Origin of the sequence: Bacillus sp. FSL K6-1005, from assembly GCF_038000225.1 — a bacterium.
Classification (GTDB): Bacteria; Bacillota; Bacilli; order Bacillales; family Bacillaceae; genus Bacillus; species Bacillus mojavensis.
The window spans coordinates 2,940,557-3,055,017 of sequence record NZ_JBBOBP010000001.1; the positions used below are offsets into that span (position 1 = coordinate 2,940,557).

The following is a 114,461-nucleotide window of genomic DNA, read 5'->3' on the forward strand; positions in this document are numbered from 1 at the left end:
CTTACGATGTTTTTCGTATGTTTGCAGCAACATTGTCAGGTCATGTTTTAACTCTTCTTCGTTCAAGATGCTGGCTGTGCCGTATACATGTACGGCTTGATAGTTCCACGTTGGGACATTTTCCTTTTCATACCAAGAGGAAGAGATATAGGCGTGCGGTCCCTGAAACATAACAAGCACATCTTCACAGGCTTCAAATGTTCTCCATTGAGGATTCCCATAAGCAATATGCCCCGTGATATAATAAGTATCTCCCTCTTTCATTAACTGCAATGGCAAATGAGTTGCAATTGGTTTCCCTTGTGCTGTTGTGACAATTGTGCCAAATGAGTTGTTTTGAACAAAGTCCCAAATGTCATCTACATTTGTCACCTTATAGTATTTTGGAATATACATATAAACCCGCCTTTCATAAAGAGTTATACGAGTGTTTTGATCATGATAAAGTCTATTTGTTCTTCATCACCCATATAAAAAGAGTGGACTCCAGTTTGAACAAACCCCATCTTTTCATAAAAAGCAATAGCATTTTCATTTTTTTCCCATACGCCTAGCCAGATTTTCTTTTTATTAGATTCCAGCGCAATTTCCACAGCTTTATTGAACAGATGTTTGCCAAGACCATGTTTTTGAAATTTGTTCTTGATATAAATCCTCTCGATTTCTAGTGATTCATCACCCATTTCTTCAGACTGAGCCTCATTGGTATTGATCTTTAAGTATCCAGCGACTTCATGATTCAAATAAACAAAAAAGAATTGTGAAGAGGTATTGGATAATTCCTTTTCCAACTGTTTAGAATGAAATGCACGTTCCAAATAAGCTTTCATATTTTCTGGCGAATTCTGGTTCCTGAATGTATCATTGAACGTTTCAATACTTATTTCTTGGAGTATTTTTAAATCTTCATGGCTGCACTTTTTTAGTTTTATACTCATGCTCATATATGCTCCTTTTAAAATTAATAATCTCTCTTGTTCCCCTTTTTTACATATTCCCAATCAACTTCTACATTCTTTCTAATTCGTTGAAGAAGGTAAAAAATGGTTTCTGCTTCTTTTTCAGAAAACCCCGCTAATGCGACACTATTCGAATGATCATTTTCTCTTTTTATAACGGGAAACACATCTTTCCCTTTTTCTGTTGGAAAGAGTTTTTTTATCTTTTTGTTATGATCATCATCCATCTTTTTAATAAAACCATTCATTTCAAGCTTTTTTATGGCACGAGCCGCTGTTGTTCGGTCTACTTTAATCATTTCAGCTAATTTTTCTTGAATGATTCCTGGGTTTTCACATATTCGGACAAGGTACAAATACTGCCCTTTTGTGAGGTTATATTCTTTAAATTCTATATTGCTTATCGAATCTAATGCCCTGGCAATCATTCCGATTTCGCGAAGAATTTCCTTCATCATGACCTCCTTAGTACATATCTTTGTTGCAAATACAACAAAGATGCCATATATTAAATATAAATTAACTTTATTGTATTTGCAATAAAATGAACAAAAAAGAGGTCGAGTACAGTGAAATATATTGTTTATGTATTAGGAATTTTCATTTTAACCCTTGGTATTTCTTTCACGATCCAATCAAACCTTGGAACTTCACCCTTTGATGCAGTTGTGGTAGGACTGTCCAAGAATGTGGGGCTTACAGTGGGAAGTTGGGAAATCATAATAGCGTTTATATTGATATGTTGTAATTCATTTTTGAAAAGACAAAGACCAGAAGTTTTGGGGATGTTAACAGCATTTATAACGGGAATTGGCATTGATATGTGGCTTTTTTTATTGCACAATTTGTTAACACCTGACCTATGGTACAGCAAAGTGATTTGTTTTGGAATCGGCTTAGTTGTTATAGGATTAGGAACTGCAACCTATTTGCACACAAATTTTGCACCGATTCCAGTTGACCGATTGACATTCATCATAAAAGAATTAACCAGAACAAATATCTTTTTTTCGAGAACATTCATTTACCTCTTATTCTTGATAGCTGCAATCATTTTAAATGGGCCAGTTGGCGTCGGGACTTTATTAACCGTTTGTTTAGGAGGTATAATCCTTAATTCCTTTATGCCATTTACAGAACAGATATTAGACCGCATATTCACACACTCTAGTACATCACCAAATGATGAAATAAATAAAAAGCATTCAATATAGTTGATAAAAGATAGGGAATTCCTCAATTAATGCCACCCGTATATCGTGTGGTCATCATTTCAAAAAGCTGTCTAGATTTACTCGATTGATCTAGCATTCGTTACCTCTCCTATAATTTTTTCGAACTTCATTTCTATTCCATGGTAATATTAGGTATAACCAACTGAAAAATCAACTGAATAAATTAAGAAAAGCATGTAAGGCTGTTGATGAGGGGGAGGAATGAAATAATGAAGAAACTGAGAAATATTTTTTATTGTAATGCTGTCCTGATGCTGCTCGTCTTATTGCTCGTTGGATGTATGGGCGGTAAGGAAGAAAAATCAAATAATGATTCTTCATTACACTCTGAAGAAAATAATAATGAGACTGACGATAGCAACCAAATAAGCAAGGGTGAATCAGAGACAACAACAGGATCAGAAAAATCCGTAACAAATGAAAATGCTTCAAAAGAATCCTCAACAGATGAATCACAAGAAACCTCTTCAGAAGAAGTAAGAAATGAGGAGAAAAGCCAAAAAGACAATGTATTAGCGGAATATCCCTCTGAGAAAATCGAATATGCCAGAGTTTGGTTGCAGCTTGGAGCAAATCAAGAGCTAGATGAATTGAATGTTCGGCATATTTCGGCTGGCGAACCAATCAATCCAAATGATGACACCAGTGCTAGCTATCCGGAAGATGTTATCCAGTTAGCAGGCTCTCGTTTAGTGGATGGCTCTGTAACCTATAGCGGTAATGGCGACGGCACGATTAAAGTATATAATGTTCCTTTACGCTGGGATTCCTCTGATGATGTAAGTAATGGCGTAATGCGGGAAGTGACTGAGAATATAATAAAAAATACAAAAACCGTGTACGTTGATACAGGAGACAGTGAAAAAATCAAGCGCCTCATTGACATAATGGCTATTCATTAATCAGTTATCGGTTTATTTAAACGAAAATGCCAAACAAAATAAGGGGCAGTTCTTTCATACTTTGAACCGCCCCTCTGTATTTTTTTGTGACACAAGGAATACCAAGGAACTCAAAAATCTTGGTATTCCTTCATCCTTCAATGCTTCTTTCATGACAGATTCATAGAAATCTCACTTAGCAAAATGCCTTTCTGACGAATCCTTTAATCCCTTCCCATCGAGAATTTTCTTCATATATTTTTCAATCCTTGACTCTCGAGTTTTGGGTTGTTTGGCTTGAGAAAAATAAAGAATGTATGCTCTTTGCCGTCCCGGGGTCAATGCTTCAAAAGCCGTTTTCAAAGCAGGAAATTCATCGAATTTATGTTGAAGTTCTTCTGGAATGATGTATTCCGTATTCTTTTTAACATTCACTTCCAAACCGGCTTTTTCAACTTCAATGGCTTCCTTAATATAGGCTTTCAAGATGGGTTCCATTTCAGCTATTTCTTGAACATTGGTGAACCGAATCTGGCGCGCCGCCTGTACATTCTCCGTTTGTTGGATGAGAATCCCGTGAGGATCCTGTAACAAGGCGCCTTTGTGGAACAGAAGCGCACAATATCCTTTAAATCCATGTATTAAAACGACGTTTTTCTTATTAAACGTATAGCAAGGATGCATCCACTTAAATTCTTCAGTCAGCTCACAATCAAGAACGATATCTCTCAACCGCTCATATTCTTCCTTCCACTTTTCAGCTTTACTTAAAAATTCATCAACCTTAGGATTCGTTCTACGATTTGTCATCAGGACCCTCCTCATTTAATCAAGCAAAAGATTATAAAGAATTGAAAAATCAAATGATAAATCTAAGAAAAGCATTGGAGGCTGTTGCTGATTTGCATGACAATGAGTGCCAAGGAGCAAAAGCATTTTATCACGATCATGTTAGTGTCACTGATCAATGAAAGGCCTCTTTCCTCGATAAGAGCGATAAGCTTTTCAATATTAAGATTTAACTTCTTTATTCCTATCAATTAATAAGGTTACTACAACACTAATTATGCTGACTAAAGTTCCTAAAACAGAAACAAGAATTGTCAAAAAGCCATTGGGAATAAGAAATCCAATTGGAATCATCCCTAGAAAAGTGAAAACGATAAAACATTGGTATACTCCTGATATTATTCTTACAACCATGTTTCCAAAAAAGGACAAGGCTAATGGAGGGATGAATAAGAATACAACAATCCCAATGGATATCATTAAGATCATAGGCTCATCAAATGAAATGACATTATCTCCAGGGGAATCTTTAGCAGCCACTAGTATAACAACTATAGACATAATCAGTGTAAGTAAAACCAGAAGAAATCTTTTTAACATTGTTATGGCTCCTTTTTTTATACATGTACCTATAAACGGGCACTGCCTTTTTCCATTTTATATTCAGAGAAAGATTATGCAGCCAAATCACGGGCTATAAGTAATATTTTTCACCCCTTACTATTAAGACATAAATTTACAGATTAGTAAATAAACCCATTAAGTGCATAGAAGTTGAGTTTCACCATTAGAAAAAAATTTCGCTGAGTATTTTTATCATGACTTTTATCGGTAATTAAATCCCCTTCCCTAAAGTATTTCAAATCAACATAATTTTGTCATTTAGCTTCAACATAAGTTAAAGTAAATAAAGTCTTTGTTAGGAAGCTTCGTTTTAATACGCTCTTAAGTTTTGAGTGTGCGATTTCCCTAATTCATGTAGGAATACGTTTGTTTCATGACACTCGGAACAGGACTTCTGACAAATGTGTGGGTTGTTTGCTTGCAGCCAGTACCATGCGTCATACATATCAAAGGAGGCAAAAACAGTATGAAAATCATTGTTACCAGTATATTCGTCCAAGACCAAGACAAGGCACTGGAGTTTTATACAGAAAAACTGGGGTTTGTAAAAAAGGAGGACGTTCCCATGGGTACATTCAGGTGGATAACGCTTGTTTCTCAAGAGGATCAAGACGGAACCGAGCTTTTACTCGAACCAAATGAACATCCTGCCGCTAAGGAGTATCAAAAGAAGATATTCGCCGAGGGCTTCCCAGCAACAATGTTTGGCGTTACAGATATTCAAAAAGAGTACAAACGATTAAAGGAAAAAGGCGTGAAGTTCACTATGGAGCCGACAAAAATGGGAGAAGTCACAATAGCTGTATTTGACGATACATGCGGCAATCTTATTCAGATCATACAGAAGTAACTTCATGACGAGGAGTAAACACATGGTCTACTCCTTGACTAAATTTGTGCCCATATTAGACCAGCAAACATGTCATTGATGCCAAGTCTTGAATTCCTAAAGGAGATTTCATAACACATTTTCAATGAAAAACTGATCTATGTTAAATCGGTGAGGTTTCAGGATATACATGGACCAAATGACATTTCCTTTATTGGGGAATACGACACGTAGCCTATTGTTTTGATGTTGTTTTTGCTCGATTTATTTTTTAAAAAGTTATTGACAATAAAAATATTATCATGTTATTATTAAATATTTGATATTACACCTCCATATATGGTAAGCTTAAAAAGGTTACCATATATGGAGGTGGATGATATGTTTCAAATTGGCGATAACATTGTTTATCCAATGCACGGAGCAGGAATAATTGAAGCCATTGAAGAAAAAGAATTTTTAGAGGAAAAACAACAGTATTATGTCATAAAAATGTCAATCAGTAATATGACAGTTATGATTCCAACGCGTAAAATATTGAGCTCAAATATACGTCCAGTTACTGATATTCTTGCTTTAAAACGTATTATACACATTTTTCAGCATGGAGAATCAGATAGGTTACTGCCGTGGAAACAAAGGTATCAAGTAAACACGAACAAAATAAAAACGGGTGAAATACAAGAAGGTGCTGAAGTTGTACGTGATTTAATGCGTATGAAGAAAGAAAAAGCACTTAATTCAAGCGAAAAAAAAATGTTGGATAATGCATATGAATTTTTGATTAGTGAACTGGAAGTAATTAAAGGAATCACTGAAAATCAAATAAAAAGTTTCTGTTAAAGTTAATTATAGAAAACGTATGGCATTCCAATAAACATCCTGGATTTTTCAGAATGTTATGATTAAATGGAATCATTTCAGACGTTCTACTTCTTCAACGTACTTTTAGAACATTAACCTCTTTTGTTATTCCTACAGCTAATTCATTTTTATTGTTTAAATTTCTTCTACAAACATTTGAAGTTTTATCAAAAACTCGATAAAATAGTCACTTGATTTTTGTAATCCTGATTCACACTGGCACGGACAAGGAGCCGTAAGGATGGAAGAGAGGTAGGGCTTTCATCGTGTTAGGAATAGCTAAGTGATTATTTCTAGAAAAAAATCAATCAATCTCCCCTCTATCTTTAGGAATTTCCTATATCCACTGCGACAGAAAATTGTAATTGTTTATCTTCTTTTCATAAAATATGGTCAACGATAAAAATAAGACGGAGTCTTATGAAAAAATTGAAGTAAGTGGAAATCTTGCAGATGGATCACCTGTTATGTTCATTTCAAGAATACTTAAAAAAAGGATGATTCTTTACAAAAGGGATGGTCCTTTTTGTTCACCGTTGGTAATAAGAGAATACTACATAAACTTCATCTGAGGTGATGGATTAAAAGGAAGGAGAGTGTCGGAATTATCTTGGATGACTCCCGTTTAGCGTGGCGCTTTTGGCGGTTGGTACACGACACATAGAGTTGGCTATGATTTTTAAAATTTTGCGTAAACGTTTACTTCCTAATAAGATGTAGGTGTGTTTGAAAAGAAATCAATAACTTATATACATTACCGCATATTGTCAATCCATTATGTTATACTTGTAAAGAAACCTTTGAAGCGTTACATCTTTTTTCTATTACCTTGTACCATCTCCCTACTCGAACGTTGAGTAGGGTTTTTTATTGAATTATACAGAGAACGCAAAAAAACAGGCTCTTATATTAAGAGCCTGTTTCTATAAACGTTTTAAGATTAAGAAGCTTTTTGAACGTTAGCAGCTTGAGCTCCACGAGCACCTTGCTCAACGTCAAACGTTACTTTTTGACCTTCGTCTAACGATTTGAATCCGTCACCTTGGATTGCAGAGAAGTGTACGAATACGTCGTCTCCGTTTTCACGTTCGATAAATCCAAAACCTTTTTCTGCATTAAACCATTTAACTGTACCTTGTTCCATTTTTATTGCCTCCTAGTGTGTTACCACACATTTAATTACTATCCCTGCCCAAAGTATCATCAAGACGAAAAGTCAATATTCATACTATCCTTTACACGAACAAAAATAATCTTTCTTTATCATAGCACGATTCGGAAATAATTGCAATTAAATATTATCATTTTAGTCATGGCATATTTGTTAAAGGTGTGGATACTGTGCATAAGCGGTAGGCTAAATAGAAAATGTCAATAAGCCCGCATCGAATGTATAACATGGTTTAAGAAGACTTATTAATATCTACGGTTTGAAACCCCAAATTTTTTTAAAAAAGTTCAGCTGTTTCTGCAGATGTCTCCAAACTGTCACTCATTGTTTAGCCCTATTTGCCAAGAATATTGGGCCACAAATTATCTTCCTTTTCTTCATTACCACTTTCCAAAGCCTTTCAATAATTTTGACACTCAACATTCAATTCGTATTAATGGACTCAATCAATGTTCACGGTCTAAATCAACCGATCTCCACAGGTTAGTAAAAAAAGAAAGAATAGTATGTACTTGTATTCGAAAAGAAAAATAAATAATTTATATACATTCCGCATATTGTCAATCCAGTGTGTTATACTATAAACAAACCTTTGAAGCGTTAAATCTTTTGCTATTACCTTGTAACATCTCCCTACTCGCACGTTGAGTAGGGTTTTTTATTGAGTTTTAGTATTATAGAGAACGTAAAAAAACAGGCCCCTATATAAAGAGCCTGTTTCTATAAACGTTTTAAGATTAAGCAGCTTTTTGAACGTTAGCAGCTTGAGCTCCACGAGCACCTTGCTCAACGTCAAACGTTACTTTTTGACCTTCGTCTAAAGATTTGAATCCGTCACCTTGGATTGCAGAGAAGTGTACGAATACGTCGTCTCCATTTTCACGTTCGATAAATCCAAAACCTTTTTCTGCATTAAACCATTTAACTGTACCTTGTTCCATTTTTGTTGCCTCCTAGTGTGTTACCACACATTTAATTACTATCCCTGCCCAAAGTATCATCAAGACGAAAAGTCAATATTCATCCTTTACACGAACAAAAATAATTCTTCTTTAGAATAACACGAAACGGAAATAAATGCAAATTAATATTATTGTTTTATTCGTGGCATTATTTGTTAAACATGCAGAAAAAGAGGCCTTCAATAACTATGGTTTGAAAACACCGTGAAAATGAATCGCGAGTGTCTTCAACCCTTTTTCTTTGCTTAATCGTACTTCATTATTGATTGTTAAGGATTTCTTTACAAAGCTCGGCTCAAGTGCTAAAACCAGGGCTGTTCACTGGTAAAGCTTTATTTCTGCAGATGTGCAAACGTCACCATGGTATATCCCCATTTTGCCAAAATCCTCATAAAAATTAAAACTTGATCTCAAATCATCTTCCTTTTCTTCATTACCATGTTTGTTTCTCAATCAAGGTTCACGGTCTAAATAAACCGATTCCCATAAGAGTGCAGGGAGAGAGTTTGGCTCGATAAAGAGATGGGTATAATCTTTATACAACTTTTGTTTCCAGGCTGTCCCTGCTAATAAAGATTTAATTAAGCTGGAAATCAGTTTCGCATTTCCAACTATTTTACAGATGGATTGAAAAATCGCTCCATTTGACAGCTTTTGAAAAGGATCCTTAGCTGGCTGGCAAGTTATAACAAAACCATGATACTTATCATATATGGAGTATGACAGCTGGGACTTCAAAGGGAATAAAACGTTTTCTATACTGAGATTAAGAACATTAGGGAAGGGGAAACTTTAATAAATGAGTAAAGAAAACCTAAGGACTTTGAGAAAACTGGTTACCCCTTACGAAAAGTCCGATTTACAAAAAAGTATTTATCAAATCATTAACACATTGGTACCATTTTTCCTGTTATGGTTTTTGGCATATAAGAGCTTGTCAATTTCTTATTTCCTTACACTAGCAATTTCTGTCGTTGCGGCCGGATTTTTGGTGAGAACCTTCATCATTTTTCATGATTGCTGCCACTATTCCTTTTTTAAGAACAGAAGGGCGAATCGAATCCTTGGAACAATAACAGGAATTCTGACTCTGCATCCTTTTGATCATTGGGCACACGACCATTCTGTCCATCATGCGACAAGCAGCAACCTGGACAAACGCGGTACAGGCGATATTTGGGTACTGACCGTTGAGGAGTATAAGGAAGCCTCAACGAAGACAAAAATCATGTACCGTTTGTACAGAAATCCGTTTGTCATGTTTATTATTGGGCCGATTTACGTCTTCGGGATTACCAATCGTTTTAATCGTAAAGGGGCAAAACGCAAAGAACGGATGAATACGTATGTAACGAACCTGGGTATCGTCGCTTTGGCAGCACTTTTATGTTGGGCTATCGGCTGGCAAAACTTCCTGCTGGTTCAAGCGCCAATTTTTATGATATCGGGAACCCTCGGAATTTGGATGTTTTATATTCAGCATACGTTTGAGGATTCTTATTTTGAAGAAGATGAGCATTGGGAATATGTAAAAGCAGCAGTGGAAGGAAGCTCTTTTTATAAGCTTCCAAAAATCATGCAATGGCTAACAGGCAATATCGGTTTCCATCATGTTCATCATTTAAGCCCGAGAGTCCCAAACTATAAGCTCGAAGAAGTACATAACAACACTGAACCATTGCAAAACGTTCCGACCATTACACTGGCAACAAGTCTTAAGTCGTTAAAATTCCGACTATGGGATGAAGAAGGCAAAAAATTTGTTGGTTTTAACCATTTAAAAAAAGCTTCTAAAAGCCAAGTATCAGTGCGGCTAAAAACGGATTAAATACACTCCCTTAATCGAGATAAGGGACAGTGTATCTTGAAGAATAAAAGTGCAGACTCGCGCAACAAGTTTTGTGCAGGGGTCAGCACTTTTTTAATGCCACATACACTTGCAACAAAAAAATAATACCAAAGGTGATGAAACCCCTGGTATTAATGGGATCGCCGAGAGGACTTGAACCTCCACGGGTTATTCACCCACTAGGCCCTTAACATAGTAATTCTTTAACATTGGTTATGAAAGCTTATTTTCATTACACTTTCTAACTCCTTTTTACATCATGTCATAAGCTTGTATGAATTATGTTAATAATTGGTGAGTAATTAACACCCTTACTTCCCCACACCTTCAAATCGTTACCTCTCTTAAAACAATTAAAACTACAGAGCCACTATATTTATTGGTAATTGAATTTACATTTTTCCATTTAGTTCTTTAGTTTGAAAAATCTTTTTTATATCGAACGGCTAGATAGATTCCTGAAGCTAATAGCGCAAGAGAATATTTAAATAAGAAGAAAACTTGCCACATATATTCTTTCGGGAAAATCAAGTCGCACAAAATGACTCCATATAACATAAAGAGGGCACTTTTTAATGATATTTGATTTGTTCTCTCGTCAGCCTTACCCATTTTTTTAAGAAATATGATTGTCAGAATCAACCCGACTACAAGCAATACAAACCCGCTACCAATAAGAATACTCCAATTTCCTTGAGAATGTTCAGCCCAAGACCTTAAAGGGGAAAACATTGCGTTAGTGATAGTATCTGTGATCGAATTCACTTTCATTTTTGATCATTTCCTTTCTCATAAGTAAAAATCTCGTTTACATCCACATTAAAAAATTCGGCAATTCGAAAAGCTAACAGCAGAGTCGGAACATAATTTCCTTTTTCCATTACGAAGATGGTTTGTTTGGAAACCCCGACTTTCTTTGCTAATTCTTGCTGAGACAATCTGGCAAGTACACGATATTCATAAACCTTATTTGAGATCGAATCACCAAAATCTTTCTTCATGACCATCACCTCTTGAGCCAAATTATAAACTGACCTTATACAAAAGTAAAGTAAACTTATACAAAAATATAAAATACCTTTATGTTTACCTAAATTACTTTGATTTAACATGAACCTGATCGCATAAAGAACCTGATAAAATTCATGATTTTGTTAGGTTCGATCTGGTGTAATTTATGTTTTATAAGTTCACGGTTTTGGTGTCGCATACGGAACAATGATTATTGGTTATGACTCTGAAGGCGCTGAAGTTGTAGAGCAAACCAAAGAATACAGAGCGTTCTACAATCTTATACCAGGTCTTGTTGTTATTGAGTATATAGATAAATTTTCTTATTGTCTTGATACAAACAGAATGGTAGATGGAGAGTGTCTAGTTATTCTTTGGGATAAACATAAGGATATGGATATACAGCTGCAAGTAATTTTCTAGAATTTCTTCTTCAGCGACTAGAAAAGGGTAAAGAGGATTTAAATGAAGATGAGGATTGGGAAGATTAATCTTTACACTCCCTCAAAATAAAGATTTTCCTCGAATTGAATGATTACAACATAAAAAAACCGTACCAAGATGTTTTGGTATGGTTTCTAAGATAGACCCTCAACCTAGTAAAAACGTATAATAGGTTACAAAAGCTTTTAATCAAAGCATTTGTTTATTTTATTTACACCTCATCATTTTTTATGAATTCTGGGCACAAATTGGGCACCTATTAGAGACCAACGGAACTCTACATTTCATCAAGTGTTATGTCACTCATTGCCCTGTCGTAAAAAAATAATTCTAACTTTAATATTGCTCCCATTCTTGCTGTGTATGCAGGTATCTCTCCGCATCAACTTCCTTCAATATCTGAACAATTATCTAGCTTGGTTTCAAGTGTTAGAATCCATCAACATTAGATTATGAAACTTATTCTTTAATTTTCCGTATATCAATATAAAATGGTATCTAATGCAGGGAGGAATATTAGTTGGCTGAAAAGCAAAAAAGTGTTCCATTTTTGAAAAAATATTGGGTTTCTCAAATTGGTGTATTTTTATTGTCACAGATCATTTTTATTACATTTGAAACAACAGTATGGTTACCTAATTATAGAGAGATTGATGGAACACTATTTGGGAGAATTACGGAATCGTCAATTTTTATAAATTGGTTTACTTTTTATGAAACACCACAATTAAATTTACTTACTGTCTTTTTTGGCGTCTTCTTTCTTGTGCCTGGAATAATAAGTGCATTAAAAAACGTATTTTCGCCTAGACACTATAGTAATAGCTCTAAATAACCGTGATTAAAAATAAATATGGTTTATTAAAATGAATAAAGTTTGAGAAGAGTTGTACTTAAAGTAACGGGTGCGTTAGTTGAACAATTCAATGTTATAAGAATGGAACTTCCATATATTTGGGGTTCTATTTTTTATAAGTAAACCAACATTAAACCACAACCATTTAAAAAAAGCTTAATCAAAAAGAGTAAGCTTTTTCTAATTATTTTAGTAACCTATGCCCCTACCCTATCTGCAGCCACTTTGACTTCTGTACTATGATCACTTTGCAAATAGTTTTCTTGAATTTCTTCTTCAGCAACTTAAAAAAGGTAAAGAGGATTTTGACGAAGATAAGGGTTGGGAAGATTAATCTTCCCATTCCAAATAAAGTTGTTTTGGGGATTGAATAATTATAATATAAAAAAACCATACCGAGATGTTTTGGTATGATTTTCTAAGCTAGACCCTCAACATAGTAAATCCATAACATTGGTTATGAAAGCTTGTTTTCATTAGACTCTTTATATTTATTTGCCATCTTTTCTATACGTTTACATCAATTATGGTTTAAAAAATGGTGAGCCAAAACAATGAATGACCTTGCATTTTTTCATCTATATTGATTAAGAATTCCAATTTCTTCCTTACGAATAAAAGTTTCACCTTCTTCCTCAATTCTAATCAAATCAAACTCATTAAGAAGATACTTTATCACCAACTTTAAATAATAATGGAATAAGTGCTAATAAAATAATTCCTACAACCAACGTAGATATTATTAACTCCTTCCATACAATCAAATTCTTTAAAAACATTTGATAAATAACTAATGAGTTTACTGGAATGTTAAGCAATAAGCCCGTAAGAAGTCCAGGTGCATACTTTTTCATTAAAACAGTTGCAATAAGATGTGGAAAAATAGCGTTGATAACCATAGAACCTAGAAAGCCAATGAAAATCCATTTTGCAATATCTGATTCTGGCATATATAAAAAACCAAATGCAGATAAATAAGCCAACATAGTTATAACAATGACAGCAAAATGAAATTCATTTGAGGTTACTGGCTTTTGAAACTTTGAAGGTTGTTGTGACCACTCAGGTAACCAAATAGCTTCCTCAATATTATGCAGTGTAATAGCAAAACAAAAAAATACTACGAAATAAACCATCTATCATTTCCTCCTCGGTGCCACGTCTCTTAAAGGAATCACCCAATATGTTTTAACAACATTATATTACATATGAGGGTGAACTATATGGTGTTAAAAGACAGCAGAAACCTGCCTAAGCAGTTGCTTCTTTTTTATATGTGCAATAACGTGTTGTTGGTGGCATGTCATGAACTCCTAAAGGAGATTTAATAACTCCAACAACAAAAAAAGATACCAATATGTTTTGGTATCTTCATCTAAATCGAGTCCCTCAACCTAGTAAAAACATATCATGAGTTACAAAAGCTTTTATTCAAAGCATCTGTTTATTTTATTTATACTTATTTTCATCATTTTTCATGAATTCTGGGCACAAATTGGGCACCTATTAGAGACCAAGGAACTCTACATATCATCAAGAAATATGTACTCATTGCCCCTGTCATTAATTTCAAGCCCTCGCTCTATGCCCCTGCATTCAGTATTAGATGTAACTTTGAAATAAAGTTTGATTAAAATCTATCACAAACCCTTATTTTCACAACACATAATTTGTTTCAGCTTCCCTCGCGAATACCGGATTAATGCTCAGCTTTAAGATAGTCAACCAATTTCTCCGCACTGTTCTTAACATCTTCTTTTGAAAGGTGAAGTGTCCCATATTGTGTAAACGCAGGAAGAAAACGCATTCCTATATACTTAGCAGTGACTTGAAACGGTCTGATAAGCTCGCTGATCGTGATATTATATTCTCCGCCTGCTTGATAATCAGATTCCTGTGCGCCTAAGGAGATAGCTAAGAGTAGTTCTTTTCCATGCAATTTCGTTCCTCCAGTTCCAAAAGCCCAGCCATGTGTTAACACATCATCTTCCCATTGTTTGAGTAACGCGGGACTGCTGTACCAATACATTGGGAACTGAAAAACGATACGCTCATGATCTAACAGGAGCTGCTGCTCTTTTTCTACATCAATGATAAAATTAGGGTATTCACCGTACAGGTCATGAACCGTAATGTCATTCTCTTGCTTTAAACGATTCATCCAGGTTTTGTTGACAACAGACGTTTCCAAATTAGGGTGTATAACGATAACTAATGTTTTCATTTGACTGATCATCCTTTCTTCGCCGATTAGTTATTATTGCTTTTACGATAATGAATTGATTCTAATTTTAAAATAGCCACTTTATTTACACTTATTTTATCATTTTTCATGAATTCAGGGCACTAATTGGGCACCGATTACATTTATAGTCCAAAAAAGCTTAATCTTTTAAAAAAGATTAAGCCTTTTTAGTACCCTCATGCGCCTACCCGATCTGCAGCCACTTTGACTTCTGTACTATGATCACTTTGCAAATAAGTTATTGAAAATACACTACTTAAAATCACTGCTACCAATAGAATCCGGCTGATTTTCATTAATAATCTCCCCTTGTTTAATTTTTCGTCTTGCTTCAATACTCATACGATAATATTCATTAGAGAGCATTAAATTTCCTTGTTCATGAAGATAATCAGTGACTTCAATCGAGTTTTCTGGGTCAGTTATGGAGTTAGGAGGTAAGCCAATACTTTCGGAACTTTGCATAATATCTGAAGAATGCCCACCACTTTCTTGCATGGTGAGCGCCATAATAATATTCACTTGGTCAAAAACACCTTTCTGACGGGCGTATTTTTCGTACACAGCTCTAAATTCTTTCCACTTCCCGGTGCAATGCCAACCGTTTCATATTCGCCATCTCCGCCGCCTCCTGCTTTAGTGAAATGGTTATAAGCACTATTGCATGCGGTGAATAATAAATTATTTCAGTATAAACAAATAAACCATCATCATTGTAGAGACACCAGTAGATCATTTAAAAATAAACAAAAAAATACCAAAGGTCTAAAACCCTTGGTATTATTGGGATGCGGCCGAGAGGACTTGAACCTCCACGGGTTATTCACCCACTAGGCCCTCAACATAGTAAATCCATATCACTGGTTATGAAAGCTTGTTTTCATTACACTCCTTATATTGATTTGCCATCATTTCTATACGTTTATATGAATTATGGTTAAAAAATGGTGACCAAAAAAACAATAAACGTCCTTCCTATTTTTCTTTGATCTTATTGATTAAGAATTTAGAATTTGTCAATTCAAAAAAATCATGCTGCAACTCTGTCCGATGCAATCTTTATTTCATGATTGTCTTCCATTTTAGTTTGCAAATGGTTCAAAGTTAAAACACTACTCAATACCAGCACTGCCAACAGAGCCCGAGTGATTTTCATTGATAACCTCTCCTTTTTTTATTTTCTTTCTGGCTTCAATGCTTAAACGATAATATTGGTTTGAAAGCACCAAATCGCCCGTTTGGTGAAAGTAATCCCCAACTTCTATGGCGTAATTCTCAACATCAGCATACAATTTTTTTGATTTTAAATAAGTAAAAGCATCTTCAATATGATGATATTCACCATTTGAAAAGTAAAGTCCTTCTAATATTTTGAATTTCGCCGCGTATTCATTATCATTATTTTTATTACTATACATTTTCCCTTTCTTAAAATATTCAAAAGCCAAATTAAAGTCCTTCTGTTTCGCTTTGACATGTGTCAAAATAAATAACGCTTTCGACACAAATGAGTTATTGCATTTTTCTAAATACTCTAAAGACAATTCCAAGTGACGAGATGCCTTTGTATATTCCTCCAATTCATCAAAACATATACCGATATTTATATGAGACATTCCAATTAAATGATCAATATTTATTTGTTTTGCTATCTCTAATGAATCAAAAAAAACTTGTAATGCCTTCCTATATTCCAATGAATCAATATAATTGCCGGCAACAATGAATTGACAGCGTAACGTTTGAACAGCATATTCCTCATACTCTCTAAATATTTTTAACGCACGATTTGCATAATTCATGGAGAAATACGTTTGTTTCATATAATAATACACATAGGACACTTTGAAAAAAAACTCTGCTTTTTCTATTTTGTCCTCAACTTCCGACAACTTTGATTCTGCTATTCGATAGGCGCTTATCGCCGTAGTCAATTCTTTACGCCTAAATTCATACATACCTTTAAAAAAATAATAATAGTATTCCAGCATTCCGGTTAATTGCCCTTGCTCTTCAATCTCTTTTATAGTCTCATAAGCACTGTTCAGATCATCTATTTCCTTTGATTCCATATAACTCAACATTATCTCGTGCCTAAATTCCAATAGCTGATAATATAACAATGCATCTTGGTTTTCTTCCATGGTTAGTAATTCTTTCTCTACTTCTGTTTTTATAATCTCTGCTTTTTCAACTTGATCATTTTTTATTAATGTATACCATTCATTTAATTTTTTCGTGACTAAGTCGTACGGAATTTTATCTTTATCTAAGAAAACACCCCGCAAGAAAATTCCCCCATCCTTACATAAATTGTGCGAATATTTACATTAATTGTATTATGTCAGAACAACCTTTATTTTACAAAGACGAATTGCAAAAAGGTACATTATATCTACTCCTTTGCGGTTTTTTTGCGGTCATAGCAATTCTTTCGAGACTTGACTTTATTGTTGTACAAAAAAAGAGAGCACTGATTGGCCCTCTTTAATTCTTTTATTCTTATTAAAATATGTTTTGATAATTAACTTCAAAGCCTTCTTCTAAGTGCTTACAGACTTCATCTTTAATTATCTTATAATCAGACTTAAAATCATTTCTTTTATAGCATTGCGGATTACCATTAATCCCCTTTAAAAGTTTTTCAAATTGTTCTTTGTTAAAGTTCTTATAGTATGGCGTAACACAATAATTAAACGTATAATCAGCATTATTAAAGAACTGACTATGTATGTGTTGACTGATCATAAGATCATAAAATTCTTCTAAGCAATCATGTTTAATCGCTAAATTTTTTAAAAACTCTATCTCGTCTTGTTTAAACAAAATATATTGAGCGTATGGTGTTACAGAGTTTATATATTCATATTCATATGACTCGGAATCAAGTTTTTCAAAATGCTCTTTTACAGATGGTAAGAGAAAATGTGCTAAATATTTGTACTTATTATTTTCCTTCACTCTATTTCGAATTATCTGTTGAGAATGTGTTTTCAATTCTTTGAAGATATTTGGAAATAAAGCTAATAAATTAATTAACTTCGATACTATTATTGTTTCGTCAGTAAAATCACTAAATAATTCAGTTTCCTTTTTAACTAGGTCCTCTAACAGATCTCGATTTTGTTCTAATAAGATTATAAGAACATCGTAGTTCACCTTTCTATTTTTGTCCTCATTTTCCCCCTTCTTTTTGAAGACAAATTTCCAAAGGTTTTTAAATACATACTCTGTTAGCTCATCATTAAAGTAATTAATATATTTTGAATTAAGATAGGTCTTTAACTTTTCATCTGATGAAAATTCATTCTTAACCCTTGCAATCTCCATGAGAAATGGAACAAAAACTTGCTTTGAAAATATCGGTTTCTTTTTAAGCAAACCGTCCAACATATTTCTAATATGCGATTTAACTAATTCCTCTGTAGGTTCGTATAAAATCTCGATAGAACTAACAACTGGATGGGCAGATAAATTTCTGTCATTTTTCAATGCCAATATATGTGAATATACATCATTTTCTAGGATCTTTACTTCTCGAAATGCTTTTTCTATTAAATCATTTTCCCATTGTGGCGAAACTGGATTTTCATCCTTATCAGTATTTAAATCATTAAGTACTTTTTCTGCTTTTTGGTCGTTATGGATATCTCTAAGATCAGAGAGTTTATAAATCAAATCACAAATGACTACAGAATATAACATCACTATTGCAGATCTAAAATTTTTATTTTCATAAGAACTTATAACTTCCTCGAAATAACTCTTAGTCTTGTGATGGTCTATTTTTTCCATCTCTTCTCTAATATTATACGACATCTTAACACCCTTCTTAATAGGATTTTCTTGTATTCACGTTTTTTATATTATACATCACTACTTCAAATAGAACACAGCAATCCTTTTTTAGTTTCTTCACCTTTTGCGTCTTAATAATAGGTTTTTCTGAAACTTAATATAGATTGAACCGTAATAAGAGTAGAGATGAAAGGAGGTAGGTATGTGGCACGATGTACAAGTTGTAATTATAAGTGGAAAGCCAAAGAGGTTTGGTCACTCGGATTTTCAAAGAAGGGAACAGACTGTCCCAACTGTGGGATTAAGCAATATATTTCCTCTGAAACCCAACGGACATTTACTTTAGGGTATTTAAGTCTAATATTTATTGTAATTTTTCCTTTCATTATCAAGTTGAGTGATAAAGACGAAAGTTTTTTTCCATAAGTTTGATCTAGTTTTTGTGAGCAATATTATACACCAACTCTATCAGCAGAAATTTGAAGAGGAGCAAACACATAGTTTACTCCTCTAACTTAGTTTCTTCACCTTTTGCTTCTTCATAATCTGGTATCTTCTTTGACAGCCCCAGTCTGTCATTTTCTCCATTACCCGGCATATGATCAAGTTCCTTATAAGAATCACCGACCTTTTCATAATATGAGTAAGGGGCTATCTCTCTATTTGGATTATCTGTATAAAAACCGAGCTGAATATATTTCCCACCATCAAAAACCCGAACTATTGCATTTTCTCTTTCCATTCCGTCTGTATCAAAACCATATTCTTTATCTTTCTTTTTCTCCAAACCTATAACTTTATCAATCGCATCATCATATTTGTTTCCGCCACATGCAGTTAAAATTATCATCATTATTAAACTAAGGAAAATAAAAAGGTTTTTCAAAATAAACATTACCTCCTTTTTCAATATTTAGTATAAACAAACAATTCGATCTTTTCCACCTTTTATCCATTTCCCTTGACCTGCACATTATCAACTAACCAACCATCTTTCTCTTTTTTCATAGTCGTTTGAACAATCAACACTTGATTCGTAGTAACTGAATTTGCGGTTGTGGCGATTTCAACAATGTTTAAAAACAATTCATGAGACTCATCTAACGGCTTTGAATAACTCTCAAGTGAAAGTAATTCACTTTGCACACTGACTGTGTGCTTTTGATCTGAGCGAGAAGGGAATGCATAGTCAAACCCTTTTTTGGTTGTATGCTTCTTAACTGTTTCATATCGCTTATCTATGTCTGAGTAATTAAAAAACGCTTCAAAAAATGCTTTATTTTCCGAAGCGCTACTTGTTGACTCTATATGGTTCAATTGCTTAATTTTTTCTGTCAAAACTTCATTTTTATCCTTTAATTTTTCAATCTTATACGTTTGCTGTCCATTCGTAAAAAATCCCGTCAGCAATATCAATAATAAACAAGCTGCAGCCCATGCAATGTGTATTTTCATGTTTTCACTCCTAGTTATTTGATTCGTCCAAAAGATACAAGGTGCTCTCTCCAGTAACCTGATTTCAGATCAGAATATTGGATTCCACTGTCATTCGAATTAAACATTCTGCCATTGCCTACATAGATGCCAACGTGAGTAATGGCTTTTCCTTCATATGTGCCACCAAAGAACACCAAGTCACCCGCAGTCGCTTCTTTTTCACTTATTTTCTTTGTTGCCCCATGTTGTTCTTGTGCTGTTCTAGGAAGAGTGATACCAGCTTTCGCAAAAGACCACTGAACAAGGCCCGAACAATCAAATCCAGTTTTCGGGTTTGAACCACCCCAGGCATACGGTTGCCCTTCATATATCAAAGCTTCTTTCATGACCGTTTCATAGAAATCCATAGAACCATTCACAGGCTTCACATTTTTATCAGAGCCTTTTACATACCTCATGACATGATCAACATAACTAGGGTCACCATAGCTTTTCCAGCCCATTTTAAAAGCTTGCAATCGGCTAAAATCGAGTGCCAGTTTCTTTGTGTATTTCCCGCCATTCTTTTTCACATAGTCTATAAATCCAGAACCAAAGTTGTATGCCTGTAAGGTTAACCGAACATCACCGCCAGCCTGTTTAAAAACCTTCTTAAAATGTTTAATGCCGACTTCAATCGAACGTTCTGGGTCAGTTATGGAGTTGGGAGGTAAGCCGATACTTTCGGAACTTTGCATGATATCTAAAGAACGCCCACCACTTTCTTGCATGGTGAGCGCCATAATAATATTCACTTGGTCAAAAATGCTTTCCTGACGGGCGTACTTTTCAAATACAGCCCTAAATTCTTTCCACTTCCCGATGCAATGCCAACCGTTTCATATTCGCCATCTCCGCTGCCTCCTGCTTTAGTGAAATGGTTATAACCACTATTGCATGCGGTGAATAATAAATTATTTCAGTATAAACAAATAAACCATCATCATTGTAGAGACACCAGTAGATCATTTAAAAATAAACAAAAAAATACCAAAGGTCTAAAACCCTTGGTATTATTGGGATGCGGCCGAGAGGACTTGAACCTCCACGGGTTATTCACCCACTAGGCCCTCAACCTAGCGCGTCTGCCATTCCGCCACGACCGCGTGACTATTAAAATGTTGTGCTGGTTTTCAGGCTCTTAACCTAGTAAAACCAATTTGCGTGCACTTTGTAAAATAAAGTGCGGGTGAAGGGACTCGAACCCCCACGTCGTAAGACACTAGATCCTAAGTCTAGCGCGTCTGCCAATTCCGCCACACCCGCAAAAAGACAAATGGTGAGCCATGAAGGACTCGAACCTTCGACCCTCTGATTAAAAGTCAGATGCTCTACCAACTGAGCTAATGGCTCTTACTATTTAATTTCAAAAAATAAAAATGGCTGGGCTAGCTGGATTCGAACCAACGCATGACGGAGTCAAAGTCCGTTGCCTTACCGCTTGGCTATAGCCCAACGAAAATGGAATGACCCGTACGGGATTCGAACCCGTGTTACCGCCGTGAAAGGGCGGTGTCTTAACCGCTTGACCAACGGGCCGATGGTTGAGAACTTATATCGCAATCTTATGGCGGAGAAGGAGGGATTTGAACCCTCGCGCCGCTTACGCGACCTACACCCTTAGCAGGGGCGCCTCTTCAGCCACTTGAGTACTTCTCCAAATATGGCTCCACAGGCAGGATTCGAACCTGCGACCGATCGGTTAACAGCCGATAGCTCTACCACTGAGCTACTGTGGAATAATGAGACAAGATTCATTATATCAGGCTTGTCATTCAGAGTCAAGAGGAAATGTTTTTTATTTATCTCTCGTGACGACTTTTATAATGTAACATAGGCTTGCCAGTTTCGTCAACCTTTTTTACGAAAAAATTCTTTTTATTTTCCCGCGGCATTTTCCGCATCTGTATCTGTCAGGATTCATGGCGCGTCTCTTTATATACTGTTGGCCGCAAGCCGTACATATATACCTATATGTTTTTTTGCTTTCTGTTTTTTTCTTTAGAGGCGTACAGAAGCGGGGCGCATTGACTTGCTGGAGAAGCGTTCTGAAATCTCTGTCCCTGTGCTTGTATCCTTTTCCTTCAAGGTGAAGGTGATAATGGCACAGCTCATGCTTGATAATGCCGATCAGTTCCTCTCTGCCGTGCTCAATCAAATATTTTCTGTTCAATTCGATGTTATGAGAGGTTAACAGGTATCTTCCGCCGGTCGTTTTAAGTCTGTCGTTGAAAACAGCCTGATGTCGAAACGGCTTTTTGAAAAATGTGTTGGAAATATCCTCTGTAAGCTTTTGCAGCTCTTTATTATCCATGGTGCACCTCACTAAAAAAACATTGAACGGGACAATTCACTGTTCGCATACAATAGGGTAATCACCGCCCCTCTTATATCAAAGCTGAGGAGGAATGAGCCTATGCCAAATTGGCTGAAAAAGCAGATGCAAAAAGCGTTCCTTGAAAAAGATAATTATCAAATTAAACTGCTGAATCAATGCTGGTATTTCTATAGGAAAAAACACTGCTCGTAAGCAGTGCTTTTATTTTACCATAGACAGTGATACTCTGCCTTTTTGCACATCGACACCGTCAACCCAAACCGTCACGATGTCACCGACGGATACAACATCAAGCGGATGCTTGACGAATTGATTGCTGAGTTTTGAAATGTGCACAAGCCCGTCCTGTTTGACTCCGATATCAACAAACGCTCCGAAGTCCACTACATTGCGCACGGTGCCCTGCAGCTCCATTCCTTCTTTCAGATCCTCCAGCTGAAGGACGTCTGTTTTCAGCAGAGGCTTAGGCACCTCATCACGCGGATCACGTTCAGGTCTTGTCAGCTGTTCACAAATGTCCTTCAGCGTAATTTCACCGATTCCCAGTTCTTTTGCTGTTTCAGAAAGCTCCAGTTTGTTGATTTTGTCCTTCAATTCCGCCGTGCCGATTTGCTCTGTTGAAACACCGAGCTTTTTCAAAAGCGTTTTTGTTTCTTTATAGCTTTCCGGGTGGATTCCTGTTCTGTCCAAAGGCTCTGTCCCTTCCTGCACTCTTAAAAAGCCGATACATTGTTCATAGGTTTTCGCGCCGAGCCTTGGAATGTCTTTCAGTTCTTTTCGATTCGAAAATTTTCCGAGCTCTTCCCGCTTTTTGACAATGTTGCCCGCTACGGACTTTGATAATCCCGCTACATACTGAAGCAGCGCCGCGGAAGCTGTGTTGACATTTACTCCTACCTGGTTTACGACTGTCTCAACGACAAAGCGCAGGGATTCATTTAAGCGTTTTTGGCTGACGTCATGCTGATACTGTCCGACACCTACAGATTTCGGGTCAATTTTGACGAGTTCCGCAAGCGGGTCTTGAAGTCTCCGTGCGATGGATACTGCACTGCGTTCCTCGACCTGAAGCTCAGGGAATTCTTCTCTGGCAAGCTCAGAAGCCGAATATACGCTTGCCCCCGCTTCATTGACAATCACATAATAAATATCACGCGGCGTGTCCTTCAGCACATTCACAATGAATTGCTCTGTCTCCCTGGAGGCTGTGCCGTTTCCAATCGCCACCATTTCCACTTGATACTTTTCTAGAATCGCTTTCACTTTCTCATGAGCTTCCTTTGTTTTTTTGACAGGTGCATGCGGGTAAATCACATCAATTTTTAAGACTTTCCCGGTTTCATCTGACACTGCCAGCTTACAGCCTGTTCGGAAGGCCGGATCTACACCGAGCACCGTCTTGCCTTTCATCGGCGGCTGAAGGAGAAGCTTTCTGAGGTTCTCAGAAAAAATATGAATCGCCTGTTCATCCGCTTTTTCCGACAGCTCTTTTCTGATTTCACGTTCAATAGCAGGCTGAATCAGTCTTTTGTAGCTGTCTTCAATCGTTTCCTGCAAGATTTCTTTTACAGACGTTGAACGGTTTTTGATGATTTGTTTTTCTAAGTAAGCCTTAATGTGATCTGCTGGCGGTTCGATAGACACCTTTAAAATGTCTTCTTTTTCGCCGCGATTCATGGCAAGCACTCTGTGCGGAACGACCTTTGCGATTGGCTCTTCATACTCGTAGTACATTTCGTACACGTTTTTTTCATCTGTGTCTGCTGATTTTCCGGCAGCTGACTTGATCGTTCCTTTTTTAAAGGTTTCCTGGCGAATCCATTTTCTGAAATTCGGTTCGTCCGAGATTTGTTCCGCAATAATATGCTTGGCGCCTTCAATGGCTTCTTCTCTGGTGAACACTTCTTTTTCTTCGCTGATATATTGGTCTGCTGTTTCTGCAAGGCGGTCATCTTGCGGAAGAGTCATGATATAGTCGGCAAGCGGCTCAAGACCTTTGCTTTTGGCGACTGTCGCTTTCGTTTTGCGCTTTTGTTTATACGGACGGTAGAGGTCTTCTACTTCCTGAAGTTTTACGGATTGGTCAATTTTGCGTTTTAATTCATCTGTTAGTTTATCCTGCTCAGCGATTAGCCTGATCACTTCTTCTTTTCGCTGATTCAGGTTTTGTATGTATTGCCATCGTTCAGAAATGGTCTGAATCTGAACCTCGTCCATTGAACCCGTCTGCTCTTTTCGATATCTGGCGATGAACGGAACTGTGTTGCCATCCTCAAGCAGACGGATGACGCTTTCAACATGTTTTTGTGATAAACCTATTTCTTTCGCAATTTGCTGTTTCAAAAGGGCTGACGTTTCCATGTAACCATAGCCTCCAATTTTGTCGTTCTTTCTCTAGTGTATCAAAAACAGAAAAAAACACATAAAAAAAGACAGCTGATGTATTCATTTCTAAAAGTTTCTGTAAACCGCCGCTCATAAAGTTCCGTAAGTGGCTTATTAATAGCCAGCTACAAAAAAAGAAGCCGGCTTTCCCAGCTTCTTTTTTCTACATTCCTAGGACAGCAGTCCAAGAATATATGTCAGATCGTCTCTTCTAGATGTCGTATACATTTTCAGCGAATTTGATATTTCTTCTACCGATTGGCCTTTTTTTAAGTGGGAGCGGATATCGGGTACGTTGAGTCCATCTGTATGTATAATGAACTTAGAACCCTTTTCATAGGTAGCGGTGTGCGTTTTGTATTTTTGCGGCTTGCCTGATAAATAGCCTGAAATCGGGAGAGGATAAAAGCTTTCACCAGACGGGGAATGCAGAATAAACTGTACATTTCCGACGGAGCAGTACGTAAACTGCCTTTGTTCAAAGTTAATTTTCAAAACAGAAGCTGTAGCCCCTCTTTTGTTTTTCATCGCCTGATTACAGCGTTCGATGATGCTTTGTACGTCTTCGTTCGCATAGTTTTCCACTAAGTCTTTGATTGCTGAAGAAGATTCGTTGGCAAGCGATCCGCTTCCAAGTCCGTCAGCTACCGCACAAATTAATTCTTGATCATCAGCTTTCATAAAAAAACTGTCACCGCAAATCGATTTTCCTTCTTTACTCAGTTGGTATACAAGGGTTTGAATATGCTCGTTTTCTTCAACCTGGATCATTACATTAACTCCATGGAGGGATCTTCAATCAAGGCCTCTCTGAGCTTCTTCACAGCTTTGCGCTGCAGACGCGAGACGTGCATTTGAGATATACCGAGAATGTCCCCAGTTTCTTTTTGACTTTTGTTTTGAATGTACGTTAGGTCTATAATTTGTTTTTCACGGTCTGACAGGACATGAAGCACGCTCTGCAGCATCATTTTCTGGTTCACCCGCTCATATCCATCCTCCTGTGAACCGACGATATCGAGAATGGTAACTGTGCTTCCGTCCGCATCTGCTTCAATACTGTGATCAACAGATAAGGCTTGATAGCTTTTGCCCATCTCCATGGTTTCAAGAACCTCTTCCTCTGATACATCGAGGAATTCAGCAATCTCTTCCACTTTCGGCGACCTTTGTGTTTCTGTCGTCAGCTGATCGACCGCCATTTTGATTCTCGGCCCCAGTTCTTTGATTCGTCTCGGAACATGAACGCTCCATGTCTTATCTCTGAGGAAACGTTTAATCTCCCCGATTATGGTCGGGATCGCAAAAGCTTCAAACGATTTGCCCACCACAGGATCATAGCGCTTTATCGCGCCGAGAAGCCCGATCATGCCGACTTGGCGGAGATCTTCGTGGAAGCTTTTGCCCTTTGAGTATTTCTTCGCAAGCATATCAACCAGATTCGTATACACCCGCACAAGCGTTTCCTGCGCCTGTTCATCTTGTTTTGTTTGGTAATCGCTTATGAGCCGATCGACTTCATCTTTAGTTAGTTTCGTAGTTTTTGATGGTTGTGTCATGATCAACTCGCTCCCCATTTAAATACTTTGTCATCGCTACGGTGACGCCGGAGTTGTTTTGCACTCTGACTTCATCCATGAGCGTTTCCATTAAATATAGACCGAGCCCTCCTTCTGATAATTGATCGACTGTGTGTGAAGGTGTGTACGGCCCAAGATCCTGCTGCTTTTCATCAAAATCAAAGCTGTCGCCTTCATCTGCCACAATGACCTCTAAACGATCCTCGAACACGCCGAATCGTATTGACACTTCCCCGTTTTTGTCTTCTTTATAAGCGTGCTGAACCGCATTTGTACAAGCTTCGCTCACTGCGATTTTCAGATCTTCAATTTCATCGTACGTATAGCCCATTCTGCTTGCAACGCCAGACAGAGTCAGCCGTATAATCCCTACGTATTCAGGCTGGGCCGGCACTTTCATTTCGATGTAATCAGCTTTGTTATTCATTGCACTCCACCTTCTGACTTTGCTGAAATATCAATGATGTCCTTAAGACCAGTAATTTCGAACAGACGGATCAGCCGGTCAGACAGATTTTCAAGCTTAAGGGAACCGCCTTGTTTTTTCACTGTTTTAAAAACGCCTACGAAGACGCCAAGTCCGGTACTGTCCATGTAGCTGACATTCTTCAGACAAATCCTTAAGTCTGCGCCTTCTTCCGCCAGAGGAACGAGCTTTTCTCTGAGAACCGGCGCTGAATACACATCAATTTCTCCAGCAATGTTTACTTGTATATCATCGACATTCTGTTTCACATCAATATTTATATTCATTCGTTTCACCTCAAATTATCCTTTAAATAACTAGTAGTTATATACCCACGGCCGGCGAACGCTAAACCTTTCTTCTTAAAACAATTAACGTAAAATCATCATGAAGCTGAAAATCCTGCAATTTGAGGAGGCTGTCATAAATGTTTTTCACCATTTCCTGGGCATCGCAACACATATGTTCCTCAATGAGCTTTTGTATATCGTGACGCTCTAAGAAACCGTTTTCCGTCCTGCATTCTGTAACACCGTCAGAAAATAAAACAATCATATCTCCCTTTTCAAGTTGCTTGTCAAATTGCCTGTAGTCATAATCTTGCGAAATTCCGAGAACAAGCCCTTTAGCATCTAAATCATAAAATGTATTATCTTTTTGAGAATAGTAAAATCCTGGTTCATGTCCCGCTGAAGCGTATGTAAATCGATGATTGTCCGTATTGTAATTGGCATAAAACATCGTAATAAACATACTGGCATCAACGTTTTGTTCAACAACACGATTCAAGTTTTTCAGCACCTGTGATGGGTGAATGCCTGTTTCCGGCAAAGAATCCATTGCGTATTTAATCATAGACATACATAAAGCTGCCGGAATCCCTTTACCGATGACGTCAGCAATGGCAATATTAATGGACTCTTTGTCTTTAACAAAATGATAATAATCACCGCTCATCTGTTTGGCGGGCACACTGATCGCGCCAATGTCCAGCGCTTCTTCCTCCGGAATTTTTGTTCCTAGAAGCGTCTGCTGTACATTAGCTGCAATTTCAATTTCTGATTTGATTTCCTGCTGTATCCCCCTAAGGGTTTGATGCTCCTGATAAGCCATTCCATATCCAATCATGACTTCAATTAAAAAATCCAGCGAATGAAAAACATCTTCCGGGAGACTTGGATACAGCTCCTTCAGCACTTTTCGGTGAATGCTGATGATTTCTTCCGGAGGAATTTGATGCTCGATTGTTTTTCGGCTGAATTTTTGGGCCTGATATAAAGATGTTTCCGTTAATTCGGCTATATATCGATTAAGCAGCTGATGATACCGCTGCTCAATAACCTCCCTAAAATCCACTTTCTTACCTCCTACCGAAGCCATTTAATGGCTTGTATCTCTGTACCTTCCCCCGTTACGGAATTTAAACTGAATTCATCCATCAGCCTTTTCACACCGGGAAGTCCCGCTCCGAGTCCGCCTGACGTAGAAAACCCGTCTTCCATGACTTTACGGATATCCGGAATCCCCGGCCCTTTGTCTTCCGCTATAATTTTCAGGCCCTTTTTTCCTCTATCTGTGACCTGTTCAATCCCAATCTGGCCCTTGCCGGCATATAAATAAATGTTTCTGGCTAATTCTGATATAGCCGTTGTGATCCTTGCCTGGTCTACCGTGCCGAAACCCAGCTCTTTTGCAACGTTTCGTCCCAGTTGTCTGGCGGCCACAATATCCCATTCTGTCATGATTTTTACACAGGATTGGTCGTTCATTCGCTATTCCCCCAATTCCCGCTTCAATGTCTCAAGCCCCTGCTCTAAGTCGAGCGCAGTTTCGATTTCCTCGAGTGCAATTCCAAGTTCAATCAGCGTAACTGCAACGGCAGGCTGAATGCCGGTTAAGACAACTTTTGCCCCCATTAACTTAGACATTGTAATGACGTCGCCCAGCACTTTAGCGATAAATGAATCTATTATATCTACAGATGTCAGGTCAATCACGACTCCGTTAGCACCTGTTTCATAAATTTTATTTAATAAGTCTTCTTGAAAGGTTAATGCGGTTTGATCATCTAATTCCCATTGAATAGATACTAATAAGCAATTATACAGTTTCAAGATCGGGATTTTCGGATGTCTCACAATGTTATTCCCCCAATGAAACGATTTTTCGATCCGTCATTTCCAATGCTGTTTGAATTCCTTTTTGCAGGGTATTCTTAGTTATAACTTGAGATAAATCAATGCCCAGGTTGACGATTGTCTGAGCAATTTCCGGCCGGATTCCGGCGAGCAGGCATTTCGCTCCGACAAGCCTTACAGCCTCAGACGCCTGAATAATATGGTGGGCAACCATCGTGTCAACGACAGGAACACCTGTAATGTCTATCAACACGACTTGTGACCGGTGTTTAACAACGCCGTTAAGAAGGTTTTCCATAATTCTTTTTGCGCGTTCGGTATCAATTGTTCCGACCAGCGGCATTACGGTGATATTTTCAAACACTGGGATGAGCGGCGCAGATAGCTCCTGCAGCGCAATTTTTTGCAGAGATACTGTTTTTTCCCATGAAATTGAGTATTGGTTAAAAATCTCAGTATTAATCGGGCTGAAAAAGCGGTCGATCTGCCAGATTAATTCCGTACTCTCTTGATCTGGCAATCTCTTATCGTTCATCTTCGTGTAGAGGCGTTTCCAGAATTCAGCTAGCACCGTAGCCAGAAACTTTAAAGAGAGTCCGATTTGAACAGCTCTTAACGCCAGTTCGCTGATTTGGCTTTCAGCAGCACTGTCATCCTTAACAGATGAGAGCAGGATGTCGATATATTCTTTAGATATATTTTCATACACTTGGTGAGTCAGCTGATAGGATTCTTGCTCGCTTAATTCTTTTAGTGTGTCAGTCCACAGTTGGAGCAGTTCATTTTGATTCTCGGCAATGAACTGGTATACAGTCTGGTTCGACATCAAATTCGCTTACCTCCCGATAAAAAACAACATATTTTTTTCGTTATTCCACTATTATATCGTTAATTTTTTTTGAAAACAAAAAAAGTTGCTCTATTTGAGCAACTAGGCAAATATTACTAAAAATCAATGAGTGCCAAACTGATCTGTAAGGCTTCATCAACCTTATCCATCATTTCATCATCCAGATGAGTAATCTTATCCGTTAACCTTTGCTTGTCAATCGTCCGAATTTGCTCCAGCAAAATAACGGAATCTCTTTCAAAACCGTAGCGTTTTGCATCAATTTCGACGTGGGTTGGTAATTTCGCTTTCTGTATTTGGGCTGTTATGGCTGCAACAATAGCAGTTGGGCTGAAGCGATTTCCGATGTCATTTTGGATCACTAAAACCGGGCGCACCCCGCCTTGCTCTGAGCCAACAACAGGAGATAAATCAGCAAAATAAACATCGCCGCGTTTCACAATCAAATGATTATCCTCCGCTGACTAAGCGCTCAACTGTCGTTTCAGCCTCGCACTCCGCAAAGTGAGCCTCGGAAGAAATATTCAGGTTGATCTTCGCCATTTCCATATAGCCGCGTCTCATCAAATCACGGTTGTGACGAGTTGTTCGTTCGCTGACATAGGCTCTCACTGCTTGTGATATCAGTTCGTTTCTGCTTCGTTTCTCCCGCATCGCTACACCATCCAATTCAGCTACTAGGTTTTCGGGCAAGCTGATTTTCATTTCGGTTCTTGCGCTGGATTCAGACAAAAAACATACACCTCCACCAAACTTACGGATACGACTCTTTTATCCATCCAGTGATAATGATACCATTATTCACTCATCAAGCAAAGCTGTTTTAAAAATTCTCTATCGTGACATGAGCTATTTGCTTGCATTCCCCTGCAATAAAGGATTTCTCACTTCCATTATACTCCCATTTTCCAAAAACATACGGGGGACGCGCGAACTTATTGTACAAGCCACCTCGTAGTTAATGGTTTCGAGCCTGCCTGCGATTTCATCCATGGAAATATATTCATCCCCCTGGCGGCCGATTAATGTGACTTTTGTGCCAGGCGGATATTCATGATCCAGCTCCACCATAAATTGGTCCATGCAGATTCGGCCGGCAATTTTCAGCCGTTTTCCTTTCACGAGTATCTCTGTTCCCTTTAATTTGCGGAGCCAGCCGTCCGCATAGCCAACGGGCACCGTTCCGATCCACGTGTCTTTTTCCGCTGTGTATTCCGCCCCGTAGCTGACACTTTCCCCTTTGTGTACCTTTTTGACATGCGACAGGGTCGAATGCAGGGTAAATGCGGGTCGCAGTTTAAACGGGATTTCATCGGTAATTTCCGCTGACGGACGAAGGCCGTACATGCCGATGCCAAATCTGACCGCGTTAAAAAAGCCTTTTTTCAGACGCAGTCCGGCGGCGCTGTTGGCGCAGTGAACCATCAGTTTCTTTAAAGGCAGAGGAGCAATCAATTCTTTAAAGCGTTCAAACTGCATCAAAAAGTAGCCTCTTTGTTTTTCATCAGCAGTCGCAAAATGAGTGAAGACCCCTTTGCATTTCAAGCCCGGATTTCGCTCCAGGATTGTCATCACGTGATGAATCTCTTCTTCTGTTTTCACGCCGAGCCTGTTCATTCCCGTATCGACTTTCAGATGAAAATGAAGGGAAGCTTTCTTGAGGTGGCGAGCAGCTTCTTGAAGCCATTCAACAGAATACCCCGTTAAAGTCACGTCGTATTCCGCTGCGATTTTCACATACTCTGGAGGAACCGCACCGAGCACCAATATCGGCGCTGTCAGGCCCCGCTGGCGAAGAGAAATCGCTTCATCCAAGATCGCCACGGCTAAGCATGAAGCACCTGCCTCAAGAGCAGCCTTCGCTACTTCTGCATCCCCATGTCCATAGGCATTTGCTTTCACAACCGCCATCAGGTGGACCTGTTCACCAATGTGTTTTTTCATATTACTGACATTTTCTTTAATCGCGGACAGATCAATTTCCGCCCACGTGTCTCTGTAAAAAGGTTTTGTGCTCATTTATGACACTTCCTAGCGTTTATTCAATATCATTTACATATCATACTAAAATTATAGGGCAAAGTGAAATTCTGCCTGACGAAAAAAAGGCCAAATTGTATTCGGCCTTTAGGAGATTATTTGGATGATTGTCCCTGCATGCTTTTGGCGACTGTCACCATCTCCTCTTGTGACAGATCTTTAGATGACAGAAGATAATCTACGCCTTCGTAAGTCCATGTTAGCGAGGCATCTGATAAGGCGCCGATTGTGTAGCCAAGATTAACCGGTTCCGCGTTCAGCGTAACTGAGGAGGAAGCTTTCGCAACCTGGGCTTTTTCCTGAATCAAGGTAAACGATTTTTCTCCGCCGTAAGTCATGATGACGCGCTTGCCATCTTCCGTTGAAATATCTTTTTCTTCAAGCAGTTTTACGCCTAGCGGCAGTTCGAGCGGCGTTTTAACGGCAAAAGAGTCGGAAGGTTTCGCGCTAGTGGCAACATCCATTTGAGAAAGGGTCATATTTTTCTTTTCGTCAAAGGACTCTTTATCAAATTGCTTATTGAATTGGAAGCTGCTGAACTCTACTTTCACCATCACTTTTCGGTCGGTATCCATGACTTTGACAGATAACGGGCTCATGTCCTTCTTATTAAATGTGATTTCTTGTGTCGGAAGCATTTTGTTATGCTGATAGTTCGTTTTTGTTTCAAATACGTATTTTGATTCTTTTGAAGTGAAGACTGCATCCGAATCGTTTTGAATATCCTTCACTAGCGATTCAAACAAATAGACTTGGCTGCTGTTGTTTGGCCAGTCGCTTTGAAACCTGAAGCTCTTATTTAAAGACGGTGTGAGAACAAATACTCCGTTTTCGTTTCGTAAAATGACTTGGTTTTGGTCCTTTTTCGGATTTTCCAGATAGACCCGATACAGAGACGGTTTTTTGTGCCAAATTTCCACATTGTATACTTGCGGGTCACTCCCTGTCTCAATGGTCATTTTTGCTTTTGCTTTGTACGAGGTATATTCTTTCGCCTTCTCGTCCAGCCCGGTAACGACATCTTCCTGTGATTTTTGTCCGCAGGCAGAAAGAATAAGGACAGCCAGCAGTCCCGTTAAAAGCAAAACAAAGCTTTTTCTCACCTTTTTCAACCCCTTTTTCTCAATTGATGTAAAAGGAAGAAATCGCTTGTTTGACTTTAACGGTACGCTCGGTAAACGTTTAAACAGAACAGAGGCGTACCATAAAAGCCTCAAACAACTCGTCTCCCTTAATGCATTATCAAATATATGAGAGGGGTGTCCCTAATATGCAGACTAGCTTGACAACCTTTCAATGACAACCTGTGCAGCCGCATATTCCTTCGTATGAGTGATCGATACATGAGCGGCGGCTTGGCTCAGCTTTGCGCAAACAATAAAAGGCTTGCCATTCGAATCTTTTGTGATTTCAATGTCATGAAAGCTTAGGTTCTTGCCTATTCCTGTACCGTATGCTTTCGAAAAAGCTTCTTTTGCCGCAAATCTCCCTGCGAGAAATTCGATTTTTCTTTTCTCAGAAAGCTCCTGATACTGAGCAAACTCGCTGCCTGTTAAAATGCGCTCGGCAAATCGTTTCTGGCGATCAGCCATTGAAGCGATCCGCTTAAGTTCAATGATGTCCAATCCTATACCGTAAATCATATTTTACAACCTCCTTTGCGCTCGTACTATTTGAATGGTTTGTCTCATAAACGTGTTACTATAGAAATACCAAAATGAAGAAATGGGGCTAGGCATGTTTATACGGACTGAAAACTTTCAAACCTTTGTCAGGCTTTATCCCGTTGTCACCTTTATATTGGCTGCTCAGGCCGTTCTCTGGCTGTTCTTTTCACTTCCTGTTCCTTCAGTTGCGTTGTGGAGAGACGCTCTCACAGGCTATAACCTTGGCGTCGCTAACGGAGAATGGTGGCGGCTGGTCACGCCGATTTTCCTTCACGCAGGGTTTACCCATCTGCTGTTTAATTCAATGTCCATCTTTTTATTTGCACCGGCTCTGGAACGAATGCTTGGAAAAGCGCGTTTCCTTCTTGTGTATGCAGGCTCCGGAATGATCGGAAACATCGGCACGTATTTTACAGAACCGCTGGATTATCTGCATGTCGGGGCTTCTGGCGCGATTTTCGGGCTGTTCGGCGTTTATCTGTTTATGGTTCTTTTTCGTAAAGAGCTGATCGGACAGGACAATTCCAAAATGATTCTCACATTGCTTGCCTTTGCCGTTCTCATGTCGTTTATCAACTCCAATATTAACATGATGGCCCACCTGTTTGGACTTTGCGGCGGGTTTCTCCTGTCTTTTTTATGTGTACAAAAAAAAGAGCGGCGGTATTAACCGTCCGCTTTTTCATATGAGTACCAATTTAAAATGAAATCTGCATCCTCTTCTCCCACATCTCTCACCGTTAATTCTTCCATATGGCTCGACGATTTTACCGAGGTGGAAAGGGTATACAGCTTCCCCTTCTTTTGAAAATAAGATTGGCTCGCCTTGCATACCTGCATTCGCTTTCTCAACACAATTGCAGTCGTTCTGCCGATAAACCTCGATGTCAGCTGGAGACGGTCTCCGCTGATTACCCAGGCCGCATCCTTATAGGCAAGATACCCGAAAAACAACTCAATCGGCAGCAGGACAATCGAGAAATAGCCCCATGGCTGGAAGAAAATACAGAGCGGAATGATTAAAAAAATGGAGAAAATGGTTGAGCGGAATAAGTACCGCTTCAATGCGCGCCGCGGCAGATGGCGGCGATTTTCTTCCAGCGTGTATTCCGGCGTAAAAGTACGCAGCATGCCGGGAAGCTTTTTTTTGTGAATCATCGGAAACAGAATGGTCGAAGCGCCCTCTGCTTTTTCCGAGTCTCCTCCGCCGCCCGCGCTGACGATTGACACCGTCGCAAAACCGAAAAGCTGGCGGATGATGTTTTCTTTTATTTTGATGGCTTGTATTTTGCGAAGCGGTATGGTGACTTGGTGTTTTTCAATAATACCCCTTGAGATCACCAATTCCTGCTCTTTTTTAATGATTTGAAAGTTAGCATATTTGAACATCATGCCGGCTATGCTGAGAATCCAGGTGATAAATAAACCGATAAAGATAAGCACGGCGTATATGCCTATGTTCGCGTGCTGCAGAAAGGAGAATTTCCCGAAGAGCCAATCCATCGGCAGCACCTCGTCCAGCTGAGAAATAAGCGCAAATACAGCAGAGATAATTACGCCGATCCCTCCAGATGTTGAAGCGGCCATGAGTAATTCTTTTGCATTCATGCTGTAGCTCACCTGCGGCTCCGCATCCGGGACCGCCTCTTTAGCTTCTGACAGGCCTTCCTCAGTATCGATTGAATGTCTTTCTGCTTTTTTCTTAAATACGGCTTCTTTAATTCTTTCAGCTTCTTCAACTGAAATAGCCGATAATACCGCTTCCGCCTCTTTGCCGCCTCCAGCCGTTTCAATTTGCAGTTTGACAAGCTTGAAAATTTGCTGGACCACTCCCGCACTCGTATTCATTGTCTGAATCCGGTCAATCGATATGTACCTCTTTTTCGTTACAAACAAGCCTTCTTCGATTCTAAATTCATCATCTTCGATTCGATAGGAAAACTTTCTCCATTTGATAATGCTTGCTGCCACCAGCCAGATGAACAAAACGCCGAGCGCGATGGCTCCGTAAAAACGGACAGTGTGATTAGAGTTGACGATATACACAAAAAAGAATGGCAGAATGATATTTTTTATCGTTTGAATAATGGTATGGGATAAATTCAAAATGACTGCCGCCGGGTGAAGGCGCTTCGGTTCAGACATCATCGTCAGTCACCCTTGCCAGGCGCGAAATGGAGTCTCTCAGCTGATCCGCTTCCTTCATTTCTAAAGCAGGAATCGAATGCACAGTTGCAGCCGTAAAAATCTTCACTGTTGCCAGATTGTATTTTCTTAATAACGGCCCTTGTGAGGTGTCTACGTGCTGGACCCTGACCATCGGTACAATCACGCGTGTCACAACAAAGATACCCGATTGAATGTCTATTTCATTTTCATGAACCTCGTAACGCCACACTTTGTGCCGGACCTTTGGAATCAGATAAACCGTCACGACCGAACCCAGCAGCCAAACTGCGCCGAGCACGCCGCTGATCCAGTACGGCCAATGAAAAAAATAACTTAACACTGCAACTGCTATGACAATAAGCAAGCAGACAGCGGATATCATTATCTCCTGAAGTCGCCAAACCTTTAATCCGTCTGGACTGATTTGGTTTTTTGGCTGCTCTCTCAAAATACCTACCTCCCGTTTTTATCATCGTTACTTATACGCACTTATGCAGAAAAAGTTTCATCTTTAAGCATACATAGAATAAACGGTTCCGTCAGCTGAAAGTTTGCTTAATGGTCATGCATTTGAACATAAAAAAAGCCCAAAACAACTCATGTTTTAGGCTCTTATATTCTTTACAGAATTAGTATGATTTTTTCTGGCGTCTGTCACCTGAAGAACGGCGATCGCTTGAACGCTTTTTATCATAGGAAGAACGGTTGTTGCTTTTCCCTTTACCGCCACGGTAGCCGCCGCCTTGTCCGTCTCTGCGTTTAGAAGTGCGTTGGTTTTTGTAGCGTTTGCCGATCATCGGCGCTTCGTCTGTTAAGCGAACAGGCGTGCTATCCGGCTCTTTTGTAGCCATTTTGATAGCTGCTGCAACCACTGTCACTGCATCATGATCTTCAAGCAGCTCAGCTGCCGCTGTCATGTAGAAGTTCAAGTTGTTTTCGCTGATTGTCGTACGAAGACGATCAACTGTAACCTGCTGCTGGCCTTCTAACGCTTCATCTAGTGTCGGCTCTTTCATGCGGTCCATTTTGCGTTTCGTTGTTTGTTCAATTGCGCGAAGCATGCTTATCTCACGCGGTGTGATAAACGTCATCGCCATACCTGTTTTTCCTGCGCGGCCTGTTCTTCCGATACGGTGAACATAGCTTTCAGGATCTTGAGGCACGTCGAAGTTGTACACGTGTGTAACACCTGAGATATCGAGTCCGCGAGCTGCAACATCAGTTGCAACAAGTACTTCGATTGCACCTTCTTTAAATTTGCGAAGGGCAACCATACGTTTCGCCTGCGTTAAATCACCGTGAATTCCTTCAGCTGCATATCCGCGAAGGTTCAGGGCTTCTGCCAGTTCATCAACACGGCGTTTGGTACGTCCGAATACAATCGCAAGCTCAGGAGACTGAATGTCAAGAAGACGAGTCAGTGTGTCGAACTTTTTACGTTCCTGCACTTCCAAATAGAACTGCTGAATGTTAGAAACAGTCATTTCTTTTGCTTTTACTTTTACGTGTTCAGGCTCAGTCATGAAACGCTCTGCAATGCGTTTGATCGGCGCTGGCATTGTAGCTGAGAACAGAAGCGTCTGATGCTCGCTCGGCACATTTGAAAGAATAGATTCAATGTCGTCGATGAACCCCATATTCAGCATTTCATCCGCTTCATCCATTACAACTGTATTTACATTGTTTAAACGAATTGTGCGGCGGTTAATGTGGTCAAGAAGACGTCCCGGTGTTCCGACAATGACATGCGGATTTTTCTTTAACGCCCGGATTTGTCGTCCAATATCCTGTCCACCGTAAATAGGAAGAACTTTCGCACGTTTATCTTGTCCGATTTTATATAATTCTTCAGATACTTGAATGGCTAGTTCACGGGTTGGTGCGATTACGATTGCTTGAATATTAGGAGACTCGGGGTTAATTTTCTCAACAAGGGGTATACCAAACGCAGCTGTTTTACCTGTACCTGTTTGCGCTTGTCCAATGACATCTTTATTTGAAAGTCCGAGCGGAATCGTTTGTGCCTGAATCGGCGTTGCTTCTTCAAATCCCATACGGTTAATTGCCTTCATGAGATCAGAACTTAATTGAAAATCTTGAAACGTTATAGTCAAATTATTCAAACTCCTTCTAATTGCTGTTTCAGTAATGTCGTGATTTACCACTTAAAAACTGCCCTCCATGGAAAAAGGACAGGATCCTTACGTATACAAAGCCCGAATTACTTTAAGTTTTATCTTACCATTACACTACATGTTTTTCAATAACGCGGTAAGCAGATCAGCATTTTGAATGCGCTCTCTGACCTGCTAACCAAATATGCCGGACATGCCCAATCCCGCTCCTTGTGTCCGCGGAAAACCTAAGGTCAGCGGATGGCGGTCCGTACACATATTTTCGTATCGCGAAATAAACCTGTCATTATTGTACCATAGCCTGAGCCAGTCATACATAAATTATTTCGGGCCGGCATACATTAGTGTCTGCACATCATTTTTATTTTATGATTGCAATCTGCTTTTTTCCGCAGGATTTTTTAAGAAAACGGGCTCTCCATTAAATCTTTAACGATTTCTTCAAGCTTCATACCTCTTGACGCTTTGAATAAAATCAAATCTCCCTTTGCCGCTTTATTCTTCAGGGCCTGAGTAAGCTCTTTTTTCTCGCTGAAGTGGCTGACGCGCTCTTTATCAAAATGTTCCATCGCACCTTCCGCGATAAATGCCCCAAGTTTGCCATACGTAAAGACGTGGTCAATTTTGTCCGGGCTGATCACAGCGCCGCATTCTTTATGGAACGTTTCTTCAAGATCGCCGAGTTCAAGCATGTCTCCGAGCACGACCATTTTTTTTCCGTATCCTTCAAGGCTTTCTGTCAATTGGATCGCAGCCTTCATCGATGTCGGGCTCGCGTTATAAGCGTCATTAATAATAGAAATGCCGCTGTCTGTTTTCATCAATTCAAGTCTCATGCCGGTGACCTTCAGGCTGCTTAATCCTTTTGCCGCATCCTCAGGCGTGATGCCGAAATAAACCCCTGCGGCGATTGCCGCCATGGCGTTCATTACATTATGCTTGCCTAGTATAGGGATAAAAAACGGTTTTTCTATGCCTTTGATCGTAAAATGGGTCCCCGCTTCACTCTGGCTGACATCCTGCAGCTGATAATCGTTTTGCGCTCCAGTACCATATGTTTTCGTTTGGCAGCTGTAAGCCTTTTGCAAAAGCGGTTCGTCTCCGATATAAATCAGCACACCGTCTTCTTTCAGGCCGTTGATAATTTCCAGTTTTGCTTCCGCGATGCCTTCTCTTGAACCAAGATCCTGCATGTGGGATTCGCCGATATTTGTTATCACTGCCGCATCCGGATTTGCCAAGCGCGTCAGAAGGTCAATTTCTCCTTTTGCGCTCATTCCCATTTCCAATACGGCAATTTCTGTATCTTCAGGCATCGCTAACACTGTAAGCGGCAGCCCGATATGATTGTTGAAATTTCCTCCTGTTTTATGGACGCGGTACCGCGTTTGCAGGACAGCGTGAATCATGTCTTTGGTCGTCGTTTTGCCGTTGCTTCCTGTTACCCCGATGACACGTGTGCCGAGCTCCTGTAAATAGGCTTTTGCCAGCTGCTGGAGTGCTGACAAAGTATCATCCACTAAAATCACGGCTTGATTCTCGGGCGGATTGGGTTCAGAGCGGTTCCACAGAACGGCAGACACACCAGCTTCAAAAGCTTGCGGCACAAAAGTGTGGCCGTTAAAATGTTCCCCTTTCAGCGGGATGAAAAGCTGATTGCTTTCCAGCTTTCTTGTATCTGTAGCTACTCCATGAATGACTGTATTTTCATATTGCGGGTTTGTTAGTGTGCCTTTGACCATTTCGGCAATTTTCTTTACGGTTCGCTTAATCAAGTAAGGTCACTCTCTTCCTTTGGTAATATACGGGAAAAGACACTGCCCTTTTACCGGCAGTGTCAGTTTCCATTTAGAATGTATGTTTAATCAATTGTTTTTCAGCGTGGCGTTCTTTAGCCAGCTCTACAAGCTGTTCAATGAGGTCAGCGTATTCCACTCCGGCTTCTTTCCAGAGAAGCGGGAACATGCTGAACGGTGTAAAACCAGGCATCGTGTTTACTTCATTGATCAGCACTTCGCCGTCAGCTGTCAGGAAAAAGTCCGCTCTGACAAGTCCTGAGCCGTCAATTGATTTAAACGCTCTGATGGCCATCTCACTGATTTTCGCGTATTCCTCATCTGTTACAGACGCAGGAATAATCAGATCGGTGTCTCCATCCTCGTATTTCGCTTTGTAATCGTAGAAATCTGTCTTAGGTGCGATTTCTCCCACTGCAGAGCATCTAGGATCATCATTTCCGAGAACGCCGATTTCAATTTCGCGGCCGTTGATGCCTTCTTCTACCACGACTTTCCGATCATATTGGAACGCAAGCTCAAATGCTTTTTGCAGTTCTTTACGGTTTCGGCATTTGCTGATTCCGACGCTTGAACCAAGGTTGGCCGGCTTCACGAAGCAAGGATAGCCCAATTCTTGTTCTACCTGCTCGCAGCTTTCTTCAGGAGAACGAGTCCAGTCTTTTTTAAGGAAGGCTGTGTATTTCGCCTGTGCAAGGCCGGCTTGTGCAAACAAATGCTTCATGACTACTTTATCCATACCAGCTGAGGAAGCAAGCACGCCGTTGCCGACATAAGGAATATTTAAAAGTTCAAGCATTCCCTGAATCGTTCCGTCCTCTCCGTTCGGGCCGTGCAGGAGCGGGAATACGACATCAATTGCTTCATTTTGCTGTGACACTTCCTGTGGAAACATTTCCTGGTTGAGAGCAGATGGAGAAAAAGCGGTTCCGCCCTGCTCAAGCTGAAGCATTTTTACGTTGGAAACAGGCTCTGTTAAACGTGTGCCTCTTATCCATTCGCCTTTTTCAGTTATATAAATTGGATGTATATCAAACTTCTCAGTATTTAGCGCTTTTGTTACAGCCAGAGCTGTCTGAAGCGAAACATTATGTTCGGCTGACTTACCGCCGTACACTAATCCTAGACTTGTTTTCAATGGATACTCCCCCCACTACAATTCATCTTTACTATCTTATCACTTTCACAAGAAAATGATCTAATTATTTTTGGGCATGCTGAAGCTGAATGCATTTGTATGTAATTCCTTTTTATTTTATATTAAAATGGCATTGAAAAGGAGATGTGACATATGAAAAAAATCACAACAAAAGAACAATTTAATGAACTGATTCAATCTGATAAAGAAATAATTGTAAAGTTTTATGCTGATTGGTGCCCTGACTGCACACGCATGAATATGTTCATCGGCGATATTTTGGAAACGTATAATCAAAACGATTGGTACGAGCTGAATAAGGACGAGCTTCCTGAACTGGCTGAAACATATCAGGTGATGGGTATTCCAAGCCTGCTCATTTTCAAAAATGGAGAAAAAACAGGCCATCTTCACAGCGCCAATGCCAAAACGCCTGAAGAAGTGACTGAATTCTTATCAGAACATATAAGCTAATTCGATAAGCAGCCCTATTTTGTGTCGTCGGGCTCTACGTGAACATGAACATGAGTGACATCGTGTTCATGTTTTATTTTGTTTTCCACCTCATCTGCGACCCCGTGGCCTTCCTCTACTGTCAGCATCGGATCAACTGTAATGACCATCTCTATATGTACTGTGCTGCCCAAGTATCGCGCTTTCACATCCTTAAGACGATGCACATTTTCTATCCGGCTGACAGTCTGTTTATAAGGTTCAAGATCCTTCAAGTGAAACCCGTCCGTTAATGAATGCGAAGCGTCTTTGAAGATATCCCAGGCTGTCTTGCAAATGATGATTCCGATCACAAAAGCCGTAACCGGGTCTATCCAAGCCAGCTGCAGCTGGGAAGAAAAAACACCGATAAATGCTCCGGCACTGACAAATGCGTCTGACCTGCTGTCCTTCGCCGCCGCCATAAGTGCAGAGCTTTTAATGGATGCTGCGAGCCTTTTGTTATATAGATAGATGCCGTACATAAACACCGCACTGCCTAAAGCCGTCCACGCCGCGATAAGGCTTGGCGTTTCTGAGGTGCCGCCCGCAATCGCTTTTCCTCCGCCGATTAACACTTCAATCCCGACAGCCATCATAATAAAAGACGCAATAAGGGACGAAATTGTTTCAGCCCGATAATGGCCATATGGATGGTCGCTGTCAGCCGGCCTTTGGGAAATTCGCAGTCCAATCAGCACCGCTATTGACGCCACAATATCTGTCCCATTGTTTAATCCGTCTGCTCTTAGTGCTTCAGAATGATACAATATTCCGATTGTCAGCTTAACAGCAGCAAGAATGATATATGCCAAAATATTGAGGAGTGCTCCTTTTTCTCCCTTTTTAAGATTATCTGTCCTCCCCATTGAATACCAGCCTCCATTCTATTACATAGTATGGTTAAAAACATGAAAAATAGCAGCAGCGGTTCTCAACGGGAAGGGAAATTTCGACAGCAAATTATTGCCCGGGAAACTTTTTGTCGATATGTTGAAGGTTTGCTTACTTACGAAAGAATAGGACTGTTTTCACCTTTACAGGCTGTGGTGGACATTGTATACTGGTGTTAATTGATAATGATTATCAATATCGATTGATTGGAGGTTGGTGACACAATGACACCTCAGTCTGCAGAAATCAGAAAAAAACACCTCATTCATCTGTTAATACAGAATGGTATATACAAAAAGTCAACGCGACATTTATATGAATTGTCGCTGATGGAGCTGGAAAGGGAATATCAAACATTGTCAGGAGGCGCCAGGGCATGCCAAAGCGTAAAATAAAAACCTACCAACAGCTGATCCAGGAAAACAAAGAGGCGATCATGGGCAATCCAAAGCTGATGAACGTCATTTACGACAGAATTGACCGCAAGCATCAGAAGAATCTCCAGGAACAAAACAATACATAAAAAAAGAGCCCGCAAAGGCTCTTTTTTATTTAATGAAAGGCTTCTGCGGCCAGCTTTTGAATAACCGCGTCGTCCATCGGCGGGTTATGGAGACCTGCGCGCACATCCCGGTAATAGCGCTGAAGCGGGTTGGTGCGTTCAAGGCTTTTGGCCCCGACAATTCTCATCGCTTTGTCTACAACAGAAAGCGCGGCGTTTGTAACGATATGTTTTGCCGCACCGAGCTCATTCTTCAAGTAAGGGCGGCGCTCCGGATCGTCATACAATTCAGCCGCATGAAAGAGAAAATGCTTGGCATTCAGCAGTTCAAGCTCCATTTCGCCTGTTCTTTGCTGAACGGCCGGAACATCCTTGATCGGCCCCTTCAAACTATTTGGCGAATACTCGGAGGCAAAACGCACCGCATAGTCTCTGGCCGCCTGAGCCACACCAAGATAAACCGCCGGAATATGGAGCAGCCAGCCGTTTGGCTTTGCTCCCCGCGGCCCTTGAAGCAGTTCCACCAGTTTATTATCATCGAGCGTTACCTCGTTTAATACAAGATCATGGCTGCCAGTAGCCCGCATCGCCATCATATCCCATGTTTCTTCAATTGTTACACCAGGATCATTTTTATGAACCAACACCACACCTGTTGTTTGTTTTTCTTCAATCCATGCCGTTACTAAAAAATAATCAAGCGCTTGCGACATTGTCGTAAACGTTTTTCTTCCATTCACCACCCATTTGCCGTCCTTTTTGACGGCAGCAGTCCCGGGGCGCCCTCCCCTGGTCGGGCTCCCGGTTTTCGCTTCTGTCGCTGCTCTATTGATCACGGCGCCGTTTTGAACTTCCTTTGCGATAAACGCAAACACATCTTCATCCCAGCTGTTTCCTTCCCCGAGCTCTCCCATCACGCTTAAATGCCAGCCGATGCTCAGAGCTGCAGGAGCATCTCCTTGTGCAAGCCGCTCTTGAAATAGCAGCATGTCATAAACAGATATTCCTGCTCCTCCATGGGATTTCGGCACGGTTATCGCCGTATATCCCGAATCACGCAGTTTCTGGATTTTTTCGGCAGGAAATCGTCCCTGTTCATCATCCTCAGCGGCTGTTTGCTGAAATTCATCCGCTAGCTGTCCTATTTTCTCTATCCATTGCCGCTGTTTTTCGTTCCGTACAAATAATGACATCCGGCAGCCCCCCATTTTTTCAATTCCGATAAATTTAATATGTATTGTAGATTTCCAGCGTTGATTCCGCAACTGTTAACATTTTGTCCACTATAGAAAAACACGCCGTTCCCAAGGGAACAGCGTGTTTAAACCGGATTTGCATCCCGGTCTTGTTTCATACCGAGATAAATAAGCATATAAGTCAGGTAACCCATTGTCATGACCAATCCGCCGAAGAAAAAACTTGAGAAGATCGGCTCTTCAAAGGCCGTAACTGCCGCAAGCACAATCCAGCTTGCATACAGATAAATGATAAAATAACGGATACCCGTCTTCATTTTATATATCATGTACAGCCCCACGAGAGAAAACAATCCCAACGCGAGCCTGAAATACACAAGATGTTCAAACTGAAACATAAATGACACAAATGAGAATCCAAGCAGCAATACAATCGGTAAAGCGGTAATAAAGTTTCTCAATTCGAGACACCTCCGTCAGTACCTTTATTATAAACCAAAACATCGTTTGATATTGATTTACGTGAGCTTTTTCACAAAAATGTCATTCCTTGCCTTTAGATTCGAACATCCCGTTTGCAGAAGCTCCACCAGGCAACGGCAATGAAGAAAACAGCATGAATTACAAGTATCCCTACAGAGAACAATGGTGTCATGCCTGAAAACAGAGCCGTTTGTCCGCTTTTGTATTGAGTGAAGTCTGTGTTTGCAAAAAGCAAAAAGCTTCCCCATTTGTTTTCAAACAGCTTCATGATTTGCACAAGTGAACTTGCTCCATATAAAACGACAAAGGAAACGACAACTGAAATGGCGCTGTTGCGGAACAGTGATGAACAAAGCAAACCGAATAATCCCATCAGCACCGCTTCAAGCCAGTTTGTGCCAATTAGTTCCAATGTATTGATGAACAATGTTTTTGATTCAGATGTCACGGACGTGCCAAAAAAGACAAGACCGAATAATAAAGCCAGAATGTAGTATGTCAGATAAAGATAGAAGCTGACCATTATAACTGTCATTAATTTCGACCAAAAAACCTTTTGCCGCTTGACCGGGCGAATGAGCAGAAATTTAATTGTCTTTTTATCAAATTCATTAGAAATAATCGTGGCTGCAATTACAATGGTTAGCGCCTGCAGCAAGATATTCAGGCTCGGTGTATAGGAAAAGTAGCCGATGAAGTTTTCGTCAGTTCCGGCACTGATGACGATCCGTTTAATGATCAGCGCCATAAAAAATTGAAAAACGGCCATCAATATAAGCGAAACAAATGTGACTTTTCGATTAAAGAGTTTCATATGTTCATTCCATATTAATTTAGACAAGCTCTTCTCCCTCCTCTTGATGAGCGGTTGTCGCTTTTATAAATTCATCTTCCAGTGACTGCGTATAAGTCATAATTGAAAATACGTTCAGTCCTTGTCCGACTAGTGAGCGGTTCAGCTCTGGTATATTTTCTTTCGCTATATCCACCACGATGGAGCCGTCTTTACGTTCAGCTGTGTACCCATTGCCCACCAGCCAAGCGATCGCTTTTTCCGCCGGCTGCACTTCAATAACGGCTTTTTCCGTTTTCTGACCGGCTCCATTCAGGCTCACTTCTGCTTTGATCTCGCCTTTTTGTATGATGATGACACGGTCACACAGGTCTTCAACTTCACGCAATAAATGAGTGGCGAATAAAACCGCCGTTCCTTCCTCTTCGGCGAGCTCCTTAATATGGTCGCGAAAATCCTTCATACCGGCAGGATCAAGACCGTTTGTCGGCTCATCTAAAATGAGAAGCTTCGGCCGGTGAAGAATGGCCTGAGCAATGCCGAGACGCTGGCGCATGCCGAGTGAGTAGGTTTTCACCTTATCATCAATTGCTGACGTCAGCCCGACTCGTTCCACAACTTCGTCCAGTCTTTCATCATCTATTTTTTTGTGCATATTTGCAAAGTGTTTGAGGTTTTCCCAGCCTGACAGGTACGGGTAAAACTCAGGGTTTTCCACAATCGCACCGACAGCTTCCATCGCTTGTTCGAACTCAGTGTCATGCTTGAATCCGTTGATGGCTACGCTTCCGCTGTTTTGTTTTAACAGCCCGACGATGATGCGGATGAGTGTCGTTTTTCCGGAACCGTTCGGACCGAGAAGACCGATAATCTCTCCCTGCCTGACGTCCATGCTGATCTGTTTTAAAATCTGTTTAGACCCTATTTTTTTATCAAGGCCTTCAATATGTAAAATCGGCTCAGCCATAAAGCCTTCCTCCTTTTTCGACAAAAAATAAACAGTGCCTAAAAATAGGCACTGTTTATATTATAGCATTTGTTGCTTCCAAATGTTTGGTTAAACCGATAGAGTCGGTGCTTGCTCCGTCTGTTTGTTCTTTTCTGTTTCTGTAATGATGACGGCACAGGCCGCGTCTCCTGTTGTGTTGACCACTGTACGAAGCATATCGAGCAAACGGTCTATTCCGAGGATCAAACCGATGCCCTCAACAGGCAGGCCGACTGATTGAAGCACCATGGCGAGCATAATCAAGCCGACTCCCGGAACACCCGCGGTTCCCACACTTGCTAATACAGCCGTCAATATCACCATCAGCAATTGCGTAAATGTAAGATCATGTCCGAATACCTGTGCAATAAAGATGGTGGCCACCCCTTGCATAATGGCTGTACCGTCCATGTTAATCGTCGCGCCGAGCGGCTGAACGAAGCTGCTGATTGGCTCAGGCACTTTTAGTTTTTTCTGGGCTACATCCATTGATACCGGAAGCGTTGCATTGCTGCTTGAGGTACTGAACGCAACGACCATAACTTCTGAGAAATCTTTAAAGAACGTAATCGGATTTCTTTTTGCTAAAAGGGCCACTGTTGAACCGTAGGTGACGATTGCATGTATGACAAGAGACAGCGTAACAACAATCATGTACAGCCCCATCGCTTTTATTGCACTTAATCCCTGGCTGCCGATAGCTGTCGCAATGAGACCAAACGTGCCGTATGGCGCAAACTTCATGACTAGGTTGACCAGATACATCATCAGTTCATTGCCCTGCTCAACGACTTTCAAAAGCATATCTGCTTTTTTGCCTAGCATCGTAATCCCGAGTCCGACAAAAATGGAAAACACGATAATTTGGAGCATATTTCCTTCAGTCATCGCTTGAACGGGATTGGCCGGAATCATGTTCAGAAGTGTGTCAGCAATACTCGGTGCTTCTTCTGCCTCAAATTTAGCGGATGAGACATCATAAGTGCCGAACTCACCCGGCTTAATGACAAGCGCCAGTATAAGCCCGATCGTAATCGCCACCGCTGTCGTGATGAGAAAATAAGAGACGGCCTTCACACCGATTCTGCCAAGCTTTTTAGGATCGCCAAGCCCGGCAACTCCTAATGTAAGAGAGAAAAAAACAATCGGTACGACAAGCATTTTGATGAGGTTTAAAAAGATGGTGCCAAGAGGGCCAAATACAAACTTATTCAAATATTCAAATAATTCAGGTGATGTTACGTTCAAAATAATCCCCGTGACGGCGCCCAGAACCAATGCAATGATAATCTTTGTTGCCAGTTTCATCCGCATTCCTCCTTTTTTGAAAAAAAGCCCGCGAGAGACTCCCGCGGGCTTTGGCTGTATCATAAAACCACAGGATTCTCTCTTCACGCTGATGAGGTTAGCTGCCGGGTTCGGACGAAGAGATGTCCGTTTTTCAGATGAAAAATAAACCCCAAAAGATTGGGTCCCCCACTCCTTTTAAAAAGGATTAAGCGTGTGGCTTACTATTGTATGATGTAGTTTATTTATACAGAAAAGATCCAATTTTGTAAACTATTTTTTGTTACTTTTTTCTCGGAATCTTTTGGGCCCATCTTCCTTGTTCGTCACATCAAGTATATCAAGAAGAAATACAAAGATCGGAATTCCGATAATTAAGCCCCAAATGCCTAGAAAATGCTCAGAAAAAATCAGGACTGTAAATGTGAAAAAGATCGGCAGCTCTGTTTTCGCTGACATCAGCTTCGGATTGAGGAAATATGTCTCAATCGCATGGATGGCGAAAATGACAAGCACAATGTAGAGCACATACATTCCGCCGCCTGTGCTGTACGCAATAATACTGAGCGGAATCAGGGAGATGACAACGCCTGCTACCGGGATCAATCCGAGAAAGAAAACCATGATGGAGAGTCCCAACAGCTGAGGGAAATGCATAATCCAGAGCGCAATAAAAGTCAGTATACAGTTCACGAGGGCGATGATAAATTGTGCCTCAAGCACCTTGCCGAACGTTCTCGCGAATTTTCCTCCAAAAAAAGCAATCTCATTATAAAACACAGCAAGCTTGCTCGTTTTAAACTGCTCCATAAATTCAGACAGCCGTTTTTTCTCAAATAAGAAGAACATGCTGAGAATGAGCGCCATCACGATCTGCAAGCCGAATGTGCTGATATCGGCCAGATACGTATAAAGTACATTGAAACCCTCTTTGACATACGAACTGATATTAATATCTCCGAAAACACTTGTGATCTCATCAAAGAAAGGAATGCTGCTTGGATGATACGCAATATGTTTAATTTGCTTGATCAGCTGCTGAATCTGTGCGGCAACGACCGGATAAAACACAAACCCTCCGACTGTAAGCAGCACGGCCAGCAAAATGTAGAGAAATGTAATGACAATCCGCTGGCTCACTCGGAAGAAACGGCTCAAAAACTGCCGGACGACAAGCTCCAAACGATCCATAAGAAATGTGAAAATGAAGGTCAGCAATATTAAGTTGATCATGCTCTTAAATAGATATAACACACCAGTTAACACGACAAAGATGGAAAAACGCCTTACTCCCGGGTGCTGAAAAAATTTTACTAAAGCGGCCATTTATACACTCCTGTTAGGACAAACGTCCTTCATTCAATATAGTATCCATTTGTAAATTATATAACAAAAAAATGCTGAGGTCTCTGTCCACACCTTAATAATTTCTAAACAATGAAAAAAACGGCCCCATGGATGGGCCGCTCTTTTTTTAAACTGCTGTTTTCATTTTTTTCAAGCCTTCCACAGCCTCTACGCTTTTTGCTTCATCGAATTCTTTTTCACTTTTTGCAACGATGATTGTGGCGATTCCGTTTCCGATCAGGTTCACAATCGCTCTTCCTTCACTCATGAAACGGTCGACACCGAGCAGAAGCGCAAGGCCCTCAAGCGGGATGACCTGAAGTGCTGACAAGGTTGACGCAAGAACGATAAATCCGCTTCCTGTCACACCGGCTGCTCCCTTCGAAGTCAGCATCAGAACGAGGATAATCGTTATTTGCTGCCCGATGCTGAGATCCACTCCAAACACTTGAGCCAGAAAGACAGTCGCCATTGATAAATAAATGGATGTTCCGTCTAGGTTAAACGAATAGCCGGTCGGAATAACTAGCCCGACGACTGATTTTGAACAGCCGTAGCGCTCCATTTTATCCATCATTCTCGGAAGAACTGATTCTGATGAGCTTGTGCCGAGCACGATGAGAAGCTCATCTTTGATAAAGCGCAGGTAGTTCCAAAGGCTGAATCCGTATAGCTTGCAGATGATATTTAAAACGACAAACACAAACAGGAACATTGTGATATACACAGACAGCATTAAGCTGGCAAGCGGCTTGATGGAATCGAGGCCAAAGTGCCCGATCGTATACGCCATCGCTCCGAATGCGCCGATTGGAGCTGCACGCATAACATAGCCGATAATTTTGAAAAAGACATGTGAAATTTTATCAAAGAAATCAATGACGCTTTTCCCTTTTTCACCTAACGCCGCTAGACCGACTCCGAAAAGAATGGAAAAGAATAAGACCTGCAAAATGTCCCCTTTTGCGAAGGCATCAACCATGTTGGACGGTACGATGTGTGTGACAAATTCAACCCAGTCGATCCCCTGACCGCCATTTTGCGTGTATTGTGAGACATCTCCCTTTTCAAGCTTGCTGTAATCGAGGCCCGCACCCGGCTTCATAATATTAACGACAAATAAACCGATAATGAGTGCAAGGGTCGTAACAACCTCGAAATAGATAAATGCTTTTCCCCCTACTTTTCCAACCTTCTTCATATCGCCCATTTTTGCAATCCCGAGAACGATTGTGAAGAAAATGATTGGAGCGATTACCATTTTCACAGCGTTGATAAAGGTATCGCCAAGCGGTTTCATTTCTTTGCCGACATCCGGCCAAACCAATCCGACAATGACCCCGATGATGACCGCGGTTATAACTTGAACTGTTAAATTTTTAAACAGTTTCATATTCTTCCTCCCCCTGTCCTAGTCGCCTTTGTGTCTTTCTTACTAGAATGATAGCGTTTTCATAAGGGGCGGGGAAGTTTATGTTCATAACGGACATTTTGGTCTTTTTGGTCTTGGATTTACATATTAAATATGTAGCGGTTGACGGGGCGTCCGACTCCTCCGTATTGAACATCAAGCTGAATCGTTCCATTCTTTTCGAGATAATCAAGATAGCGCCTCGCTGTCACTCTGGCGATACCGAGAGCCTTGGCAACCTCTTCAGCAGAAAGAGGCGAAGTTTGCTGCTTCAAAAAAGCAATGAGCTCATTCATCGTAAAATGATTCAACCCCTTCGGCAGATCCTGTACGGTCTGCCGCGGGATATTGAGGATGGCATCGAGCTGATCCTGGGACAGCGTGTCGTTTTCCTCTATTTTTTGTTTATACCGCTTATATTTCTCAAGCGCCTGTTTCATACGTTCGAGCTTAAACGGTTTTAAGATATAGTCAACTGCCCCATTTTGCAGCATAAGAGAAATTGTTTCCTTGTCTTTTGCAGCGGATACGACGATGACATCTACCTCAAGCTTTTGCCTTCTGATCTCCTGCAAAGTTTTGATTCCGTCTTTTTTCGGCATGTATACATCCAGAATCACGAGATCAGGCTGCTTTTCTTTGATCAGTTTGATGCCTTCGTCCCCGTTTCCCGCTTGCGCACAGACGGCAAAGCCTTTAACGGTTGTGATGAAATCCTTATTTACTTCCTGAACCATCGGATCGTCTTCAATGAGCAGAACCTTAATTTCCTTACGAGCCATGCTGCGATTCCTCTCCCTTCATCGGAAAAACGATTGAAAAAGACGTGCCCTGTCCCGGGTGTGAATCGACCTCTATCGCACCCGACCCTTTGTCTGTTATTTGCTTGACTAAATAGAGGCCATAGCCTGTGCCGCCTGTTTTATTCACTGTAAATCCTTTTTCATAGAGGTACGGCATATGTGTGTGTTCAATCCCGCATCCGTTATCTTCTATTAATATCGCTAGAATATCCTCCGTTTGTTCTATACTGATGTCAATTCGTTTATCATCAGACTGAACGGTTTCAAACGAGCCGAAGGCATTTTCAATCAGGTTGCCGAGAAGCACGACGATATCATGCTGGTCGACATGCTCGGGAAATTGCTGCAGGCTGCTGTTTTCATCAATATGCACAGCAATGCCGAGTTCTTTTCCCCTTCTGATTTTACTTAGCAAAAGCCCCGCCGCGGCGTCATTTTGAATGGAGCGATGCAGAAATTCAGTGACGTTTTCCTGCTCGGTTGAAGTCTGAAACGCCAGCTGCAGCGCTTTTTCGGATTTGCCGAGCTGGATCAGGCCTGCGATGGTATGAAGCTTGTTCATATGCTCATGATTTTGGACGCGGAGCGCTTCGACAAAGTTTTTGACACCCGTCAATTCCTCTGCCATCTTGGCCGCTTCTGTTCTGTCCTGGAAAATCGCGACGGCGCCGATGACTTTTTTCTTCATGACGATCGGAATCCTGCTGCTCATGATGACCTTTCCGCTGACACGAATTTCTTCATTATAAACCGCTTTGTTCCGCTCCACGATTTCAGGCAGGCGCGAATCCTTGAGCACATCCCAAATCACCTTTCCGACCAGATCGCCCTGCACCTCAAAAATCTGTTTGGCTTTTTCATTAAATATTGTGATGATATGCCGGTTGTCAATGGCGATCACGCCTTCATTCATAGAGTGAAAGGTAGCGGTTCGCTCTTCATACATCCGGACAATCTCATGGGGCTCGAGCTGAAACATTTGTTTTTTGATATGACGGGCCAAGAGGAACGAACCTGCCAGGCCGAATCCGAGTGTCAGCACTACAATGAAGGCGATATCCCTTCTTAAATGAAACAATATATCAGCCATCCCCGGCAGTGTTTTTCCAACGAGTACCGCTCCGATCTGATTCAAATCCTGATCCTTTACCGGATAAAAGGCCCGGACAGCCGTTCCGATCTCGCCTGTTGCTTCTGAGAAATAAATGTGCTCCGCAAACGCCGCCTCTTCATCTGCACCCTTTGACTTTTTTCCGATGTTTGCGCTGACAGGATGAGTATAACGAATATGATCCATGTCCATGACGACAATGTAGTCTGCTTCATTGATCATACGGATCTCTTCAACCGCATGACGGACGGCTTCTGTTTGTTCTTTTCGCGATAATGCCTCTTTCACTTCGGTCATCTCCGACACCGTCCGAGCCGTATTCATCAGCCGTTTTTTCAGCTCCCTTTCCTCTGTATGCTGAATATTGCCTATGAGCACAATGCCGCCGATCAAAAAGGAGAAAATGACGAGTATGTAGGAGAGGATTGTGATTTTCCAGCGGATTGAGAGCTTCTTTTTGTTCATCAGCTTCTCCTTTCAGGTCTTTACGAATGGCATTGCCCCCATTATCCTTAACATAAGGGGAGGGCTTTTCGTGAAGAGTTTGCTTGCATGTCTCGGTCTGATGATCGCTGGAATTGCAACCGCTTTATTTATCGGATTCCATGATCATACCGGCAATAAAGAGATTGTTTATGATGACGACCAGGAAGGGCTGCAGGATCAAATCATATTTACATTCAGCCATGTCGTTGCTGAAAATACGCCAAAAGGGCTGGCCGCCAATAAATTCGCTGATTTGGTGAACGAAAAATCAGGCGGGAAAATAAAAATTGAAGTATTTCCGAATGGAAGCCTGTACTCGGACATTGAAGAAATTGAAGCCTTGCAAAACGGTGATGTTCAATTTATCGCCCCCTCCACATCGAAGCTCGGCATGCTCTCTCCTGAATGGGGGGTGCTGGATCTGCCGTATGCATTTACAGATTACAATGCCGTCAAAAAAGGGCTGAACGGAAGCATCGGCACACAGCTGTTTGATTCTCTAAAGAAAAACCAGCTAAAAGGACTGGCCTATTGGACAAACGGCTTTAAACAAATCACGACAAATCAAGGGCCGGTCAAAACACCGGGTGATTTAAAAGGGCAAGATCTGCGCATTATGCAAAGCGATGTGATAGAGGATCAGTTCAAGCTGCTTGGCGCAACGCCTCATCAGGAATCCTTCAATTCTACCTTTCAGCTGTTAGAAAACAATATAGTCGATGGCGAAGAAAATACAATCTCAAACATCTATTCTAAAAAATTTTATAATGTTCAGGACTATTTGACAATAAGCAGCCACGGTTATCTCGGCTACGCTGTCATGACTGATGAACACTTCTGGAAGGCGCAAACACCAGAAACACGGCGTATTTTGACTGAAGCGATGAAGGAGACGACGGAGTGGAATGAAACGTATGCCGAACAAATGAATAAGGAGCAGCTGGAAGAAATTAAAAAGAATTCTACTATACATATTTATGAGCTGTCAGATAAAGAGAAAAAAGAATGGATGAAGCGCCTTGATCCTGTTTACCGGCAGTACGAGCCCATCTTCGGCCGGAAGCTGATTCAGGAGCTTTTGGAGCTGCGAAAAGATTCATAGTTCCCATCTCGATACGCTGTGTTTCGTTTATCTTTCATACGATCGGAAATATAAAAAGAGACAAACGAAAAGGAGATGGGTACATGTTTAAGCACACAAAAATGCTGCAGCATCCTGCTAAACCAGATCGTCCAGATCCATTATTCGCTAAAAAAATGCAAGAAATTTTAGGCGGGCAATTCGGAGAAATTTCTGTTGCCATGCAATACTTATTTCAAGGCTGGAATACAAGAGGAAATGAAAAATACAAGGATTTGCTGATGGATACGGCAACTGAGGAACTCGGGCATGTTGAAATGATCGCTACGATGATCGCCAGACTTCTTGAGGACGCTCCGCTTGATCAGCAGGAAAAAGCCGCTGAAGATCCGGTCATCGGCTCCATCCTGGGCGGCATGAACCCTCACCATGCCATTGTATCAGGACTTGGCGCCATGCCGGAAAGCAGTACAGGCGTACCTTGGAGCGGCGGCTATATCGTAGCAAGCGGAAACCTGCTGGCAGACTTCCGCGCCAATCTGAATGCGGAATCACAAGGCCGTCTGCAGGTCGCACGCCTGTTTGAAATGACGGATGACAAAGGCGTCAAAGATATGCTCAGCTTCCTGCTGGCGCGTGACACGATGCACCAAAACCAATGGCTCGCCGCCATTAAAGAATTAGAAGCACAGGAAGGCCCGATTGTGCCGGGGACATTCCCGAAAGCACTCGAAAAACAAGAGTTCTCGCATCAGTTGATCAATTTCTCTGAAGGTGAAGAAAGTGCCGAGCAAAACTGGCTGAAGGAGAAAGCGCCGGATGGAGAAGCCTTTGAATATGTAAAAGAAGCTAAAGCGTTTGGAGAAAAGCCGGAGTTAAAACCAGCACCGCCTTTTGTTCATGATACGCTTCCAGGACGCGAGTAAAGACACTATCATAAAAAGGATAGATCATCATTAACCGTGATCTATCCTTTTTTGTGCGTTGTCTGCCACTCAAGCATCTCCAGACGATTGCCAAATGGATCTGAAATATAGAATCTGTCCGCTCCCGGAAGTTTCTTGTCCTCAACAATTGCAATTCCATTTAATTTTACATGTTCTTTTAAGCCTTCTATATTCAAAACCTCAAATGCAGGGTGTGCTTTTTTAGCCGGGACAAAAGGTTCTTCTATCCCGATATGCAATTGTCTGTTCCCAAAAGTGAACCAGACTCCGCCCCGGGCTTTTAACTCATCTGGTTTTTCAATCTCCTGAAAACCTAATATCCCGCCGTAAAATTGTCTTGCAGCAGTTTCACAGCCTTTAGGAGCCGCAAGCTGAATATGGTCAATTTCATGAAAATGAAAAGTCATCCGAATTAATCCCCCTGATTTCACAATTGAATGCCATTTTCTTCATTCTAATTCAATCAAAATAACAGGAGAATATCTTAATTGTTATTATGAGCGATAAACTCAGCTTATCCTCTTTTTGAGGGCGATTTCTCATCACTAAGCTTTTGTCACGGTCCATCCAGGCTCGTATTCAATTTCCCAGTTCTCAAATAAGAAAGCGACCCCCTCTGCATCAACCTGAGTAAGCGCCACTTCTATTGAATATAACGTAGCCTTTTGCCCGATTTCTTCATAGATAGCGTCATGTTCGTTCTCCATAAAATGATCATAGGCAGCTCTGTTCTCCCAAACGCTGATGATCTCTGCGGTGAACAGCCCATCTGCTGTTTTCCGCCAACCGCCGGTCTGTTTGATGAAGCCATGTACATGTGATAGTGCTCCCCACTTTGACTGCGCGTTTGAAAATGCTTTAGCATTTGCAGTGTCTACTTCACATACAATCCTTTTGATCAGCATGGCAATTCCTCTATCGTGACTGTTTTCGCTTGTATATGCTCGACACAGAGATTCACCGTTCTGACGTAAGAGCGCGTGCGGTGAACCGTTCCTTTTGGGATCAGCAGGCTGTCATTCGCTTTGAGTACCGCGGTTTCTTTGTTCTTAAAATCGATCAGCAGCTCACCTTCAAGAACAATGAATAATTCATCAGAGTCAGGGTGATGGTGCCAGTCATATTCTCCTGTAAACACAGCGAGGCGCACACAGTGGTCGTTGACCTCTGAGATTGAAAAATTGGCGTGTTTTTCTTTGACTTCATTAGCGATGGCGAGCACATTTTGTATCTCGGACATTGGCGAAAACCCCTTTTTTTCACTTATTGTATCGCAATACTGGCATAAATTGAGAAAATACCCAAAATAAAAAGCGATCCAGCTGTTGCGCCGGATCGCTTTTTATCTACAGGTTGTCTGCCTTTTATGCTTTACTTAGTTAGTCGTTGTCGCGGGCGTTTCCGCCTTTTGAGCCAATTTCTTGGTAGAATTCCTTATCATGATTTTTGCTTGTCGCTTCTCCGCCTTTACGGCCGATTTCTTGATAGAATTCTTTGTCATGATTTTCACTAGTGGCTTCTCCGCCTTTTTCACCGATCTCTTGATAGAACTCTTTGTCATGATTCTTGCTAGTGGCTTCTCCGCCTTTTTCGCCGATTTCCTGATAGAATTCTTTGTCATGGTTTTTGCTAGTGGCTTCTCCGCCTTTTTGACCAATCTCTTGATAGAATTCTTTATCATGGTTTTTGCTAGTCGTTTCTCCGCCTTTTCTACCTGCTTCTTCTCTGCTCATTTTGTTATCTTGTGCCATTTTGAATTCCTCCTTTAATTGGTGTTGGTTGTTGTTTTCCCGCTGTCATTTCTTTTAAACAAACAAAACACATTGAGTGTGTTTTGACTGAAAAAAGCAGACGGAACGCGGTGCCCGTCTGCTTTTCTTCTATTCATGATTCTGTGCTGTTTCTTTGAGCCGCTCGAGGATGCGCCGCTTTTTATAGAGCATCATGCCTGTTTCGGTAATGTCATTTAATGTCGAGCGATTGGCTGCCGCGCCAAAGACCATTCCCGCGACCGGCACCATTTGAAAAAGCTTTTTCCAGCCAAAGGTGTCACGGTAGCCTAAAACCACTTCCCGCCAGCCTTGGACTTGGGAAGCGACATTCTTATATGTACGGTCCTGATCATAGTCTTTTAATTCTTTCAGAATGGATCTTTTACCGACAACATCTGCTGAAGTAAGCTGCAAACATTTTACGATGAAGACACGCTCTTTTTTCTCCTTTGGATTATAGCCATAGGCCACTGCGATATCCTGCAGCGTTTTTAATGATAAACCGAGCACAGCCGGAATGTCTGCCGCCAGTGTAAATACGCCGCCCACACCCGTGGTCGCTCCCTGAACGGTTGCAGCATTGATTCGGTTTTTGCCCATCGCTTCAGCAACATCATCCATAACAGCCAGAGGCGCTTTCTGTACGTCCTCCAGTGATTCAAAGGTTTGCTCGGGCAATTTCTTCTGAAACGTTTTGATAATCTGTTTTTCCGATGTCAGGTACTGTCCTCCAGTCTGAACAAAGGTGCCCACCTCATCCAAAAGCTTGCCGATCTTTTTCTGAATGAATTCCGGTGTCAGCTTGTCCAGCAGCTGAAACGGGAGACGGCTGAGTTTTTCCCAAAACCAGACTTTTTGCTGCTCCTTTTCCCATTTCTCTATTTCTTTTAATTGCTGATGTAAGTCTTCTTTTCGTTCTGTTGTCACCCAACTCGCACTTCCCTTCCGTTTTTCTACTTTATAGTATACCTTCATTTTTCTCTAAAACGTTTTTATTTTTCACCTGCGGGTACCCTTTTTATAAAAGCAAAAGGAGTGATGGAAATGCCTTGGTCTATGAAGGATTACCCCGCTTCACTGAAAAATCTCGAGAAGCCTGTGAAGAAAAAGGCGATTGAAATCGCGAATGCCATGATTGATGAAGGCTATGAGGACGGACGCGCCATTCCGATTGCGACGAGCAAAGCAAAGGTATGGGCGGAAAACGCCTCAAAAAAGGAAATTGACGACTTTCTTAAACATGATGATGAAACAGAACGCGATGAGGAGGCAAACGATGACGCCAGACCCGAGCTGATGAATAAGGCGGAACATGTCATTAAGCATAAGAATGGCTGGGCCGTCAAAGCTGAGGATGCCAAACGTGTATCTGAAATCAAGGATACAAAAACGGAAGCAATTGAAAGGGCAAAGGAAATTGCTGAGCATAAAGGCACTGACGTAATTGTTCATTTGGCTGACGGCAGTGTGCAGAGAAAGATAAAAACAGACTCATAAGCAAATGTGCTTTTGTACGTTTCGGATCTGTCTAGAACGGCTATTGATATATAAATCATTAAGGAGAGGTGAATATCATGCTTAGCTTTTTGGTTTCATTAGTTATTGCTATCTTAATTGGACTAATCGGAAGTGCCATCGTCGGCAATCGCATGCCTGGAGGAATCTTCGGTTCGATGATTGCAGGTCTGATCGGCGCATGGATCGGGCATGGCCTACTCGGAACTTGGGGACCGAGCCTTGCAGGATTTGCCATTATTCCGGCAATTATCGGGGCAGCGATCTTCGTATTCTTACTGAGCCTCGTATTCCGCGGATTGCGGAAGGAAGCCTAAATGTTAGATTATTCAGGAGGCATCGTTTCATACAGAAACGATGTCTTTTTATGTATGGACCCTTATCAGATGCCCTACATATCATGTTACATAACAGGGAAAAATTTAAGAAGTGATTTTGATCATCATTGGTTGACAAGAAATCGGGATGGTCATATGATGTAGATAAAATAATTTGGTTTAAGGAAACTCTTTGTTGTATGGCAAAAACAATTAGAATTCAGGTGAGTACATGATGAATAAGGACATCACAGCACAATCTCCCCGTTCCCAAGCAGTCCAAGATGCGCTTGACGGGAAAAGCAGAGGATTCAGAGGACTACTGCCTTTTTTAGGCCCGGCGTTTATTGCAGCTATTGCCTATATCGATCCCGGTAACTTCGCAACAAATATATCAGCCGGTTCTAAATATGGATATATGCTGCTATGGGTGATTTTATTTTCTAATATCATGGCGCTCTTGATCCAATCACTCTCCGCCAAACTCGGTATCGCGACAGGCAAAAACCTGCCTGAGGTTGCTCGTGAGGAATTTCCTAAGCCCGTTTCCATCGGCTTATGGATTCAAGGCGAGCTCGTCATTATCGCGACTGATCTGGCAGAATTTATCGGAGCGGCGCTGGGACTGTATTTGCTGTTCGGCATCCCGATGCTCGAAGCGTCTATTATTGCGGCGATCGGCTCTTTCGCGATTTTGGAGCTTCAGCGCCGCGGTTATCGTTCACTTGAAGCCGGTATTGCCGGCATGCTGTTTGTAGTGGTCATCGCCTTTGCGCTGCAGACCTTTTTCGCAAAGCCGGATGCCGTCTCAGTGATGAAGGGGCTTTTCGTTCCGACATTTCACGGGACCGACAGCGTTCTTCTTGCCGCAGGGATTCTCGGCGCAACCGTTATGCCGCACGCCATTTATTTACACTCTGCCCTCACACAGCGGCGGGTTGTCGGCAAAACAGATGCCGAACGGAAAAAAATCTTCAGATTTGAATTTATTGATATTTTAATAGCGATGCTGATTGCAGGGGCTATTAATGCGAGTATGCTGATTGTGGCTGCAGCATTATTCTTCAAAAACGGGCTGTTTGTCGAGGATCTTGATGTCGCGTTTCAGCAGTTCGGTCATCTTGTCAGCCCTGTTTCAGCCGTGCTATTCGGAATCGGCCTGCTGGTTGCGGGCCTATCCAGTTCGTCTGTCGGAACACTTTCAGGCGATGTGATTATGCAGGGATTTATCAATTACCGCATCCCGCTGTATGTACGGCGGTTCATCACAATCATTCCGCCGATCTTGATCATCGCATCAGGCGTCAATCCGACGTCGGCTCTTGTGCTGAGCCAGGTGGTACTTTCCTTCGGCATTGCCTTTGCCTTAATTCCGCTTATTATGTTCACAAGCAATAAGAGGATTATGGGTTCACTGATCAATGCCAAATGGGTAACAGTTGTTTCTTGGCTGATCGCTGTACTGATTGTTGCTTTGAATGTGTTTTTGATCGTCGATACGTTCCGTTAGAAAAAAACCGGCTGATAGAGCCGGTTTTTTATTTTGGCTTCAAAGCTCATTGATATCATTTTTTACAGAAATTTGTTATGATAGAAGAAAAAATCGGAGTTTTGATAATGTCAGTATTTATTCTGTTTTATTTATGGATTGTCCCTATTGTTATCGGAATTTTATGTTCTGTTATCGCTTATAAATCAACAGGTAAAAAAATGAGGATCGCGCCTGGCATCGCCATGGTGGTGCTCAGTATCATTTCCTTAATTACCGCTTTTACAGCCGGTGGCGCTAATTTTCACGTGTTTATCGGCGGCATGTTTTTATTCGGCACTTTATTAGTTGGTTCTGCTTTTCCTTTCTTTTTCGGACTTTCGAAAAAAGGGAAATAAGCTTATAGAGACATAAATTTTGGATGAAACAGACAAGGACAAATGCGCTGATCTTTTTGGTTAAAAAGCAGATGCATTTGTCCTTGTGTCCGTTTTGGGCACGGCGAGAATGTTGATCCCAATAAGTATACGAGTCATTTTAAAGGTTCAAACCACCAATTTTATGATTCAATAAAATCCAAAAAACAGGGGCCTCGCCCCTGTTTTTTTAGAATAACCGTTTTAAGCTTTTCTTCAATGATGGCATTTCGATTTTTTGATTTTCGAAGAAGTTTTTCAGCATGTATTTGCTGAAGCCTTTTGCCTGTCCGTAGGTGATCTTGCCGGGAAGCGGCGGTTCATTTCCGATCATTACGTCAACGACGACCGGCTGATCGGAGTGTAGCGCCTCATGAAAGGCCGGCGCAAGCTCTTCCGCTCTGGTCACCTTGATGCCTTTTGCTCCGCAGCTCTCTGCAAATGCGGCATAGTCAACATTCTGAAGTTTTGTGACATAGTCGATGTTGCCTTTGACCTGCTGTTCATATTCAATCATGCCGAGATTTTCATTATTTAAAATAACGACAGTAATCGGGAGCTTGTATTTGACTGCGGTCGGGAGATCCTGCATGACCATGGAAAAGCCCCCGTCACCGCAGACTGCGATGGCCTGGCGCTCCGGTTCAGACAAGCTCGCCGCTATAGCTCCCGGCAGGCCGCAGCCCATTGTCGCAAGCCAGCTGGAAACGATGAAATCCTGGTTCGCGTTCATTTTGAAATGCCGCGCCATCCAGACGGTGACAGTGCCGACATCTACTGACAGCACCGCGTCGTCTGCTGCTGCTTCCTGAAGACGCGCGATGACCTGCTGGGGTTTAAGCGGTGTTGTCGCCTCAGTTTCATCTTTTTCGATTTCGTTCCACCAATGCTGCATATGTTCAGTGCAGGCATTTAGGAATCTTCTGTCTTCCTTCCGTTCAATATACTCCGTCAGTTCGCGCAGACCCAGAGCCGAGTCACAGACAAGCCCCGCTGTTACCGGATATCGTTTGCCGATTTTCGCCGGGTCTGAGTCAAGTTGGATTGCCGGTGTGTCTTCCGGCAAGTAATCACGATACGGGAACGAGGTGCCGAGCATGATTAACAAATCGCATTCTTCCATTGCCTCATAGGCCGGTTTTGTCCCAATCTGCCCAAGGTTACCGAGAAAGTGCGGGTGCTTATCGGGAACAACGCCTTTTGCGGGGAGCGTGACGACGATCGGTGCCGCTGCTTTATCCGCAAATTCGAGCAGCTCCCGCTTCGCCTTTTTCATTCCCTGTCCCGCCAAAATGATCGGCTTTTTCGCATTGTTAATGTATTGCGCGCATGTCACAAGCTGTTCTTTTTTCGGTTCAAGATTCCCTTCAATATACAACGGTGATGTATAAACGGGTTCCCGTTTGATTTTCTCCGAAAACAAATCATCTGACACACTTAATACCGCAACGCCTTTTTTGCTGTAGGCAGTGCGGATCGCCTGATTCAACAGATCCGGCAGTGACTCCGCGCTATGTACCTCCCTGTTAAACACTGCCACATCTTCAAACATTTGCTCAAGCTTAATCTCCTGAAAGTAGTCCCGCCCGACTTCGCCTGAGGAAACCTGACCTGCAATCGCAAGCACAGGGGCGCCGTCCGCTTTTGCATCGTATAAACCGTTCAATAAGTGCACCGCACCCGGCCCTGCAATTGACAGGCAGACACCAATCTTGCCGGTGAGTTTTGCCTCAGCCGCGGCTGCCAGCGCTGCCACCTCTTCATGGCGGGTTTGGATGAATTCCAATTGATTTCTTTCGTGTCTCAGTTCCTCAATAAATTCGTTAATGCTGTCTCCGGGGATGCCGTAAACATGATCAACTCCCCATTGTTCAAGCAGTTCTGTCATTGTTTGTCCTGCTGTTTTGTGTGCCATGCCGTATCCTCCTTTTTCCTTTTTCAATACCACAGGGGGAGGCGTTTAAAACCCGGAGGCAACTATCGCTTGCTGTATTTCCTTCTGAACAGGTCTAGGGCCGCCAAAAAGCTGTTGTCCTTGACGGTACTCTTGATGCCCGCGGCACCGTTTAGAAAATCTCTGATTTGCATTTTCCGGTTTGGCACCATCAAAAGCGGCAGACGCTCCGGCGAAAACCACTTCAGCCCGGCCGTTTCCATGCCGTTTTCTATCGCTTGTCCGCCTGTTATGTTCCCTGCAAACACATGCTGTTCGTCCTGAAACTTAGGTCTTTGATAGACACCCAATTTCCCGGAAAGCTCTATCAGATATCCCGTTTCTTCCATTACCTCCCGGATCGCCGCTGCCTCCTGGGTTTCTCCTGATTCAACCCGTCCGCCCGGCAAATCCCATAAAGGAACGTCTTTCCGTTTGACCAGCAGAATTTGCCGCTTTGCGTTTGTCACTATAACAAATGCCCCTTCCGTATACACCGCCATTCCCCCTTTATTTAAAAAAGACCAAGGGATGTCCCTTGGTCTTAGCTGCTTACTTTTTAAAATGATACGGCAATGTGGCAACGATTATGTCCTTCTTCCAGAACAGCCGGACTCTCAGCAGGAAGGCTGACTGGTTGTGCAGAATGGTGTGCCAGCGTTTTTTTGTTATAAACTGCGGGAACAGCACCATGACAGAAAACTGTTTCTTCTTTGCTTTTGCTTCAACAGTTTCCAAGAACTTATCAAAAGGATGGACCAGGCTTCTGTACGAAGAGTGAAGCGTGACAAGACGCACTCCATTATTCAGCTCTTCCCAGCGTTTTTCCACTTTCTTTTCCTGTTCTCTGTCAAACGATACGTGAACGGCAATGACCTGATCTGACAGTGACTTTGCGTATTGAATGGATTTTTGCACGACGGTCGTGACACCCGCTACAGGCACAATCACGACCGTACCTTTGATTTCTTCCGGCTGTTTGTTTACGATACGAAGCTGCTCACCGACAGCCGTATAGTGATTCTTAATCGCGAAAAACAAAAAAACGACGATAGGCATAAAGATCAAAACAGGCCATACGACATTAAACTTCGTGACAAACAGGATGGACAGAACCATAAACGATATCAATGCGCCGCAGGAGTTGATCAGCATTTTTCCAATCCAGCCTTTTGGTTTTTGTTTGATCCATTTGATGCACATTCCTGTTTGCGAAAGCGTAAATGGAATAAACACACCGACCGCGTATAGCGGAATTAAGTGCTCCGTCTGCCCTCCAAATAACAGAATCAGCACAATTGAGGCAACGCCTAAAAAGATAATTCCGTTTGAGAAGCCTAAGCGGTCGCCTCTTACTGTAAACATGCGCGGCATGTACTGGTCTCTCGCCAAGTTGAAGGCAAGCTGCGGGAAAGCTGAAAAGCCCGTATTCGCCGCAAGGACCAAAATTAACGATGTCACACCCTGAATGACATAGTAAAACACATTTCTTCCGAAGGTATCCGACGCAATTTGTGAAATGACCGTTTCATTCGGTTTCGGAGCCGTCCCGTAACCGTATGCAAGTACTGTGATACCGGCAAACAGAACCGCAAGCAAGATCCCCATCATAGCCAACGTTCTCGCCGCGTTTCGCGCAGGCGGGTTTTTGAAGGCTGGAATCGCGTTGGAGATCGCTTCAACTCCGGTAAGCGCGGAGCAGCCGGATGAAAAAGCCTTTAGCAACAAAAACAGCGTAATGCCGGCTACCGGTGTGCCGATCGGTGTATGGTGGACAGGCTGATCTATTTGCCCTGTCATAAGCTTAAATAAACCGACGGCAATCAGGATGAAAAGAGCCGCCACAAACAGATAGACCGGGTAGGCAAGGATTGATGCTGATTCTGACAGCCCCCGCAGATTTAAAATCATAATCACTAAAACCAGCAAAACAGCAATGGGTATATGATAATCATGCAGTGCCGGGAACGCCGAGGTGATGGCATCCGTTCCTGCGGAAATACTTACTGCTACAGTTAATATATAATCGACGAGCAATGAACCGCCTGCAATCAGTCCGGGCTTTTCGCCAAGGTTTTCTTTTGATACAACATACGCCCCGCCGCCCTGCGGATAAGCGTAAATAATTTGCCTGTATGAGAGAATCAGCGCGAGCAGCAAAATGAGTACGCCGACCGCTATCGGAATGGAATACCAAAATGCAGCAGCGCTTACCGCCGCCAATATGATAAGAATTTGTTCCGTTCCGTAAGCGACAGATGATAAAGCATCTGAGGAAAGCATGGCAAGTGCCTTTAATTTTGTCAGTTTTTGTTCTCCTGCTGCTTGTGATTTTAACGGTTTCCCAATCAAAAAACGTTTGATTGAATGATACATCGATGTCTTCCCCTTTTAATTTCATTTTTCATTAAAACAATAAAACATCCGCATCTGTTCTCACATTTTATAATAGTCCTTTCTGCTATGATGTCTCTGTATGCGATTTACATTCTGAAAATTGAACAGCAAAAAACACAGAGGCAAACGGATGCCCCTGTGCCTTAACATCGAACACAGGTTTCATTCATCTCCTCTCATGAACGCTTACGAGGTTAGCTGACGGATTCGGGCATATGAGAGTTTGCCCTACCTAAAAAGGATTCACCCCGAGCGGCAAAATGCCGCCAAAATGGGTCCCCCGCTCTGTTTTCAGATTAAGCGATTTGTTTTCTAAAAGAGATCATACTCCCGTTTACGTATGTTGTAAAGAGGCTTATCGGCCCTGAGAAAAAAATAAAATGACAGGTTCCACAAATGGAAAATTTGATCCAAAAACAAAAAACAGAGGCTAATATCAGCCTCTGTCTTATTCTCTATCTATTTTTCTTTTTCTTCGTCTAACAGTGACCCAAATGAAGCATGCCGCAATCACCATAATGAGAGCCAGCACGCCGATATACAGCAGTTTTTGGCCTTGATCTTGGGCTGTTTTTTCTGCTTCAGAACTGTTTGTTTCCGATTTGAGCTGCTGGTGGTTTGTAAACACCTGCTGGCTGTTTGTTTCATTGATGACGGTCGCCGTGTCATCATTGCTGTTCAAAAAGCTGATCATTTCTTTTGTGACGGCTGCACCATTTTCTTTCAGCGGCGCAAAAACAGCCATCGTATAATTTGCATCCCATAAAGACGCCTGGGTAAATGCCACTTGTTTCGTTGTCTCGTTCAGCATTTCAAAGCCTGACACGTCAAACGAGCCGTTTTTCGCTAGAGGCACGAGCAGATCAGAAGATTTCTCTTTCAAAAGAGAGAACTGGCTGACACCGCCGATGAAAATTAAGTTCCGGCCTTTCGCGTCATCCGCTTTGACTTCAGATGCTTTCCTTACTGTAAATGATTGCTGGGCTTCGCTTCCGAAGGAATCAGTAACGAGTGAAAGCTCTTTAAGCTTAGGTTGGCTCACACTGTCAGGAAGCACAATCAGTGTTGCCTGTTCCTGATTTCCGGCGTAAGGAAGCGGCCACTCCTGAAAATTCGCTGACGGAGCTGTGCCTTTGACGGTGTAAGACAATGTGCTGCTTTTATCAATAAAGACCCATTTCTCTTCGTCAGTTGTATTGCAAGGATTGTCTTCCTTTAAGCCCGTGGTGATAAACTGCATATCAATGTAGCGGTTTTTCTGCAGCAGCTTAGGGTCTACTTTCAGCGTGACATGATAGTATCCGTTTTTATCTTCTTTTCCTAATTCATTGAGGCGGACCGAATGCGGCTGCCCGTTGATTAGGACCTTCAGCTCTGCTGCTTGAGAGGATGAATCGCTTTCTGCGGCGGCTGCTTGAATCGTTTCCGATTTCTTTAGCTTAAGCGACAGCTTGGCTGATTGGTTTTGATCTATCACCGCCGAAGCCGGATAAAAATAATGTGCTGAAGATGTTTTGTCAGCTCCAATAGTAATATCTTCTGCCCCAAATTTCTCAAGGGTCAGCTTATTGCTTTCCTGCTTTTCAGACTTGTGAAGCTTGCCAATAGAAAGTGTTTCTCCGCTTAGCTGGCCGGTGTAAGTCTGATCAGTGATGACGCTGATTTTTTCTGAGAGCACATCATCAGATGCCGCTTGAGCAAACAGAACCGGCTGCTGCTTGCCCTGCGCTTTCAGCACGCGCTCCGCAAGCAGAAGTTTTTCTCCTTTTGCCTGTAAGCCGGCTTGTTTGATCAGCTTTTTCACCTTGCCGTTCCAATGCTTGTCCACACCGATGAAAATGGTCGGCTTGTCGATTTGCTTCACTTCAGATTCCTTCACAAACGAAATGCTGACACTGCTGTCCGCAGTTTTCAGGTATCCTTCTGTTTTGACAGCCGCTTCAATTTCTGCCGAAGTCGGGTTATCCGGAATGACAATAGCAGTCTCTTCCGCTGTATTACCCGATTGGGCAAATGGGTATGGGTAATGTTCAAGTGACGTTCCCTTCGCTTCGCTGCTGTCCGCCAGTGTCAGGCGGCTGTCCGGAAAAATTTTGATCCAGTTGCCGGACGTATCCTGTCTGACGCAGACGCCCTCTTTCATGACGCCGTAAAATTTCAGCGATACGCTGTGATAGCCTTGGGCGGACTGGCTTTTGGTCAAGTTCAGCTTCAGTGTTTTCCGTTTTGAATCACCGTTTAGCTTTACCGTTTTGACCGGTTCATCGTCAATCACAGCCGTTAACGAAGAAGGAGAAATTAATAGATCCGATGCCTCGTATTCAATCACCAATTGCTGGCTGCCGGAAGAGGCGCCTGCGGGAATCTGATACGTCAGTTCCGCGCTGTCTTTTGATCCGTACAGTGTCATGAGATCGCTTGTCAGCACCTGCTGTTTGGCTTGTTCACGGCTGCTTTTGCCTAGAAGAGAGCCATCGACCTGCATCTCTTGGGCGAAGGCCGCTTGTCCGGTCATTGCCAGCAGCATAATGCTTGTCAGAAAAATAAGTAGTTGTTTCAAAAAGGTCACCCGCTTTTATGTTGATTGTATCGTTCTGTCTTGTACCATTTGACCTCCTGCTTGAATAAACGGTGCTTGATTTCTACGAATAAAGAATAGATCACGAGCACAATCCATGCCTGCGAGTACGTAAAGTACATCAGAAATACGATAAAGAAGTTTTGCCTGTTCATTTCTGTTTTTTCGATGCTTAACGTAATCATGACCTCGGTCATAAATAAGAAAAACGCCAAAATCCAAAGAATCATTGCCAAAAACCCGACCGACAAATGCAAATCATAAAACAGATTGACCACAAATATCGTGTTTGACATGATCACGCCAAAGAAAAACAGGAAATACGTAAAGAAAAAGTAAAACAAGTCAAAGATAATCCGTTTTCGTTTCAGTTTGAAAAACTGCGCCAAAAACTTCAGGACGACATATTGATTGCCGCGCGCCCATCTCGTCCGCTGGCGCCACCACACCTTCCACGTTTCCGGCTCCTGCTCCCAAGTAATAGCAGCCGGGAAAAAGCGGATGTGATAGCCGAGGTTATACACCCGGATGGTCAGCTCGGTATCTTCAGCCAGCGCTTTATCATCCCAGCCCCCGAGCTTTTCAATAATGCTTCTGCGGATTGCGAAATTGGTTCCGGGAATGGTAGCGATTTTGAACCACTTCCATCTGCCACCCTGCGCCATCCACTGAAAACAGATCGTTTCAATGTTGATAAACTTCGTCAGCAGCGTTTTTGCCGCATTGATGACACGGAATTTCCCCACCACTGCGCCTGCCTTCTCGTCATTCATCAGACCGAGAACAAGATAATACACGGCCATTTTTTCAGGCGTGTTGTCGGCGTCATATATACAAATGACATCACCGTTTGATTCAGCAAAACCGGAGTTGAGCGCCGAGGATTTGCCTTTTCCGGCGTTAGGCGGTTTTGTGATCACCATTTTGATAAAATCGTATTTCTGGGAAAATTCATTGACGATATCACCCGTCCGGTCTGAAGAATTATCGTTTACCACAATAATCTCCAGCCGGTCCTTCGGATAATAAAGATTCACCATAGCCTTCAGCGTCTGCCGAATGACAACTTCTTCATTATGGGCCGGGATGAGTACACTGACCTTCGGCAATTCCTTCATGTTTTCTCTCCACTTCGGAATGTTCCGCTCGAAGGTCATGTAGTGGCGGAATCCACCCTGCATGAGAAACATGTGATAGAGAAGCATGACCCATATTAAACTCAGCGAGATAAAGAACAGCATATTACCCAAGGCTTCTTCTCTCCTTAAACATTCGTTTTTTTAATGTGGCCCTCAAGTAAAACGTATAGCTGACAAACATGATGACAAACAAGAGCACAACTGCGGAGAGAATCCATAACGCCTTTTCCAACGGGGTTTGCCGATGGTGGTCGAAAAACTCGCCGACGGCACTTACGCCGTTTTTCACCTGAATCGTTCCGTCACCGCTTGTATGAATTTCCACTTTGTCTGTTTTGACGGTTTGTTTCGTTTTCTTCAAATCAAGCCATTCACTGTCCGGAATGCGTTCCATCTGGTCAACAAGCTCCGGCAAATATTTCATCCCAAGATACGGGTGATAAAACCCTCCGGCCACTCCGCCTTCAAAATCAATCACCTGTGATATGTTCTCCTGCATATCGCCGAGCGGGTTTTGTTTTGATGTATCGACAAAACCGATTGTTTCCGGATACAGCGTCATCCCATGCAGCATAGCTGGTTTGGTCAAAAACGGGGATGCACCGGAGGTTTTCCATGTTGTATTGCTGAGCTGCACCTGCCCAAACATGCTTGAAAAATACTGTGAAGCTATTTGATAGCCGTACTCAGACATCGTATAGTGCGGGGCTTCAAATGCCAGCGGATAAAGCCCTGCCGAGGTTAAATCCTCAATGGCGTGCGTCAGCTTTTGCCTTGTATATGTTTCTTCCTTTTCCTGAAACGGCTTCAAATAGCTCTTATAGGCCTGTTCATTCGGAAAAGCCTGTTCCTTTTCCAAAATGGACGGGGTGTCATCGGCATTTTCCGAAGTGATTGGCTGGTCCGCCTTGGCATCCCAAAACTCGAAGCCCTCTCCTGTTTCACTGTGGCGATAGGCGTGTGTATAGCCATGAACAATGATACTGCCGCCCATGCTTTGCAGTTTTTTCAATACCTTGACCATCTTCGGTTTATCAGACAAATACACTTTATCGCCTGTTTCCGGATTCAGATACACCGGAATGACTGACAGGATAAAAGGCACATGTCTCTTGTACAGATATGTACCGGCTTGAAGCAGCAAGGTTTCATCAGACATCGGGCTGATATCCTCCAGCCGCAAATATAAAAGCGTGGTTCCAGCCTTCTCTCCAAATGCTTCTCGAAGCTCTTTCGCCACGATCAGATTGTCATTTAACAGATTGGTTAAGCCGATATACACATTTGATTTTTCCGTTTTCCATATAAACGGACGCGCTTTGCCGTCACCAGATGTAAAGGTATACAGCGCCTTTCCTTTCAGGCCTGATACGCTCAGCACGTGAAGCCCGCTCTCTAAGGAAACATCGTTTCTTTCCGTGCTGCTGTGAATCTGATAGACATGTTCTTTGCGGGTTAAGGAAAGACCGGAAAATTGGCTGATTTGTCCGGCATTATAGCCTATCGCGACGACAGGTTCTTTTACGCCGCTGATGAGGGACACCAGTTTTTTGCTGAGCTTTCTTTTCGTTTGCCCGTAATAAATAACATGTTCTTTGCCTTTCACATCAGATGCTGTAACATCCGAATCTTTTCTGACCGTGACATGAGATGTAAAATGGCCAGCCAATAAATCGAGCATTTTGACTTGAGGCGACTCTTTGCCGTCCAAGGTTGAGTAGATGATGAGTATACCGTCATCCTGCCCCTTTGCTTGGGCCGACACGGGAAAAGAAGCAATAGCTGTCAGCATCAGAACGGTCACGCAGAGTAGCGTTATTCTTCTAAAGTTCATTCATCATCATCTCGTTTTCCAGTTCATCTAAAAATTGATCAGCCGTCCTTATATCTCTTCGATAAGGTAAATAACAGACATGGAACGTAAGCGACACATACTTTCCGTTTGTCAGCTGATACGTGTCCAGCTGTTTTTTCAGCTTTGCCAGAACGGCCGGCATATGTTCAGCCGGCGTGTGTGTCAGCACAATGCCGAAGCGCTCGTCAGAGGGGCGGAATTTTTTATCCGTTTCCCGGACGCTTGACCTGATTTGCAGGCTGACGAATTGAAAGAGGCGGTCGGTCTCTTTCTCTCCGTACAAAGACTTAAATTCCTTGAAATAATGCATATGAAGCAACAAAAAGACAAAGGAATTGCCGTAGCGCTCCGCCCGTTTGATTTCCTCTGACAATTCCAGTTTCATTCTTTGCTTGTTATCAAAACCCGTCACTCTGTCGACAGCCACGAAGCTTTTGATTTCAGATTGAAGACGTTTGACTGAACGGCGCAGCTCTGCTGCAATATCGTGGATTCTTCCTGACATAAAGGAAAACAGCAAAAGCGCAATTCCCCACACGATCAGCATGCGCAACCCGTCTTCAGCCGAAAACATCACAGCCTGTCCAGTCTGAAAAAACATCATGAGCGTGCCAAGAACAAAGAGAACGATTAAAGTGACCGCCAGCGCGTAAATCGGACCGAACCAAATGCCGGCTCCGATCACGACAAATGTGATGCAAATGATCAGAAAGCCCTCCGACTGATCGGCGGACACATAAAAAATAAACAGAGACAGGGCTGCGATAAGCCCTGAAAGATAAGCAAATAATTTTTGTGATTCATTGAATGATCGTTTCATTAAAAAGCTTCCTTTCGGCTAACAGCGGCAGCAGATTGTCGAACGAGTGCGTGTCGGAGCCGCTCATGTAACCCCCATAATATGGTTTCGCCGGATCAAGAATTTCAAAGTCATTCATTCTATCATAAATCGCTTTGATGACCGAGCTGTCTTCATGTTGTTTTGCCAAAAATAAAGCAGCTAACGCGTATACGGACGGCGACTCATATTGGACGGCAGGCTCCTTCGTATCTGCTGAATATCGTCCGTACAGCTTTCCGTTTGCCTGAAATTCCTTTTTGACCCACTCCGCTATCACAGCGGCTTTTTCATTCCCTTCCGGCAAATGCCACGCGGCGTAGAGCTGGTCAATGACGTTTACTTCACTGTCATATTTGTACTGCTTTGACTCTGCGCTGTACGTTTTTGGAAGGAACCCATTCTTTAAAGGGGCTAGATAGAGAACATCGGCATTTCGCTGTACTGTTTCTTCGTCTATGATTCCATACTTTTTCAAAACAGCTAGTGCATCGGGCATGACATACGAAAGCGTCACGTCCTTTGAAGCGGCCTGAGAGGCTGCATCGTAAAAATCTGTAAACATCCCGTTGTACATGTTGTATGTCTTTAAAGCCGTGCCGATATCACGGGCCGTTTTTTCATATTGGCTGCTCCCCCAAAGAGCAGCTGCCTGATCGAGAGACACCATGATTCTCATATCATCAATCAGCGCGTTTGTTCCGCTCGCTTGACCGTTTTGTATCTTCCATGTCACCAGCTGATGATTCAGAAGAAAAGAATCCGTCAGATGCTGATATTGCTCCTGAAAATGCGAGGCGTCTTGTCTGCTGACCAAAAACTCCATCCACAGGCCAATCGATTCTGATAAATAGGAGGGCTGATCTGAGAAATCCGTTTTGATAAGCCCCTGGTCATTCATAAGATGGTGATAGATGAAATACTCCGCCGGCTGAAGCGGTCGGGTATTCCTATCTGCCTCCGACTGATATAGGATTTTATTTCCAGATTCAACACACCCTGCGGAAAGTCCGATAGATAAGCAACATAAGATAGCAGCGACCAACACATGCCGCACAGGCAAGTCCCCCTTTGTCGTCCGAAGCGAATCAGACGCACACCAATATATGACGAAATTATTACTGCCATGTTACAAATTATATTAACTATAAAAGAAAAAAACGAAGATTACTAGCTTTTTTTCCCCTTTTTGAACTTTCAAAAAACAGGACCTAAGTCCAATAAAAAAACCTGTGCGAATCGCACAGGTTTCTTTTTATTTATCCAAACCGAGTTTCTTCAGCTGTTCCGCCAACGCATTGTTAATCGGTTCATCTTTATTTTGTTTTTTCAAATAGGAAGAGACGTCCCGCTTTGTAGCGCGCCCTTTGTCTTTGTTTTTCCGTTTTTCAAATACAGAAAGCTTCTCACGGTGCCCGCAAACACACGCGAAGGTCTGGCCTTCTCCTTGGCCTCGAAGCTCCATTCTTTTATGGCAGTTCGGGCAGCGCGCGTTTGTTTTTCTGGCGATCGTTTTTCTGCTTCCGCATTCCCGGTCCTGGCACACGAGCATGGTGCCGCGCTTGCCGTTTACCTTCAGCATCATTTTGCCGCACTCCGGACATGCCGTTCCCGTGATGTTATCATGTCTGAAGGTTTGGCTGCTGTTTTTGATTTCTGTTACCGTTTGCTTAGCGTAAGCCTTCATGTCTTTAATAAAGACAGCGGATTTTAATTTTCCAGCCGCAATGGCGGACAGCTTTTGTTCCCATTCTGCCGTTAAAGCAGGTGATTTCAAATCCTCAGGAACGAGCTGCAGGAGCTGTTTTCCTTTTGAGGTGATAAAAATGTCTTTTTCTTTTTTCTCAATTAAAAAGCTGTTGAACAGTTTTTCGATAATGTCGGCACGCGTTGCAACCGTACCGAGGCCGCCTGTTTCGCCAAGCGTTTTGACAAGGTCTTTTTCTTCTCCCTGCATAAAGGCGCTTGGGTTCTCCATAGCTGACAGCAGCGTCCCTTCATTAAAACGGGCTGGCGGTTTGGTTTGTCCGCTTGTTTCAGTTAATGTGCGGACAGTGAGCGAGGCGCCTTTTTGCAGAGCCGGAAGCGTCTGATCTCTGTCGTCCTCCTGCTCGTCATCCTCGTCAGCCATGTCATAAACGGCTTTCCAGCCTTGTGACTGCACAGTTTTTCCCTTCGCTGTAAAAGTTTCTCCGCCGATTTCTGCCATGACCTTTGTTTCTTCATATTCGAAAGCCGGCATCAGCACAGCTAAGAAACGTTTGGCAATCAGGTCATACAGCTTGCGTTCTTTATCGCTGAGACTGCTGAGAACAAGCGGCTCTTCAGTCGGGATAATCGCATGGTGGTCTGACACTTTAGCATCATTGACGTAGCCTTTATGCGATTTGATGCCGCGCTTTTTAATTTGGGTGACATATTGGGCATACGGTTTCACTTCCATGCCCTCCAGCCGGTCTTTTAAGGTTGGGACAATGTCACTGGATAAAAACCGTGAGTCTGTCCGCGGATATGTGACAAGTTTGTGCTGCTCATACAGCTTCTGCAGAACTGAGAGCGTTTCTTTGGCGGAAAATCCGAAGCGTTTGTGGGCGTCCCGCTGGAGTTCCGTCAAGTCGTAAAGCGCAGGAGCAAAGCTTTTTTTCGCTGTTTTTTTCAGTTCAGCGACCACCGCCTGTTTTCCATCAAGTTCTTTTAGCAAACGGCTTGTCACGCCTTGATCAAATGTTCTCGTCTGCTTCGATTTTTTGTCCTGCCACGTCAGCGTCATTCCATCGACCGCTGCGCGAATGCCGTAATATGGAACAGGCTTAAAGGCTTGGATGTCCGCCTCGCGCTTCGCAATCATGGCTAGCGTCGGCGTCTGCACGCGTCCGCATGAAAGCTGGGCATTGAATTTTGTGGTGAGCGCACGGGTCGCGTTAATGCCGACAATCCAATCCGCTTCTGCTCTGGCAACGGCTGAGTGGTACAGATTTTCATACTCTTTGCCGTTGCGCAGCTTTTGAAAACCTTCCTTGATCGCTTTGTCCGTTACTGAGGAAATCCACAGCCGTTTGATCGGTTTACGGACGTTCGCTTTTTCAATGATCCAGCGTGCGACGAGCTCACCTTCCCGGCCGGCATCTGTCGCGATGACGATCTGATTGACGTCCTTGCGGGTAAGCTGCGCTTTCACCGCATTGAACTGCTTTCCGGTTTTTTTGATGACCACTAGCTTTAGTGGTTCAGGGATAATCGGCAGATCCTCAAGCCGCCATGATTGAAATTCTTTTCCGTAGCCTTCCGGATCAGCAAGTGTCACCAAATGGCCTAAAGCCCATGTGACAATATATTGATCTCCTTCGAGATAACCGTTCCCTTTTTTATGGCACTTCAGCACCCGGGCCAAATCGCGGCCGACTGAAGGTTTTTCAGCTAATACAACTGTTTTTGACATGCTTGATCACTTCTCTTTCTTTCACGCTCATCCTTTTATTATAACAGACTTGACCAAGCACTCTCTAACCGCGCCCGTTTTTTGTATCAATTTCTGAGAAAATGACGTGAGTGACGGTTTGGGCGTAAGGTGTTGTTTTATTGATGAAAGCTTCAACTGCTTCAAGGCTTTCCGCGTTGATTTTCAGTATATAGCAGGCCGCTCCCGCAATCCGATAGCAAAATTCAATATTCGGCAGCGTTTGAATGTAGCTTTTGAATCGATCGTAATCCCCGTTTTTGACGGTTGCTTCGACAATACAGGAAACCGGAAGGCCAAGTTTTTTCTGATCAACCTCCAGCGTATATTGCTTAATGATGCCAAACGATTCCAGCTGTCTCACCCGTTCGGTGACTGATGGCGGGGACAGCTTAATTTTCCTTCCTAACTCCCTCATGGACAAACGGCTGTCTTTTTTCAGTTCCGCAATGATATTCAGATCAATTTGGTCAAGTTTCATACCAACATCCTTCTTTTATTTTTGTTCACATTATCTCGGGAATTTGTGTAAATGACAAGACTGAAGCCCAAGATAGATTTTTATTAAAATATGAATGTTTTCCGAACATTTTCTGAAACTTGTCATATATGCCCGCCGGATTGTTTATAGTATAGATGAAAACGTGTCCACGAGGAGGGCGATTTATGCTGCAAACGCCGATCGGAAGACTTCGCACGATGGGTTTTATTGAAGGAATGTCACTCTTAATCCTGCTTTTCGTCGCCATGCCGCTCAAATATTGGGCAGGCCTTTCTCTTGCGGTGACAATTGTCGGTTCTGTTCACGGCGGATTGTTTATTTTGTATTTGCTAGTGTTGGCCTATGTGACGTTTTCTGTGAAATGGTCGCTAAAATGGTCAGCGGCCGGTTTCGTCGCCGCATTCGTCCCATTCGGAAACTTTTTGTACGACCGCGGATTAAGGAACTTTAAATAAACGATAAAGCGGCATGATGTGATGCCGCCACTATTAAGAAAACAGCTTGAATCTGCTTCAGGCTGTTTTCTTTTTTAAATCCAATCATCATGTCATCATTATACAGTAGTGAAAGGAGATGGAATGATGACGAAGAGGATTCCCTACGACCAAACAGCCCCTGATGGATTACAAATCATGATGAAAATGGAGGCATACACAAAAACGTCCAATATTAACCGGACTACAAGAGAGCTAATAAAAATAAGAGCATCACAATTAAATGGCTGCGCCTACTGTATTAACATTCATACGAAAGATGCCCGAAAAATGGGAGAAACCGAGCAGCGTATTTACGGATTAAACGCTTGGGAAGAGTGCAGTTTTTACACCCCTGAAGAAAAAGCAGCATTATTGCTGACGGAGCATGTCACTTTTATTTCTAACAAACGTGTGCCTGATGATGTATATCAAGAGGTGCGTAAATATTATAATGAAAAAGAATATGTTGATTTAATCCTCATCATTAATCAAATTAACAGCTGGAACCGAATCGCCATTTCTATGGGCAACATCGCCGAATAAATAAAAAGCTGACCTTTCATCAGGTCAGCTTTTCTCCATCAAAACCATTTTGTCAGCCACGCGATATAATAAGCGCCAGGGATAAACAGAAGCTGGGCAAGAAGCGTGCCCGCTACCCTTGACGTCACCATTGTCACAGAGGTCCATTTCAAATAAACATAGCTTCGTTTTCCTTTTGCCACATCATCAGCAAGAACAGACACTTTCGGATCAACAAAAATGGCCAGCAGCATCGTCGCAATCCCGTTGATTAAGCCTGATGCCATAACCGCCGTCGTGCTGCGCTCGGGTGCAAGAAGCCCTGCGTAAAGTGCGGAAAGCACGCCGATTGTATAAATGGACGTGATCAGCATGTTAATGACAAACAGCCGTTTTGGAATGAAACGCATGTGAAATCCCTTCAAATACGAAGCAGACGGCAGACGCAAATAGGAGCAGGCATTTTTACATCCATTCTTAGAAAATCCTTTCCGAAAGACCTGAATAACGGAGCCGCCCCCGCTCGCCAAGTGGATGATCGCACGTGAAAAAAGGGCGACAAAAGACGGAAGCAGGATAATGCCCACAATAGTCCCGACCGTCGAGCCAAAGATCAGGAACCGGAACTGCTCGCCTACGAGCGCCAGTGCGTTTTTTCCGGCATCATCAATTAAGTGCCCCGTGAAGGGCTGCTGGACCATGTTTGACATTCTTGACACGATGACCATGACATTAAACAAGGAAAGCGCGGACGCGATAAACCCTACCCGGGCCCCTGAAAGCCTTGTGGCATAGGCAAGGGTCTCTATCGAGTGAATCAATAACAAAAAACAGAAAATAAAAACGACTTGTGTTGTAATAACATGCACGGTATTCTTTCCTCCAGTTTCATCCTAGTGATAAGACTGAAGGAAACAGCCAGAAGTTTCATGTGTGATTTGTTTTTTTTCACAATAAAAAACCGCCGGCGTATGCCGAGCGGTTTGTCTTATTCTTTTCTATACGCAAATAAAGATTATATCATCCGCCAAGTCGGGCGGGTTAGATTCTAAAGCATTGTTCCGAAGAATCATTCTGGAAAGTAAACACCATGGAAATTTCTTGAACACAAGACAACGAAAGCCCTACCTCTCAATCGTCACTGCGGCTCCGAAGCCGCGCCGGTGTGAATTGTAAAACAAAAAAGTCTTTTTTCCATCTCATCGTTAGGGGCGATTTGTTATGAAGGAAAAGAATAAGGGCAGCTGGTTTGCTGCTTGTGAAGCGGTAAAAGCTTCTCTCTCAAAACAGAAAAAAGAAGTTTACTTTCTTTTTTATTTGCTTATTTTTCTTGCTTAGCTATTCATGATAACATATCGCCCCTGAAAACACAAACTTTTTTTATAAATCAAGTGAGACTGGTGTTTTCTCTCCTGCATTCATTAATCTGATAGTTTCCGGTTCGATTTCAAGAATCACCAGGTCCGGGTCATCCTTGCCGTCAAACCAGCGCTCCAATTTAGAACTCCAGATTTTGTCTTTCAATTCTGTTGAATTGTTTATTTTTGCTTTTCCTGTGACTTCGACATACGCATCGCCAAAGCCTTCACAATCATAACCTAATAAAATGTGCACATTGGGGTTATTCTCAATTTCTTCAGCTTTATGAGTTTCTTTGCTTGTCGGTGTATAAATCGTCAGCCCGTCATGGAAAAAAGTCATGTAGCGGGAATGCGGTTTGCCCTTTTGAACCGTTGCGAGCGAACCTACTTTATGGTGATCTAGAACATCAAGCACTTTTTGTTTAATATCTTGCTGATTCATCTCGAATCACTCCTTTTTAACGTCTCCGCTGTTACTTTTCCACATTCGGGACCGATTTAAACAAGAAAATGTGCTCTTTAATTTTTTGCTTCCCATTCACGCTTTAACAGACTGTAATAGACGAGGTCGTGAAACTTGCCTTTAATGAATATGCCTTCCCTCGCTATTCTTTCCTCTTGAAAGCCGAGGCGCTCCGGGATCGCTCTGCTTTTGTGATTTCCGACAGCCGCACAGATCGCAACACGATTCAATTCCAGATCCTGAAAGGCATATGTGATGAGTGTTCGGCAGGCGGCAGTGATAATGCCTTTGCCTTCGTATTCCTCACCAATCCAATAGCCAATTTCCGCTTTTTTATTTACTTGGTCAAGGTTATGCAGGCTAATCATGCCGCACAAGCTGCCGTCATATAGAATCCCCGCTTCAATGCCGTTCAGGTCAGCATACTGACGCCGCCAATCCGGAATGAGCGTTTCCCTGTACGTTTCGGCATCACTTGGATTTTCAGCCCAGAATAGCCATTGGCTGATTCGCTGCTGGTTCTCATGAATGATCGCTACCAGCCGATCCGCATCTTTTGGCTCCAATAACCGGATGGTAATGTGCTCGTTTACGTCGCAGGTGAACATCTCCCTCGCCCTCTTTCCTTTTTTACCCATTATAACGGTGTTTCCGTTTTTTTCAATATAAAAAAAAGGATGGGCTTTTTAAGCCTCATCCTTAAATTCTAGGGTCGGAAAAGATATCATGTTTGTCTGTACTGGTTGAAGACATTTCCGTTACGACTGCGCCTTCCTCCCCGGCCTGGAACCAATGCTTCGTGTTCGGCGGAATTGTATATTGCCCGCCGGGTTCAAGCTCAATCTCATGCCAGACTGTATAGTATTCTCTATCCTCTTGTGGAGGAAGAACCTTTGGAAGCTGTGTTTTTTCTCCTTCAACATAAAGATATACTTTTCCGTAGCGGCAGCGGAAGGTCTCCTGCTTGCCTTCCTGCCCGTCAACCGGCGGATGGCGATGCTCCGGGCACGTCTGTCCGGGAAACAGCACCAGTTCCTTTGAACAATATCGGTCTGTATTCACATAGACAAAGAGCTGGAGCCCGACTTTTCGTTCTTTTCCCAAGCCGTAGTCCATGAGCTGAATTTGTTCTACTTCATCATCTGTTAAGACAATACCAGCTTTTTGGTAGTAGCTGTTTACTTCTTCTTTTGTGATGCTCATTTCCTCACTCCCTCTTACGTCGTCACAAAGTCTCCGCCGTTTACATGCAGCGTTTGTCCTGTCATATAGGATGATTCATCTGATGCCAGCAGCACATAGCATCCGACATGCTCAACAGGCTGACCCGGACGGCCCATCGGCGTATTTTGCCCAAATTGAGCGACTGTATCTTCTGAGAATGTAGATGGAATTAACGGTGTCCAGATTGGTCCCGGCGCTACGGCATTTACACGGATGCCGTCTTTGACAAGTGCCTGCGCCATTGTTCTAGTAAAGGCATTGATCGCACCTTTCGTAGCCGTATAATCAATCAGCATCGGATTACCGCGATAAGGGTTAATAGAAGTCGTATTGATGATCGCGCTGCCTGGTTTCATATAATCAATTGCTTTTTTAGTCAAATAAAATTGTGAATAAAAGTTTGTTTTGAATGTGCGGTGAAGCTGTTCGCTTGAAATATCTTTGATGCTTTCCTTCGGATGCTGCTCACCGGCATTGTTCACAAGGATATCCAGACGGCCGAGTTCATTCACGGTTTTTTCAACCGCTTCATTACAGAACTCCTCGTCGCCCACATCTCCGGAGATTAAGAGACATTTCACGCCCTCTTGTTCAACGCGTTTTTTGGTATCTTCAGCATCTCCCTGCTCATCCTTATATACAATGGCGATGTCAGCACCTTCCTTTGCGTAAGCCACGGATACCGCACGTCCGATTCCGCTGTCGCCGCCTGTAATGAGTGCGACTTTTCCTTTTAATTTATCAGCACCTTTATAATGCTCGTACTCATATACGGGACTTGGATTCATTTCACTTTCAATTCCCGGCTGGCGATTTTGGGTTTGTGCCGGCAGTTCTTTCGGATAGTTTGCCATAATGATTCTCCTCCTTTTTTTTCATGTCTATTTGTTGTGTACCTCGTGCCTACTTTGGATAAACATGGTTCAGCACCTTCGGATTGCTTTATCAGAAAAATGTTTCACATGGAACGCAAGGAGGAAAATGATGTGAAAAGGAGGTTGCTGAATGATTAACATGCTTTCTAAAAAATTCAGCAGACCGAAGGGGATGTTCGGCATACTTGCCGGATACATCATGGCTGCTGAAAATAAAACACTGAATCAGTGGACAATAGATCAGCTTGGATTAACACGCGGAGACCGCATTCTAGAAGTCGGTTTTGGACCGGGTTATTGCATGAAGCAGATGCTGAAACGCGAAAAGAGCGTTCATATCCATGGGCTTGATGTATCAGAGGCTATGCTGAAGCTGGCGGCACATAGATTAAAAACAGACCGTGTTCGGCTGATACAGGGCAGCATTGAAACGTTTCCCCTCCCCGCCACGTATTATGATAAAGTCATTTCCGTTAACAACTACACGATTTGGAATAACCAGCAAGAAGGCATCAAACAGATTTATCAAGCATTAAAACCCGGCGGCAAAGCAGCCATTACGATGCAGCCCCGGGAAGCAGATGCCAGTCCTGAAAAAACTGAATCGTTCGGAAAACAGATGCTTACTGACCTGAAAACGGCAGGCTTCAAAGACATTGATATCCAATATAAAGACATTAAACCTGAGCTTTCAGTCTGCGCAACCGCAAAAAAGCCCGTCACATAAATGACGGGCTTTTTCTTTTATGAATGTACGGCTTGCTTGCGCAAGACGTCTTTTTTTACTTTGCCGAGATTATTTTTCGGAAGTTCCTTTACGAATTCGATTTCAGGAATTTTGTAAGCGGACAAGCGTTCTTTACAATATGCAATGACATCCGCTTCCGTTATTTCCTGAGTGCCATTAGTAACGATAAAGGCTTTTGGTTTTTCTCCGTACAGCGGGTCCGGTATCCCGACAACTGCTGTTTCAAGGATGCCCGGGATCTGCTGGATAACTTCTTCAACCTGATCAGGATAGACATTATCGCCTCCGTAAATAATGACATCCTTGTATCGTCCGGTGATGAAGATAAAGCCGTCCTCATCCACGTAGCCTGAATCTCCGGTTCTGAACCAGCCGTTTTGCAGCACCTTTGCTGTCGCTTCAGGGTTTTCCTCATAGCCTTTAAATAAGAATGGGCTGTGCACAACGATTTCTCCGATTTCACCTTGCGGCAGCTCTTCTCTCGTCTCAGGATCTTCTACCTTGACTTGAACATCAGCAACGGGTTTACCGGCAGAGGCCGCTTTATCCATACCCATTTCAGGAACCCATGTGCTGATTCCCCAAGCTTCTGTGCTTCCGTAACCGTGAGCGAGCTGTATGCCGATATCAAGATAACGTTGAATCAGGCTGCTAGGCACTTTTGTTCCGCCTGTCATCAAAATGATGAGCGAGGACAGATCGGTTTGATGTTTTTCCCACGCCTCAAGCAAATAAGTGTAAAACACAGGAAGGGCCATGATCGTTTGAATTTTTTCTTCTTCAATAACCTTCAGCATATCAACAGGATCTTGGTCCTTTGTAAAAATAAACGTGGTTCCCGCAAACGTTCCAAGCATGATACAAATAAGTGCGCTCGTATGATAAATCGGGTGGCACGCCAGAAAACGCAGATTTTTCATTCGTGCGCTTGAGCTATTTGATTTTGATACGTAATTGTAAATACCGCCATGGGTGATCATGCATCTTTTCGGATTCCCTGTTGTCCCTGACGTAAACATCAGGAGCGCTGTATCATCTGGAGAAACTATTTCTGCTTCCGGCAAATGATCAGGACCTGCAAAAAGCGCTTCAAACACTGGAGATGTCTCATACGCTGTACCTGTTTCCATGATCAAATACACAGAAGACAGCTCAGGCAGCACTTCATCCATTGTCTCTTTAAATTCTGATCCGTAAAACAATGCTTTCGGTTCACTTGCTTTTAAAATGCCTGTCATCTCGTATGGTTTCAGCTGCCAGCTGACAGGTACAACAACGGCGCCGATTTCAAGTGCGGCAAACATAAGTGTTGATGCGGGGTGGCCGTTTTTGCAAAGTAATGCCACACGGTCGCCTTTTTGAATTCCTTTTTGAAGCAGAGCATTCGCCAGCTGATTGATTCGTTTGCGATATGCTGCGTATGTCAGCGTGTGAGCTCCGCTTTTTACAGCTTCTATTTCTTCGCTATCCGGCATGTCATGCAGAATCAGATGCTGTAATGTTTCCATATTGGTCATCTCCTATATCTCTTGAATCCTCTATAATTTGTTAGATTATCTTCCTTACCTCACCCATTTTAACCCAAAAAAGATAACTTGTAAAACTATTTCATTTTGGAACTATTCCATTACAGAATGATAAAATAGTCCCGCATTTTTTTATTTTGTTCTGCATCCAAACAAAAACACACGCCTTTTTTTGGCGTGTGAAATGTGTGATTACGGGATGTTTTTTTCTTTCATCCAATTGAAAAAGATGCGGTTTAAACGCTGATACATTTCTCGTTCCCCTTCCTCCTGAAAGCCCGCCATGCTTTCTCCGCTTTCAATAATGGCAGAGCTGATCGCACTCAAAACCTCGGAGCCTTCTGCTGATAATGTGGCCGGCGCCATCATGACGAGAATTCTCGTCATACTGAGGGTATTTCCGTCCATGCCATTGACTTCAAAAGATGTGCTGAGATCGTACATTTTGAAAAAAGGCAGGACGATATGATCATTTTTGAGATGATAAAGCGCCATGTTTGTACCGGGTATGCCCAACCCCCCTTGTTTTTCGCGTTCTGCAAGACAATCAGCCGCTTTTTTCGGATCTCGGATGAGGCCATCGTTTTTCAGCTGTTGAAAAAGCTCGAACAGCAGCTCGCCGTGATCCGGCTTTGTTTTCATTTCAGTGAGTGAAAAATGGCGCAAGACGTCTTGAATGACCGCCATGTATCGTCCGACGCTTTCCGCCGTTGCCAGCATGTCAGGGATGTCGGCTTGCCGCGTCTCTTCCTTCGGGCTTCTTTTTTTCTCAAGAATGAGCGGGATTTTCCGCTTGATATATTGCTTCACCTGGTTTGCGTCTTCCTCATTTAAAAGCGGGCTGACCATAATATAGTCGATGTTTTGATATGGGATCGGCACAGTGGACACAATCATATCATAGGCTTTAGTGTCGCGGTCCTTCAGCTCGATCAGGGATGACATATCAAACGATTCAATTTCCGGCAGCTCTTTCTTCAATCTCGAAGCAAGCATTTTCGAAGAACCAATTCCGCTTGAGCAGACAACAAGGGCTTTCACTTTAGCTTCTTCTTTTTTGATTTCAAGCGCTGAACCGAAGTGTAGAACGATAAAGGCGATTTCATCATCGGAAAAGGACATGTCCGGGAAAAATTTCTCCACACCCTCTTCTATCGCCATATACAGCAGAAAATAATCGCGCTTGATCTGTTCCTTCAATGGATTATAAATATCGATGTTTTCTTTCATGCGGCTGATGGCCGGTTCCAAATGGGCAATCAAACCCTCATATAAAGAGTAGTTTTTCGTCAGATCCATTCTGATTTTATCTGAAATAAAAGCGATCAGCCGTTTTGTTTGCAGGGCTGTTTCAAGCTCTATTTCCTGTGCTCTGTATTCTGTTTTGTATTTGCGGTTGGCGCTTCGCAGGTGGATCGTTATATAGCCGACCTCCGCTTCCGGGATTGTCACGCCGAAAGCACGTTCAAGCTCACCCGCGATTTCCAAAGCGGAGCTGTATTCTTTTGCACTCTTGAGTTCATCAAGCTCGCTCTCTTCCATGCTGATCGTTTCGCCAAGTTTAATGCGTTCGATCGCAAACGTCAGATGAACGACAAGTGCTATATAGGAGCTGTCAGATAGAGAAAATGCGATTTTTTCTTTCAGCTGGAATAAAATCCGCTCCATTTTTAACAGCTCGCCTTTGCTGACAACCCCGAACATCTTCTCGGAGGAATCGGCTTTCCCTTTTATGTTTAATTCAACCGCTTCCAAAAACATTTGGATGTCGAGGCGGTTCACAATCAGATTGCCGACAATTTTTCGTTTCGCGTTCTCCGGCCCCATGAGCTGGATGCCAAAGCCTCTTTTTCGAATCAGTGTTAATCCGAATGGAGAAATCCATTTCTCCAGCTCATCTAAATCGTAGCTGACCGTAGCATTGGTGACCTGCAAATCATGAGCGAGGGTGTACAGCTTCACAGGTTCTTGGGACTCCAATAGCGAACAGAGAATCAGCAGTTTTCGTTCGTCCGCGCTGTATTCATGCTGTTCATGTGACAGCTCGGTGATCAGCTTTTGTTTATCTTCGGGATTCCCTAGCACCTTCAAGCCTTTGCCGGGCTGTTTATCGAGCTTGAGCCCCACAGTCTCCATCAGCGGTTTGATTGATTTTAGCTCTCTGTGAATGGTTCTGGTGCTGACCTCCATCACCTCAGCCAGCTCCGTTACGGTTACATATCGGTTCAGTAATAATAAATGCTTTAAAAGCTTTTGTTCTCTTGCAGTCATATACATAAAAAGGCCTCCAGACATTCGTGATGTGCGGATGAGGTCGCATGGAGATATAGAAAGAGGAAAAAGAGGTTTTCTTTATTAATATAAAACGCTTTCATATAGGATTCAATCACTTATAAATGGGAATTTGGCACTAAGCGGTGTGACAGTATTGAAAAAGCATCAGCCGTTATGCTGATGCTTTTTCTTTATGGTATATCGTGGCCTTGTACGGCTGTATAAATACGGAACCACTGATCCTGATCAAGCTTATACGCCAAGGCGTTTACCGCGGCGGAAATCCGCTCGCGTTTTCCGCTTCCGACAATCGGCATGATGCCGGCCGGATGCGTGAAGAGCCATGCGTACATCACCATGTCCAATGAGGCCGCACCGATTTCAGCCTGAACGGTTTCAAGCGCCGTGCGAATGCGGCGGTCTTTTTCCGTGTTTCCGGCGAATACTTTACCGCCTGCAAGCGGCGACCAGGCCATCGGAGAAATCCGTTTTTCCTGACACAGGTTCAATGTGCCGTCCTGAATATTTTCTAATTCATATGCGGAAAGCTCAATTTGATTGGTGACAAGCTTTTCAGGCAGATACGATTCCAGCATTCGATACTGATGGCCTTTAAAGTTCGAAACACCGAAATATCTGACCTTGCCGGAGCTTTTCAGCGCATGAAACGCCTCAGCCACTCCTTCCGGATCCATGAGCGGGTCCGGTCTGTGAATCAGCAGCACATCGATATAATCCGTTCTGAGATTCAAAAGCGACTGTTCAACAGACGCCAGAATATGAGTTTTGCTTGTATTATAATGGTGCGATCGGTGAGCTGGGCGTTCAGGTGATTCAAGAACGATGCCGCATTTTGTGACCAGCTCTATGTTTTCCCTTAATCCGGGTGAAAGAGCAAGAGCATTTCCAAACCGTTTTTCGCACGTGTAGCCCCCGTAAATATCCGCATGATCAAAGGTGGTGATACCTTGATCGACACACCACTCAATGAGACTGAGCAGCTCAGCGTCTGAATAGTTCCATTCATTCAGACGCCAAAGCCCGTGTATCACTCTTGAAAATTGAAGATCCTCCGCCAAATGAATACGCTGCATGCAAAATCCCTCTTTTCTTAATAAACCGGGTTTTTGCCCCTTACTAGATCATTCGGCCTCAGACGCCCTTTTTCCTTTCACTCCCGTTAAAAAGGTTTTATTTCGATTGAAATTGCTTTTTTGCTTTTTCGACTACGTAGTGGCTGCCGCCGTGATCTTGAACATTTTGAATCATCATCGCGACAAGCAGGTCTTTGTTTTTATAGTCATAGCCGACGAACCAGCCATTTTCGGTGCCGTCTTTATCATCCTTTGATTTTTTCAGCTCGGCTGTTCCCGTTTTTCCAGCCACAGTGATTCCTTTTACGACAGGCTGATACGCTGACCCGCGTTCATCTTCGACTACACCTTTCAACCCTTTTGTAATATCGGCGGCTCCTTCTTTCGTGAGCACTTGTTTGTGCCAGACATCAGCGGTTTGTGACTCTTTCTTGATAAGCGTCGGTTTCACGAGGTCTCCATTATCGACAAATGGCGTGTAAGCTGCCGCTAGGTGAAGCGGAGACATTTGCATTTGTCCCTGTCCGTAGCCTGTATCCGCAAGCAAAATGTCTGAGTCTAGCTTGCCGTTTGCGATTGACGATTGCTGGACTGGGAATTCATATGGAATATCCTCTGCAAACCCAAATGTTTTCATGCCTTTTGTAAAGGTGTCCGCACCCATATCAAGCGCGTTTTGTGCAAAGTAAATATTGTCTGAGGTGATCAGGGCATGTTCCAAATCCACTTGCTCTAGGCTGTCAGACACTCGTGTAACAGAATAGCCGCCCCAGCTTGAATCTTTCTGCCACTGTTTACCTTTGATTGTTTTCTTCTCTGCGGCTTTAAGCGTGCCGTTTTTCAGGCCGATGGCAGCAGCGATCGGTTTAATTGTAGATCCTGGCGCATATGTTTTGTTAAATTTCGCAGAAAACGGATTGTTTTTGTCTTCGTTTAGTTTTTTCCATTCTTTATCGCTCCATCCGAAAATAAATCCGTTTGGATCGTAAGAAGGCGCGCTGACAAGAGCCAGTGTTTCACCTGTCTGCGGCTGCAGTGCGACTGCCGCTCCGCTGTCATCCTTCAGTTCGTCATACAGCTTTGTTTGTGTTTTGATATCAATTGTGAGATGAAGATCCTCACCGTCTTTCGCTTTCGTTTCAGCGATGACTTCGCCGGTTTGCGGAACGTAGATTTTCCATCCTGTTGTGCCTCTAAGCTTGTCTTCATACACATTTTCAAGACCTGAGATTCCGATGTTTGACGTATCGCTGTACGTTCCGTCTTTCTTTTTCTTCAGTTCTTCCGCCGTAATCGCACGAATGTAGCCTGTCAGATGGGCTGTTTTTTCGCCATACGGATAATAGCGTGAGCTGACATTTGTTCTTGTGACGCCTTTTAATGACGTCACTTCAGACACTAATTTTTCTTCGTCCGGTTTTACTTTTTTGACCGGCACGAATGAATCATCTTTGACCCAGCTTTGTTTCAGCTTCTGGTTGATGTCATCTTCAGTTACATCCAGTTTTTTCGCCAGCTCTTTTATGACTTTTTCTTTTTTATCACCAAGCTCTCCGGGAACAATTCCAATTTCCGGAACATCTGTGTTGACGGCTAAGCCTTTCCCGTTTTTATCGTAGATTTGGCCGCGTTTCGGTTCAATGCTGGCGATTTGAACGGTTTTGTCATCAGCCAGCTGCTTGAAAATAAACGATGGGTCCCAATCTATATTCCATGACTCCTCGTCATCTGTTTTTTCTTTTTTCAGCACAGCGGTATTTTTAAAGCTGACTTTTCCCGCATTTGTGTCCATGCTGACTTTGTATGGGATGTGCTTCATCGTTTCATTGTCTTTATCATCCTCATCCACTTTTCCCGCAGTGACTTTCAGATTTTTTACGCCTGCCTGCTCATAGATGGTTTTATATCTGCTGACGAAATCCTTTTTGGAGATTTCTTTTTTTACATCTTTGGTCAGGCTTTGATACATGTCATCGAATTGCTGATCGTTCCACTGTTTTACGAATGCTTCCATTCGGTCCTCTGGTGAATCTGTTTTGGAGCATCCGATTAATCCGATCAGCCCGATACATAGAAATAATAGTAGAATACACTTTTTACACATGACTTTCCCCTGCCTTCCACTTGTTATTTTCTCTTAAATGAATTAGTACGCGCAAGATTTTTTTGAAAATGAAGGAAAAGGTTCATCGATTTTGCAGAAATCTCCTTTCGTTTCCTGTAAACTATTTGAAAAGAGGGAAAGAAGGGATCGCATGGTCAGAGAAGCAGCTATGCTTCATATTAAAGAGGGACTTGAACAAGAATTTGAGGAGGCGTTCCGGCTGGCGGCGCCGATCATTGCCGGAATGAAGGGCTATATCACACATTCTTTATCAAAATGCATGGAAGAAACACATAAGTACCTGCTGCTCGTAGAGTGGGAAACGCTTGAGGACCACACTGAAGGCTTTCGCGGGTCTTCCGAGTACAAAGAGTGGAAAGCCTTACTGCATCAGTTTTATTCGCCGTTCCCGACGGTTGAGCATTTTCTGGATGTATCATAGATTTATATCATATAAAGCGTAAAACCGATGAGAGAAACAGACCAAACGAAAACGGCAGTATAGATGTTAAATGCTCCTGAGCTGTCGTTTTCTTTTTTGCGTTCTTCAAGTCCCTGAATAAACATGACCGCCCCCAGAAAAACGAGCATGACCGATTGGATAACAGAGGTGTGTTCCGTATAGTTAAAAGCGATAAGCGCCAGTATGATAATGATAACCGCAAAAGACATTTTAAAAATGCGAAACAAAAGGACCATCCTTCCTGATATACGAAATATTGAGCGTTATGCCTATATTTGCCTTTGCCCTCCATTATTCTAGCGCACTTTTTTTGTATATAGAACATGAGATGGGGAAATTTAAGTTTCTTTTAATATTTGAATTCATATAAAAAAACGCACCAGTGATCGGGCGCGTTTTCTATGAAACTGATCATTATCGATAACCTAGTCCGCGAAGCACTTCGGCCATTGCCTGATAGCCGCTGCTATTCGGATGGACACCGTCAAAAGACAGGTATTCCTGCTCTTTCCCTTTAAAGACACTGTAAACGTCAGCGATTTTAACATGAGCCGCTGAGGCCAGCGTTTTTAAATGCGAATTAAATGAAGTAATCCATTGATCAGCAATGCCAATGCCGGGGAACGGATTGTATAAATTAAAAACACGGATGGCGTAAGGTGATTGATCTGCCCCTTTGATTTTGGCGATTTGAGCAATCATCTTTTCAAAATTCTCATGACAATGCGCGGAAGCACGACTGAAAATCGTTTCATCCTGAGAAGATTGATAGGATAATACAGATTCAATGAGATCATTTCCGCACCCTGTGATCGTAATCATATCAGCGGCTTTAATTTGTTTTTGAACATAGGGATATGACAGGAGGCCGAGGATTTCCTCTGTATCAAGGCCGGATTTGGCGAAAACCGATACGGCTGTTTTTGATTTCAGATCGGCTTCCATCATGCCCCTGAAGCGCTGGACAAATCCGGCAGAAAACAGCCCTGAGCCTCTTCCCGTCGTTAAAGAATCTCCGAGCGCTGTATATTGAAGCACCATGATCTTTCCTCCACTCATGAACGTCGATACGTTAATGTACGCAGAAGAGAAAAGATCGGCTACTTATGGATACCCGATTTTTCTGGATATCTGCAAAGCGGCTTGTTTTACTTTTTCCGTTAAGTACGGCAGCCTGTCTTCTGTAAATCTCGCTTCAAACCCTGCAATACTGATACCTGCCGCCACCTGGTGATGATGGTTAAAAATCGGCGCACCAATGGCCGCCGTATAATTTTCGAGTTCGGAATAGCTGACGGTATAGCCGTTTTGCACCGCGGTATCAATCGCCTCAAGAAGCTTTGACGGATCTGTAATGGTCCCTGAACTGATCGGAATGAGCTCTGTCTGTTTCATGTACGCTTCAATTTCTTCACGGGGCAGAAAGGACAAAATGCTGCGGGCACATGCTCCTGCGTACAGAGGAGAACGCCGGCCGATTGCAGTGTACAGGCGAACGGTCTGTGTCCCTTCAATTTTCTCCACGTAGATTGCTTCATTTCCGTCCCTCATAATCAATTGAACGGCTTCATCTACTTCACGGCAAAGCTCCTCCATCACAGGCTTGGCTATTTTTCTGATATCGAGTCTGTCCGCGACAAGCTGACCGAATTCCAAAAACACCAATCCCAGCGTATAAACGCCGGATGGGTCTCGATTGAGGAACCCCATTTCTTCCAGTGAGCTGACCATTCGGTGAACAGAGGTCTTCGGCATTCCTGATAGGGAAACGAGTTCGCTTAAAGTAAGGCTTGGTTCATGCAAAAACAAATTGAGCAGCGCCATAGATTTTACTACGGTTTTGTTTTTATTCTGCATCATTCCATCCCCTTTGTTATGTCAGCCATTCCATTTTCATTCTTGTTTTCAGTTCTTTTAGATGCGCTTCCCGTTCAATGAAAAGCGCTTCCGCTTCCTGAAGGGATACAGGCTCAAATTGGACGTGCTCACCCGGCATGATTTGCGAGGCAATCGGAAGATCAGCTGAAATGATGTGAGCGATCCTCGGATAACCTCCCGTCGTCTGCCGGTCTGCAAGCAGAATAATCGGATTGCCGTCAGGCGGCACCTGAACTGTCCCAAATGTAACCGCCTCTGACACCATCTCAAGCGGCGCCTTCAATTCAAGCGGTTCCCCTTTGAGCCTGTAGCCCATTCGATCGGACTGCGGAGTGACACGAAACGTCTCTTCATAAAACCGCGTTTTCGATTCTTCTGTGAAAAAAGAGAATTGTTTTCCTTCCAGCACTCGGATCACCGGATTCTTTTTTAACGGCAGAAATCTGTATCGGCTGACTGACCAGTTCGGCGCTGCAAATCCTCGCTGACCAAGGTGTTGGCTCAAGCGGGAAACGATGGTTTTCGAAAGAAATGACATTTCACCAATCGGCAGTTCATCTTCCTTCTGAAGCGCTCTTCCGCGAAATCCGCCGATTCCCGCTCTGACATACGTGCTTTTGCTTTCCATGACAGCAGGTACATTGAAGCCGCCGGCTATCGCTACATAAGCACGGCTGCCGAGTTTGCAGGGGCCAAAGGTGATCGTGCTGTTTTCCTTAACGAGCACAGGTTTCCAAAGAGGCGCTTCTTCTTCATTCACACGCAGGGTAAAGTCCGCTCCTGTTACAGCAATCAGCGTTGGTTCTGACACATAAAGCGACGGGCCGGGACCCATCAGCGTAATTTCAAGGCCGGCTTCTTTTTCGCTGTTTCCGATCAGCAGATTGGCGATTCGAAGCGACACCGTGTCCATGGCGCCGCTTGCCAGCACGCCGTATTTTTGATACCCCGTTCTGCCTATATCCTGAACCGTTGTGAGCAGTCCGGGCTTTAACACTTTCATGCTCAATTGGACTCCTCCTTATAGGCGCGATAGTCATCCTCTGAGATGCGGACAAATGTAACAATATCTCCTGCTCTTAATAACGTCGGCGGGTTTTCCTGCGGCCGGAATAGAGCCAGCGGCGTTTTGCCGATCAGCTGCCAGCCGCCCGGTGTCGAAATCGGATAAACGCCTGTTTGCAGTCCCGCAATTCCGACTGAACCGGCTGGTATTGATGGTCTTGGCGACGATTTCCTTGGAGCTGCGATACGTTTGGACATCCCGCCTAAGAACGGAAACCCCGGTGCAAAGCCCAGCATATACACCACATATTCGCCGCCTGTATGAATCTCAATGACTTCTTCGGGTGTCAGATGATTGATCTTAGCCACCTCTTCTAAATCAGGCCCGAATTCACCGCCATAGCAGACGGGAATTTCAACGACGCGGCGGCTGCTTTCATAATCAGCCGTTAGTTCTCCAAGCCGCTCATGAACATCACGTTTCACCTTCTCAAAAGGTGAGCTGATGCCTTGAGGCAAATGCTTGTACACTTCATACATATCATAAAATACGGTAAGACTCGTAAAAGCCGGGATACATTCAATGAATCCCGGAAACGGCTGTTCTTCTATATAAGCGGCAGCGGCATGGACAAGACCGTTTACTTGCTCGCTTATTTCTTCTCCAAATCGGATCATCATTGCAGAATCACCGAGCTGTTCGAATTGTAATCGTTCAGTCATCTTTCTCACCTCGTTTATTTCTCGTTCATCAGGAGGACGAGAGGTTACAGCACCGCAAGCGACTCGTCTCGAATATCTGTGATGAGCATATGCCCCGGCGCATGTGTGATGACCATTTCAGGTTTTACATTCATAGCCACAGCTTGCGGAGTGACCCCGCATGCCCAAAATACAGGAACCTCGCCTTCACGAACAGAAACGGCATCTCCGAAATCCGGATTGCCCAGATCCTGTATGCCGATCGCTTTTGGATTGCCGATATGAATCGGTCCTCCGTGCACAGCCGGAAAACGCGAGGTCACCTGTGCGGCGCGTACAGCGAGCCGTTCAGGAACCGGTCTCATACTGACAACCATCTGTCCATGAAACGGCCCCGCCGGAACACAATCTATATTCGTTTTGTACATCGGAACGTTCGTCCCCTCGTCAATATGTCTGACGGGTATTCCATTATTGATCAGCGCCTGTTCAAAAGAGAAACTGCATCCGATCAGAAAACCGACAAAATTGTCCTCCCAGTATGGCGTGATATCAGATGCTTCCTCCGTCAAAACACCGTGCCTGTATACACGGTATTTTGGAAAATCCGTTCTGATATCAGCATCTGGTGCAACAAGCGACGGCACAGGCGAACCGGATTCCGTCACATCCAGCACCGGACAGGGCTTTTGATTCCGCTGGCAAAACAGCAGAAAGTCAAATGCCAGATCTTTTTTCAAAATCACAAGGTTCGCTTGAGCATAGCCGCCGGACATTCCGGCGGTCGGGCCGTTTATTTTCCCCTCTCGTATGAGCGCGCGCACATCTCTTGGCGCCATCTTATTCAAATGATCCACTCTTATCAGCTCCACAATTGAGGAAGTTGTGTAAATAACGTGTAGATGCCCATAATCGCCATGACGATGACAACCAGTGCACCTGAGCCTGTCAGCCAAAGCGGATGCTTATAATCACCGACAATGTTTTTCTTATATGCGGCAATGAGCAGCGTTCCAAGCGCAATCGGCAGAATCAAACCGTTCAGAGATCCGACAAGCACGAGAATTTTCGCCGGCTGGCCGATGGTGACGAAGGCTAATGTGGAAACGACAATAAATCCGATAATAATGCCGCGTGAATTCTTTTCAATTTTTGGAGAAAAGGTTTTAAAAAACGAAACAGACGTATAAGCGGCTCCGATAACGGACGTAATGGCTGCTGACCACATGATCAATCCGAAAATTTTATAACCGACATTTCCCGCTGCCAGCTGGAACACAGAGGCGGCCGGGTTGCTTTCGTCAATGTGCAGGCCTTTTGAAACAACACCGAGCACAGCTAAGAAAAGGGCGATTCGCATGATCGATGTAATTAAAATGCCGATAACTGAGCTTTTTGTCACCTGGGGGATGGATTCCTTGCCTTTAATCCCAGCATCAAGCAAACGATGTCCGCCGGCAAATGTGATATATCCTCCGACGGTCCCGCCGACTAATGTGACAATTGCGAATATACTGACACGTTCAGGGACAAATGTGTTTGCCACAGCCTGTCCGACTGGCGGCGCAGACGAAATTGCGACGTACAGCGTTAAGATGATCATGGCAAACCCCGCGATTTGCGTAAAACGGTCCATCGCTTTTCCTGCTTCCTTGATGACAAAAATCAGAATGGCGATGACGGCGCTAATTAAGGCGCCTGTTTCTGGTGTAATGCCGAACAAGACTTGCAGTCCGAGCCCAGCCCCTCCGATATTCCCGATATTAAAGGCAAGTCCGCCAAGCACGACGAGAATGGCGATGAAATATCCCAGTCCGGGAAACACCATATTCGCAATCTCCTGGCCCCTTTTTCCTGAGACCGCGATGATGCGCCATACGTTGGTTTGAGCAAAGATATCCAAAATAATAGAAATTAAAATAACAAAACCGAAGCTTGCTGCGAGTGTGTTTGTAAATGTTGCGGTTTGTGTCAGGAATCCCGGGCCGATTGCTGATGTTGCCATTAAGAAGGCGGCACCCATGAGCAATGACCAGCTGCCCGTTTTTTTCCCTGCTGTTTTTTTCTGCTGCTCCATCTATTTTCCTCCTTCTGATTACTTCTGGGCTGAAATAGCAGTCACTTCGATTCCCGCCGATGTAAGCTCTTTACGGATTTTTTGCGCAAACGTCAGCGCATGGGCACCGTCTCCATGAATGCAAACCGTATCTGCTTTTAAGGACACATCTTGTCCTTGCTGAGATTTGACCGTCCCTTCTTTTACCATTTTGATCACCTGAGTGACGGCGGCATCATCGCTTTCAATGAGTGCATCCGGCTGGGAGCGCGGTGTCAGTGTGCCGTCCGCTTGGTATGTTCTGTCGGCGAATACTTCGCTTGCTGTTTGCAGCCCGATCCGTTCTCCCGCTTTTACAAGCTCGCTCTCAGCAAGGCCGAAAAGAATCAGTCCTGGATCGACCTTGTAGACAGCTTTTGCAATGGCATCCGATAGCTTCTGATCGACTGCAGCCATATTGTACAAAGCGCCGTGCGGCTTGACGTGCTGCATGTGAAGACCTTCCGCTTTTAAAAATCCTGACAAGGCGCCAATTTGATAAACCACAAGATCATACGCTTCCTCTGGAGAAATCGCCATATTTCGGCGGCCGAAGCCGAGTAAATCCGGGAGTCCCGGGTGCGCGCCGATTTTCACGCCTTTTTCAGCAGCAAGGGCAACTGTTTTTCGCATGACACCGGGATCCCCTGCATGAAATCCGCATGCGACATTCGCCGATGTGACAAACTCTAAAATATCTTGATCAAGACCTATCGTATAGGCTCCAAAACTTTCCCCTAAATCACAATTTAAATCAACTTGAAACACAGAATCCCTCCTGCCAAGCAAACGATTGCTTTATGTATTTTATTGTTCCGAAATTCGGAACAACTATTCCGAATTTTTGAACTTTATTTCATTATATTCAATCATATTAGTTTGTGAAATAACTTTGTTAGAAAACCTACCATCGACCTAGAAGAAAATCTCCCTGATTAAATAGAAAAAGAGTCCTTATCTCAGGACTCTTTTTCTTATAGTACCCAATGGCGTATCGCTTTAGCGACTCCATCTTCTATATTTGTGTCAGTGATCCAATCAGCCGTTTCTTTCACGATGTCTTGAGCATTGCCCATCGCTACGCCCAGCCCCGCTTCTTTGATCATCGCGATATCATTCAAGCTGTCGCCCATCGCCATGACATGTTCCATCGTAAAGCCAAGTTTTTCAGAAACCTTCGCAAGGGCTGCGGCTTTGTTGATGCCGAGCGCGTTGACCTCAATGTTTGTCGGGCTTGAGTTTGTGATTTCGAGCTCTTTATTTTTTCTAAGCTCCGCCAGCACTTCGTTTCGAATGTCGTCATCCTCTATGTCAAATCCGAATTTGAGCCATTCATGATCGGTGATGTTTTCCGGAAACTCGCCTCTCCACACCTTGTTAACGGTTGAAGCCCAGAAATTGGTGTTGTGTTTATTCCGCAAATCCCACATCATTTTGATATGATCCGTGTGGAGCAGCTTGCGTTCCACTAAATTAAAATTCGAATCCCAGATTTCGCTTCCGTTAGCCGTGATTAAAAAAGACGACAGCTCCAGCGACTCAGCCAGTTCCCGGCACGTCATCAGCGTACGGCCCGTGCTGATCACCACATACACGCCTTTATCCTCTGCTTCACGAATGGCTTTACGGTTTTCATCCGAGATCAGCTGCTCGTCATTCAGCAGCGTTCCATCCATATCAATTGCGATCAGCTTGATATCTACATTTTCTCTTTGAACAGACATATATGTACCTCTCTTTATCTTAATTGTGCTTCTTTCTATTCTAATACATTACACCGAGCAGAACAAAAAAGCGATTTCACATGTTTGAGGTGCACTGATAAGAGGAAAACAAATAGTGAGGTGATCAAACATGAAAGAAAGAAAACAGCAGAACCGCCCAAATGAAAATCCCGAGCATAATGACTTAACCGATCCGATACCGAATGAAGAGCTGAAGGAAAACATGAATGATGAAAAACACAAACGCCAGCAAAGAGATGACTCACAAAGCGAACGAGATTACGATACGAAATAATAGAACCCCTCACAAAAATGGTTGTGAAGGGTTTTTTTCATTTCTCAATATAGATGCCGATTTCAGCTTCAGCAACAGGCCGCCCGCCCACTGACGCCTTGGCATGTCCAAACACAAACCCGCGGCGATTTCGCGTGACTTCAAACGATAGATCAAGCCGGTCACCCGGTACGGCCGCGCCCAGCTTTTCCGCTTTTTTCACGGATGACAATAAGCCCAAGCTGTTCTCATCTGTAATCCCTGTAAAAGCCGCGGTTTGCGCAAGTGCTTCAATCATAAGTGAAAACGGCATTTCTGTTTGCGTGTCAGTGATAAACCAGTCGTTCTCACTGACCAGCTTATAAGCAGCTGCATGTTTGCCAGGCTCACTTTCAATCACGCCATCAATAAACAAAAACGGATAGCGGTGAGGTAGCATATAAGGTTTCACCATTCTCCACCCTTTCTTTCATTTCATCAAGCATCATCTCTTTTTTGCGTATGTATTCATTTTGCTTGTCTCATCTCACCGAACGGATAAAAGACAAGAGACTCAGTACCAATGATATCTTCATCAGAAGGCATACCCATTCCATTTCTGCTGTCCACCGAGTTGAGACGGTTATCTCCCATGACAAAATATTTGCCGGAAGGCACCTCAGCTTTAAAATCATTCGTGAGATTTTCCCCTAACGCTTGCATTTCTTGTTTATGTTCCTTTAGATACGGTTCGTCGACTTTCTTACCGTTTATGTATAGCTGATCATCCTTCATGATAATAGAGTCGCCCGGCAAACCGATTAACCGTTTTATAAATGAACGGCCGCTCTTTTCGTCATGAATCACGATGATGTCGCCTCTCTGAAACCCGCCTGTATATTTGGCTGCTTTGTCCACCAAAATCCGTTCTGAGTCTTTTAGCGTTGGAGCCATTGATGAACCTTCAACAAGATAGGGAATATAAAATGCCATTCTGATCATGAATATGAAAGCCAGGATACATGCGATACTGAGTACAATAAATTTGGTTTTTGATTTCTTCTTTAATGTGATCGTTTTTGCGTTCAACTTCTTTTACCTGATACCTTCCTAAAGAATTCCATGTCATTATACAGCATTTGGGATCTTCTTGGTTAGGAATCTGTTGAAATGTTGTAAGTGGCCGAGGCAACTTCGCCCCGGCCTACATGATTATAGGTTTCTTAACCGCGCACAGATTTCGTCCGTGACCTCAGCCGTTGTGCTTTGTCCGCCAATGTCGCGTGTTTTGATGCCGTCAGCCGTTACTCGTTCCATCACATCGAGGATCTTTGCCCCCAGCTCTTCCTCTCCGAAATGGTCAAGCATCAGCTTCGCTGTCCAAATCTGGCCGATTGGATTGGCAAGACCCTGACCGGCAATGTCGGGAGCTGAGCCGTGAACCGGTTCGAACATAGACGGGTATTTGCCGTCCGGATTGATATTCGCAGACGGCGCAATGCCGATGCTTCCCATCAGGCTCGAGCTGATGTCGGTTAAAATATCACCGAACAGGTTGCTTGCCACAATGACATCAAACGTTTCCGGACGCGTCACAAAAAAAGCGGCCAGCGCATCAATATGCTGGGATGACGTTTCAATCTCGCTGTAATCAGCAGCAGTCTGCTGAAAGACTTCATCCCAAAACGGCATCGCGTGATATATACCATTAGACTTTGTTGCACTTGTCACATGGCCGCGCCGTTTTTTTGCCAATTCGAAGGCAAAGCGCATGACTCGCTCTGTCGCTTTTCTGGTAAACACGGCATTCTGGATGGCAATTTCATCATCGCCCCTGTGAATGCGTCCGCCAACTTCACTGTATTCACCCTCACTGTTCTCGCGAATCACCACGAGGTCAAAATCATTTGGATGCAAAAGCGGCGACGTAATGCCCGCCATTTGTTTGGCAGGTCTCATATTAATAGAAAGCTCGAGTTCTCTCCGGATTTTCAGGAGCAGCCCCCATAATGAGATATGGTCGGGAACAAGCTTCGGATTTCCAACCGCCCCTAAGAAAACCGCTTCAAATTGGGTGAGTGTATGTATTCCGTCCTCAGGCATCATTTCGCCGTGTTCCATGTAATAGTCACAGCTCCATGGAAATGACGTAAATGAGAATGACAAACCCCCGTGCACCTCAGCAGCTGTATGAAGCACTTTCTCAGCAGCCGCCACAACTTCTTTTCCTGCTCCGTCTCCCGGTATTGCCGCAATCTCGAATCGTTTCATCGTCATTCTCCTTCCCCTGCTATCGTAAGCGTTTTCTATTATACTAGATTACGAGATGGCAAAAAAAGCCCGTGACGTGCTGTCACGGGTCAGTTATTGATTCAGTTTTTTTAAAACGATGGCATGGAGCGGTTCATGGGACGGGATACCGCACACCTCGTGAAGCACTCCGCTGTATCCTTTTTCCGCGATCAGCGCTTGCAGCTCGACCGCTTCCGGATCACCGGCAAAGTCGAATCGCAGCGCCGCCGCAATGCCTTCAGCCAGTGCATTCGGCGCTTTGATTTTCTTCGCCGGACCTACAAGTCTGTCATTTTCTCCAAGCTTTCTGAGCGGCGATCTCGCCACACGGGTCACATCGTCAGTGATAAATTCATTTTCAAAGCGGCCGATGATTTTTTTAATATATTGCTCGTGCTCTGATTGCTTAAAACCGTACGTTTTGATGAGATAATCACCGGTTTCAAGCAGCGCCGAGTGTACAACACGGCGGATCTCCGGGTGATCGATCGCTTCTTTTATCGTTTTTAATCCGCGCTGATAGCCGACATAGGCCGTTACAGCATGGCCGGTATTTACGGTAAACAGCTTTCGTTCGATATACGGCGTTAAATCATCAACAAACAGCGCCCCTTTTATTGCCGGTGTTTCCCCGATAAAGCCTGATTCGTCGATGACCCATTCAAAGAACGGCTCAACCGACACTTTGAGCGGATCTTCATGATGCTGAATCGGCACAATCCGGTCAACCGCGGAATTCGGGAATCCGACAGTTTTGCCGACAGCTTCCTGTTCCGCCTCTGTTAAGTGGCTGTATACTTCTTTTTTTAAGAAGCTGCTTCCGCCAATCATATTTTCACAGGCAATGATGTTCAGTGTGTCAGCACAGGTTCTCCGTCTTAAGCCTTCTGCGATGGACGGAGCAATCAGCTTTAACACATTCGGGCCGACTGCCGTCGTGATGAGCGCCGCCTCATTGATCAGCCGATACAGCTCCTCCGGCTGGCTGCCGCTGTTAATGGCGCTGACCGGGCCGATCACCTCTGACGAACGCCCTTCTTCTGCGAGTTCAACAGTGTATGCCCGTTTTTCATTAAGGAGGCCGACCATCGTGTCATTTACATCCGCAAACACCACTTCATAGCCGGAGTGGTGAAGCAGCGCACCGATAAAGCCCCTCCCGATATTTCCCGCACCGAAATGTAAGGCAATCATGCTAGTTCACCTCGTTGAAAATCGCGATCAAATCTTCTTCGCTTTTCGCAGAAATCAGGCGTTCAATGTTTTCTTCTTCTGAGCAGATGATGGCGATGTTTGACAAAATGTCTAAATGCTCGTTATTTTTTCCGGCAATGCCGAATACGACTTTAGCTGTGTTTCCTTCTCCATACTCTACTCCGCCAGGAATTTGAATGATAGAAATTCCTGAGTGAAGCACTTCGCTTTTGGCATCTTCTGTGCCGTGAGGAATGGCAATAAAATTCCCCATGAAGGTAGAAGATGTTTCTTCCCGTTCAAACATTTTTTCAATATAATCGTCTGTCACGTAGCCGTTGTCAATCAGTGTTTGGCCGGCCAATCTGATCGCTTCTTCTTTCGTTGCAACCGTTTGATTAAGTTTGATGTTTTCTTTTGCGAGTACTTGCATGAATATCACTCTCTTTCTATGAGATTACTTTTTCAGCTTTTCAATCAGCTCGTCGTATTTCGGGCTGTTTAAGAAGTTATCCACTGAGATGTGCGTCGCATTCGGCAGCTTTGCTTTCGCGCGGTCTGTTAAATCTTTGTGGGTGATAACAATATCCGCGTCGCTTGGCAGATTGTTAATGGCCGTGTTGGTCACACTGATGTCAAGCTCCGCTTTTTTCACTTTGTTTCTTAAGATGGATGCCCCCATCGCACTTGATCCCATTCCCGCATCACACGCAAAGATAATTTTGTTCACGCTTTCAGGAGACAGCTCAGACGCTTCCTCTGCTTTGGCTTGTTCCGCCTCTAAAGCAGCTGCTGCTTGGCTTTTCTTCCCCTTCATGGACTGCATTTTTTCTGTTGCGGCAGCCAGGTCTTCTTCACTTACTTTTGAGGATTTCAGGATCACTGCTGAAACGATGAACGATACAGCTGCAGCGACCAATACACCCGCCAATACGCCGAAATAGCCTCCTCTTGGTGTCATTGCCATCAATGCGATAATGCTTCCCGGTGACGCTGCCGCGACAAGTCCGGCATTAAAGATCGTAAACGTTAGGAGTCCGCTTGCTCCGCCCGCAATCGCTGCCAGAATCAAGGCCGGTTTCATCAAAATATACGGGAAGTAAATTTCGTGAATCCCTCCGAAGAAGTGAATGATTGCCGCTCCAGGAGCCGTTGATTTTGAAGATCCTTTGCCAAAGAACATGTACGCGAGTAAAATGCCGAGTCCTGGCCCAGGGTTTGCTTCTACTAAGAACAGAATCGATTTTCCCGTTTGGGCTGCCTGCTCGATTCCGATTGGGCTTAAGATTCCATGGTTAATGGCGTTGTTTAGGAACAACACTTTCGCCGGCTCTACGAAAACGCTTGCAATAGGCAGCAAATTAGCGTGTACTATGACTTCCACACCAGCTGCCAGCAATTTGTTTAACGTCAGGACAACCGGACCGATGGCGTAAAACGCGAGAATCGTCAAAGCCGCGCCGACTATCCCTGCCGTAAAGTTGTTGATCAGCATTTCAAAGCCTTGTTTGACTTTATCCTTGAACAATTTATCAATCTGTTTAATGAGGTATCCGCCAAGCGGCCCCATTATCATTGCACCTAAAAACATTGGAATATCCGATCCGACAATCACACCGATCGCCGCTGTCGCTCCGACGACTCCGCCGCGGTGGTCGTAAATCATTTTTCCGCCTGTATACGCTATCAAAAGCGGCAGTAAATACGTAATCATCGGGTTGACAAGTGTATTCAGCTGTTCATTCGGAAACCATCCCGCCGGAATAAACAGCGCGGTAATGATGCCCCAAGCGATAAACGCGCCGATATTCGGCATGATCATTCCGCTCAAATAACTGCCGAAGCGCTGAACTTTCACTTTCATGCCGCCTTGTTGCTGTTCTTGCTGCATATATAAACCCTCCCTGTTTTGTTTGTCGCTAAAAGAATGATAATGTCAGAGAATGATGCTTCCCTTTGACTCTATATTAAAACGCTTACAGTACCTATACAATTGAAAGTAAAGAGGACTTTGGCACATGGGTGTGACAATTTTTTAAAAATAAAAAGACTCCTGGTTTCAGGAGCCTTTTCTCTTTCCTCTATAAATAATGTTTCCGTTTTGAATTACGTACTTTGCGATCATCCGCTCACTCACAATAAAAACGGGATAGGCGCACACAAGTGCAAAAACAGCCATCGGCACATGCTGAACGGCCGGAATCAATGAGCCTGCCGCATTGCGAAGGAGCAGCATCAGATAAATGAGCAGCACGATGACTGCTAATGATACCAGCATAATCGGTGCTGATACTTTATATTCATAAAGCCGTTCCCGGCAGTGTCCGCAGCGAAATTGGCACGGGACATTTGACGATCTGACCATATCGCCTGTCAAAGGTTTGCCGCAGTTCGGGCATACAGTTTCTTTCATATGGTATTTCACTCTCCATTCATATGTCCATTATACCAGAGACCACTCTGTTTCGTTTTGTTACTGTTCAACACATTTTCACATTTTTTATCATCAGCATACTTGTCTCAGTCTCTGAAATCCTCTACGCTTAAGAAGATCTTAATGAAGGGGATGTATGAATGCTTCCGATTAATAGACAGCAGCACATACTTGAGTGGCTGAAAGAAGAAGGCGCCCTAAGAATTTCTGATATCAGTCAACGGTTCGGTGTGTCAGAAATGACGGTATATAGAGATGTGAATCAGCTTGTCCAATCAAACCAGGTGATAAAAACAGCCGGCGGCATCACACTCCCAGTCCGTGCGCCTCAGACTGATCACATGTGCAGCTATTGCCTGAAGCCAGCAAATCAAGCTTATTCGGTCCAGCTGATCACGGTGACACAAGACATTGAACAGCTGTGCTGCGCACATTGCGCGTTTTTGCGGTATGCAGATAAAACGGAAGAGGTTTCTCATTTGATTTGCAGAGACTTTCTGTTACAAACTACGGTCAGTGCCGCTTCGGCTTATTTTGTTGTAAACGCCGAATTAAATCTGCACTGCTGCCAGCCGCAGGCCATACCGTTTGCGACTCTTGACCATGCTGAACGGTTTCGAAAAGGCTTTGGCGGAGCCGTCCGCACCTTCGATCAAGCGCTGGAAGACATGCTACGGGACAGAAAAAAACGCTGCACATGCACCAAGAAATAACACAACATAACTAGCGGAAGGTGGTGTCTGAGTAATGCAACGAAACAGATGGTGGATCTTCCTTCTGCTTTTTCTTGTTTTCCTGCCGAAAACAAGCTTTGCTCACGCCTATATTGTCAAATCTTCACCCGGAGAAAACAGTGAATTAAAAAGCGCTCCCGCACAGGTGGAAATTGAATTTAATGAACCTGTTGAAGAAGGCTTTCACTACATTAAAGTCTATAATTCAGACGGTGACCGGGTGGATACGGACAAAACAGAAATCAAAAAAGACAACAACCACATCATGACCGTGAAGCTGAAAAAAAATCTGCCTCATGACGTGTACAGAGCGGAATGGAATGCCGTTTCGGCAGACGGGCACCCTGTTTCCGGCGTCATTCCGTTCAGCATCGGCAAAGCGGAAGGAGGGTTCAGCAGCCAGAAAACATCAAGCTCAGCGCTTAATCCGGGAACAGCTGCAGACCGTGCCATTCTGTATACAGCCTTTTCTCTGTTTATCGGGACCGTTTTCTTCCACCTCTTCTGGTATAAAGGGGACGGAAAAAAACTCGCCAAACGGACGAAGCGTTTGCTTGTCATCTCAGTCACTGTGCTGGGACTGGCGCTCCTGCTTCAGCTTCCGTTACAGACAAAAGCGAATACAGGCGGCGGCTGGGCCAACGCCTTTCAGCCGGGGTATATGAAAGAAACGCTGTTTGAAACCGCGGGAGGCACAATTTGGATGATTCAAGCCGTGCTGTACGTACTGCTTGTCCTTTCTGCCATCCCAGTGTTACGCAAAAAGCGTTTTGCGTCCTTCGCATATTGGACGGCGCCGCTCATTTTCTTTTTCGGTCTTCTGCTTGCCAAAGCGTTTACCGGACATGCCGCTGTTGTAGAAGAAAAAACGGTCGGTATCCTGATGGATTTCCTACATTTATCCTCCGCCTCTATCTGGGTCGGCGGAATAGCGGCCATCGTTTTCCTGCTGTCACAGGAGTGGAGACAGCAGGACAAGACGATTGCATGGGAGACGGTAAAACGGTTCTCTCCATGGGCGCTCACTGCAGTCGGTGTCATTTTGTTCTCGGGCTTGCTCAATGGATTTTTCATCATCCGGTCAATGGATTCACTTTTCCATACGGCGTACGGCCAAGCCTTGTTAGTCAAAAGCGGACTGTTTGTTTTAATGCTGATTCTGGGCGGTATTCATTTTCTGCTCACCAGAAAACGGAAGGGGTCCAAAATCACCCGCACGCTAAAAGCGGAATGGGCAATCGGCATCGCTGTCCTGATCACAGCCGCCGTATTTACAAGTCTGCCAAGTCCGCCTGAGCCTGCACCGGAACCGTTTTATCAAACCAAAGCGATTGAAAACGGGCAAAGTGTGTCTCTCAGCATCAGCCCGAACCAGCCCGGCAAAAACGTGTTTGAACTCAGGGTTACTGATCATAACGGAGACCCAGCAAAAAACATTCAGCAAATCACCTTGACCGTTTATAAAACGGGACTGTCCGGCAGTAAAAACAAAAGCACGTTTCAGTTGAAAGAAAAAACAGATGGTATCTTCCAGACTGAAAACCTGTCTATTAATGAAAAGGGAAACTGGAAGATCAAAGTCCACGGACTGACCGGCGACTTTAACGAAATCAATATCATGTTTACAAAGACAAATTAAGGAGTGTTTGAATTGTTTAAAAAAATCGCATTCACACTATGCCCAGCTGTTATCGGCTCTCTTTTATTCTTTACGGCGCCTGCCAGCGCGCACGTGTCTGTAAAACCGGCTGAATCAGCCGCAGGCTCATGGGAGACCTACACAATGAAGGTTCCTTCCGAAAAAAATCAGCCGACAACAAAGGTTGTTTTAAAAATGCCAAAGAATGTTGAGTTCCAGCAATACGAACCGGTTCCGGGCTGGAAGGTGTCTACTGCAAAACACGACGACAAATCAGTGTCCGTGACGTGGGAAGCCACTGGCGGGGGCATTCAGGAAGGCCAGTTCCAGCAGTTTACCTTTGTTGCCAAAAACCCTGATAAAGCGGATGAAGCCGCTTGGGATGCTTATCAATATTACAAAGACGGCAGCATTGTTGAATGGACAGGCGATGAAGATGCGGAAACGCCTCATGCCATTACAAAAATCACTACATCCAAAGAAGTAACAGACGAGCACGGCGCCACTCAAACGAAAGATGATTCTGCTTCTGCAGACTCAGGTTCATCGGCTCTTGATATAACAGCAATTGTGCTGTCTGCAGCCGCTATTATTTTATCTGTTGCAGCTCTTGTAAAGAAAAAGCGCGCCTAAAGAAAAAGCGATCCAGATGAGTTCTGGATCGCTTTTTTTGATTTATCCGCGCCCTGCCTGGAAGGAAGGGTATTGTGTCATACCGCCGTCCGCAAATAACGTAATGCCTGTGACGTAGCTGGCTTCCTTCGAAGCAAGCCAGGCTGCCACTGCCGCAATTTCCTCCGGTTCACCGATATATCCCATCGGAATCATGCTTTCTACATCTGCTCTCTGCTTTGGATCAGCAAATTTTTCAGCATTGATTGGCGTGTTGATCGCGCCAGGCCCGATATTGTTGACACGAATGCCTTTCGGCGCATATTCTAGTGCCAATGTTTCCGTCATCAGCTTGATTCCGCCTTTACTTGCCGCATAGTGAACAAATAATGGCCACGGAATCACTTCATGGACGCTCGACATATTAATGACGCTTCCTTTGATATCATTTTCAACAAAATATTTTATCGCTTCACGGCTTCCTAAAAAGGCGCCTGTTAAGTTCGTGCTGATGACTTTTTCCCAATCCTTGAGCGGCATTTCATGAGACGGTACAGGGTTTTCAAGACCGGCATTATTAATCATAATATCGAGTGTGCCAAACTCTTTAATCGCTGTTTGGACGATGTTTTTTACATCTTCCTCTTTCGTTACGTCTCCTTGGACGACAATGGCTTCACCGCCCGCCTTGATGACCTCTTCTTTTACCTCGTTTGGATCCTGCTTGTTACTGTAGTAGTTGATTACAACTTTTGCCTGCTCCTTGCCGAAGCGAATGGCCATTGCCTTTCCTAGTCCTGAAGCAGCTCCTGTAATAGCGACGACTTTTCCTTTCAAATCCGGATACATATCCATCCTCCTTAATTGTTATGAATTCGTTTTGGCGATTCCTAAGAATACGGCAGCCACAATAATCAGTGCAATCCCAATCGCAATCGCAATCAGCTGGCGTTTTGATTTCTTTTCACGCAGGATGAAAATACCGCCAAGCGTCGAGATGACAATTCCCATTTGAGAAAGAGAAAAGCTTGTGGCAACGCCGACTTTCGGCTGAGAAATAAACAAAAACATATTTCCCCCTGCCCAGATTAAGCCCGGGAGAATATTTCTGATGGCATACTTATTGAAGGGCTTGTGCTTATAGGTTAGTATGACGCCTCCAATGACCATCCCGATCGCCTGCGGCAACAGGGCGGACCATCCAGATACATTGAACAACCTTGCGACAACAACATAAATCAAATATCCCAGTGTCGAGACCAGAAGGATTAAAATGCCCTTTTTTAAGTTGCTCGGCTCTCCATCTTTTTTGTCTTTCTTATCTTCTAATGACGTGAGAACGATACCGACAATAATAAAGATAAGAGCGAGGATTCCAAGTGTAATCGCAATCGGTGTTGACCACTCTCGGAAAACGATGACACCGAACAGTGAGGTGGAAACAAGCTGCATCCCCGTGGAAATCGGCATCGTTTTGGACACACCCATTAACTGAATGCTTTTGAGCTGGTTGCTCTGCCCAAGTGACCAAAATAAGCCGGATATAATTCCAACGATAAAAATGCGCATGGACAGGACGGGTTGGACAAACAAATAAATAACGATAGAAACAATTAACGCCCCGATCGTCGTTCCCAATGTTTGGCTGTAAGGCCCGCCGCCTAATTTAACATTGAAGAGAACAATGCTCCCCCAAAACAAAGCAGGGAGAAGAGCCAGTAATAAATCCATTATTGGGGAACCTTCTTTCAAAATGTATTTGCTGTTATTTTGGCTGGAATTGTTGTGTTTATTCGCTGAAACACAAAAAGAGGTACCGGATTTTCCGGCACCTCTTTAGGAGCATATCATTTCGTTTATAAACCGATGGACATATATTTTGTTTCGAGATATGGTTCGATACCTTCTGAACCGCCTTCGCGGCCGATTCCGCTTTCTTTCATTCCGCCGAACGGAGCTTGAACCGCGGACGGCCCTCCGTCATTCCAGCCGATAATTCCATATTCGAGGTTCTCGGAAATATAAATGCCGCGACGGTAGTTTTCTGTGAAGAAATAAGCAGCCAGTCCGTACGGTGTATCGTTGGCGAGCTCAATGGCTTCATCAATATCTGTAAAAGTGACGATTGGCGCAACAGGGCCAAAGGTTTCCTCGTGCATGATATTCATGGACGTATCGACGTCAGCGAGCACTGTCGGATTGACAAAGTAGCATCCTTTATCATCGTTTCGTTCATAAGTGCCCCCAGCAACAACCTTCGCTCCTTTTTCAACCGCATCATCAATTTGGCTGACGATTTTTTCAAAGCCCCTTTTGTTGATAATCGGACCGACGTTAACGCCTTCCTCAAGTCCGTTTCCAACCTTCAGCTTCGATACTTGCTCGCTCAATTTCGCAGCAAACTCATCTTTGATGGATTCATGGACAATGAGCCGGTTGGCGCATACGCAAGTCTGACCCGCGTTTCGGTATTTGGACACCATTGCCTGTTCAACAGCAAGATCAATGTTTGCATCTTCATCCACAATCAGCGGGGCATGTCCGCCGAGCTCCATGGATACGTGTTTCACAGTATCCGCGCTGTTTTTCATCAGGATTTTCCCTACAGGTGTTGATCCTGTAAAGGTGATTTTGCGGATTTTCGGACTGCTTGTAAAAACGTTTCCGATCTCCTCACCATCACCGATGACAACCTGAAGCACGTCTTTTGGGATACCCGCTTCGTACGCGAGGCGTGCAAGTTCATAGGCTGACAGCGGTGTATCAGGCGCCGGCTTGATGATAAACGTACAGCCGGCAGCAAGAGCAGGCGCCGCTTTACGTGTAATCATCGCATTTGGAAAATTCCATGGCGTAATCGCGGCAACTGGGCCAACGGCTTGGCGCGTTACGACAATTCGTTTTCCGGTTGTCGGAGCCGGAACGGTTCTTCCATACACACGCTTCGCTTCCTCTGCGAACCACTCGATATAACCAGCGCCGTACAGTACCTCGCCGACAGCTTCCTGATACGGTTTTCCGTTTTCCTTCGTAATTAAATCTGCGAGTTCTTCTTTATGTTCAACGATTAGCTCATACCACTTTTTCAACAGAGACGCTCTTTCGTTCGCTGATGTTTTAGACCATGATTTAAACGCTTGATGTGAACGTTCAATGGCTTCTTCTACTTCTTTGGCTGATTGCTGAGGAATCGTTTTGATCGCCTCGCCTGTAGCCGGGTTGTAGACCGTTAATTGATCTGGCATATTGAACATTCCTTTCTATCTTGGATTTACTTAAAATGATAGCAGACCCGTGCGTATTCTTTCCAATGATTAAGCTCGCAGACCTGCTTCCACAATGTGGAGCCCTTCATTCAGAAGATCATCTGAAATAACCAGCGGCGTCAGGAAGCGGATGATATTGCCGTTGATTCCGGCTGTCAGCAGCAGCAATCCGTTTTGATTCGCGTACGCTGCGATCGCTGCCGCTTTCGCTTTATCAGGTTCACGTGTTTCAGGGTCTTTGACGATCTCGATTGCTGCCATCGCCCCAAGTCTGCGGATGTCACCGATAAACGGGTATTCAGTTTTCCATTCAAGCGCTTTTTCTTCAATGATCCTGCCGATTTCCTCAGAACGTTTATTCAGGCCTTCTTCTTCAATAATATCCAAAACAGCCAATGCCGCCGCGCACCCAAGCGGACTTCCCGCATACGTGCCGCCGAGCTCTCCGGGCGCCGCCGCATCAAGCATTTCCGCGCGTCCAATCACACCGCTTAACGGCAGACCAGCCGCAAGAGACTTCGAAACCGTGATCAGATCTGGGACGACACCAAAATGCTCGATCGCGAAATAAGTACCCGTTCTGGCAAATCCGGTTTGAATTTCATCGGCTACAAAGACGATGCCGTGTTCTTTACAGAAGGAAGCAACATGCTGCACAAACCGTTTAGAAGGAATAATGAATCCGCCTTCTCCCTGCACCGGCTCCATCACAACACAGGCTACCGTTTCAGGAGCAACTGCTGCGATAAAGAAGTCATTGAAGGCTTGAATGACCATATCGTCATATGCATCGTCACTCAGTCCGGCAGGCTTCTGATAATAATATGGAAACGGCGCCTGGTATACCTCTGATGCAAATGGACCAAAACCGAATTTGTACGGCTTCACCTTGCTTGTCATGCTCATTGTCATATTCGTGCGTCCGTGGAACCCGCGTGTAAACGAGACAACGCCTTGGCGCTTGGTATACTTTCTGGCGATCTTCACTGCGTTTTCCACCGCTTCCGCTCCGGAGTTGAGGAAAATCGCTTTTTTCTCATGAGTGCCCGGCGCAATGCCGCAAAGCTTTTCAGCTAATTCAATATAAGACGAATACATCATGACGTTAAAGCCCGGATGGATCAGCTCCTCCGCCTGCCGCTTCACAGCTTCTACCACCTTCGGATGCGAGTGTCCGACGTTTAAAGTTCCAATGGCGCCAGCAAAATCAATAAATCTTCGGCCGTCCAAATCATACAGCTCTGCTCCCTCTCCTTTTACCGCCAGGCTGCGGTTTCCGTTGCTCACGCCCTTAGAAACAAATTGGTCCCGTTTTTGCTGCCACTCTGCGGTAGTGAAAGTTGATGCGGTTGTTTGACTCATGTGAATCCCCCCACTGTCATTGTTTTCTTATCATTCTGACTTCTTTTTGGTATGATGAAAAGTACCAATTATAACTTTTTAATGGTATCAGAAGGAGACACCGCAATGGACATCACAATCACTCTCGATCGCTCAGAAAAAGCCGATTATATCTATCAGCAGATTTATCAAAAACTAAAAAACGAAATCCTCAGCCGTAATCTGCTGCCCCACTCGAAGGTTCCCTCCAAACGTGAGCTGGCTGAAAAGCTGAAGGTCAGCGTAAACTCTGTGAATTCAGCCTATCAGCAGCTGCTCGCGGAAGGGTATTTGTACGCTGAAGAAAGAAAGGGTTTTTTCGTGGAGCACCTGGACACATTTTCCTCTGAGGAACAGCCCTCATCTTCACTGCCGGATGACCTGAAAGAGGTTCATATCGATCAAAGCGATTGGATATCATTTTCACATATGAGTGCCGATACAGATCATTTTCCAATGAAAAGCTGGTTTCGCTGTGAGCAAAAAGCGGCTGCACGCTCATACCGCACGCTCGGCGACATGTCTCATCCGCAAGGCATATTTGAGGTAAGAGCCGCCATTACAAGGCTCATCTCTCTGACGCGGGGGGTGAAATGCCGGCCGGAACAAATCGTCATCGGGGCGGGCACTCAGGTGCTGATGCAGCTGCTGACGGAGCTTTTGCCTCAGGATGCGGTGTATGCGATGGAGGAGCCTGGTTACAGGCGAATGTACCAGCTTTTGCAATATACCGGAAAACAGGTGAAGACGATTATGCTTGATGAAAAAGGGATTTCCATTTCTGAAATCATCAGACAGAACCCAGATGTATTAATCACTACCCCTTCGCATCAATTCCCGGCCGGAGCGATTATGCCTGTATCCCGAAGAATTCAGCTGCTGAACTGGGCAGCGGAGCAGCCGAGCCGCTATATTATTGAGGATGATTATGACAGCGAGTTTAAATATGACGTAGACAGTATCCCGGCGCTCCAAAGCCTCGACCGCTTTCAAAATGTCATCTATATGGGCACCTTTTCAAAATCACTTCTCCCCGGATTGCGGATCAGCTACATGGTGCTGCCGCCGGAGCTGTTACGGGGTTACAAAAAGCGGGGTTATGACCTGCAGACCTGCTCGTCGCTTACACAGATCGCCTTGCAGGAATTTATTGAGTCTGGAGAATATCAGAAGCATATAAAAAAAATGAAGCAGCATTATAAAGAAAAGAGAGAACGCCTCATCAGCGCATTAGAATCAGAGTTTAGAGGAGAGATCACGGTAAAAGGGGCAAATGCGGGACTGCATTTCGTCACCGAATTTTACACCTGCCGCACGGAACAAGAGATACTCGCGCATGCCGCCGCCCAGCAGCTTGAAATCTTCGGGATGAGCCGGTTCCGCTTAAAAGAAAGCCGTCCGCAGCCGGACAAACCCGCGCTCATCATCGGCTTTGCACGGCTGAGGGAAGAGGACATTCAGGAAGGTGTGCGAAGACTTCGCCGCGCTGTTTATGGGACATAAAAAAATCCCCTGTTCAGGGGATTTTTTACCAGCGCTCCTGGTCCACGTTCAGCACTGCTTTAAGCAGGCCCGGAAATGCCCTTTCCAGATCTTCTGTGCGAAGCGAATAATAACGGCGCTTTCCTTCTATGCGTACTTGAGCGATGCCCGATTCTCTTAATACTTTAAAATGGTGGGACAAGGTCGACTTTGCAACCTGTACATCGGCACAGGTGCCGCACGTTTTCTCTTTTGCTTCGGCCAATTGCTTCACCAGCTCTAAACGAAGCGGATCACTCAGTGCGTGAAGAACCTTAGTCAGCTGCAACGTTTCTGTTTCTGGATGGTTTGGAATGTTCATGACACAAATGTATCACACAACAATTAGAATGACAATTTTACTATTTGAGGGTTTTTCCTTTACCTGATTTTGATTACATGGTACATTTAGTTCGATCAAATTCGAACAATAAATTTAAAAGACAAATGGAGGAGATTTACATGATCGTATTACAAGCTTATATCAAAGTAAAACCCGAGAAACGTGAAGAATTTTTGAGCGAGGCACAATCGCTGGTTCAACATTCAAGAGCTGAGGAAGGCAACGCCCAATACGACCTTTTTGAAAAAGTAGGCGAAGAAAATACATTTGTGATGCTTGAACAATGGAAAGATGAAGCGGCGATGAAATCCCACAATGAAACTGCGCATTTCCAAGGGTTTGTAGCAAAAGGCAAAGAACTGCTGAGCGCTCCTCTTGATGTTGTCCGCACAGAGCTCAGCGAGTAAGGAAAGGATGTCTCACATGAACGAAGTAATCAAATCATTAACAGATCACCGCTCCATCCGCAGCTATACGGATGAGCCGGTGTCAGAAGAGCAGCTAGACCATATTATACAAGCGGTGCAATCAGCCCCTACTTCTATCAACGGGCAGCAAGTGACTGTCATCGCGATTCAGGATAAAGAGCGGAAAAAGAAAATCTCCGAACTGGCGGGCGGACAGCCTTGGATTGACCAAGCTCCGGTTTTCTTGCTTTTCTGCGCAGACTTCAACCGGGCAAAAATTGCGCTTGAAGATCTGCATGACTTCAACATGGAAATCACAAACGGTTTAGAATCCGTTCTTGTCGGCGCTGTAGATGCCGGCATCGCTCTTGGCACGGCGACAGCGGCAGCTGAATCACTCGGGCTTGGCACTGTTCCGATCGGCGCGGTTCGGGGAAACCCAAATGAACTGATCGAGCTGCTTCAGCTTCCAAAATACGTCTTCCCTGTATCTGGTCTTGTCATCGGCCATCCTGCTGATCGTTCAGCGAAAAAACCCCGCCTTCCAAAGGCAGCGGTTTATCATAAAGAAACGTATTTGCAGCAGGACGAGCTGACATCACACATTCAGTCATATGATGAACAAATGGCCGAATACATGAAAATCCGGACCAACGGAAAAGAAACACGAAATTGGTCACAAGGGATCGCCTCATATTATGAGCGCCTGTACTATCCGCATATTCGTGAAATGCTCGAAAAACAAGGGTTTAAAGTTGAAAAATAAGCCTCACCCCGGCCTGTCGGAATTCCGGCAGGCCTTTTTATTTGTCCGGATAAAATCCATTGACTTTCATTTTGTTTATTTGGTAAAATTTTATCAATGTTACTCATTGGTTTTCTGTGAACCAATGGGTTTTCTATTGTTCAAGAAAGAAGGAAGCCATGAGATGCTTGATAAAAAAACAGAAATCTTGTTAGCCGCGCGGAAGCTTTTTTCTGAAAAGGATTTTACGTCGGTTTCCATGCAGGCAATCGCGGAAGAATGTAAGATGTCAAAAGCTTCTATATATAAGCTGTTTCAATCCAAGGAAGATTTGCTTTTGGAGCTGCTGACGTTTAACCAAAAGCAGATGGTAGCCGCGGCATCAAGACTGCAGGAAAATACCGCGCTGACACCGGAGGAGCGTTTGATTCAAAAGGTCAAAATGGAGCTGGAAGGATTCAGGCGGAATCAGCAGTTTTTTAATATGCTGACCTACGGAAACCCCAAGCTGCACAATGACCGTGTAAAACAGCATATCCATCAGACCAGATCGACGATTATCTGCTGGCACCGGGATTCGCTGATTCAGGCCTATGGAGAAGCCATCCTCCCTTTTGTATGGGATTTGGTTATCATTCTTCACGGCATGATGCGGGAATTTTTAATGCTGATCAAAATAGAGGAAAAACCGCTTGACCTTGACCCGATTGCAGCGTTTATCATCAGCACCCTCAATCAGATTATCAAAAACAGAGAAACGCGGCAGTCCCTGCTTCCGCCTGAGACCATCGAGCTCTATATCCAATCGGCGTCCTCCTACCAGCCAAAGGATAAATCACTCCTGTTATCAGAAAGCCTGAAAGAATTACATAAAGGCATCTCTTCCCTGCCCGCCGCGGATTATGACATCGATGAGCTGGCATCCGCTGCAGCCATGCTGGAAGAGGAAGCAAAAAAGGAAGAGCCCCGCGCCTTTTTACTGAAATCACTGATTGGCTATCTGGAACAAACCGGTGTTTTAACACAGCCTATATCTATGTTAAAAACACTGTTAATTACTTAAAGAAAAGAAGGGATCTTATTGGACACAAGTATTGAAAAAAAACCGTTTAACCGTTCTGTCATTGTCGGCATTTTGTTAGCCGGGGCGTTTGTCGCCATTTTGAACCAGACACTGTTAATTACCGCTCTCCCCCATATCATGAGGGATTTTCATATAGATGCAAACCAAGCCCAATGGCTGACGACTTCATTTATGTTAACGAACGGTATCTTAATTCCGATTACCGCATTTTTAATTGAAAAATTCACGAGCCGTACGCTTCTCATTACGGCGATGAGTATTTTCACTGCCGGAACAATCGTTGGCACGTTTGCCCCGAACTTTCCGGTTCTGCTGGCGGCCCGTATCATTCAGGCGGCCGGAGCCGGCATTATGATGCCGCTCATGCAGACAGTATTTTTAACGATCTTTCCGATTGAAAAGCGCGGCCAGGCTATGGGTATGGTCGGATTGGTCATCTCCTTCGCGCCTGCGATCGGACCGACTCTTTCAGGATGGGCAGTAGAAGCTTTCTCATGGAGATCATTGTTTTATATCATTCTTCCGTTTGCGGTGATCGATTTGCTTCTCGCTATCATTCTTATGAAAAACGTGACGACATTAAGAAAAACACAGATTGATATTTTATCAGTTATCCTGTCGACACTTGGATTTGGCGGGCTGCTGTATGGCTTCTCAAGCGTCGGCTCTTACGGATGGACCAGCTCAACGGTTCTGGTTTCACTGCTTGTGGGTGTGATCGCGCTGCTCTTATTTATTACAAGACAGATGAAGCTTGAAAAACCGATGCTGGAATTCCGCGTATTTACGTTTGGTATCTTCAGCTTAACAACCCTGCTGGGAACACTTGTCTTTGCTTTATTAATTGGTACGGAAACCATTCTGCCGCTGTATACACAAAACGTCCGAAACGTCACAGCCTTTGATACAGGGCTTATGCTTCTGCCGGGAGCCATTGTGATGGGCTTCATGTCACCGATTATCGGAAGAATTTTTGACCGTGTCGGCGGAAGAGGGTTGGCGATTGCTGGTTTCTGTATCATCTTCCTGACGTCACTGCCGTTTATGCAGCTGACTGATCATACGTCACTGGCATGGATTGTCGTTTTATATACCGTTCGTCTCTTAGGGACAGCGATGATTATGATGCCTGTGACAACAGCCGGAATCAATGCGCTGCCGCGCCACTTGATTCCGCACGGAACAGCAATGAACAATACGGTTCGCCAAGTCGGCGGCTCCATCGGGACTGCTCTTTTGGTATCCGTGATGAGCAACCAGGCGGCACATGCAGGAACCACAAATGTGAAACACGCCGCT

The 114,461-nt window shown here is 43.5% G+C and carries 120 protein-coding genes, 7 tRNA genes, 8 pseudogenes and 2 riboswitches (2 of these 137 running past the window's edge); of the genes and pseudogenes, 32 read left to right on the plus strand and 103 right to left on the minus strand.

Translation table 11 applies throughout. The features are described 5' to 3' along the window. The 3 genes in view from NST16_RS15215 to NST16_RS15225 are tightly spaced (at most 23 nt apart) and all read right to left on the minus strand, a layout consistent with a single transcriptional unit that may run on beyond the window. A protein-coding gene (locus tag NST16_RS15215) for an FMN-binding negative transcriptional regulator (RefSeq protein ID WP_340887392.1) crosses the window boundary here: on the minus strand, nt 1-396 show its 5' portion. Its footprint begins 228 nt before the window's first position; only the first 396 of its 624 coding nucleotides appear in the window; its start codon is at nt 394-396; its stop codon lies beyond the left edge, outside the window. A 23-nt stretch (nt 397-419) separates the two neighbouring features. Continuing rightward, on the minus strand, nt 420-938 hold the full coding sequence (locus NST16_RS15220) for a GNAT family N-acetyltransferase (RefSeq protein WP_340887394.1): 519 nt from the start codon (nt 936-938) through the stop codon (nt 420-422). Between the two features lie 23 nt (nt 939-961). Next, nucleotides 962-1,414, minus strand: a complete 453-nt coding sequence (locus tag NST16_RS15225; protein ID WP_340888385.1) for a MarR family winged helix-turn-helix transcriptional regulator — start codon at nt 1,412-1,414, stop codon at nt 962-964. A 114-nt stretch (nt 1,415-1,528) separates the two neighbouring features. On the opposite strand from NST16_RS15225, the gene NST16_RS15230 reads away from it, so the two are divergent. Together NST16_RS15230 and NST16_RS15235 are read left to right on the plus strand one after the other, a co-directional pair. Beyond that, nucleotides 1,529-2,173 (plus strand): YczE/YyaS/YitT family protein, encoded by a 645-nt coding sequence (locus NST16_RS15230; protein WP_268444381.1) that lies wholly within the window; start codon nt 1,529-1,531, stop codon nt 2,171-2,173. Nucleotides 2,174-2,403: 230 nt separating this feature from the next. Next, nucleotides 2,404-3,096 (plus strand): hypothetical protein, encoded by a 693-nt coding sequence (locus NST16_RS15235; protein WP_340887398.1) that lies wholly within the window; start codon nt 2,404-2,406, stop codon nt 3,094-3,096. Nucleotides 3,097-3,267: 171 nt separating this feature from the next. Here NST16_RS15235 and NST16_RS15240 read toward each other — a convergent pair whose 3' ends face one another. Beyond that, on the minus strand, nt 3,268-3,885 hold the full coding sequence (locus NST16_RS15240; RefSeq protein ID WP_340887399.1) for a YdeI/OmpD-associated family protein: 618 nt from the start codon (nt 3,883-3,885) through the stop codon (nt 3,268-3,270). Between NST16_RS15240 and NST16_RS20875 the strand changes: the two are divergent. Next, nucleotides 3,879-4,043, plus strand: a pseudogene (locus tag NST16_RS20875) (hypothetical protein); the annotation flags it as partial. The gene NST16_RS15240 and the pseudogene NST16_RS20875 overlap by 7 nt on opposite strands. A 43-nt stretch (nt 4,044-4,086) precedes the next feature. Here the strand turns inward: NST16_RS20875 and NST16_RS15245 are convergent. Continuing rightward, on the minus strand, nt 4,087-4,464 hold the full coding sequence (locus NST16_RS15245; protein WP_010333140.1) for a hypothetical protein: 378 nt from the start codon (nt 4,462-4,464) through the stop codon (nt 4,087-4,089). A 168-nt stretch (nt 4,465-4,632) separates the two neighbouring features. After that, nucleotides 4,633-4,799: pseudogene (locus NST16_RS15250) on the minus strand (tetratricopeptide repeat protein); the annotation flags it as partial. A 155-nt stretch (nt 4,800-4,954) separates the two neighbouring features. Here NST16_RS15250 and NST16_RS15255 point away from each other — a divergent pair. Next, a complete protein-coding gene (locus tag NST16_RS15255) occupies nt 4,955-5,338 on the plus strand; it encodes a VOC family protein (protein WP_340887401.1) in 384 nt (127 codons plus the stop codon). Nucleotides 5,339-5,698: 360 nt separating this feature from the next. Continuing rightward, nucleotides 5,699-6,160, plus strand: coding sequence for a CarD family transcriptional regulator (locus NST16_RS15260; RefSeq protein WP_268444368.1), 462 nt, complete (start codon nt 5,699-5,701; stop codon nt 6,158-6,160). Nucleotides 6,161-7,121: 961 nt separating this feature from the next. Here NST16_RS15260 and cspC (NST16_RS15265) read toward each other — a convergent pair. From cspC (NST16_RS15265) to NST16_RS20880, 3 genes are all read right to left on the minus strand, one after another. Beyond that, nucleotides 7,122-7,325, minus strand: coding sequence for a cold shock protein CspC (cspC, locus tag NST16_RS15265; protein WP_010333137.1), 204 nt, complete (start codon nt 7,323-7,325; stop codon nt 7,122-7,124). A 764-nt stretch (nt 7,326-8,089) separates the two neighbouring features. Further along, nucleotides 8,090-8,293 (minus strand): cold shock protein CspC, encoded by a 204-nt coding sequence (gene cspC / locus NST16_RS15270; RefSeq protein WP_010333136.1) that lies wholly within the window; start codon nt 8,291-8,293, stop codon nt 8,090-8,092. 474 nt (nt 8,294-8,767) lie between these two features. Then, complete coding sequence (locus NST16_RS20880) at nt 8,768-9,052, minus strand: molecular chaperone TorD family protein (protein WP_445684597.1); 285 nt, start codon at nt 9,050-9,052, stop codon at nt 8,768-8,770. Nucleotides 9,053-9,113: 61 nt separating this feature from the next. Here NST16_RS20880 and NST16_RS15275 point away from each other — a divergent pair, with 61 nt between their 5' ends. Then, a complete protein-coding gene (locus NST16_RS15275; protein ID WP_340887403.1) occupies nt 9,114-10,142 on the plus strand; it encodes a fatty acid desaturase in 1,029 nt (342 codons plus the stop codon). Nucleotides 10,143-10,577: 435 nt separating this feature from the next. Here NST16_RS15275 and NST16_RS15280 read toward each other — a convergent pair whose 3' ends face one another. Both NST16_RS15280 and NST16_RS15285 read right to left on the minus strand, forming a co-directional pair. Then, nucleotides 10,578-10,934, minus strand: a complete 357-nt coding sequence (locus tag NST16_RS15280) for a DUF2178 domain-containing protein (RefSeq protein ID WP_326197412.1) — start codon at nt 10,932-10,934, stop codon at nt 10,578-10,580. Continuing rightward, nucleotides 10,931-11,164, minus strand: coding sequence for a helix-turn-helix transcriptional regulator (locus NST16_RS15285; protein ID WP_003240464.1), 234 nt, complete (start codon nt 11,162-11,164; stop codon nt 10,931-10,933). The genes NST16_RS15280 and NST16_RS15285 overlap by 4 nt, the downstream gene beginning before the upstream one ends. A gap of 190 nt (nt 11,165-11,354) precedes the next feature. On the opposite strand from NST16_RS15285, the pseudogene NST16_RS15290 reads away from it, so the two are divergent. Both NST16_RS15290 and NST16_RS15295 read left to right on the plus strand, forming a co-directional pair. After that, nucleotides 11,355-11,665 (plus strand): annotated as a pseudogene (locus NST16_RS15290) (SMI1/KNR4 family protein); the annotation flags it as partial. Between the two features lie 473 nt (nt 11,666-12,138). Continuing rightward, complete coding sequence (locus tag NST16_RS15295) at nt 12,139-12,453, plus strand: YfzA family protein (RefSeq protein WP_340887405.1); 315 nt, start codon at nt 12,139-12,141, stop codon at nt 12,451-12,453. A 680-nt stretch (nt 12,454-13,133) separates the two neighbouring features. Here the strand turns inward: NST16_RS15295 and NST16_RS15300 are convergent. The 18 genes and pseudogenes from NST16_RS15300 to NST16_RS15385 all read right to left on the minus strand — a co-directional run bounded on the left by NST16_RS15300 (nt 13,134) and on the right by NST16_RS15385 (nt 22,307). Next, nucleotides 13,134-13,610, minus strand: a complete 477-nt coding sequence (locus tag NST16_RS15300; RefSeq protein WP_101860326.1) for an HXXEE domain-containing protein — start codon at nt 13,608-13,610, stop codon at nt 13,134-13,136. A 563-nt stretch (nt 13,611-14,173) separates the two neighbouring features. Continuing rightward, a complete protein-coding gene (locus NST16_RS15305; RefSeq protein WP_268498519.1) occupies nt 14,174-14,698 on the minus strand; it encodes an NAD(P)H-dependent oxidoreductase in 525 nt (174 codons plus the stop codon). Nucleotides 14,699-14,895: 197 nt separating this feature from the next. Continuing rightward, on the minus strand, nt 14,896-15,015 hold the full coding sequence (locus NST16_RS15310; protein ID WP_340887411.1) for a phosphatase: 120 nt from the start codon (nt 15,013-15,015) through the stop codon (nt 14,896-14,898). Further along, nucleotides 14,972-15,139, minus strand: a pseudogene (locus tag NST16_RS15315) (tetratricopeptide repeat protein); the annotation flags it as partial. The gene NST16_RS15310 and the pseudogene NST16_RS15315, both read right to left, overlap by 44 nt. Further along, nucleotides 15,116-15,348 (minus strand): annotated as a pseudogene (locus NST16_RS15320) (lysozyme family protein); the annotation flags it as partial. The pseudogenes NST16_RS15315 and NST16_RS15320, both read right to left, overlap by 24 nt. Nucleotides 15,349-15,831: 483 nt before the next feature. Further along, a complete protein-coding gene (locus NST16_RS15325) occupies nt 15,832-17,007 on the minus strand; it encodes a response regulator aspartate phosphatase (RefSeq protein WP_286109158.1) in 1,176 nt (391 codons plus the stop codon). A gap of 217 nt (nt 17,008-17,224) precedes the next feature. Further along, nucleotides 17,225-18,538, minus strand: a complete 1,314-nt coding sequence (locus NST16_RS15330; protein ID WP_340887413.1) for a hypothetical protein — start codon at nt 18,536-18,538, stop codon at nt 17,225-17,227. A gap of 481 nt (nt 18,539-19,019) precedes the next feature. Next, a complete protein-coding gene (locus NST16_RS15335; RefSeq protein ID WP_412677097.1) occupies nt 19,020-19,403 on the minus strand; it encodes a cystatin-like fold lipoprotein in 384 nt (127 codons plus the stop codon). Nucleotides 19,404-19,465: 62 nt separating this feature from the next. After that, entirely contained in the window at nt 19,466-19,972 is a 507-nt protein-coding gene (locus NST16_RS15340) for a hypothetical protein (RefSeq protein ID WP_340887416.1), read from the minus strand. 14 nt (nt 19,973-19,986) lie between these two features. Beyond that, nucleotides 19,987-20,855 (minus strand): annotated as a pseudogene (locus NST16_RS15345) (bifunctional lytic transglycosylase/C40 family peptidase); the annotation flags it as partial. A gap of 160 nt (nt 20,856-21,015) precedes the next feature. Next, nucleotides 21,016-21,099, minus strand: a tRNA-Leu gene (locus tag NST16_RS15350). 78 nt (nt 21,100-21,177) lie between these two features. Next, a tRNA-Leu gene (locus NST16_RS15355) sits at nt 21,178-21,259 on the minus strand. A gap of 11 nt (nt 21,260-21,270) precedes the next feature. Further along, a tRNA-Lys gene (locus NST16_RS15360) sits at nt 21,271-21,346 on the minus strand. Nucleotides 21,347-21,373: 27 nt separating this feature from the next. After that, nucleotides 21,374-21,448 (minus strand) — tRNA-Gln (locus NST16_RS15365). Nucleotides 21,449-21,460: 12 nt separating this feature from the next. Continuing rightward, nucleotides 21,461-21,532: transfer RNA gene (locus tag NST16_RS15370), tRNA-Glu, on the minus strand. A gap of 29 nt (nt 21,533-21,561) precedes the next feature. Next, a tRNA-Ser gene (locus NST16_RS15375) sits at nt 21,562-21,652 on the minus strand. A 5-nt stretch (nt 21,653-21,657) separates the two neighbouring features. Beyond that, nucleotides 21,658-21,732, minus strand: a tRNA-Asn gene (locus NST16_RS15380). 122 nt (nt 21,733-21,854) lie between these two features. Further along, on the minus strand, nt 21,855-22,307 hold the full coding sequence (locus tag NST16_RS15385) for a SprT family protein (protein WP_010333123.1): 453 nt from the start codon (nt 22,305-22,307) through the stop codon (nt 21,855-21,857). A 102-nt stretch (nt 22,308-22,409) separates the two neighbouring features. Between NST16_RS15385 and cmpA the strand changes: the two genes are divergently transcribed. Continuing rightward, a complete protein-coding gene (cmpA, locus tag NST16_RS15390; RefSeq protein WP_003225207.1) occupies nt 22,410-22,523 on the plus strand; it encodes a cortex morphogenetic protein CmpA in 114 nt (37 codons plus the stop codon). A gap of 9 nt (nt 22,524-22,532) precedes the next feature. Here cmpA and NST16_RS15395 read toward each other — a convergent pair whose 3' ends face one another. The 14 genes from NST16_RS15395 to acpS form a co-directional block, all read right to left on the minus strand. Continuing rightward, nucleotides 22,533-24,692 (minus strand): Tex family protein, encoded by a 2,160-nt coding sequence (locus tag NST16_RS15395; protein WP_024120306.1) that lies wholly within the window; start codon nt 24,690-24,692, stop codon nt 22,533-22,535. Nucleotides 24,693-24,887: 195 nt separating this feature from the next. Beyond that, a complete protein-coding gene (gene rsbX, locus NST16_RS15400; RefSeq protein WP_340887419.1) occupies nt 24,888-25,487 on the minus strand; it encodes a phosphoserine phosphatase RsbX in 600 nt (199 codons plus the stop codon). After that, nucleotides 25,487-26,275, minus strand: a complete 789-nt coding sequence (sigB, locus tag NST16_RS15405) for an RNA polymerase sigma factor SigB (protein ID WP_010333120.1) — start codon at nt 26,273-26,275, stop codon at nt 25,487-25,489. The genes rsbX and sigB overlap by 1 nt, the downstream gene beginning before the upstream one ends. After that, a complete protein-coding gene (gene rsbW / locus NST16_RS15410; protein ID WP_010333119.1) occupies nt 26,241-26,723 on the minus strand; it encodes an anti-sigma B factor RsbW in 483 nt (160 codons plus the stop codon). The genes sigB and rsbW overlap by 35 nt, the downstream gene beginning before the upstream one ends. Continuing rightward, on the minus strand, nt 26,720-27,049 hold the full coding sequence (gene rsbV, locus NST16_RS15415; protein ID WP_010333118.1) for an anti-sigma factor antagonist RsbV: 330 nt from the start codon (nt 27,047-27,049) through the stop codon (nt 26,720-26,722). Before rsbV ends, rsbW begins: the two co-directional genes overlap by 4 nt. 61 nt (nt 27,050-27,110) lie before the next feature. Further along, a complete protein-coding gene (rsbU, locus tag NST16_RS15420) occupies nt 27,111-28,118 on the minus strand; it encodes a phosphoserine phosphatase RsbU (RefSeq protein WP_010333117.1) in 1,008 nt (335 codons plus the stop codon). A gap of 11 nt (nt 28,119-28,129) precedes the next feature. Further along, nucleotides 28,130-28,531: a serine/threonine-protein kinase RsbT gene (gene rsbT / locus NST16_RS15425; protein ID WP_010333116.1), complete on the minus strand. Its 402-nt coding sequence runs from the start codon at nt 28,529-28,531 to the stop codon at nt 28,130-28,132. Nucleotides 28,532-28,534: 3 nt separating this feature from the next. Next, nucleotides 28,535-28,900, minus strand: a complete 366-nt coding sequence (gene rsbS, locus NST16_RS15430) for an RsbT antagonist protein RsbS (RefSeq protein ID WP_010333115.1) — start codon at nt 28,898-28,900, stop codon at nt 28,535-28,537. 4 nt (nt 28,901-28,904) lie between these two features. After that, nucleotides 28,905-29,729 (minus strand): RsbT co-antagonist protein RsbRA, encoded by an 825-nt coding sequence (gene rsbRA / locus NST16_RS15435; protein WP_081720860.1) that lies wholly within the window; start codon nt 29,727-29,729, stop codon nt 28,905-28,907. A gap of 116 nt (nt 29,730-29,845) precedes the next feature. Next, entirely contained in the window at nt 29,846-30,196 is a 351-nt protein-coding gene (gene ndoA / locus NST16_RS15440; protein WP_003156187.1) for a type II toxin-antitoxin system endoribonuclease NdoA, read from the minus strand. Nucleotides 30,197-30,200: 4 nt separating this feature from the next. After that, a complete protein-coding gene (gene endB / locus NST16_RS15445) occupies nt 30,201-30,482 on the minus strand; it encodes a type II toxin-antitoxin system antitoxin EndoAI (RefSeq protein ID WP_003225183.1) in 282 nt (93 codons plus the stop codon). Nucleotides 30,483-30,599: 117 nt separating this feature from the next. After that, nucleotides 30,600-31,769 carry an alanine racemase gene (alr, locus tag NST16_RS15450; RefSeq protein WP_168746988.1) on the minus strand — a complete coding sequence of 390 codons (1,170 nt, stop codon included), beginning with the start codon at nt 31,767-31,769 and terminating at the stop codon, nt 30,600-30,602. A gap of 116 nt (nt 31,770-31,885) precedes the next feature. After that, the gene (locus NST16_RS15455) at nt 31,886-32,902 is read right to left on the minus strand and encodes a LolA family protein (RefSeq protein WP_081720864.1); all 1,017 of its coding nucleotides are present in this window, start codon (nt 32,900-32,902) and stop codon (nt 31,886-31,888) included. Between the two features lie 165 nt (nt 32,903-33,067). Continuing rightward, nucleotides 33,068-33,433, minus strand: coding sequence for a holo-ACP synthase (gene acpS / locus NST16_RS15460; RefSeq protein WP_340887423.1), 366 nt, complete (start codon nt 33,431-33,433; stop codon nt 33,068-33,070). A 94-nt stretch (nt 33,434-33,527) separates the two neighbouring features. On the opposite strand from acpS, the gene NST16_RS15465 reads away from it, so the two are divergent. Then, nucleotides 33,528-34,127, plus strand: a complete 600-nt coding sequence (locus NST16_RS15465) for a rhomboid family intramembrane serine protease (RefSeq protein WP_326204179.1) — start codon at nt 33,528-33,530, stop codon at nt 34,125-34,127. Here the strand turns inward: NST16_RS15465 and NST16_RS15470 are convergent. The 5 genes from NST16_RS15470 to NST16_RS15490 all read right to left on the minus strand — a co-directional run bounded on the left by NST16_RS15470 (nt 34,124) and on the right by NST16_RS15490 (nt 40,695). Beyond that, complete coding sequence (locus NST16_RS15470) at nt 34,124-35,605, minus strand: PH domain-containing protein (RefSeq protein WP_229149990.1); 1,482 nt, start codon at nt 35,603-35,605, stop codon at nt 34,124-34,126. The two genes, NST16_RS15465 and NST16_RS15470, sit on opposite strands and share 4 nt — an antisense overlap. Further along, entirely contained in the window at nt 35,595-36,074 is a 480-nt protein-coding gene (locus NST16_RS15475; protein WP_010333108.1) for a PH domain-containing protein, read from the minus strand. Before NST16_RS15475 ends, NST16_RS15470 begins: the two co-directional genes overlap by 11 nt. 181 nt (nt 36,075-36,255) lie before the next feature. Then, entirely contained in the window at nt 36,256-37,740 is a 1,485-nt protein-coding gene (gene cshA / locus NST16_RS15480; protein ID WP_168746984.1) for a degradosome RNA helicase CshA, read from the minus strand. Between the two features lie 422 nt (nt 37,741-38,162). Beyond that, nucleotides 38,163-39,536, minus strand: a complete 1,374-nt coding sequence (locus NST16_RS15485) for a UDP-N-acetylmuramoyl-tripeptide--D-alanyl-D-alanine ligase (RefSeq protein ID WP_326226545.1) — start codon at nt 39,534-39,536, stop codon at nt 38,163-38,165. A 73-nt stretch (nt 39,537-39,609) separates the two neighbouring features. Then, nucleotides 39,610-40,695: a D-alanine--D-alanine ligase gene (locus tag NST16_RS15490; protein WP_340887429.1), complete on the minus strand. Its 1,086-nt coding sequence runs from the start codon at nt 40,693-40,695 to the stop codon at nt 39,610-39,612. Between the two features lie 153 nt (nt 40,696-40,848). Between NST16_RS15490 and NST16_RS15495 the strand changes: the two genes are divergently transcribed. Next, a complete protein-coding gene (locus NST16_RS15495; RefSeq protein WP_010333104.1) occupies nt 40,849-41,169 on the plus strand; it encodes a thioredoxin family protein in 321 nt (106 codons plus the stop codon). A 14-nt stretch (nt 41,170-41,183) separates the two neighbouring features. Here NST16_RS15495 and NST16_RS15500 read toward each other — a convergent pair whose 3' ends face one another. Beyond that, on the minus strand, nt 41,184-42,056 hold the full coding sequence (locus NST16_RS15500) for a cation diffusion facilitator family transporter (protein ID WP_340887432.1): 873 nt from the start codon (nt 42,054-42,056) through the stop codon (nt 41,184-41,186). 249 nt (nt 42,057-42,305) lie between these two features. On the opposite strand from NST16_RS15500, the pseudogene NST16_RS15505 reads away from it, so the two are divergent. Both NST16_RS15505 and fbpB read left to right on the plus strand, forming a co-directional pair. Beyond that, nucleotides 42,306-42,471, plus strand: a pseudogene (locus NST16_RS15505) (Fur-regulated basic protein FbpA). Next, entirely contained in the window at nt 42,458-42,604 is a 147-nt protein-coding gene (fbpB, locus tag NST16_RS15510) for a Fur-regulated basic protein FbpB (protein ID WP_010333101.1), read from the plus strand. Before NST16_RS15505 ends, fbpB begins: the two are co-directional and overlap by 14 nt. 29 nt (nt 42,605-42,633) lie before the next feature. Here fbpB and NST16_RS15515 read toward each other — a convergent pair whose 3' ends face one another. The 9 genes from NST16_RS15515 to dctS form a co-directional block, all read right to left on the minus strand. Continuing rightward, a complete protein-coding gene (locus tag NST16_RS15515) occupies nt 42,634-43,776 on the minus strand; it encodes an acyl-CoA dehydrogenase family protein (RefSeq protein ID WP_168746980.1) in 1,143 nt (380 codons plus the stop codon). A gap of 128 nt (nt 43,777-43,904) precedes the next feature. After that, nucleotides 43,905-44,240 carry a hypothetical protein gene (locus NST16_RS15520; RefSeq protein ID WP_003225151.1) on the minus strand — a complete coding sequence of 112 codons (336 nt, stop codon included), beginning with the start codon at nt 44,238-44,240 and terminating at the stop codon, nt 43,905-43,907. A gap of 95 nt (nt 44,241-44,335) precedes the next feature. Further along, on the minus strand, nt 44,336-45,103 hold the full coding sequence (locus NST16_RS15525; protein ID WP_168746979.1) for an ABC transporter permease: 768 nt from the start codon (nt 45,101-45,103) through the stop codon (nt 44,336-44,338). Next, nucleotides 45,096-46,022, minus strand: a complete 927-nt coding sequence (locus NST16_RS15530) for an ABC transporter ATP-binding protein (RefSeq protein ID WP_168746978.1) — start codon at nt 46,020-46,022, stop codon at nt 45,096-45,098. Before NST16_RS15530 ends, NST16_RS15525 begins: the two co-directional genes overlap by 8 nt. Nucleotides 46,023-46,112: 90 nt before the next feature. Beyond that, nucleotides 46,113-47,351, minus strand: a complete 1,239-nt coding sequence (locus NST16_RS15535) for a dicarboxylate/amino acid:cation symporter (protein WP_340887436.1) — start codon at nt 47,349-47,351, stop codon at nt 46,113-46,115. Between the two features lie 72 nt (nt 47,352-47,423). After that, a riboswitch (cyclic di-AMP (ydaO/yuaA leader) is annotated at nt 47,424-47,555 on the minus strand. A 48-nt stretch (nt 47,556-47,603) separates the two neighbouring features. After that, entirely contained in the window at nt 47,604-48,656 is a 1,053-nt protein-coding gene (locus tag NST16_RS15540; protein WP_010333095.1) for an AI-2E family transporter, read from the minus strand. 148 nt (nt 48,657-48,804) lie between these two features. After that, a complete protein-coding gene (gene dctP / locus NST16_RS15545) occupies nt 48,805-50,070 on the minus strand; it encodes a C4-dicarboxylate transporter DctP (protein WP_010333094.1) in 1,266 nt (421 codons plus the stop codon). Between the two features lie 119 nt (nt 50,071-50,189). Further along, nucleotides 50,190-50,870, minus strand: coding sequence for a response regulator (locus NST16_RS15550; protein ID WP_340887440.1), 681 nt, complete (start codon nt 50,868-50,870; stop codon nt 50,190-50,192). After that, nucleotides 50,860-52,467 carry a two-component system sensor histidine kinase DctS gene (gene dctS / locus NST16_RS15555; protein WP_268447802.1) on the minus strand — a complete coding sequence of 536 codons (1,608 nt, stop codon included), beginning with the start codon at nt 52,465-52,467 and terminating at the stop codon, nt 50,860-50,862. The genes NST16_RS15550 and dctS overlap by 11 nt, the downstream gene beginning before the upstream one ends. A 70-nt stretch (nt 52,468-52,537) precedes the next feature. Here dctS and dctB point away from each other — a divergent pair, with 70 nt between their 5' ends. Next, nucleotides 52,538-53,590: a C4-dicarboxylate TRAP transporter substrate-binding protein DctB gene (dctB, locus tag NST16_RS15560; RefSeq protein ID WP_010333091.1), complete on the plus strand. Its 1,053-nt coding sequence runs from the start codon at nt 52,538-52,540 to the stop codon at nt 53,588-53,590. 83 nt (nt 53,591-53,673) lie between these two features. After that, nucleotides 53,674-54,495, plus strand: coding sequence for a manganese catalase family protein (locus NST16_RS15565; RefSeq protein WP_010333090.1), 822 nt, complete (start codon nt 53,674-53,676; stop codon nt 54,493-54,495). Between the two features lie 41 nt (nt 54,496-54,536). Here NST16_RS15565 and NST16_RS15570 read toward each other — a convergent pair whose 3' ends face one another. From NST16_RS15570 to NST16_RS15590, 5 genes are all read right to left on the minus strand, one after another. Further along, entirely contained in the window at nt 54,537-54,923 is a 387-nt protein-coding gene (locus NST16_RS15570) for a VOC family protein (RefSeq protein WP_010333089.1), read from the minus strand. Between the two features lie 138 nt (nt 54,924-55,061). After that, entirely contained in the window at nt 55,062-55,421 is a 360-nt protein-coding gene (locus NST16_RS15575; RefSeq protein WP_340887445.1) for a YdbC family protein, read from the minus strand. Next, complete coding sequence (locus tag NST16_RS15580) at nt 55,415-55,756, minus strand: cupin domain-containing protein (protein WP_268447805.1); 342 nt, start codon at nt 55,754-55,756, stop codon at nt 55,415-55,417. The genes NST16_RS15575 and NST16_RS15580 overlap by 7 nt, the downstream gene beginning before the upstream one ends. A gap of 139 nt (nt 55,757-55,895) precedes the next feature. After that, on the minus strand, nt 55,896-56,267 hold the full coding sequence (gene gsiB, locus NST16_RS15585; RefSeq protein WP_010333086.1) for a glucose starvation-inducible protein GsiB: 372 nt from the start codon (nt 56,265-56,267) through the stop codon (nt 55,896-55,898). A 129-nt stretch (nt 56,268-56,396) separates the two neighbouring features. Beyond that, a complete protein-coding gene (locus NST16_RS15590) occupies nt 56,397-57,215 on the minus strand; it encodes an EcsC family protein (RefSeq protein WP_168746969.1) in 819 nt (272 codons plus the stop codon). A 117-nt stretch (nt 57,216-57,332) separates the two neighbouring features. Here NST16_RS15590 and NST16_RS15595 point away from each other — a divergent pair, with 117 nt between their 5' ends. The 4 genes from NST16_RS15595 to NST16_RS15610 all read left to right on the plus strand — a co-directional run bounded on the left by NST16_RS15595 (nt 57,333) and on the right by NST16_RS15610 (nt 60,007). Then, the gene (locus NST16_RS15595; protein WP_340887448.1) at nt 57,333-57,785 is read left to right on the plus strand and encodes a DUF2188 domain-containing protein; all 453 of its coding nucleotides are present in this window, start codon (nt 57,333-57,335) and stop codon (nt 57,783-57,785) included. Between the two features lie 77 nt (nt 57,786-57,862). Next, nucleotides 57,863-58,120: a GlsB/YeaQ/YmgE family stress response membrane protein gene (locus NST16_RS15600; RefSeq protein ID WP_010333083.1), complete on the plus strand. Its 258-nt coding sequence runs from the start codon at nt 57,863-57,865 to the stop codon at nt 58,118-58,120. Between the two features lie 232 nt (nt 58,121-58,352). Beyond that, on the plus strand, nt 58,353-59,630 hold the full coding sequence (locus tag NST16_RS15605) for an Nramp family divalent metal transporter (protein ID WP_326192028.1): 1,278 nt from the start codon (nt 58,353-58,355) through the stop codon (nt 59,628-59,630). Between the two features lie 107 nt (nt 59,631-59,737). Continuing rightward, entirely contained in the window at nt 59,738-60,007 is a 270-nt protein-coding gene (locus NST16_RS15610; RefSeq protein WP_010333081.1) for a hypothetical protein, read from the plus strand. Nucleotides 60,008-60,215: 208 nt separating this feature from the next. On the opposite strand, the gene NST16_RS15615 is transcribed toward NST16_RS15610, so the two are convergent. The 10 genes from NST16_RS15615 to lrpC all read right to left on the minus strand — a co-directional run bounded on the left by NST16_RS15615 (nt 60,216) and on the right by lrpC (nt 74,703). Then, nucleotides 60,216-61,940: a pyruvate oxidase gene (locus NST16_RS15615; protein ID WP_326226531.1), complete on the minus strand. Its 1,725-nt coding sequence runs from the start codon at nt 61,938-61,940 to the stop codon at nt 60,216-60,218. Nucleotides 61,941-62,002: 62 nt separating this feature from the next. Next, on the minus strand, nt 62,003-62,461 hold the full coding sequence (locus NST16_RS15620; RefSeq protein ID WP_340887449.1) for an NUDIX hydrolase: 459 nt from the start codon (nt 62,459-62,461) through the stop codon (nt 62,003-62,005). 49 nt (nt 62,462-62,510) lie between these two features. After that, the gene (kimA, locus tag NST16_RS15625; protein WP_268447807.1) at nt 62,511-64,334 is read right to left on the minus strand and encodes a potassium transporter KimA; all 1,824 of its coding nucleotides are present in this window, start codon (nt 64,332-64,334) and stop codon (nt 62,511-62,513) included. A 189-nt stretch (nt 64,335-64,523) separates the two neighbouring features. Further along, nucleotides 64,524-64,668: riboswitch (cyclic di-AMP (ydaO/yuaA leader) on the minus strand. A 135-nt stretch (nt 64,669-64,803) separates the two neighbouring features. Next, nucleotides 64,804-66,915 (minus strand): cellulose biosynthesis cyclic di-GMP-binding regulatory protein BcsB, encoded by a 2,112-nt coding sequence (locus NST16_RS15630; RefSeq protein WP_340887450.1) that lies wholly within the window; start codon nt 66,913-66,915, stop codon nt 64,804-64,806. A 5-nt stretch (nt 66,916-66,920) separates the two neighbouring features. Next, entirely contained in the window at nt 66,921-68,183 is a 1,263-nt protein-coding gene (locus NST16_RS15635) for a glycosyltransferase family 2 protein (protein ID WP_340887451.1), read from the minus strand. After that, nucleotides 68,176-69,906, minus strand: a complete 1,731-nt coding sequence (locus NST16_RS15640; protein WP_340887452.1) for a DUF2334 domain-containing protein — start codon at nt 69,904-69,906, stop codon at nt 68,176-68,178. Before NST16_RS15640 ends, NST16_RS15635 begins: the two co-directional genes overlap by 8 nt. Beyond that, entirely contained in the window at nt 69,896-70,747 is an 852-nt protein-coding gene (locus tag NST16_RS15645; protein WP_010333074.1) for a diguanylate cyclase domain-containing protein, read from the minus strand. Before NST16_RS15645 ends, NST16_RS15640 begins: the two co-directional genes overlap by 11 nt. Then, nucleotides 70,728-71,822, minus strand: coding sequence for a lipoprotein YdaJ (locus NST16_RS15650; RefSeq protein WP_340887454.1), 1,095 nt, complete (start codon nt 71,820-71,822; stop codon nt 70,728-70,730). The genes NST16_RS15645 and NST16_RS15650 overlap by 20 nt, the downstream gene beginning before the upstream one ends. A 198-nt stretch (nt 71,823-72,020) precedes the next feature. Further along, nucleotides 72,021-74,204: a DNA topoisomerase III gene (locus NST16_RS15655; RefSeq protein ID WP_268471664.1), complete on the minus strand. Its 2,184-nt coding sequence runs from the start codon at nt 74,202-74,204 to the stop codon at nt 72,021-72,023. Nucleotides 74,205-74,268: 64 nt separating this feature from the next. Continuing rightward, nucleotides 74,269-74,703, minus strand: a complete 435-nt coding sequence (lrpC, locus tag NST16_RS15660) for a transcriptional regulator LrpC (protein ID WP_010333071.1) — start codon at nt 74,701-74,703, stop codon at nt 74,269-74,271. A gap of 185 nt (nt 74,704-74,888) precedes the next feature. On the opposite strand from lrpC, the gene NST16_RS15665 reads away from it, so the two are divergent. Together NST16_RS15665 and NST16_RS15670 are read left to right on the plus strand one after the other, a co-directional pair. Further along, complete coding sequence (locus NST16_RS15665; RefSeq protein WP_010333070.1) at nt 74,889-75,179, plus strand: DUF3817 domain-containing protein; 291 nt, start codon at nt 74,889-74,891, stop codon at nt 75,177-75,179. A gap of 126 nt (nt 75,180-75,305) precedes the next feature. Next, complete coding sequence (locus tag NST16_RS15670) at nt 75,306-75,743, plus strand: carboxymuconolactone decarboxylase family protein (RefSeq protein ID WP_010333069.1); 438 nt, start codon at nt 75,306-75,308, stop codon at nt 75,741-75,743. A 38-nt stretch (nt 75,744-75,781) separates the two neighbouring features. On the opposite strand, the gene amj is transcribed toward NST16_RS15670, so the two are convergent. From amj to NST16_RS15695, 5 genes are all read right to left on the minus strand, one after another. Continuing rightward, nucleotides 75,782-76,591 (minus strand): lipid II flippase Amj, encoded by an 810-nt coding sequence (gene amj / locus NST16_RS15675; RefSeq protein WP_010333068.1) that lies wholly within the window; start codon nt 76,589-76,591, stop codon nt 75,782-75,784. A gap of 511 nt (nt 76,592-77,102) precedes the next feature. Beyond that, entirely contained in the window at nt 77,103-77,525 is a 423-nt protein-coding gene (locus NST16_RS15680) for a pyridoxamine 5'-phosphate oxidase family protein (protein WP_268471668.1), read from the minus strand. Between the two features lie 77 nt (nt 77,526-77,602). Continuing rightward, nucleotides 77,603-78,154, minus strand: a complete 552-nt coding sequence (locus NST16_RS15685) for a GNAT family N-acetyltransferase (RefSeq protein WP_340887459.1) — start codon at nt 78,152-78,154, stop codon at nt 77,603-77,605. Nucleotides 78,155-78,245: 91 nt separating this feature from the next. Then, nucleotides 78,246-78,749 carry a D-lyxose ketol-isomerase gene (lyxE, locus tag NST16_RS15690; RefSeq protein ID WP_340887462.1) on the minus strand — a complete coding sequence of 168 codons (504 nt, stop codon included), beginning with the start codon at nt 78,747-78,749 and terminating at the stop codon, nt 78,246-78,248. A 14-nt stretch (nt 78,750-78,763) separates the two neighbouring features. Then, complete coding sequence (locus NST16_RS15695; protein ID WP_168746957.1) at nt 78,764-79,624, minus strand: SDR family oxidoreductase; 861 nt, start codon at nt 79,622-79,624, stop codon at nt 78,764-78,766. A gap of 151 nt (nt 79,625-79,775) precedes the next feature. On the opposite strand from NST16_RS15695, the gene NST16_RS15700 reads away from it, so the two are divergent. Continuing rightward, the gene (locus NST16_RS15700) at nt 79,776-80,372 is read left to right on the plus strand and encodes a class I SAM-dependent methyltransferase (RefSeq protein ID WP_211090767.1); all 597 of its coding nucleotides are present in this window, start codon (nt 79,776-79,778) and stop codon (nt 80,370-80,372) included. Between the two features lie 17 nt (nt 80,373-80,389). Here the strand turns inward: NST16_RS15700 and NST16_RS15705 are convergent, their stop codons facing one another. The 4 genes from NST16_RS15705 to NST16_RS15720 all read right to left on the minus strand — a co-directional run bounded on the left by NST16_RS15705 (nt 80,390) and on the right by NST16_RS15720 (nt 87,391). Beyond that, entirely contained in the window at nt 80,390-81,901 is a 1,512-nt protein-coding gene (locus tag NST16_RS15705) for a class I adenylate-forming enzyme family protein (protein WP_268471671.1), read from the minus strand. 210 nt (nt 81,902-82,111) lie between these two features. Then, nucleotides 82,112-84,196 carry a BglG family transcription antiterminator gene (locus NST16_RS15710; RefSeq protein ID WP_340887466.1) on the minus strand — a complete coding sequence of 695 codons (2,085 nt, stop codon included), beginning with the start codon at nt 84,194-84,196 and terminating at the stop codon, nt 82,112-82,114. Nucleotides 84,197-84,384: 188 nt separating this feature from the next. After that, entirely contained in the window at nt 84,385-85,287 is a 903-nt protein-coding gene (locus tag NST16_RS15715; protein ID WP_326330834.1) for an aldo/keto reductase, read from the minus strand. A gap of 97 nt (nt 85,288-85,384) precedes the next feature. Then, on the minus strand, nt 85,385-87,391 hold the full coding sequence (locus tag NST16_RS15720; RefSeq protein WP_340887468.1) for a penicillin-binding transpeptidase domain-containing protein: 2,007 nt from the start codon (nt 87,389-87,391) through the stop codon (nt 85,385-85,387). Nucleotides 87,392-87,542: 151 nt separating this feature from the next. On the opposite strand from NST16_RS15720, the gene NST16_RS15725 reads away from it, so the two are divergent. Continuing rightward, a complete protein-coding gene (locus tag NST16_RS15725; RefSeq protein ID WP_010333058.1) occupies nt 87,543-87,833 on the plus strand; it encodes an antibiotic biosynthesis monooxygenase family protein in 291 nt (96 codons plus the stop codon). Nucleotides 87,834-87,835: 2 nt separating this feature from the next. Here NST16_RS15725 and NST16_RS15730 read toward each other — a convergent pair whose 3' ends face one another. The 9 genes from NST16_RS15730 to NST16_RS15770 form a co-directional block, all read right to left on the minus strand. Continuing rightward, nucleotides 87,836-88,081, minus strand: coding sequence for a YczI family protein (locus tag NST16_RS15730; protein WP_010333057.1), 246 nt, complete (start codon nt 88,079-88,081; stop codon nt 87,836-87,838). A 187-nt stretch (nt 88,082-88,268) separates the two neighbouring features. Beyond that, nucleotides 88,269-88,895 (minus strand): GDSL-type esterase/lipase family protein, encoded by a 627-nt coding sequence (locus NST16_RS15735; protein WP_340887472.1) that lies wholly within the window; start codon nt 88,893-88,895, stop codon nt 88,269-88,271. Nucleotides 88,896-88,958: 63 nt separating this feature from the next. Next, nucleotides 88,959-89,711 carry an IclR family transcriptional regulator gene (locus NST16_RS15740; protein ID WP_010333055.1) on the minus strand — a complete coding sequence of 251 codons (753 nt, stop codon included), beginning with the start codon at nt 89,709-89,711 and terminating at the stop codon, nt 88,959-88,961. Nucleotides 89,712-89,727: 16 nt separating this feature from the next. Beyond that, nucleotides 89,728-90,735, minus strand: coding sequence for a 5-oxoprolinase subunit C family protein (locus tag NST16_RS15745; RefSeq protein WP_340888390.1), 1,008 nt, complete (start codon nt 90,733-90,735; stop codon nt 89,728-89,730). A gap of 2 nt (nt 90,736-90,737) precedes the next feature. Beyond that, nucleotides 90,738-91,460 (minus strand): 5-oxoprolinase subunit PxpB, encoded by a 723-nt coding sequence (pxpB, locus tag NST16_RS15750; RefSeq protein ID WP_229149943.1) that lies wholly within the window; start codon nt 91,458-91,460, stop codon nt 90,738-90,740. 44 nt (nt 91,461-91,504) lie between these two features. Beyond that, complete coding sequence (locus NST16_RS15755) at nt 91,505-92,296, minus strand: putative hydro-lyase (protein ID WP_268471677.1); 792 nt, start codon at nt 92,294-92,296, stop codon at nt 91,505-91,507. 5 nt (nt 92,297-92,301) lie between these two features. After that, a complete protein-coding gene (locus tag NST16_RS15760) occupies nt 92,302-93,516 on the minus strand; it encodes an NRAMP family divalent metal transporter (RefSeq protein ID WP_286059040.1) in 1,215 nt (404 codons plus the stop codon). Nucleotides 93,517-93,534: 18 nt separating this feature from the next. Continuing rightward, nucleotides 93,535-94,302, minus strand: coding sequence for a 5-oxoprolinase subunit PxpA (locus NST16_RS15765; protein ID WP_268449288.1), 768 nt, complete (start codon nt 94,300-94,302; stop codon nt 93,535-93,537). A 206-nt stretch (nt 94,303-94,508) separates the two neighbouring features. Next, nucleotides 94,509-95,258: a Cof-type HAD-IIB family hydrolase gene (locus NST16_RS15770; RefSeq protein WP_229149925.1), complete on the minus strand. Its 750-nt coding sequence runs from the start codon at nt 95,256-95,258 to the stop codon at nt 94,509-94,511. Between the two features lie 130 nt (nt 95,259-95,388). Between NST16_RS15770 and NST16_RS15775 the strand changes: the two genes are divergently transcribed. Continuing rightward, nucleotides 95,389-95,553, plus strand: coding sequence for a hypothetical protein (locus tag NST16_RS15775; RefSeq protein WP_010333048.1), 165 nt, complete (start codon nt 95,389-95,391; stop codon nt 95,551-95,553). Nucleotides 95,554-95,590: 37 nt separating this feature from the next. Here the strand turns inward: NST16_RS15775 and NST16_RS15780 are convergent, their stop codons facing one another. The 7 genes from NST16_RS15780 to NST16_RS15810 form a co-directional block, all read right to left on the minus strand. Beyond that, nucleotides 95,591-95,971, minus strand: a complete 381-nt coding sequence (locus NST16_RS15780) for a 3-hydroxyacyl-ACP dehydratase FabZ family protein (RefSeq protein WP_339192634.1) — start codon at nt 95,969-95,971, stop codon at nt 95,591-95,593. Nucleotides 95,972-96,039: 68 nt separating this feature from the next. Next, nucleotides 96,040-96,600 (minus strand): signal peptidase I sipU, encoded by a 561-nt coding sequence (gene sipU, locus NST16_RS15785; RefSeq protein WP_168746946.1) that lies wholly within the window; start codon nt 96,598-96,600, stop codon nt 96,040-96,042. Nucleotides 96,601-96,723: 123 nt separating this feature from the next. Then, complete coding sequence (locus NST16_RS15790; RefSeq protein WP_268449294.1) at nt 96,724-97,788, minus strand: tartrate dehydrogenase; 1,065 nt, start codon at nt 97,786-97,788, stop codon at nt 96,724-96,726. An 87-nt stretch (nt 97,789-97,875) separates the two neighbouring features. Further along, nucleotides 97,876-98,997 carry a mannitol-1-phosphate 5-dehydrogenase gene (locus tag NST16_RS15795; protein ID WP_010333044.1) on the minus strand — a complete coding sequence of 374 codons (1,122 nt, stop codon included), beginning with the start codon at nt 98,995-98,997 and terminating at the stop codon, nt 97,876-97,878. Nucleotide 98,998: 1 nt separating this feature from the next. After that, nucleotides 98,999-99,430: a PTS sugar transporter subunit IIA gene (locus tag NST16_RS15800; RefSeq protein WP_059291950.1), complete on the minus strand. Its 432-nt coding sequence runs from the start codon at nt 99,428-99,430 to the stop codon at nt 98,999-99,001. A 24-nt stretch (nt 99,431-99,454) separates the two neighbouring features. Continuing rightward, a complete protein-coding gene (locus NST16_RS15805) occupies nt 99,455-100,888 on the minus strand; it encodes a PTS mannitol transporter subunit IICB (RefSeq protein WP_340887482.1) in 1,434 nt (477 codons plus the stop codon). 168 nt (nt 100,889-101,056) lie between these two features. Continuing rightward, on the minus strand, nt 101,057-101,410 hold the full coding sequence (locus NST16_RS15810; protein WP_010333041.1) for a hypothetical protein: 354 nt from the start codon (nt 101,408-101,410) through the stop codon (nt 101,057-101,059). A gap of 161 nt (nt 101,411-101,571) precedes the next feature. On the opposite strand from NST16_RS15810, the gene ycnK reads away from it, so the two are divergent. The 3 genes from ycnK to NST16_RS15825 are packed head-to-tail and all read left to right on the plus strand — an operon-like array spanning nt 101,572 to nt 104,437. Next, on the plus strand, nt 101,572-102,144 hold the full coding sequence (ycnK, locus tag NST16_RS15815) for a copper uptake transcriptional regulator YcnK (RefSeq protein WP_010333040.1): 573 nt from the start codon (nt 101,572-101,574) through the stop codon (nt 102,142-102,144). A gap of 34 nt (nt 102,145-102,178) precedes the next feature. Next, complete coding sequence (locus NST16_RS15820) at nt 102,179-103,804, plus strand: copper resistance CopC/CopD family protein (RefSeq protein WP_268444298.1); 1,626 nt, start codon at nt 102,179-102,181, stop codon at nt 103,802-103,804. A 12-nt stretch (nt 103,805-103,816) separates the two neighbouring features. Beyond that, on the plus strand, nt 103,817-104,437 hold the full coding sequence (locus NST16_RS15825; protein ID WP_268444297.1) for a YcnI family copper-binding membrane protein: 621 nt from the start codon (nt 103,817-103,819) through the stop codon (nt 104,435-104,437). Nucleotides 104,438-104,479: 42 nt separating this feature from the next. On the opposite strand, the gene gdh is transcribed toward NST16_RS15825, so the two are convergent. From gdh to gabT, 4 genes are all read right to left on the minus strand, one after another. Continuing rightward, entirely contained in the window at nt 104,480-105,265 is a 786-nt protein-coding gene (gene gdh / locus NST16_RS15830; RefSeq protein ID WP_010333037.1) for a glucose 1-dehydrogenase, read from the minus strand. Between the two features lie 18 nt (nt 105,266-105,283). Beyond that, complete coding sequence (gene glcU / locus NST16_RS15835; RefSeq protein ID WP_010333036.1) at nt 105,284-106,147, minus strand: glucose uptake protein GlcU; 864 nt, start codon at nt 106,145-106,147, stop codon at nt 105,284-105,286. Nucleotides 106,148-106,272: 125 nt separating this feature from the next. Further along, nucleotides 106,273-107,661, minus strand: a complete 1,389-nt coding sequence (gene gabD / locus NST16_RS15840) for a succinate-semialdehyde dehydrogenase (protein WP_101860987.1) — start codon at nt 107,659-107,661, stop codon at nt 106,273-106,275. 69 nt (nt 107,662-107,730) lie between these two features. Beyond that, entirely contained in the window at nt 107,731-109,044 is a 1,314-nt protein-coding gene (gabT, locus tag NST16_RS15845) for a 4-aminobutyrate--2-oxoglutarate transaminase (RefSeq protein WP_340887488.1), read from the minus strand. Between the two features lie 105 nt (nt 109,045-109,149). Here gabT and gabR point away from each other — a divergent pair. Then, nucleotides 109,150-110,587, plus strand: a pseudogene (gene gabR, locus NST16_RS15850) (MocR-like transcriptional regulator GabR); the annotation flags it as partial. 3 nt (nt 110,588-110,590) lie between these two features. Here the strand turns inward: gabR and NST16_RS15855 are convergent. After that, a complete protein-coding gene (locus NST16_RS15855; RefSeq protein WP_010333032.1) occupies nt 110,591-110,905 on the minus strand; it encodes an ArsR/SmtB family transcription factor in 315 nt (104 codons plus the stop codon). A 140-nt stretch (nt 110,906-111,045) separates the two neighbouring features. Between NST16_RS15855 and NST16_RS15860 the strand changes: the two genes are divergently transcribed. The 4 genes from NST16_RS15860 to NST16_RS15875 all read left to right on the plus strand — a co-directional run. Next, nucleotides 111,046-111,333, plus strand: coding sequence for a putative quinol monooxygenase (locus NST16_RS15860; protein ID WP_003225015.1), 288 nt, complete (start codon nt 111,046-111,048; stop codon nt 111,331-111,333). A gap of 16 nt (nt 111,334-111,349) precedes the next feature. Further along, a complete protein-coding gene (locus NST16_RS15865; protein ID WP_340887491.1) occupies nt 111,350-112,099 on the plus strand; it encodes an NADPH-dependent oxidoreductase in 750 nt (249 codons plus the stop codon). 163 nt (nt 112,100-112,262) lie between these two features. Next, nucleotides 112,263-113,141 carry a TetR/AcrR family transcriptional regulator gene (locus NST16_RS15870; RefSeq protein ID WP_168746934.1) on the plus strand — a complete coding sequence of 293 codons (879 nt, stop codon included), beginning with the start codon at nt 112,263-112,265 and terminating at the stop codon, nt 113,139-113,141. 18 nt (nt 113,142-113,159) lie between these two features. Continuing rightward, a protein-coding gene (locus NST16_RS15875) for an MDR family MFS transporter (RefSeq protein WP_010333029.1) crosses the window boundary here: on the plus strand, nt 113,160-114,461 show its 5' portion. Its footprint extends 117 nt past the window's final position; the window shows 1,302 of its 1,419 coding nt (coding positions 1-1,302); the start codon lies at nt 113,160-113,162; its stop codon lies beyond the right edge, outside the window.

Bases quoted from the DNA above. Each gene is read 5' to 3' on its own strand.
- NST16_RS15220 (WP_340887394.1), bottom strand. From the start codon at position 938: ATGAGTATAAAACTAAAAAAGTGCAGCCATGAAGATTTAAAAATACTC.
- NST16_RS15225 (WP_340888385.1), bottom strand. From the start codon at position 1,414: ATGAAGGAAATTCTTCGCGAAATCGGAATGATTGCCAGGGCATTAGAT.
- NST16_RS15235 (WP_340887398.1), top strand. From the start codon at position 2,404: ATGAAGAAACTGAGAAATATTTTTTATTGTAATGCTGTCCTGATGCTG.
- NST16_RS15240 (WP_340887399.1), bottom strand. From the start codon at position 3,885: ATGACAAATCGTAGAACGAATCCTAAGGTTGATGAATTTTTAAGTAAA.
- NST16_RS15245 (WP_010333140.1), bottom strand. From the start codon at position 4,464: ATGTTAAAAAGATTTCTTCTGGTTTTACTTACACTGATTATGTCTATA.
- NST16_RS15255 (WP_340887401.1), top strand. From the start codon at position 4,955: ATGAAAATCATTGTTACCAGTATATTCGTCCAAGACCAAGACAAGGCA.
- NST16_RS15260 (WP_268444368.1), top strand. From the start codon at position 5,699: ATGTTTCAAATTGGCGATAACATTGTTTATCCAATGCACGGAGCAGGA.
- cspC (WP_010333137.1), bottom strand. From the start codon at position 7,325: ATGGAACAAGGTACAGTTAAATGGTTTAATGCAGAAAAAGGTTTTGGA.
- cspC (WP_010333136.1), bottom strand. From the start codon at position 8,293: ATGGAACAAGGTACAGTTAAATGGTTTAATGCAGAAAAAGGTTTTGGA.
- NST16_RS15275 (WP_340887403.1), top strand. From the start codon at position 9,114: ATGAGTAAAGAAAACCTAAGGACTTTGAGAAAACTGGTTACCCCTTAC.
- NST16_RS15280 (WP_326197412.1), bottom strand. From the start codon at position 10,934: ATGAAAGTGAATTCGATCACAGATACTATCACTAACGCAATGTTTTCC.
- NST16_RS15285 (WP_003240464.1), bottom strand. From the start codon at position 11,164: ATGAAGAAAGATTTTGGTGATTCGATCTCAAATAAGGTTTATGAATAT.
- NST16_RS15300 (WP_101860326.1), bottom strand. From the start codon at position 13,610: ATGGTTTATTTCGTAGTATTTTTTTGTTTTGCTATTACACTGCATAAT.
- NST16_RS15305 (WP_268498519.1), bottom strand. From the start codon at position 14,698: ATGAAAACATTAGTTATCGTTATACACCCTAATTTGGAAACGTCTGTT.
- NST16_RS15310 (WP_340887411.1), bottom strand. From the start codon at position 15,015: ATGAAAATCAGCCGGATTCTATTGGTAGCAGTGATTTTAAGTAGTGTA.
- NST16_RS15330 (WP_340887413.1), bottom strand. From the start codon at position 18,538: ATGTCGTATAATATTAGAGAAGAGATGGAAAAAATAGACCATCACAAG.
- NST16_RS15340 (WP_340887416.1), bottom strand. From the start codon at position 19,972: ATGAAAATACACATTGCATGGGCTGCAGCTTGTTTATTATTGATATTG.
- NST16_RS15385 (WP_010333123.1), bottom strand. From the start codon at position 22,307: ATGGATAATAAAGAGCTGCAAAAGCTTACAGAGGATATTTCCAACACA.
- cmpA (WP_003225207.1), top strand. From the start codon at position 22,410: ATGCCAAATTGGCTGAAAAAGCAGATGCAAAAAGCGTTCCTTGAAAAA.
- NST16_RS15395 (WP_024120306.1), bottom strand. From the start codon at position 24,692: ATGGAAACGTCAGCCCTTTTGAAACAGCAAATTGCGAAAGAAATAGGT.
- rsbX (WP_340887419.1), bottom strand. From the start codon at position 25,487: ATGATCCAGGTTGAAGAAAACGAGCATATTCAAACCCTTGTATACCAA.
- sigB (WP_010333120.1), bottom strand. From the start codon at position 26,275: ATGACACAACCATCAAAAACTACGAAACTAACTAAAGATGAAGTCGAT.
- rsbW (WP_010333119.1), bottom strand. From the start codon at position 26,723: ATGAATAACAAAGCTGATTACATCGAAATGAAAGTGCCGGCCCAGCCT.
- rsbV (WP_010333118.1), bottom strand. From the start codon at position 27,049: ATGAATATAAATATTGATGTGAAACAGAATGTCGATGATATACAAGTA.
- rsbT (WP_010333116.1), bottom strand. From the start codon at position 28,531: ATGAACGACCAATCCTGTGTAAAAATCATGACAGAATGGGATATTGTG.
- alr (WP_168746988.1), bottom strand. From the start codon at position 31,769: ATGAGCACAAAACCTTTTTACAGAGACACGTGGGCGGAAATTGATCTG.
- acpS (WP_340887423.1), bottom strand. From the start codon at position 33,433: ATGATTTACGGTATAGGATTGGACATCATTGAACTTAAGCGGATCGCT.
- NST16_RS15465 (WP_326204179.1), top strand. From the start codon at position 33,528: ATGTTTATACGGACTGAAAACTTTCAAACCTTTGTCAGGCTTTATCCC.
- NST16_RS15470 (WP_229149990.1), bottom strand. From the start codon at position 35,605: ATGATGTCTGAACCGAAGCGCCTTCACCCGGCGGCAGTCATTTTGAAT.
- NST16_RS15495 (WP_010333104.1), top strand. From the start codon at position 40,849: ATGAAAAAAATCACAACAAAAGAACAATTTAATGAACTGATTCAATCT.
- NST16_RS15500 (WP_340887432.1), bottom strand. From the start codon at position 42,056: ATGGGGAGGACAGATAATCTTAAAAAGGGAGAAAAAGGAGCACTCCTC.
- fbpB (WP_010333101.1), top strand. From the start codon at position 42,458: ATGCCAAAGCGTAAAATAAAAACCTACCAACAGCTGATCCAGGAAAAC.
- NST16_RS15515 (WP_168746980.1), bottom strand. From the start codon at position 43,776: ATGTCATTATTTGTACGGAACGAAAAACAGCGGCAATGGATAGAGAAA.
- NST16_RS15530 (WP_168746978.1), bottom strand. From the start codon at position 46,022: ATGGCTGAGCCGATTTTACATATTGAAGGCCTTGATAAAAAAATAGGG.
- NST16_RS15535 (WP_340887436.1), bottom strand. From the start codon at position 47,351: ATGAAACTGGCAACAAAGATTATCATTGCATTGGTTCTGGGCGCCGTC.
- NST16_RS15540 (WP_010333095.1), bottom strand. From the start codon at position 48,656: ATGGCCGCTTTAGTAAAATTTTTTCAGCACCCGGGAGTAAGGCGTTTT.
- dctP (WP_010333094.1), bottom strand. From the start codon at position 50,070: ATGAAACTGTTTAAAAATTTAACAGTTCAAGTTATAACCGCGGTCATC.
- NST16_RS15550 (WP_340887440.1), bottom strand. From the start codon at position 50,870: ATGGCTCGTAAGGAAATTAAGGTTCTGCTCATTGAAGACGATCCGATG.
- dctS (WP_268447802.1), bottom strand. From the start codon at position 52,467: ATGAACAAAAAGAAGCTCTCAATCCGCTGGAAAATCACAATCCTCTCC.
- NST16_RS15565 (WP_010333090.1), top strand. From the start codon at position 53,674: ATGTTTAAGCACACAAAAATGCTGCAGCATCCTGCTAAACCAGATCGT.
- NST16_RS15570 (WP_010333089.1), bottom strand. From the start codon at position 54,923: ATGACTTTTCATTTTCATGAAATTGACCATATTCAGCTTGCGGCTCCT.
- NST16_RS15575 (WP_340887445.1), bottom strand. From the start codon at position 55,421: ATGCTGATCAAAAGGATTGTATGTGAAGTAGACACTGCAAATGCTAAA.
- NST16_RS15580 (WP_268447805.1), bottom strand. From the start codon at position 55,756: ATGTCCGAGATACAAAATGTGCTCGCCATCGCTAATGAAGTCAAAGAA.
- gsiB (WP_010333086.1), bottom strand. From the start codon at position 56,267: ATGGCACAAGATAACAAAATGAGCAGAGAAGAAGCAGGTAGAAAAGGC.
- NST16_RS15595 (WP_340887448.1), top strand. From the start codon at position 57,333: ATGCCTTGGTCTATGAAGGATTACCCCGCTTCACTGAAAAATCTCGAG.
- NST16_RS15600 (WP_010333083.1), top strand. From the start codon at position 57,863: ATGCTTAGCTTTTTGGTTTCATTAGTTATTGCTATCTTAATTGGACTA.
- NST16_RS15605 (WP_326192028.1), top strand. From the start codon at position 58,353: ATGATGAATAAGGACATCACAGCACAATCTCCCCGTTCCCAAGCAGTC.
- NST16_RS15610 (WP_010333081.1), top strand. From the start codon at position 59,738: ATGTCAGTATTTATTCTGTTTTATTTATGGATTGTCCCTATTGTTATC.
- NST16_RS15615 (WP_326226531.1), bottom strand. From the start codon at position 61,940: ATGGCACACAAAACAGCAGGACAAACAATGACAGAACTGCTTGAACAA.
- NST16_RS15620 (WP_340887449.1), bottom strand. From the start codon at position 62,461: ATGGCGGTGTATACGGAAGGGGCATTTGTTATAGTGACAAACGCAAAG.
- kimA (WP_268447807.1), bottom strand. From the start codon at position 64,334: ATGTATCATTCAATCAAACGTTTTTTGATTGGGAAACCGTTAAAATCA.
- NST16_RS15640 (WP_340887452.1), bottom strand. From the start codon at position 69,906: ATGAACTTTAGAAGAATAACGCTACTCTGCGTGACCGTTCTGATGCTG.
- NST16_RS15645 (WP_010333074.1), bottom strand. From the start codon at position 70,747: ATGAAACGATCATTCAATGAATCACAAAAATTATTTGCTTATCTTTCA.
- NST16_RS15655 (WP_268471664.1), bottom strand. From the start codon at position 74,204: ATGTCAAAAACAGTTGTATTAGCTGAAAAACCTTCAGTCGGCCGCGAT.
- lrpC (WP_010333071.1), bottom strand. From the start codon at position 74,703: ATGAAACTTGACCAAATTGATCTGAATATCATTGCGGAACTGAAAAAA.
- NST16_RS15665 (WP_010333070.1), top strand. From the start codon at position 74,889: ATGCTGCAAACGCCGATCGGAAGACTTCGCACGATGGGTTTTATTGAA.
- NST16_RS15670 (WP_010333069.1), top strand. From the start codon at position 75,306: ATGACGAAGAGGATTCCCTACGACCAAACAGCCCCTGATGGATTACAA.
- NST16_RS15680 (WP_268471668.1), bottom strand. From the start codon at position 77,525: ATGAATCAGCAAGATATTAAACAAAAAGTGCTTGATGTTCTAGATCAC.
- NST16_RS15685 (WP_340887459.1), bottom strand. From the start codon at position 78,154: ATGTTCACCTGCGACGTAAACGAGCACATTACCATCCGGTTATTGGAG.
- lyxE (WP_340887462.1), bottom strand. From the start codon at position 78,749: ATGAGCATCACAAAAGAAGAAGTAAACAGCTACTACCAAAAAGCTGGT.
- NST16_RS15695 (WP_168746957.1), bottom strand. From the start codon at position 79,624: ATGGCAAACTATCCGAAAGAACTGCCGGCACAAACCCAAAATCGCCAG.
- NST16_RS15700 (WP_211090767.1), top strand. From the start codon at position 79,776: ATGATTAACATGCTTTCTAAAAAATTCAGCAGACCGAAGGGGATGTTC.
- NST16_RS15705 (WP_268471671.1), bottom strand. From the start codon at position 81,901: ATGGAAACATTACAGCATCTGATTCTGCATGACATGCCGGATAGCGAA.
- NST16_RS15710 (WP_340887466.1), bottom strand. From the start codon at position 84,196: ATGTATATGACTGCAAGAGAACAAAAGCTTTTAAAGCATTTATTATTA.
- NST16_RS15715 (WP_326330834.1), bottom strand. From the start codon at position 85,287: ATGCAGCGTATTCATTTGGCGGAGGATCTTCAATTTTCAAGAGTGATA.
- NST16_RS15720 (WP_340887468.1), bottom strand. From the start codon at position 87,391: ATGTGTAAAAAGTGTATTCTACTATTATTTCTATGTATCGGGCTGATC.
- NST16_RS15725 (WP_010333058.1), top strand. From the start codon at position 87,543: ATGGTCAGAGAAGCAGCTATGCTTCATATTAAAGAGGGACTTGAACAA.
- NST16_RS15735 (WP_340887472.1), bottom strand. From the start codon at position 88,895: ATGGTGCTTCAATATACAGCGCTCGGAGATTCTTTAACGACGGGAAGA.
- NST16_RS15740 (WP_010333055.1), bottom strand. From the start codon at position 89,711: ATGCAGAATAAAAACAAAACCGTAGTAAAATCTATGGCGCTGCTCAAT.
- NST16_RS15745 (WP_340888390.1), bottom strand. From the start codon at position 90,735: ATGAAAGTGTTAAAGCCCGGACTGCTCACAACGGTTCAGGATATAGGC.
- pxpB (WP_229149943.1), bottom strand. From the start codon at position 91,460: ATGACTGAACGATTACAATTCGAACAGCTCGGTGATTCTGCAATGATG.
- NST16_RS15760 (WP_286059040.1), bottom strand. From the start codon at position 93,516: ATGGAGCAGCAGAAAAAAACAGCAGGGAAAAAAACGGGCAGCTGGTCA.
- NST16_RS15770 (WP_229149925.1), bottom strand. From the start codon at position 95,258: ATGTCTGTTCAAAGAGAAAATGTAGATATCAAGCTGATCGCAATTGAT.
- NST16_RS15775 (WP_010333048.1), top strand. From the start codon at position 95,389: ATGAAAGAAAGAAAACAGCAGAACCGCCCAAATGAAAATCCCGAGCAT.
- NST16_RS15780 (WP_339192634.1), bottom strand. From the start codon at position 95,971: ATGCTACCTCACCGCTATCCGTTTTTGTTTATTGATGGCGTGATTGAA.
- NST16_RS15790 (WP_268449294.1), bottom strand. From the start codon at position 97,788: ATGACGATGAAACGATTCGAGATTGCGGCAATACCGGGAGACGGAGCA.
- NST16_RS15795 (WP_010333044.1), bottom strand. From the start codon at position 98,997: ATGATTGCCTTACATTTCGGTGCGGGAAATATCGGGAGGGGCTTTATC.
- NST16_RS15800 (WP_059291950.1), bottom strand. From the start codon at position 99,430: ATGCAAGTACTCGCAAAAGAAAACATCAAACTTAATCAAACGGTTGCA.
- NST16_RS15805 (WP_340887482.1), bottom strand. From the start codon at position 100,888: ATGCAGCAAGAACAGCAACAAGGCGGCATGAAAGTGAAAGTTCAGCGC.
- NST16_RS15810 (WP_010333041.1), bottom strand. From the start codon at position 101,410: ATGAAAGAAACTGTATGCCCGAACTGCGGCAAACCTTTGACAGGCGAT.
- ycnK (WP_010333040.1), top strand. From the start codon at position 101,572: ATGCTTCCGATTAATAGACAGCAGCACATACTTGAGTGGCTGAAAGAA.
- NST16_RS15820 (WP_268444298.1), top strand. From the start codon at position 102,179: ATGCAACGAAACAGATGGTGGATCTTCCTTCTGCTTTTTCTTGTTTTC.
- gdh (WP_010333037.1), bottom strand. From the start codon at position 105,265: ATGTATCCGGATTTGAAAGGAAAAGTCGTCGCTATTACAGGAGCTGCT.
- glcU (WP_010333036.1), bottom strand. From the start codon at position 106,147: ATGGATTTATTACTGGCTCTTCTCCCTGCTTTGTTTTGGGGGAGCATT.
- gabD (WP_101860987.1), bottom strand. From the start codon at position 107,661: ATGCCAGATCAATTAACGGTCTACAACCCGGCTACAGGCGAGGCGATC.
- gabT (WP_340887488.1), bottom strand. From the start codon at position 109,044: ATGAGTCAAACAACCGCATCAACTTTCACTACCGCAGAGTGGCAGCAA.
- NST16_RS15855 (WP_010333032.1), bottom strand. From the start codon at position 110,905: ATGAACATTCCAAACCATCCAGAAACAGAAACGTTGCAGCTGACTAAG.
- NST16_RS15860 (WP_003225015.1), top strand. From the start codon at position 111,046: ATGATCGTATTACAAGCTTATATCAAAGTAAAACCCGAGAAACGTGAA.
- NST16_RS15865 (WP_340887491.1), top strand. From the start codon at position 111,350: ATGAACGAAGTAATCAAATCATTAACAGATCACCGCTCCATCCGCAGC.
- NST16_RS15870 (WP_168746934.1), top strand. From the start codon at position 112,263: ATGCTTGATAAAAAAACAGAAATCTTGTTAGCCGCGCGGAAGCTTTTT.